The 112544-nt window shown below is 71.3% G+C and carries 103 protein-coding genes, 2 tRNA genes and 2 pseudogenes (2 of these 107 only partly in view); 53 read left to right on the forward strand and 54 right to left on the reverse strand.

Annotated features, from left to right (window positions below):
* Positions 1 to 208 carry the 5' portion of a class I SAM-dependent methyltransferase gene (locus IEY56_RS11905; RefSeq protein WP_189037131.1) on the reverse strand. 533 nt of this gene lie to the left of the window's left edge, so the window shows 208 of its 741 coding nt (coding positions 1–208); the start codon lies at positions 206 to 208; its stop codon lies beyond the left edge, outside the window.
* A 242-nt stretch (positions 209 to 450) separates the two neighbouring features.
* Positions 451 to 1497, reverse strand: coding sequence for a zinc-dependent alcohol dehydrogenase family protein (locus IEY56_RS11910; protein ID WP_189037132.1), 1047 nt, complete (start codon positions 1495 to 1497; stop codon positions 451 to 453).
* 353 nt (positions 1498 to 1850) lie between these two features.
* Here IEY56_RS11910 and IEY56_RS11915 point away from each other — a divergent pair, with 353 nt between their 5' ends.
* On the forward strand, positions 1851 to 4070 hold the full coding sequence (locus tag IEY56_RS11915; RefSeq protein ID WP_189037133.1) for a tetratricopeptide repeat protein: 2220 nt from the start codon (positions 1851 to 1853) through the stop codon (positions 4068 to 4070).
* Positions 4071 to 4089: 19 nt separating this feature from the next.
* Here IEY56_RS11915 and IEY56_RS11920 read toward each other — a convergent pair whose 3' ends face one another.
* Positions 4090 to 5004: an endonuclease/exonuclease/phosphatase family protein gene (locus IEY56_RS11920; RefSeq protein ID WP_189037134.1), complete on the reverse strand. Its 915-nt coding sequence runs from the start codon at positions 5002 to 5004 to the stop codon at positions 4090 to 4092.
* 203 nt (positions 5005 to 5207) lie between these two features.
* Here IEY56_RS11920 and metG point away from each other — a divergent pair, with 203 nt between their 5' ends.
* Positions 5208 to 6842: a methionine--tRNA ligase gene (gene metG / locus IEY56_RS11925; RefSeq protein ID WP_189037135.1), complete on the forward strand. Its 1635-nt coding sequence runs from the start codon at positions 5208 to 5210 to the stop codon at positions 6840 to 6842.
* A gap of 45 nt (positions 6843 to 6887) precedes the next feature.
* Here metG and IEY56_RS11930 read toward each other — a convergent pair whose 3' ends face one another.
* On the reverse strand, positions 6888 to 7067 hold the full coding sequence (locus IEY56_RS11930) for a type II toxin-antitoxin system VapC family toxin (protein ID WP_189037136.1): 180 nt from the start codon (positions 7065 to 7067) through the stop codon (positions 6888 to 6890).
* A 70-nt stretch (positions 7068 to 7137) separates the two neighbouring features.
* On the reverse strand, positions 7138 to 8901 hold the full coding sequence (aspS, locus tag IEY56_RS11935) for an aspartate--tRNA ligase (protein WP_189037137.1): 1764 nt from the start codon (positions 8899 to 8901) through the stop codon (positions 7138 to 7140).
* Between the two features lie 121 nt (positions 8902 to 9022).
* On the opposite strand from aspS, the gene IEY56_RS11940 reads away from it, so the two are divergent.
* The gene (locus IEY56_RS11940; RefSeq protein ID WP_189037138.1) at positions 9023 to 11293 is read left to right on the forward strand and encodes an ATP-binding SpoIIE family protein phosphatase; all 2271 of its coding nucleotides are present in this window, start codon (positions 9023 to 9025) and stop codon (positions 11291 to 11293) included.
* Positions 11294 to 11403: 110 nt separating this feature from the next.
* Here IEY56_RS11940 and IEY56_RS11945 read toward each other — a convergent pair whose 3' ends face one another.
* Positions 11404 to 11934 carry an SseB family protein gene (locus IEY56_RS11945; protein ID WP_189037139.1) on the reverse strand — a complete coding sequence of 177 codons (531 nt, stop codon included), beginning with the start codon at positions 11932 to 11934 and terminating at the stop codon, positions 11404 to 11406.
* A gap of 127 nt (positions 11935 to 12061) precedes the next feature.
* On the opposite strand from IEY56_RS11945, the gene IEY56_RS11950 reads away from it, so the two are divergent.
* The 3 genes from IEY56_RS11950 to IEY56_RS11960 all read left to right on the forward strand — a co-directional run bounded on the left by IEY56_RS11950 (position 12062) and on the right by IEY56_RS11960 (position 15808).
* A complete protein-coding gene (locus IEY56_RS11950) occupies positions 12062 to 13903 on the forward strand; it encodes an acyl-CoA dehydrogenase (RefSeq protein ID WP_189037140.1) in 1842 nt (613 codons plus the stop codon).
* A gap of 121 nt (positions 13904 to 14024) precedes the next feature.
* Complete coding sequence (locus IEY56_RS11955; protein ID WP_189037141.1) at positions 14025 to 15389, forward strand: M18 family aminopeptidase; 1365 nt, start codon at positions 14025 to 14027, stop codon at positions 15387 to 15389.
* A 191-nt stretch (positions 15390 to 15580) separates the two neighbouring features.
* Positions 15581 to 15808, forward strand: a complete 228-nt coding sequence (locus IEY56_RS11960) for a hypothetical protein (protein WP_045863719.1) — start codon at positions 15581 to 15583, stop codon at positions 15806 to 15808.
* 397 nt (positions 15809 to 16205) lie between these two features.
* On the opposite strand, the gene IEY56_RS11965 is transcribed toward IEY56_RS11960, so the two are convergent.
* A complete protein-coding gene (locus IEY56_RS11965; protein ID WP_189037142.1) occupies positions 16206 to 18131 on the reverse strand; it encodes an NHL domain-containing thioredoxin family protein in 1926 nt (641 codons plus the stop codon).
* 121 nt (positions 18132 to 18252) lie between these two features.
* Between IEY56_RS11965 and IEY56_RS11970 the strand changes: the two genes are divergently transcribed.
* The 3 genes from IEY56_RS11970 (at position 18253) to IEY56_RS11980 (ending at position 20111) form a co-directional block, all read left to right on the forward strand.
* A complete protein-coding gene (locus IEY56_RS11970; protein WP_189037143.1) occupies positions 18253 to 18483 on the forward strand; it encodes a hypothetical protein in 231 nt (76 codons plus the stop codon).
* An 82-nt stretch (positions 18484 to 18565) separates the two neighbouring features.
* Entirely contained in the window at positions 18566 to 19048 is a 483-nt protein-coding gene (locus tag IEY56_RS11975; protein WP_189037144.1) for an LURP-one-related/scramblase family protein, read from the forward strand.
* Between the two features lie 232 nt (positions 19049 to 19280).
* On the forward strand, positions 19281 to 20111 hold the full coding sequence (locus tag IEY56_RS11980) for a maleylpyruvate isomerase family mycothiol-dependent enzyme (RefSeq protein ID WP_189037145.1): 831 nt from the start codon (positions 19281 to 19283) through the stop codon (positions 20109 to 20111).
* Positions 20112 to 20244: 133 nt separating this feature from the next.
* On the opposite strand, the gene IEY56_RS11985 is transcribed toward IEY56_RS11980, so the two are convergent.
* The 5 genes from IEY56_RS11985 to pdhA (IEY56_RS12005) all read right to left on the reverse strand — a co-directional run bounded on the left by IEY56_RS11985 (position 20245) and on the right by pdhA (IEY56_RS12005) (position 26631).
* Positions 20245 to 21555 (reverse strand): MFS transporter, encoded by a 1311-nt coding sequence (locus IEY56_RS11985; protein ID WP_189037146.1) that lies wholly within the window; start codon positions 21553 to 21555, stop codon positions 20245 to 20247.
* On the reverse strand, positions 21552 to 22226 hold the full coding sequence (locus tag IEY56_RS11990; RefSeq protein WP_189037147.1) for a GntR family transcriptional regulator: 675 nt from the start codon (positions 22224 to 22226) through the stop codon (positions 21552 to 21554). Before IEY56_RS11990 ends, IEY56_RS11985 begins: the two co-directional genes overlap by 4 nt.
* A gap of 433 nt (positions 22227 to 22659) precedes the next feature.
* Positions 22660 to 24153: a dihydrolipoamide acetyltransferase family protein gene (locus IEY56_RS11995; protein WP_189037148.1), complete on the reverse strand. Its 1494-nt coding sequence runs from the start codon at positions 24151 to 24153 to the stop codon at positions 22660 to 22662.
* Positions 24154 to 24167: 14 nt separating this feature from the next.
* The gene (locus IEY56_RS12000; protein ID WP_189037322.1) at positions 24168 to 25133 is read right to left on the reverse strand and encodes an alpha-ketoacid dehydrogenase subunit beta; all 966 of its coding nucleotides are present in this window, start codon (positions 25131 to 25133) and stop codon (positions 24168 to 24170) included.
* A gap of 67 nt (positions 25134 to 25200) precedes the next feature.
* A complete protein-coding gene (pdhA, locus tag IEY56_RS12005) occupies positions 25201 to 26631 on the reverse strand; it encodes a pyruvate dehydrogenase (acetyl-transferring) E1 component subunit alpha (RefSeq protein WP_189037149.1) in 1431 nt (476 codons plus the stop codon).
* Between the two features lie 372 nt (positions 26632 to 27003).
* On the opposite strand from pdhA (IEY56_RS12005), the gene IEY56_RS12010 reads away from it, so the two are divergent.
* The gene (locus IEY56_RS12010) at positions 27004 to 27675 is read left to right on the forward strand and encodes a response regulator (RefSeq protein ID WP_189037150.1); all 672 of its coding nucleotides are present in this window, start codon (positions 27004 to 27006) and stop codon (positions 27673 to 27675) included.
* A 119-nt stretch (positions 27676 to 27794) separates the two neighbouring features.
* Here IEY56_RS12010 and IEY56_RS12015 read toward each other — a convergent pair whose 3' ends face one another.
* Positions 27795 to 29396: a protein kinase domain-containing protein gene (locus IEY56_RS12015; protein ID WP_189037151.1), complete on the reverse strand. Its 1602-nt coding sequence runs from the start codon at positions 29394 to 29396 to the stop codon at positions 27795 to 27797.
* A gap of 505 nt (positions 29397 to 29901) precedes the next feature.
* On the opposite strand from IEY56_RS12015, the gene IEY56_RS12020 reads away from it, so the two are divergent.
* Positions 29902 to 31587, forward strand: a complete 1686-nt coding sequence (locus IEY56_RS12020; RefSeq protein WP_189037152.1) for a protein kinase domain-containing protein — start codon at positions 29902 to 29904, stop codon at positions 31585 to 31587.
* Positions 31588 to 31825: 238 nt separating this feature from the next.
* Here IEY56_RS12020 and paaN read toward each other — a convergent pair whose 3' ends face one another.
* Positions 31826 to 33571: a phenylacetic acid degradation protein PaaN gene (gene paaN / locus IEY56_RS12025; RefSeq protein ID WP_189037323.1), complete on the reverse strand. Its 1746-nt coding sequence runs from the start codon at positions 33569 to 33571 to the stop codon at positions 31826 to 31828.
* Between the two features lie 147 nt (positions 33572 to 33718).
* Here paaN and IEY56_RS12030 point away from each other — a divergent pair, with 147 nt between their 5' ends.
* On the forward strand, positions 33719 to 34312 hold the full coding sequence (locus IEY56_RS12030) for a TetR/AcrR family transcriptional regulator (protein ID WP_189037153.1): 594 nt from the start codon (positions 33719 to 33721) through the stop codon (positions 34310 to 34312).
* A gap of 14 nt (positions 34313 to 34326) precedes the next feature.
* Here IEY56_RS12030 and IEY56_RS12035 read toward each other — a convergent pair whose 3' ends face one another.
* Entirely contained in the window at positions 34327 to 36006 is a 1680-nt protein-coding gene (locus IEY56_RS12035) for an FAD-binding oxidoreductase (RefSeq protein ID WP_189037154.1), read from the reverse strand.
* 90 nt (positions 36007 to 36096) lie between these two features.
* The gene (locus tag IEY56_RS12040; protein ID WP_189037324.1) at positions 36097 to 36576 is read right to left on the reverse strand and encodes an Lrp/AsnC family transcriptional regulator; all 480 of its coding nucleotides are present in this window, start codon (positions 36574 to 36576) and stop codon (positions 36097 to 36099) included.
* A gap of 381 nt (positions 36577 to 36957) precedes the next feature.
* On the opposite strand from IEY56_RS12040, the gene pdhA (IEY56_RS12045) reads away from it, so the two are divergent.
* The 9 genes from pdhA (IEY56_RS12045) to IEY56_RS12085 all read left to right on the forward strand — a co-directional run bounded on the left by pdhA (IEY56_RS12045) (position 36958) and on the right by IEY56_RS12085 (position 47342).
* A complete protein-coding gene (gene pdhA, locus IEY56_RS12045; RefSeq protein WP_189037325.1) occupies positions 36958 to 38130 on the forward strand; it encodes a pyruvate dehydrogenase (acetyl-transferring) E1 component subunit alpha in 1173 nt (390 codons plus the stop codon).
* Positions 38131 to 38231: 101 nt separating this feature from the next.
* On the forward strand, positions 38232 to 39242 hold the full coding sequence (locus tag IEY56_RS12050; RefSeq protein ID WP_229711842.1) for an alpha-ketoacid dehydrogenase subunit beta: 1011 nt from the start codon (positions 38232 to 38234) through the stop codon (positions 39240 to 39242).
* The gene (locus tag IEY56_RS12055; RefSeq protein ID WP_189037156.1) at positions 39242 to 40744 is read left to right on the forward strand and encodes a dihydrolipoamide acetyltransferase family protein; all 1503 of its coding nucleotides are present in this window, start codon (positions 39242 to 39244) and stop codon (positions 40742 to 40744) included. The genes IEY56_RS12050 and IEY56_RS12055 overlap by 1 nt, the downstream gene beginning before the upstream one ends.
* A gap of 3 nt (positions 40745 to 40747) precedes the next feature.
* The gene (locus IEY56_RS12060) at positions 40748 to 41761 is read left to right on the forward strand and encodes an NTP transferase domain-containing protein (RefSeq protein WP_189037157.1); all 1014 of its coding nucleotides are present in this window, start codon (positions 40748 to 40750) and stop codon (positions 41759 to 41761) included.
* Positions 41758 to 43236, forward strand: coding sequence for a molybdopterin molybdotransferase MoeA (locus tag IEY56_RS12065; RefSeq protein ID WP_189037158.1), 1479 nt, complete (start codon positions 41758 to 41760; stop codon positions 43234 to 43236). The genes IEY56_RS12060 and IEY56_RS12065 overlap by 4 nt, the downstream gene beginning before the upstream one ends.
* Positions 43237 to 43249: 13 nt before the next feature.
* Positions 43250 to 44377, forward strand: a complete 1128-nt coding sequence (locus tag IEY56_RS12070; RefSeq protein ID WP_189037159.1) for a potassium channel family protein — start codon at positions 43250 to 43252, stop codon at positions 44375 to 44377.
* A 242-nt stretch (positions 44378 to 44619) separates the two neighbouring features.
* Entirely contained in the window at positions 44620 to 45609 is a 990-nt protein-coding gene (locus IEY56_RS12075; RefSeq protein ID WP_189037326.1) for an NAD(P)H-quinone oxidoreductase, read from the forward strand.
* A gap of 94 nt (positions 45610 to 45703) precedes the next feature.
* Positions 45704 to 46705, forward strand: a complete 1002-nt coding sequence (locus IEY56_RS12080) for a hypothetical protein (protein ID WP_189037160.1) — start codon at positions 45704 to 45706, stop codon at positions 46703 to 46705.
* A gap of 64 nt (positions 46706 to 46769) precedes the next feature.
* Positions 46770 to 47342 carry a bacterial proteasome activator family protein gene (locus IEY56_RS12085; RefSeq protein WP_189037161.1) on the forward strand — a complete coding sequence of 191 codons (573 nt, stop codon included), beginning with the start codon at positions 46770 to 46772 and terminating at the stop codon, positions 47340 to 47342.
* A 76-nt stretch (positions 47343 to 47418) separates the two neighbouring features.
* Here IEY56_RS12085 and IEY56_RS12090 read toward each other — a convergent pair whose 3' ends face one another.
* From IEY56_RS12090 to IEY56_RS12100, 3 genes are all read right to left on the reverse strand, one after another.
* A complete protein-coding gene (locus tag IEY56_RS12090) occupies positions 47419 to 48231 on the reverse strand; it encodes a TrmH family RNA methyltransferase (RefSeq protein WP_189037327.1) in 813 nt (270 codons plus the stop codon).
* A 33-nt stretch (positions 48232 to 48264) separates the two neighbouring features.
* Entirely contained in the window at positions 48265 to 49521 is a 1257-nt protein-coding gene (locus tag IEY56_RS12095; RefSeq protein ID WP_189037328.1) for an HTTM domain-containing protein, read from the reverse strand.
* A gap of 206 nt (positions 49522 to 49727) precedes the next feature.
* Positions 49728 to 50432: a DUF5819 family protein gene (locus IEY56_RS12100; protein ID WP_229711821.1), complete on the reverse strand. Its 705-nt coding sequence runs from the start codon at positions 50430 to 50432 to the stop codon at positions 49728 to 49730.
* A gap of 147 nt (positions 50433 to 50579) precedes the next feature.
* Here IEY56_RS12100 and paaA point away from each other — a divergent pair, with 147 nt between their 5' ends.
* The 5 genes from paaA (at position 50580) to IEY56_RS12125 (ending at position 54403) form a co-directional block, all read left to right on the forward strand.
* Positions 50580 to 51641, forward strand: coding sequence for a 1,2-phenylacetyl-CoA epoxidase subunit PaaA (paaA, locus tag IEY56_RS12105; protein ID WP_229711822.1), 1062 nt, complete (start codon positions 50580 to 50582; stop codon positions 51639 to 51641).
* Positions 51638 to 51925: a 1,2-phenylacetyl-CoA epoxidase subunit PaaB gene (gene paaB, locus IEY56_RS12110; RefSeq protein WP_045863699.1), complete on the forward strand. Its 288-nt coding sequence runs from the start codon at positions 51638 to 51640 to the stop codon at positions 51923 to 51925. The genes paaA and paaB overlap by 4 nt, the downstream gene beginning before the upstream one ends.
* Positions 51922 to 52689, forward strand: a complete 768-nt coding sequence (gene paaC, locus IEY56_RS12115; RefSeq protein ID WP_189037162.1) for a 1,2-phenylacetyl-CoA epoxidase subunit PaaC — start codon at positions 51922 to 51924, stop codon at positions 52687 to 52689. The genes paaB and paaC overlap by 4 nt, the downstream gene beginning before the upstream one ends.
* An 83-nt stretch (positions 52690 to 52772) precedes the next feature.
* Complete coding sequence (paaD, locus tag IEY56_RS12120) at positions 52773 to 53255, forward strand: 1,2-phenylacetyl-CoA epoxidase subunit PaaD (protein ID WP_189037329.1); 483 nt, start codon at positions 52773 to 52775, stop codon at positions 53253 to 53255.
* A gap of 8 nt (positions 53256 to 53263) precedes the next feature.
* Complete coding sequence (locus IEY56_RS12125) at positions 53264 to 54403, forward strand: 2Fe-2S iron-sulfur cluster-binding protein (RefSeq protein ID WP_189037163.1); 1140 nt, start codon at positions 53264 to 53266, stop codon at positions 54401 to 54403.
* Between the two features lie 225 nt (positions 54404 to 54628).
* On the opposite strand, the gene IEY56_RS12130 is transcribed toward IEY56_RS12125, so the two are convergent.
* The 3 genes and pseudogenes from IEY56_RS12130 to IEY56_RS12140 all read right to left on the reverse strand — a co-directional run bounded on the left by IEY56_RS12130 (position 54629) and on the right by IEY56_RS12140 (position 56556).
* Complete coding sequence (locus IEY56_RS12130) at positions 54629 to 54970, reverse strand: rhodanese-like domain-containing protein (RefSeq protein ID WP_189037164.1); 342 nt, start codon at positions 54968 to 54970, stop codon at positions 54629 to 54631.
* Positions 54971 to 55191: 221 nt separating this feature from the next.
* Positions 55192 to 56109 (reverse strand): annotated as a pseudogene (locus IEY56_RS12135) (hypothetical protein); the annotation flags it as partial.
* Positions 56110 to 56160: 51 nt separating this feature from the next.
* Positions 56161 to 56556, reverse strand: coding sequence for a winged helix-turn-helix transcriptional regulator (locus tag IEY56_RS12140; protein ID WP_373292071.1), 396 nt, complete (start codon positions 56554 to 56556; stop codon positions 56161 to 56163).
* Between the two features lie 111 nt (positions 56557 to 56667).
* Between IEY56_RS12140 and IEY56_RS12145 the strand changes: the two genes are divergently transcribed.
* Positions 56668 to 57327: an FMN-dependent NADH-azoreductase gene (locus IEY56_RS12145; RefSeq protein WP_189037165.1), complete on the forward strand. Its 660-nt coding sequence runs from the start codon at positions 56668 to 56670 to the stop codon at positions 57325 to 57327.
* 132 nt (positions 57328 to 57459) lie between these two features.
* Here IEY56_RS12145 and IEY56_RS12150 read toward each other — a convergent pair whose 3' ends face one another.
* Positions 57460 to 58137, reverse strand: coding sequence for a TetR/AcrR family transcriptional regulator (locus tag IEY56_RS12150; RefSeq protein WP_189037166.1), 678 nt, complete (start codon positions 58135 to 58137; stop codon positions 57460 to 57462).
* A 97-nt stretch (positions 58138 to 58234) separates the two neighbouring features.
* Here IEY56_RS12150 and IEY56_RS12155 point away from each other — a divergent pair, with 97 nt between their 5' ends.
* A complete protein-coding gene (locus IEY56_RS12155) occupies positions 58235 to 59485 on the forward strand; it encodes a cytochrome P450 family protein (RefSeq protein ID WP_189037167.1) in 1251 nt (416 codons plus the stop codon).
* A 60-nt stretch (positions 59486 to 59545) separates the two neighbouring features.
* Here the strand turns inward: IEY56_RS12155 and IEY56_RS12160 are convergent, their stop codons facing one another.
* Together IEY56_RS12160 and IEY56_RS12165 are read right to left on the reverse strand one after the other, a co-directional pair.
* Positions 59546 to 59728, reverse strand: a complete 183-nt coding sequence (locus tag IEY56_RS12160; protein ID WP_189037168.1) for a hypothetical protein — start codon at positions 59726 to 59728, stop codon at positions 59546 to 59548.
* A 75-nt stretch (positions 59729 to 59803) separates the two neighbouring features.
* Positions 59804 to 60484 (reverse strand): helix-turn-helix domain-containing protein, encoded by a 681-nt coding sequence (locus IEY56_RS12165; RefSeq protein ID WP_189037169.1) that lies wholly within the window; start codon positions 60482 to 60484, stop codon positions 59804 to 59806.
* A 195-nt stretch (positions 60485 to 60679) separates the two neighbouring features.
* Between IEY56_RS12165 and IEY56_RS12170 the strand changes: the two genes are divergently transcribed.
* Positions 60680 to 61891 (forward strand): cytochrome P450, encoded by a 1212-nt coding sequence (locus tag IEY56_RS12170; RefSeq protein WP_189037170.1) that lies wholly within the window; start codon positions 60680 to 60682, stop codon positions 61889 to 61891.
* Positions 61892 to 62048: 157 nt separating this feature from the next.
* Here IEY56_RS12170 and IEY56_RS12175 read toward each other — a convergent pair whose 3' ends face one another.
* Positions 62049 to 62981 carry a M56 family metallopeptidase gene (locus IEY56_RS12175; protein WP_189037171.1) on the reverse strand — a complete coding sequence of 311 codons (933 nt, stop codon included), beginning with the start codon at positions 62979 to 62981 and terminating at the stop codon, positions 62049 to 62051.
* Between the two features lie 4 nt (positions 62982 to 62985).
* Complete coding sequence (locus tag IEY56_RS12180; protein WP_189037172.1) at positions 62986 to 63408, reverse strand: BlaI/MecI/CopY family transcriptional regulator; 423 nt, start codon at positions 63406 to 63408, stop codon at positions 62986 to 62988.
* A 114-nt stretch (positions 63409 to 63522) separates the two neighbouring features.
* Between IEY56_RS12180 and IEY56_RS12185 the strand changes: the two genes are divergently transcribed.
* A complete protein-coding gene (locus tag IEY56_RS12185) occupies positions 63523 to 64098 on the forward strand; it encodes a TerD family protein (protein WP_189037173.1) in 576 nt (191 codons plus the stop codon).
* Between the two features lie 93 nt (positions 64099 to 64191).
* On the opposite strand, the gene IEY56_RS12190 is transcribed toward IEY56_RS12185, so the two are convergent.
* The 7 genes from IEY56_RS12190 to IEY56_RS12220 form a co-directional block, all read right to left on the reverse strand.
* A complete protein-coding gene (locus IEY56_RS12190; protein ID WP_189037174.1) occupies positions 64192 to 64455 on the reverse strand; it encodes a GlsB/YeaQ/YmgE family stress response membrane protein in 264 nt (87 codons plus the stop codon).
* A gap of 75 nt (positions 64456 to 64530) precedes the next feature.
* Positions 64531 to 64782: a twin-arginine translocase TatA/TatE family subunit gene (locus IEY56_RS12195; RefSeq protein ID WP_189037175.1), complete on the reverse strand. Its 252-nt coding sequence runs from the start codon at positions 64780 to 64782 to the stop codon at positions 64531 to 64533.
* Positions 64783 to 64920: 138 nt separating this feature from the next.
* Positions 64921 to 65376, reverse strand: coding sequence for a tellurite resistance TerB family protein (locus IEY56_RS12200; RefSeq protein WP_189037176.1), 456 nt, complete (start codon positions 65374 to 65376; stop codon positions 64921 to 64923).
* Between the two features lie 103 nt (positions 65377 to 65479).
* Positions 65480 to 66466 carry a sporulation protein gene (locus IEY56_RS12205; RefSeq protein ID WP_189037177.1) on the reverse strand — a complete coding sequence of 329 codons (987 nt, stop codon included), beginning with the start codon at positions 66464 to 66466 and terminating at the stop codon, positions 65480 to 65482.
* Positions 66467 to 66813: 347 nt separating this feature from the next.
* Positions 66814 to 67416, reverse strand: coding sequence for a TetR/AcrR family transcriptional regulator (locus IEY56_RS12210; protein WP_189037178.1), 603 nt, complete (start codon positions 67414 to 67416; stop codon positions 66814 to 66816).
* 53 nt (positions 67417 to 67469) lie between these two features.
* The gene (locus tag IEY56_RS12215; protein WP_189037179.1) at positions 67470 to 68984 is read right to left on the reverse strand and encodes an FAD-dependent monooxygenase; all 1515 of its coding nucleotides are present in this window, start codon (positions 68982 to 68984) and stop codon (positions 67470 to 67472) included.
* A 160-nt stretch (positions 68985 to 69144) separates the two neighbouring features.
* Positions 69145 to 69882: an IclR family transcriptional regulator gene (locus IEY56_RS12220; protein WP_189037180.1), complete on the reverse strand. Its 738-nt coding sequence runs from the start codon at positions 69880 to 69882 to the stop codon at positions 69145 to 69147.
* Positions 69883 to 70051: 169 nt separating this feature from the next.
* Between IEY56_RS12220 and thrC the strand changes: the two genes are divergently transcribed.
* Genes thrC through IEY56_RS12235 form a run of 3 tightly spaced genes read left to right on the forward strand, consistent with a single transcriptional unit; the run spans position 70052 to position 74459 of the window.
* Positions 70052 to 71296, forward strand: a complete 1245-nt coding sequence (thrC, locus tag IEY56_RS12225; RefSeq protein WP_189037181.1) for a threonine synthase — start codon at positions 70052 to 70054, stop codon at positions 71294 to 71296.
* Positions 71293 to 72900 (forward strand): N-acyl-D-amino-acid deacylase family protein, encoded by a 1608-nt coding sequence (locus tag IEY56_RS12230; RefSeq protein ID WP_189037182.1) that lies wholly within the window; start codon positions 71293 to 71295, stop codon positions 72898 to 72900. The genes thrC and IEY56_RS12230 overlap by 4 nt, the downstream gene beginning before the upstream one ends.
* 17 nt (positions 72901 to 72917) lie before the next feature.
* Complete coding sequence (locus tag IEY56_RS12235; protein WP_189037183.1) at positions 72918 to 74459, forward strand: sodium:solute symporter family protein; 1542 nt, start codon at positions 72918 to 72920, stop codon at positions 74457 to 74459.
* 367 nt (positions 74460 to 74826) lie between these two features.
* Here IEY56_RS12235 and IEY56_RS12240 read toward each other — a convergent pair whose 3' ends face one another.
* Positions 74827 to 75231, reverse strand: a complete 405-nt coding sequence (locus IEY56_RS12240; protein ID WP_189037184.1) for an arsenate reductase ArsC — start codon at positions 75229 to 75231, stop codon at positions 74827 to 74829.
* Between the two features lie 87 nt (positions 75232 to 75318).
* On the opposite strand from IEY56_RS12240, the gene IEY56_RS12245 reads away from it, so the two are divergent.
* From IEY56_RS12245 to IEY56_RS12255, 3 genes are read left to right on the forward strand one after another with little or no spacing between them, the layout of a single operon-like run.
* Positions 75319 to 75633: an ArsR/SmtB family transcription factor gene (locus tag IEY56_RS12245; protein WP_189037185.1), complete on the forward strand. Its 315-nt coding sequence runs from the start codon at positions 75319 to 75321 to the stop codon at positions 75631 to 75633.
* Complete coding sequence (gene arsB, locus IEY56_RS12250; protein ID WP_189037186.1) at positions 75630 to 76742, forward strand: ACR3 family arsenite efflux transporter; 1113 nt, start codon at positions 75630 to 75632, stop codon at positions 76740 to 76742. The genes IEY56_RS12245 and arsB overlap by 4 nt, the downstream gene beginning before the upstream one ends.
* Positions 76739 to 76939 (forward strand): hypothetical protein, encoded by a 201-nt coding sequence (locus tag IEY56_RS12255; protein ID WP_189037187.1) that lies wholly within the window; start codon positions 76739 to 76741, stop codon positions 76937 to 76939. The genes arsB and IEY56_RS12255 overlap by 4 nt, the downstream gene beginning before the upstream one ends.
* 58 nt (positions 76940 to 76997) lie before the next feature.
* Here the strand turns inward: IEY56_RS12255 and IEY56_RS28400 are convergent, their stop codons facing one another.
* From IEY56_RS28400 to IEY56_RS12270, 4 genes and pseudogenes are all read right to left on the reverse strand, one after another.
* Positions 76998 to 77474 carry a GNAT family N-acetyltransferase gene (locus tag IEY56_RS28400; protein ID WP_229711845.1) on the reverse strand — a complete coding sequence of 159 codons (477 nt, stop codon included), beginning with the start codon at positions 77472 to 77474 and terminating at the stop codon, positions 76998 to 77000.
* Positions 77475 to 77582: 108 nt separating this feature from the next.
* A pseudogene (locus tag IEY56_RS28405) lies at positions 77583 to 78260 on the reverse strand (methyltransferase domain-containing protein); the annotation flags it as partial.
* Positions 78261 to 78265: 5 nt separating this feature from the next.
* Positions 78266 to 78610: an ArsR/SmtB family transcription factor gene (locus IEY56_RS12265; protein ID WP_189037189.1), complete on the reverse strand. Its 345-nt coding sequence runs from the start codon at positions 78608 to 78610 to the stop codon at positions 78266 to 78268.
* Between the two features lie 196 nt (positions 78611 to 78806).
* Positions 78807 to 79163, reverse strand: a complete 357-nt coding sequence (locus IEY56_RS12270) for an ArsR/SmtB family transcription factor (RefSeq protein ID WP_189037190.1) — start codon at positions 79161 to 79163, stop codon at positions 78807 to 78809.
* 266 nt (positions 79164 to 79429) lie between these two features.
* Here IEY56_RS12270 and IEY56_RS12275 point away from each other — a divergent pair, with 266 nt between their 5' ends.
* Positions 79430 to 80806 (forward strand): NAD(P)-binding domain-containing protein, encoded by a 1377-nt coding sequence (locus IEY56_RS12275; protein WP_229711846.1) that lies wholly within the window; start codon positions 79430 to 79432, stop codon positions 80804 to 80806.
* A 397-nt stretch (positions 80807 to 81203) separates the two neighbouring features.
* Here IEY56_RS12275 and IEY56_RS12280 read toward each other — a convergent pair.
* A tRNA-Leu gene (locus tag IEY56_RS12280) sits at positions 81204 to 81287 on the reverse strand.
* 375 nt (positions 81288 to 81662) lie between these two features.
* On the opposite strand from IEY56_RS12280, the gene IEY56_RS12285 reads away from it, so the two are divergent.
* The 6 genes from IEY56_RS12285 (at position 81663) to pknB (ending at position 89827) form a co-directional block, all read left to right on the forward strand.
* A complete protein-coding gene (locus IEY56_RS12285; protein ID WP_189037192.1) occupies positions 81663 to 82487 on the forward strand; it encodes an FHA domain-containing protein in 825 nt (274 codons plus the stop codon).
* Positions 82488 to 82497: 10 nt separating this feature from the next.
* The gene (locus IEY56_RS12290) at positions 82498 to 83007 is read left to right on the forward strand and encodes an FHA domain-containing protein FhaB/FipA (protein ID WP_189037193.1); all 510 of its coding nucleotides are present in this window, start codon (positions 82498 to 82500) and stop codon (positions 83005 to 83007) included.
* Positions 83008 to 83045: 38 nt separating this feature from the next.
* Positions 83046 to 84650, forward strand: a complete 1605-nt coding sequence (locus tag IEY56_RS12295) for a Stp1/IreP family PP2C-type Ser/Thr phosphatase (RefSeq protein ID WP_373292075.1) — start codon at positions 83046 to 83048, stop codon at positions 84648 to 84650.
* A gap of 16 nt (positions 84651 to 84666) precedes the next feature.
* The gene (locus tag IEY56_RS12300) at positions 84667 to 86061 is read left to right on the forward strand and encodes an FtsW/RodA/SpoVE family cell cycle protein (protein ID WP_045863674.1); all 1395 of its coding nucleotides are present in this window, start codon (positions 84667 to 84669) and stop codon (positions 86059 to 86061) included.
* Positions 86062 to 86215: 154 nt separating this feature from the next.
* Positions 86216 to 87679: a peptidoglycan D,D-transpeptidase FtsI family protein gene (locus IEY56_RS12305; RefSeq protein ID WP_189037195.1), complete on the forward strand. Its 1464-nt coding sequence runs from the start codon at positions 86216 to 86218 to the stop codon at positions 87677 to 87679.
* Positions 87680 to 87877: 198 nt separating this feature from the next.
* Complete coding sequence (pknB, locus tag IEY56_RS12310) at positions 87878 to 89827, forward strand: Stk1 family PASTA domain-containing Ser/Thr kinase (protein ID WP_189037196.1); 1950 nt, start codon at positions 87878 to 87880, stop codon at positions 89825 to 89827.
* Between the two features lie 280 nt (positions 89828 to 90107).
* Here the strand turns inward: pknB and IEY56_RS12315 are convergent, their stop codons facing one another.
* The 5 genes from IEY56_RS12315 to IEY56_RS12335 form a co-directional block, all read right to left on the reverse strand.
* Positions 90108 to 90878, reverse strand: a complete 771-nt coding sequence (locus IEY56_RS12315; RefSeq protein WP_373292072.1) for a class E sortase — start codon at positions 90876 to 90878, stop codon at positions 90108 to 90110.
* 26 nt (positions 90879 to 90904) lie between these two features.
* Complete coding sequence (locus IEY56_RS28410) at positions 90905 to 92713, reverse strand: class E sortase (protein WP_229711824.1); 1809 nt, start codon at positions 92711 to 92713, stop codon at positions 90905 to 90907.
* A 5-nt stretch (positions 92714 to 92718) separates the two neighbouring features.
* A complete protein-coding gene (locus IEY56_RS12325) occupies positions 92719 to 93378 on the reverse strand; it encodes an aminodeoxychorismate/anthranilate synthase component II (RefSeq protein WP_189037198.1) in 660 nt (219 codons plus the stop codon).
* Complete coding sequence (locus tag IEY56_RS12330) at positions 93378 to 93545, reverse strand: hypothetical protein (protein ID WP_045863670.1); 168 nt, start codon at positions 93543 to 93545, stop codon at positions 93378 to 93380. The genes IEY56_RS12325 and IEY56_RS12330 overlap by 1 nt, the downstream gene beginning before the upstream one ends.
* A 140-nt stretch (positions 93546 to 93685) precedes the next feature.
* Positions 93686 to 94420: a DUF881 domain-containing protein gene (locus IEY56_RS12335; RefSeq protein ID WP_189037199.1), complete on the reverse strand. Its 735-nt coding sequence runs from the start codon at positions 94418 to 94420 to the stop codon at positions 93686 to 93688.
* 131 nt (positions 94421 to 94551) lie between these two features.
* Between IEY56_RS12335 and crgA the strand changes: the two genes are divergently transcribed.
* Positions 94552 to 94812 (forward strand): cell division protein CrgA, encoded by a 261-nt coding sequence (crgA, locus tag IEY56_RS12340; protein ID WP_189037200.1) that lies wholly within the window; start codon positions 94552 to 94554, stop codon positions 94810 to 94812.
* 338 nt (positions 94813 to 95150) lie between these two features.
* Here crgA and IEY56_RS12345 read toward each other — a convergent pair whose 3' ends face one another.
* Together IEY56_RS12345 and IEY56_RS12350 are read right to left on the reverse strand one after the other, a co-directional pair.
* Positions 95151 to 96035 (reverse strand): rhomboid family intramembrane serine protease, encoded by an 885-nt coding sequence (locus IEY56_RS12345; protein WP_189037201.1) that lies wholly within the window; start codon positions 96033 to 96035, stop codon positions 95151 to 95153.
* 104 nt (positions 96036 to 96139) lie between these two features.
* On the reverse strand, positions 96140 to 96667 hold the full coding sequence (locus tag IEY56_RS12350; RefSeq protein ID WP_189037202.1) for a peptidylprolyl isomerase: 528 nt from the start codon (positions 96665 to 96667) through the stop codon (positions 96140 to 96142).
* A gap of 206 nt (positions 96668 to 96873) precedes the next feature.
* Here IEY56_RS12350 and IEY56_RS12355 point away from each other — a divergent pair, with 206 nt between their 5' ends.
* From IEY56_RS12355 to IEY56_RS12370, 4 genes are all read left to right on the forward strand, one after another.
* A complete protein-coding gene (locus IEY56_RS12355) occupies positions 96874 to 97635 on the forward strand; it encodes a DUF5324 family protein (RefSeq protein ID WP_189037203.1) in 762 nt (253 codons plus the stop codon).
* A gap of 179 nt (positions 97636 to 97814) precedes the next feature.
* The gene (locus IEY56_RS12360; RefSeq protein WP_189037204.1) at positions 97815 to 98213 is read left to right on the forward strand and encodes a hypothetical protein; all 399 of its coding nucleotides are present in this window, start codon (positions 97815 to 97817) and stop codon (positions 98211 to 98213) included.
* Positions 98214 to 98476: 263 nt separating this feature from the next.
* Entirely contained in the window at positions 98477 to 100579 is a 2103-nt protein-coding gene (locus IEY56_RS12365) for an MMPL family transporter (RefSeq protein WP_189037205.1), read from the forward strand.
* A gap of 51 nt (positions 100580 to 100630) precedes the next feature.
* Complete coding sequence (locus IEY56_RS12370) at positions 100631 to 102025, forward strand: cryptochrome/photolyase family protein (protein WP_189037206.1); 1395 nt, start codon at positions 100631 to 100633, stop codon at positions 102023 to 102025.
* 450 nt (positions 102026 to 102475) lie between these two features.
* Here IEY56_RS12370 and IEY56_RS12375 read toward each other — a convergent pair.
* A tRNA-Ala gene (locus IEY56_RS12375) sits at positions 102476 to 102548 on the reverse strand.
* 127 nt (positions 102549 to 102675) lie between these two features.
* Here IEY56_RS12375 and IEY56_RS12380 point away from each other — a divergent pair.
* Both IEY56_RS12380 and IEY56_RS12385 read left to right on the forward strand, forming a co-directional pair.
* Positions 102676 to 103230 carry a helix-turn-helix domain-containing protein gene (locus IEY56_RS12380; RefSeq protein ID WP_189037207.1) on the forward strand — a complete coding sequence of 185 codons (555 nt, stop codon included), beginning with the start codon at positions 102676 to 102678 and terminating at the stop codon, positions 103228 to 103230.
* Between the two features lie 157 nt (positions 103231 to 103387).
* Positions 103388 to 104743, forward strand: coding sequence for a serine/threonine-protein kinase (locus IEY56_RS12385; protein ID WP_189037332.1), 1356 nt, complete (start codon positions 103388 to 103390; stop codon positions 104741 to 104743).
* Between the two features lie 82 nt (positions 104744 to 104825).
* Here the strand turns inward: IEY56_RS12385 and IEY56_RS12390 are convergent, their stop codons facing one another.
* From IEY56_RS12390 to IEY56_RS12400, 4 genes are all read right to left on the reverse strand, one after another.
* Positions 104826 to 106418, reverse strand: a complete 1593-nt coding sequence (locus IEY56_RS12390) for a hypothetical protein (RefSeq protein WP_189037208.1) — start codon at positions 106416 to 106418, stop codon at positions 104826 to 104828.
* Positions 106399 to 108237, reverse strand: a complete 1839-nt coding sequence (locus IEY56_RS12395) for a vWA domain-containing protein (protein WP_229711825.1) — start codon at positions 108235 to 108237, stop codon at positions 106399 to 106401. Before IEY56_RS12395 ends, IEY56_RS12390 begins: the two co-directional genes overlap by 20 nt.
* Before the next feature lie 373 nt (positions 108238 to 108610).
* Positions 108611 to 108745, reverse strand: a complete 135-nt coding sequence (locus IEY56_RS28415; protein ID WP_217627983.1) for a DLW-39 family protein — start codon at positions 108743 to 108745, stop codon at positions 108611 to 108613.
* 207 nt (positions 108746 to 108952) lie between these two features.
* Complete coding sequence (locus IEY56_RS12400) at positions 108953 to 109165, reverse strand: hypothetical protein (protein ID WP_045863659.1); 213 nt, start codon at positions 109163 to 109165, stop codon at positions 108953 to 108955.
* A 188-nt stretch (positions 109166 to 109353) separates the two neighbouring features.
* Here IEY56_RS12400 and hemC point away from each other — a divergent pair, with 188 nt between their 5' ends.
* A complete protein-coding gene (gene hemC, locus IEY56_RS12405) occupies positions 109354 to 110340 on the forward strand; it encodes a hydroxymethylbilane synthase (protein WP_268241324.1) in 987 nt (328 codons plus the stop codon).
* Between the two features lie 135 nt (positions 110341 to 110475).
* On the opposite strand, the gene IEY56_RS12410 is transcribed toward hemC, so the two are convergent.
* Positions 110476 to 111081, reverse strand: coding sequence for a hypothetical protein (locus IEY56_RS12410; RefSeq protein ID WP_189037209.1), 606 nt, complete (start codon positions 111079 to 111081; stop codon positions 110476 to 110478).
* A gap of 316 nt (positions 111082 to 111397) precedes the next feature.
* Between IEY56_RS12410 and IEY56_RS12415 the strand changes: the two genes are divergently transcribed.
* Entirely contained in the window at positions 111398 to 111577 is a 180-nt protein-coding gene (locus tag IEY56_RS12415; protein WP_189037210.1) for a hypothetical protein, read from the forward strand.
* A gap of 88 nt (positions 111578 to 111665) precedes the next feature.
* Here IEY56_RS12415 and IEY56_RS12420 read toward each other — a convergent pair whose 3' ends face one another.
* Positions 111666 to 112310, reverse strand: a complete 645-nt coding sequence (locus IEY56_RS12420) for a dihydrofolate reductase family protein (protein ID WP_189037211.1) — start codon at positions 112308 to 112310, stop codon at positions 111666 to 111668.
* Between the two features lie 165 nt (positions 112311 to 112475).
* Here IEY56_RS12420 and IEY56_RS12425 point away from each other — a divergent pair, with 165 nt between their 5' ends.
* Positions 112476 to 112544 carry the start of a DUF6193 family natural product biosynthesis protein gene (locus IEY56_RS12425; protein WP_229711826.1) on the forward strand. It continues 345 nt past the right edge of the window, so 69 of the gene's 414 nt are visible here — the first part of the coding sequence; it begins with the start codon at positions 112476 to 112478; its stop codon lies beyond the right edge, outside the window.

Here is a 112544-nt window from a genome sequence, read left to right on the forward strand (position 1 = left end):
GGCACGCCAGGAAGTACGCCTCCTTCCCCTCGGCGGAGCCCAGTTCGAGCGCGGTGCGCGGCTCCCTCAGGAAGTCCGCGCCGGGGCCGTGCCCCGGGTACTGCGTCCATTCGAACGAGTCGACCGCGGGGGGCGGCGGCTCGCCCTCCCCCTTGTGCGGCTTGTACGTGTTCCAGTACTCCGGGAGGCTCTCGGACGTGAGCGGCATTGCGGTTCCTCGGGAGGCGCGGGGCAAAGGTGTCACCTGGCTGGAACCGTAGGGTTCACGCGCCGCCGGCCGGGGGCGGTACGGGAGGGGTTCACCCGAAAGTGCCCCGGGCGGGCACGTGCGGTGCGCGCGGGGCGGCAGGCCGCACGGGCCCCACGTTGAAGCACCGTCCGTCCGCCGGAAGTCGGGCACAGTCGGCGCGTGCCGGACGGCCGTCCCTGAGGCGGCTGGGGCCCGACGGGTCAGGGCAGGACGACCGTCACGCCTGCCGTCCCTCCCGTTCCGGGAGAGCCCATGCCGGCCAGTGCCTCCGCCGCGTCGGAGAGGCCGATGCGCCTGCGCAGCAGGCGGTCCGGGCGCACCGCGCCGGACTCCAGCAGCCCCAACAGCGCCGGGTATTCGTGCGCCTGGACGCCGTGACTGCCGAGGACCTCCAGTTCCCAGGCGACGACCCGGTCCATGGGGATGCCGACGGCCGCCTGCTCCGGCGGCAGCAGCCCCACCTGCACGTGCCGCCCGCGCCGCCGGAGGCTGCGGACGGACGCCGAGCACGTCTCGGGACGCCCGAGGCAGTCGAGCGACAAGTGGGCGCCTCCGCCGGTGAGTTCGGCGACTGCCGCAGCGGGGTCGTCCACCGCCGAGGCGTCCACCACGGCCTCCGCTCCCAGTTCGCGGGCGAGTTCGAGCGCCGCCGACGAGACGTCCACCGCGACGACCCGCGCACCGCAGGACGCGGCGATCGTCACGGCCGACAGTCCGGCCCCTCCGCAGCCCCAGACCGCGACGGACTCCCCTGCCGACGCCCGCCCCTGGCGCAGCGTCGCCCGGAACGCCGTGCCGAACCGGCAGCCGAGGGACGCGGCGGTCGCCGTGTCCACGAAGCCGGGGAGCGGGACGAGGTTGTGCTCGGCGTGGTCGACCGCCACGTACTGCGCGAAGGAGCCCCAGTGCGTGAAGCCGGGCTGCGTCTGCCGCTCGCACACCTGCTGGTTGCCGGTCGCGCACTCCGGGCACGCCCCGCAGCCGCACACGAAGGGCACGGTCACGCGTCGCCCCACCCACGAGTCGCGCACTCCCGCCCCGACGGCGGCCACCGTTCCCGCGAATTCGTGCCCGCCGACGTGCGGCAGCCGCACACCGGAGTCGTGCCCCTGCCAGGCATGCCAGTCGCTGCGGCACAACCCGGTGGCCGCCACTTCGATGACGGCCCCTCCGGGCGCGGGGGCGGGGTCCGGTACGTCGCGGAGTCCGGGGAGCTTCCCGAACTCGTCGTAGAGCAGTGCCTTCACAGCGGGGCAGTATGGCAGTCCCGCACGGCGGCGCCCGGAGCGTGCCGGGTACGCGCGGGCAGAGCACAGGCGGCGCGACCGGGCCGGAGCCCACGGCGCGGCGGTGGGACGAATCGGACCGGCGCCACATGGCGCCACCACGCCAACAGGCCGCGGCCCGCCGCGAGAGGTCCGCCGCGCCCGCCCGCACCCCGGCCGCCCCGCCATGGCGTCTGACCAGGACGCCTGTGCCGCCGCACCGCGCTCCGCCCGTCCAGGGAGAACCCCGGTGGTCTCCCGCGGGCCCGGCGGCCGGGTAGTCGGCTTTGTACGAGCGGCTGCCAGTGACCCCTGTGCGAGGGGATGCTGGGGGGATGCGTGGGAGTCTGAAGTGGCCGCTACTCGGTGCGGCGTTGGTTCTGATGGTGCTGGGCGCTGTGGGCGGCGCGGCCGGGGGGTGGTTCGACCTCGTCTGGATCGCCGCCATCGCGGCGGTGGCCGGCTTCATCGTCTCCACCGCCTGGGACCACCTCCAGGGCAGGCGCGCGGACGACGGACTCCCCGACCCCGACCCCGGTCTGGCCGGAGTCTCCGACCCGGTGCGGTACGACCGGCGCCCCGGAGGCGCGGCCGGCCCGGCCGCGGACCACGTGGCGGACGCGCTCGGCGCGGCTCGCGCGGTCGGCGAATTCACCGGCCGCACCGAGGAGTTGCGCCTCCTGCGCGAATGGTGCGGCCATGAGGGCGAGTCGACGCGGCTGGCGCTGGTCACCGGCCCGGCCGGGGTGGGCAAGGCCCGACTCGCACTGGAGCTGGCCGAGCGACTCCAGCAGGAGGGATGGCGGTGCCGCCGGGTGCTCGACGGCGAGGACGCCGCGGCCGTCCACGTGGTGGAGGCCGCCCGTCCGGGCCCCGTACTGCTGCTCGTCGACCACGCCGAGACCCGCCCCGGGCTTCCCCACCTGCTGGCCTCCGCCGCCGCGAGCGGCGCGGCCGGGCTGCGGGTGCTGATGCTGGCCCGCGAAGAGGGCGAATGGTGGGAGCACCTGAAGGCCGCGGCTTCACCCATCGGTCCCGCCGCCTCCCGCGCCGTCACCCTGCGTCTGCAGGCGGGCCCGGCCGACGGGACGGACAGCGCGGAGCTGGTCGCCCGTGCCGTGCCCCGGTTCGCCGGCCACCTGGGGCTTCCGGCGCCGGAGGGCGTCGAGGTCGAACCCGCCCCGCACCCCGTCCCGATGCTGGTGGTGCACGCCGCCGCCCTCGTGGCCGTGCTGCGCGGCGGAGGGGGCGGCGGGGGCCAGGCTCCGGCGCGGGTGGGCGTCGGCCCGGACGTCCTGGACGAACTGCTGCGGCACGCCGCGGGCGCTTGGCACGAGAGCGCCGCGCGGGCCGGGCTCACCGGGCCGCAGGGACTGGACGCGGCCGCCGTCGAGAACTGCGTCGCGGTCACCAGCCTGCTCGCGGCGGGAAGCGCGAAGGCCACGGAGGAGCTGCTGCGGACGGTGCCCGGGCTTGACGGGGAGTCCCGCGCCGGGCTCCGGCGCCGCACCGCCCGCTGGCTCGGCACCCTCCATCCGGCTCCCGTCGAGGGCGCCGTCGCGCCGCTGCGTCCCGCGCTGCTGGCGGAGCGGCACGTCACCGCACGCCTCCACGAGAGCCCGGAGTTCGCCGCCGCGGTGCGCGACCGCCTCGACGTCGTCCAGGCTCTGCGGGCCCTCACCCTCCTCACGCGTGCCACGGCACACCACCCCCACGCGGCGGGGCTGCTGGACGACTGGCTGCGGTGGCGGACGGCGGACCTGTACGGAGCGGCGATCACCGTCACGATCGAGTCTCCGGGCGCGCTCGGCGCCGTCCTCGCGGACGTCCTCTCCGCCACCGACGTCCCGCGGGACGTGCTCGAGGAGATACAGCGCGCCATCCCCTACCCGACCGTCGCCCTGGCGGAGGCCGGCATCGCCGTCACCCGGCGCATCGTCGAGCGCCTCCCGGACGGCACTGGCCCCGAGCAGCGCGCGATGTGGCTGACCGCGCTCGGGCTGCGCTACAGCCGGGCGGGACGGCTGGAAGAGGCGCTGCGGCCGGCGCGGGAGGCCGTCGAACTCCACAAGGGACTGGAGCGGGAGGACCCGGCGCGCTTCCGACCCGACCTCGCCGGGTCGCTCAACAACCTCGGCAACGTCCTCTCCGAACTGGAGCGCGCCGAGGAGGCGCTGGAGCCCGCGCAGGAGGCCGCCGAGCTCTACCGCGAGCTGGCGGCCCAGGCACCGGACCGCTTCCGGCCGCGGCTGGCGGGCTCGCTCAACAACCTCGGCAACGTCCTGTCCGCACTGGGCCGTACGAAGGAGGCGCTGGAGCCCGCGCAGGAAGCCGTCGCCATCCGCCGCGAGCTGGCGCGGAACGCACCCGAGCGCTTCCGTCCCGTGCTGGCCCGCTCGCTCGACAACCTCGCCGACCGCCTGTCGGAGCTGGGCCGCGACGAGGAGGCGCGAAGCCACTTGCAGGAGTCGGCCGCCCTGTTCGAGGAGGCCGGGCCGCCGCGGGAGACCGTGCCCGTCCGGCAGGCGGGGCCGCAGCCCGCGGCGGGCGCCTGAGGAGCGGGCGGGCGGCGGGTCAGAAGACCACGCGGGCCCACACCTGCTTGTGGTCGGACTGCTCGGAGTGGCTCACGCCGCTCCACTCGACGCGTACGGACGGCGACACGAAGAGGTAGTCGATCTTCCCTTTGCTGTGGGTCGGTTCGCCCGAGCGGCAGTGCGTGTACCTGTCCCGGGGCAGCGAGTCGCGCGGCTGCCGCGGCTTCACCGCGTCGCCGCAGGGGCCCGCCGCCTCCTTGAACGCACCGCGCGCCCCGTGCCCGTAGCCGCGGTGGTAGAAGCGGTCGAGGACGCCGGACAGCGGCAGGTCGTTGATGTCGCCGCCGAGCACCGCCTTGTAGCCCTCGTAGCGGCCGGCGAGGACGCGCACGGCCTCCGCGGCCTCCTTCTCGCGGCTCGCGGCGTACTCGTCCTCTCCTGGAGTCAGATGCGCGGAGCAGGCGACCAGCTTCCGCTCCTCGGAGCGCACGCACACCATCTCGCGGTACTCGTCGCCGCTCGTCGATCCGAGCAGATGGCTCTCGGCGGTGTCCCGTTCGAAGCCCAGATCCTCCCGGAAGACCAGCGTGTTGCCGAAGTCGGTCGGGTGGTGGCACCGCGCGGGGCTCCCGGGGTTCCTGGCGAGGTTGTCGACGGGGGCGAACACCACTCCGTAGCCCTTGAGCCGGTCCTCCAGCCGCTCGTCCCAGTCGCGGCACGTCTCCTGCAGGGTGAGCACGGCGGGTCTGCGGTCGGCGACGTCCTCGGCGAGGTCGTCGGGCACCGGGTTGCCCTTCGCGCCGTGCTCCGTCGTGCCCCCGGCCATGTTGAACTGCCCGATGACGTAGCCCTTCGGCGAGGACTTCGCGGACGGGGACGGCGGCGCGGCGACCAGCACCACGGCTGCCACGCCACCCGCTGCCGCCACGGCTGCGGAGAGCGCTACGGTCACGCGTCGGATGGCGCCCTCCATCGGTCCGGCCCGGTCGCCCGGGTGCGGAAGTCTCCGCAGACGTACGGGCGCAAGCATGCAGAGGGCCCGGAAGGGCGTCAACAGAGCGGAGGCGGCACGGGACCCGCGGCAGCTTCCGCACGGCCGCTCACCCACGGTCGCCGATGGGGGATCCTCGCTTGCGGGCCGTTAGGATTTCGGGCATGGCGGCCACTGGAACTGAGCAGACGGGGTCGAAGGCGTACTACGTCACGACCCCCATTTACTACGTGAACGACGCTCCGCACCTGGGCCACGCCTACACGACCGTCGCAGGCGACGTGCTCACGCGCTGGCACCGTCAGCGCGGCGAGAAGGTGTGGTACCTCACCGGCACGGACGAGCACGGTCAGAAGATCATGCGCACCGCGGAGGCGAACGGCGTCTCCCCGCGCGAATGGTGCGACAAGCTCGTCGAGGAGGCGTGGAAGCCCCTCTGGGAGCATCTCGACATCCGCAACGACGACTTCATCCGCACCACGGAGAAGCGGCACACCGACCGCGTCCGCGAGTTCGTCCAGGACCTGTACGACAAGGGCGAGATCTACCAGGGCGGGTACGAGGGCCCGTACTGCGTGGGCTGCGAGGAGTACAAGACCTACGGCGAACTGCTGGAGGGCGATGGGGGCACCTCCCAGGGCGAAGCCTCTGGGGGAGAGTTCGCGGGGCAGAAGCTCTGCCCCATCCACCGCACGCCGGTGGAGATGCTCCAGGAGGAGAACTACTTCTTCAAGCTCTCCGAGTACGGCCCGAAGCTGCTGGAGCACTACGAGCGGCACCCCGAGTTCATCCAGCCGGAGTCGGCGCGGAACGAGGTGGTGAACTTCGTCCGGCAGGGCCTGGAGGACCTGTCGATCTCGCGCTCCACGTTCGACTGGGGCGTCAAGGTCCCCTGGGACGACAAGCACGTCATCTACGTGTGGATCGACGCGCTGCTCAACTACGCGACGGCGGTGGGATACGGCTCGGACCAGGAGCGCTTCGACGGGACGTTCCCCGCCGACGTGCACCTCGTCGGCAAGGACATCCTCCGCTTCCACGCGGTGATCTGGCCGGCGATGCTGATGGCGAACGGCCTCCCGCTGCCCGGGAAGATCGCCGCGAACGGCTGGCTGATGGTCGGCGGCGAGAAGATGTCCAAGTCGAACCTCACCGGCATCTCGCCGCAGCAGCTCACGGAACACTTCGGCGTCGACGCCTACCGCTGGTACTTCCTGCGGGCCATCGCGTTCGGGCAGGACGGCTCGTTCTCCTGGGAGGACTTCACCGCCCGCTACACGAGCGAACTCGCCAACGACTACGGCAACCTCGCCTCCCGCGTCGCGGCCATGGTCGGCAAGTACTTCGACGGCACCCTGCCGGAGGCGAAGGCTCCCGGCGAGGCCGAGCAGGCGATCGTCGACGGGCTCGCGAAGGCCGTCGGCGAAGCGGACCGGCGGATCGGCGAGGAGCTGGACTTCTCCGGCGGCATCGCGGCCGTCTTCGACTTCGTCAAGCAGGTCAACGGCTATCTGACGGAGCAGGCTCCGTGGAAGGTCGCCAAGGACTCCTCGCCCGAGGCGCAGGCCCGGCTGGCGACGATCCTCTACACCGCGGCCGAGGCGCTGCGGGCCTGCGCGGTGCTGCTGAACGCGGTCATGCCGGAGTCGTCGGCGAAGCTGTGGGACTCCCTGGGCGCCGAGCCGCACCTCGGCGCGCTCGACGGCCAGCCGCTCGCTGACGCGGGCCGCTGGGGGCAGCTGCCCGCCGGTGCGACGGTCACCAAGGGCAAGGTGCTCTTCCCGCGCCTGGAGGACTGAGCCACCCCCGTGTCCGGCGGGCCCGCACCGGCCCGCCGGACACGGCTACCCGATGAGCTCGATCGTGCACCGCGCTCCCACTCCGCGTTTGAGCTTCGCGTCACCGGTGACCAGCGGTACGTTCAGCTTCTCCGCGAGGGCCACGTACGAGGCGTCGTATGCGGTGTAGTTCGGCCTCAACTCCCAGATCCCGGGCAGCAGATGCTCGCACGGCACGCGCTCCACGGGCAACAGTGAACCCCCGGCGCTCCGGCGCCGGGGGTTCCTCACGTCATCGCGTCACCGCGTCACGCGGTCACAGCTTCGGCTTGCGCACCGACAGGTGCAGCTCCTTCAGACGGGCCTCGTCCACCTCGCTCGGGGCACCCATCAGCAGGTCCTGCGCGTTGCCGTTGAGCGGGAACGCGATCGTCTCGCGGATGTTGGGCTCATCCGCCAGCAGCATCACGATGCGGTCGATGCCCGGGGCGATGCCGCCGTGCGGCGGGGCGCCGAAGCGGAACGCCCGCAGCATGCCGCCGAATTCACGCTCGACGTCCTCGTTGGAGTAACCCGCGATCTCGAACGCCTTGAACATGATCTCGGGCTCGTGGTTACGGATGGCGCCCGAGGAGAGCTCCACGCCGTTGCAGACGATGTCGTACTGCCAGGCCAGGACGTCCAGCGGGTCCTGCGTCTCGAGCGCCCGCAGGCCGCCCTGCGGCATCGAGAAGGGGTTGTGGGAGAACTCGACCGCGCCGGTCTCCTCGTCCTTCTCGAACATCGGGAAGTCGACGATCCAGCAGAAGCGGTAGACGCCTTCCTCGAAGTGCCCGGTGCGCTTGGCGGCCTCCACGCGGACGGCGCCCATGATCTTCGAGACCTCGTCGAACTCGCCGGCGCCGAAGAAGACCGCGGTGCCCGGCTCTGCCTTCAGCACCGTCAGCAGCTGCTGGACGTCGTTCTCGGTGAGGAACTTCGCGATGGGGCCCGTCAGCGAGCGGTCGTCGTTCACCCGCACCCAGGCGAGGCCCTTCGCGCCCTGCTCGACGGCGAACTCGCCCATCTGGTCGAAGAACTTGCGCGGCTGGTCCGCGGTGTCCGGCACGGCCAGCGCCCGGACGTGCTTGTCCGCGAACGCCTTGAAGCCGGAGCCCTTGAACACGTCGGATACGTCGACGAGTTCGAGCTGCGCCCGCAGATCCGGCTTGTCGGAGCCGTACTTCAGCATGGCCTCGCGGAACGGGACGCGCGGGAACGGCGAGGTGCACTCCCGGCCTTCGCCCAGCTCCTGGAAGAGCTCCGTCATCACCTTCTCGATGACCTCGAACACGTCCTCCTGCTCGACGAAGCTCATCTCCATGTCGAGCTGGTAGAACTCGCCGGGCGAGCGGTCCGCGCGGGCGTCCTCGTCGCGGAAGCAGGGCGCGATCTGGAAGTACCGGTCGAAGCCGGCGATCATCAGCAGCTGCTTGAACTGCTGCGGGGCCTGCGGCAGGGCGTAGAACTTGCCGGCGTGGAGCCTCGACGGCACGAGGAAGTCGCGGGCGCCCTCGGGGGATGTGGCCGACAGGATCGGCGTCGCCAGCTCGTTGAATCCCTCGCGCACCATCTTCTCGCGGATCTTCGCGATGACCTGCGAGCGCAGGATGATGTTGCGGTGCATGCGCTCGCGCCGCAGGTCGAGGAAGCGGTACTCCAGGCGCCGCTCCTCGTTGACGCCGTCCTCGGCGTTGATCGTGAAGGGGATCTGCTCGGCGCCGCCGAGCACCTCGACGTCCGTTACCTCGACCTCGACGTCACCGGTCGGCAGTTCGGGGTTGACGTTGTCGGCACCCCGCGCGCTGACCTTGCCGTCCACGCGGACGACGGACTCCTTGGACAGGGAGCTGAGCCGCTCGTGCACCTCGGCCTGCTCGGGCCGCACGACGAGCTGCACGATGCCGTAGTGGTCGCGCAGATCGATGAAGAGGATGCCGCCCAGATTCCGACGGTTGTGCAGCCAGCCGCTGAGACGGACGCCGGTGCCGACGTCCGAGGCACGTAGCTCACCGCAGGTGTGGGAACGGTACCGATGCATCATTCATCCAGTCGTTGGCTCGTCAGTCACTGGGACAGTTGCTCAAGGGTCGACCCCTGAGACTACCGCCCTGGCTCAGCCCCGCTCGCCCCGCATTCCGCAACCCACATAAAGTGGGGCAATGCGCACCGAGGACGTGCTGAGGGCCTCCAGGGTCGGCCTGTGGCGTTGGGACAGCGCAACCGGCGTCTCCACCCTCGACCAGTGCGCCGCGGAACTGCTGGGCATCCCGATCAGGAAGGCCTCCGACACTCAGTCCATCTCCGTCACCGGGCCCGGCTCCGACTCGGAATCCGAGCCGGACGCGCCCCCCGGCACCGCGGCCCGCGAGGGCGTGGGGGCCTTCGACGACGCCAGCCAGACCGTCACGCTCTCCGAGACCGCGATCCGCTCCTGCATCCACGTCGCCGACTACGTGGACCTCATGGCCACCGCCACGCTCGCCCTGACCGAGGAGACGCTGGTGGAGGCCAAAGTGCGCGTCGTCGACAAGGACGGGGCCGTGGTGCGGACCGTCCGCAGCCGGATGGCTCCGCTGGGCGAGGGCCGCACGCTCGCCCTCATCGGGACGGTCTCCGAGGTGCCCGAGACGTCCACGGAGTACCTGCCCTCCACGGAGAACCAGCAGCTCCAGCGCGAGGCGTTCCTGCTGAACACCGGGCGGGCGCTCGCCGAGGCGCGCACCACCGCGGAGGTGCTGCGCGTCGCGGGGTCGCTGGCCATGCCGGGGTTCATGCCGCGGACGCTGGCGGTCTTCAGCCTGGAGGGCGACCAGCTCTCCCTCGTGGGCAATTTCGGGCAGCGGCCGGTTCCGGAGCAGCTGCTGCCCTTCATCGAGGTCTCCGTCGACGCCGAATACCCGGCCGCCGAGGTGGTGCGCACCAACCGGGCCGTCTACGTGCCGTCCCCGCAGGTCTACCGGCAGAGGTACCCCCGCGTGTGGCCCGACGCGAGACGCCTCGGGAACCGCGCCTGGGCGTTCCTGCCGCTGAACCTCTCCGGGCGGATACTCGGCGCCTGGATGGTGGCGTTCGCCGAGCCCGTCGACTTCACCACCGAGGACCGGGCGCTGCTGACGAACGTGGCCCGGATGCTCGCGCAGGCCATCGCCCGTACGTCGATGCACGAGACGGAGCTGCAGCTGTCCGCGGGGCTGCAGCGCACGATGCGGCCCGCGCGCCGTCCGGCCATCGAGGGCATGTCGCTGGCGGCGCGCTACGTGCCGGCGGGCGGCGGCCTCGAAGTGGGAGGCGACTGGTACGACGTCATCCCGCTGCCCTCCGGGCGTACGGCCCTGGTGATCGGCGACGTCCAGGGCCACGACGTGCGGGCGGCCGGGATCATGGCGCAGCTGCGGATCGCCCTGCGGGCGTACTCCGCGGAGGGCCACCGCCCCGACGCGGTGCTCTCCCGCACCTCGCGCTTCCTCGCCGGGCTGGGGCGCCCGGAGCCCGGCGCCGGTGAGAGCGAGCCGTCGGCGGAGGCGGCGGCGTCCGCCGACACCCGCTTCGCCACCTGCCTGTACATGGAGGCGGACCCCCTCACCGGCACCCTCGACATCGCACGCGCCGGCCACCTCGACCCGGCGCTGTGGCTGTCCGACGGGACGATGCTGATCCGGCCCACCGCGGGCGGCCTGCCGCTCGGCGTGGACCCCGGATCGGAGTACCCGACGACCCGTCTCGTCCTGGAACCGGGCGAGACGCTGCTGGTGTGCACGGACGGGCTGATCGAGGCCGGCGGGCACACCATGGAGTCCGGCTGGAGCCGCATCCGCGAGATCGCCGAGGAGCAGGCCGACGGGCCGCACGCGCCGGAGGACCTGGAGAACTTCGCGGACGCACTGGTCAGCTCGGCGACACGGCCTCTGCCCGGTGAGGTACCGGGGCCGCTCTCCGGAAGGCGCGAGGACGACATCGCGCTGCTGATCCTCGCCCTCGACCCCGCGTACGCCGTCCACCGGGCGGCGGCGGCCGAGGGGATCTCGCGCCGGACGACGCTGACGGTGGCGCAGGCCGAGCCGGAACGCATCGGCGAGGCGCGGCACCAGCTTCAGGGCATGCTCTTCGACTGGGTGAACGAGGACCAGATCGACGCGTCGGTACTGATGCTGTCGGAGATGCTGACGAACGTCCTCGTCCACACGGACGGCGACGCCAGGGTGATCGCCGAGTGCAGCGGCACCCGCGGGGAGCGGCTGCTGCGCGTCGAGGTGGCCGACACCAGCGACGCCCTGCCGCACCGCCGGACGCCCGGCGAGCTGGCCTCGTCCGGGCGGGGCCTGGTGATGATGGAGATGCTGGCCGGGGCGTGGGGCGTCGACCCTCGGGGCGAGGGGAAGTGCATCTGGTTCGAGATGCACGAGAACGCGGCGGCGCCGGACTGGTCCTGAGGCCCCCGCGGCCGGGACCCCGGCGTGACCGGCCCTCGCCCCGCCCCGTCAGCCGCGCCCCGGCCGGACCGGCCAGGACAGCCCTACACGCGTGAGGCGTACATGCTGCGTCAGCCGTACATGCGGCGCATCGCGAAGTCCACCATCTCCTCGACGGCCTTCGCGTCGAAGACCACGCGGTGGTCGCCCTCCATGTCCAGCACGAAGCCGTAGCCGGACGGCAGCAGGTCCAGCACCTCGGCGCCCGTGATCACGAAGTACCGGGACTCCTTGCCGGCGTAGCGGCGCAGCTCCTTGAGCGTGGTGAACATCGGGATGACCGGCTGCTGGGTGTCGTGCAGCGCCAGGAAGCCGGGGGTCTCACCTCGCGGGCAGTAGACCTTCGAGGTCGAGAAGATCGACTGGAAGTCCTCCGACGTCATGGTGCCGGTCGTGAACGCGCGCACGGTCTCGCGCAGCGACGGCGGCGACGACGGCTCGGGGTAGAGCGGCTGCCCGTTGCCGGGCTGGGCCTGCCCGTAGTGGTGCGGAGCCGCCTGATGCGTCGTGTACTGCTGATGGCCAGCCTGCTGATGGCCGTATTGCTGCCCGGCATGCGGGTAGCCCTGCCCCGCGGACGCGGTCTGGTCGTAGCCGTACATGAAGGAAAGAGTAACGAGTCACAGATATGCGGAGAGGGCTTGCTTCTTATTACCGACGGGTAGCATCATCGTGTGTAGACACAGCTGACTACCTGTCCGTCGAGTCCGACCACACGGAGCCGTTGCCATGGGGCACTACAAGTCGAATCTCCGCGACATCGAGTTCAACCTCTTCGAGGTGCTCGACCGCGACACGGTGTACGGCACCGGACCGTTCGCGGAGATGGACGTGGAGACCGCGAAGAGCGTGCTGTCCGAGATCGCACGCCTCGCTGAGAACGAACTGGCCGAGTCCTACGAGGACGCCGACCGCAACCCGCCCGTCTTCGACCCGGAGACGAACACCGCGCCCGTCCCGGCGTCCTTCAAGAAGAGCTACCAGGCCTACATGGACGCCGAATGGTGGCGGCTGGGCATCCCGGAGCAGATCGGCGGCACCACCGCGCCGCGCTCGCTGCTGTGGGGCTTCGCCGAGACGATCCTGGGCTCCAACCCCGCGATCTGGATGTACGCCTCCGGCCCCGCCTTCGCCGGCGTCATCTACGACGAGGGCACCGAGGACCAGCAGAAGATCGCCAAGCTGATCGCCGACAAGCAGTGGGGCGCCACGATGGTGCTCACCGAGCCGGACGCCGGCTCCGACGTCGGCGCCGGGCGCACCAAGGCCGTGCAGCAGGACGACGGCACATGGCACATCGACGGCGTGAAGCGCTTCATCACCTCCGGTGAGCACGACATGTCCGAGAACATCGTGCACTTCGTGCTCGCCCGCCCCGAGGGCCACGGCCCGGGCACCAAGGGCCTGTCCCTCTTCATCGTCCCCAAGTACGAGTTCGACTGGGAGACCGGCGAACTCGGCGAGCGCAACGGCGTCTACGCCACCAACGTCGAGCACAAGATGGGGCTCCGCGTCTCCAACACCTGCGAGATGACCTTCGGCGCCAACCGGCCCGCGAAGGGCTGGCTGCTGGGCGAGAAGCACGACGGCATCCGCCAGATGTTCAAGATCATCGAGTTCGCGCGGATGATGGTCGGCACGAAGGCCATCGCCACGCTCTCCACCGGCTACCTCAACGCGCTGGAGTACGCCCGGGAGCGCGTGCAGGGCGCCGACCTGGCGCAGTTCACCGACAAGACCGCCCCGCGCGTCACCATCACCCACCACCCCGACGTGCGCCGCTCGCTGATGACGCAGAAGGCGTACGCGGAGGGCATGCGCGCCCTCGTCCTCTACACCGCCTCGGTGCAGGACGAGATCCTCATGAAGGAGTTCCGCGGCGAGGACGCGTCCGCGGAGCAGCGCCTCAACGACCTGCTGCTGCCGATCGTCAAGGGCTACGGCTCGGAGAAGTCCTACGAGCAGCTCGCGCAGTCGCTGCAGACGCTGGGCGGCTCCGGGTACCTGCAGGAGTACCCGATCGAGCAGTACATCCGGGACGCGAAGATCGACACCCTCTACGAGGGCACCACCGCGATCCAGGGCCAGGACTACTTCTTCCGCAAGGTCGTCCGCGACCAGGGCCAGGCGCTCACGACCCTCTCCGAGGAGATCAAGAAGTTCCTCGCCGAGGCGAAGGGCGGCGAGGACCTGGCCGCCGCCCGCGAGGAGCTGTCCCGCGCGGCCGTGGACCTGGAGGCGATCGTCGGCACCATGCTGACGGACCTCGCCGCCACCGAGAACGACGTGAAGTCCATCTACAAGGTGGGGCTGAACACCACCCGCTTCCTGCTCTCCTCCGGCGACGTCGTCATCGGCTACCTGCTGCTGCGCGGCGCGGCCGTCGCGGCGGACAGGCTGCGCGAGACCTCGGCGAAGCCCCTGTCCGCCAAGGACAAGGCGTTCTACGAGGGCAAGGTCGCGGCCGCGAAGTTCTTCGCCACGACCGTCCTGCCCGGCCTCGCGGTCGAGCGCGGCCTGGCCGAGAACGTCGACTCCTCCGTGATGGAGCTGGACGAAGCAGCCTTCTGAGCGGTGTCCGGGGCCGGCTTCCACCGGCCCCGGAAAGGCACCTGAGATCCCCCCATGCGGAACGCCCTTCTCCTCCCCGTCCGGGATGGGGAGGGGCGTTCCGCGTTCGTATGCTGGCCGTATGACCCCTAGCCCTCAGCGCCCCGAGGACCGCCCGGGCCGAGCACACGCCGACGGCCTGATCCGTTTCCTCACCGACTCGCCCACGCCGTACCACGCAGTGCGCAGCGCCGCCGAGTTGCTCGAGAAGGCCGGCTTCCGGCAGCTCGACGAGACCGGCTCCTGGACGGCCGCGCACTCCGAGGACGGCGGTGCCCACGGCCGGCAGGGCGGCGGCCCGGGAAGCTCCCGGGGGCAGGGCCACTACGTGCTGCGCGGCGGCGCCCTGATCGCCTGGTACGTCCCCGCCGGCGCGGAACCCTCCACCCCCTACCGCATCATCGGCGCCCACACCGACTCCCCCAACCTGCGGGTCAAGCCCGTGCCGGACACGGGCAGCGGGGGCTGGCGGCAGATCGCCATGGAGATCTACGGCGGAACGCTGCTCAACACCTGGCTCGACCGGGACCTCGGTCTCGCCGGGCGGCTCACCCTGCGCGACGGCTCGACGCGCCTCGTGCACATCGACCGTCCGCTGCTCCGCGTGCCCCAGCTCGCCATCCATCTGGACCGGCAGGTCAACGAGGGCCTGAAGCTGGACCGCCAGCGCCATATGACTCCGGTGTGGGGTCTCGGCACCCCCGGCGAGGGGGACGTCGTCCGCTGCGTCGCCGAGGAGGCGGGCGTGCCCGCCGCGGACGTCACCGGCTGGGACCTGATGGCGCACAGCGTCGAGCCGCCCGCGTACCTCGGCCGCGACCAGGAGCTGCTCGCCGGCCCCCGCATGGACAACCTGCTGTCCGTCCACGCGGGCGCCACGGCGCTGGCGGCGGCCGCCGCGCGGGACGATCTGACCGCGATCCCCGTCCTGGCCGCCTTCGACCACGAGGAGAACGGCAGCCAGTCCGACACCGGCGCCGACGGGCCGCTGCTCGGCGGGGTGCTGGAGCGCTCCGTCTTCGCCCGCGGCGGTACGTACGAGGACCGGGCGCGCGCCTACGCGGGCAGCGTCTGCCTCTCCTCCGACACCGGGCACGCGGTGCACCCCAACTACCCGGAGCGCCACGACCCGGGGCACCACCCGATGCCGAACGGCGGGCCGATCCTCAAGGTGAACGTCAACCAGCGCTACGCGACGGACGGTTCGGGGCGGGCGGTCTTCGCCTCCGCCTGCGAGCGGGCCGGCGTGCCGTGGCAGTCGTTCGTCTCCAACAACGCGATGCCCTGCGGCACGACGATCGGCCCGATCACGGCCGCGCGGCACGGCATCTCGACGGTCGACGTCGGAGTGGCCATCCTCTCGATGCACTCGGCACGCGAACTGTGCGGCGCGGAGGACCCGTTCCTGCTCGCGCAGTGCATGGACGGCTTCCTGACGTCCCCTTGAGAGCCGCGGCGTCCCGGGCCCCCGCGGCGGCTCTCAAGGGGCGCCGCGCGCGCCGCCGTCAAAGCCTGTGCCGCGCCGCGCGGTTGACGTCTCGGCACGGCGTTCTGCGCCCCCGCTGAATGACGGGTCCGCACCCGGGTACCCGCAACGCGTACGAGAGCAGGGCAATCGCCAACCGGAGGCAGGAATCCATGGGCATCGTCTTCTGCATCGGAATGCTGGCCGTGGGGGCCATCCTCACCTTGGCCGTCGACTGGAACACAGACGTCGTGAACCTCGATGTGGTGGGTCTCGTCCTGATGGCCGCCGGTCTGATCGGACTCTCCGTCTACGTGAGCATCTTCAAGCGCCGCAAGACGCAGCCGCCGTCCCCGGCGGCGCCGGTGGTCGTCGAGGAGGAGCGCCACCACCTGCGCTGAGACGCGACGGGTGCACGGAGCACGGCGAAAGCACGCCGCACTTACGGCGTGAGCACCGACGGCCCCGCGGCACGCGGCCCGGGAAGCGGGTGAAGACGGGTAGGGCGGCCCGCGGGGTCCGGAGACGGGCCCCGCGGGCCGTAGCCGTACCGGGCGGCGCGGGCGGACGGGTCCGCGGCCGGGGCGGCCGTCTCCCGTCGTCCCGAACCGGCCGTCCCCGGACTAGGACCTGTCTGACAAATCCCGCCTGGCACGCGCCGCCTGGCACGCACGTCTGCTGCGTTGTCGGACCGACCGAGTAGCCCACTACGAGGACGGACCTCCGCCTTGCACCCGCACGCACCAGACGACGCGAGCCCCGCCCTCCGGGCGAACGGCGCCATTTGTCAGACAGCCCCTAGGGCACGTCGAACCCCTGGTCGTCGAACCCCTGGTCGTCGAGGCCCGCGAGAACCAGCGGCAGCCGGGACGTCCCCGACCCGGTGACCCGTACCGGCACGCCCCAGTCCTGCTGGTGCATGTGGCACGCCGGGTATTCCTCCGGCTCGCCGTCCGAGGCGTCCGGGTCGTCGCACGACGCCGCCGAGGCCGAGACGTGCAGCACGCCCTCGCGCACGTGCTCCGACAGGCGGAGCACACGTCCCAGACCGGTGCCCGTGCCGGCGCCCTCCGCCAGCAGCTCCTCGGGCGTGGAGCTGACGACGAGCCTCGTCGACGGCCCGTAGCGGTCGTCCAGCTTCTGGCCGCGCGGCGCCTGGAAGACGACGTCCAGCAGCACCTCGCCCGGGGCCACCTCGGTGGCGGACCGCTGCGTGCGGTGTGCCACCGGCTCCACGCGGACCGCTTCCTCGGGCAGCCGGATCCGGGTGAGCCGGTGACGGGCGGACTCCACGACGACGATGTCCCCGCCGCCGGCCGCCACCGCGTCCGAGGGCTCCCGCAAGTCCGTGGCGAGGGTGCTGACTTCGCCGCTCCGCGGGTCGTAGCGGCGCAGGGCGTTGTTGTACGTGTCGCTGATCACGACGCTCCCCCCTGGCAGCGCCGTCACGCCCAACGGGTGCTGGAGCAGGGCCTCCTCTGCGGGGCCGTCCCGGTGGCCGAAGTCGAAGAGGCCGGTCCCCACCGCCGTGCGGACCGTGTATCCGCCCTCGGCGCCGTCCGCCTTCTCCAGCACGCGCAGCGCGCTCGTCTCCGAGTCGGCGATCCACAGCCGCTCGCCGTCCGCCGAAGCGGACAGCCCGGACGGCTGCGCGAACCACGCCTCCGCCGCCGGTCCGTCCGCGAGGCCCTCTCCGGCCGTTCCCGCCTCCGTCCGGACGGTGCCCTGCTCGTCGCCGTCCGCGGGCGGGACGTACGTCCACAGCTGGTGCACGCCCGCCATCGCGATCCACAGCCGCCCGTCGAACCACGCCAGGTCCCACGGCGAGGAGAGCGACACCTCACGTGCGGGCCCGGACGTCTCGGCGCCCTTCCACCACTGCTCGCCCGTCCCGGCGAGCGTGCTGACGGCGCCCGTCGCCAAGTCGCAGGCGCGCAGCGCGTGGTTCACGGTGTCGGCGACGACGACGGTGCGGCCGTCCGGCATCAGCGCGAGGCCCTGCGGCTCGCTGAACCGGGCGCTGTCCGGGCCGCCGTCCCGCATTCCGCGTTCGCCCGTCCCGATGCGGCGCAGCACCGTCTCACCGTCCGCGTCCAGCTCGACGAGCTGGTGCCGGGTGGTGTCGGACACCAGGAAGCCGCCGCCGTCCCCGCCCGCTTCCCGGGTGGTGCCGCCGGGCAGGCGCAGGGCCTTGCCGGGGAAGCGCAGCGTCGTCGGCTCGGGCTCCGGCGGCACGTACGGGGCGTCGCCCCGCCGCAGCGTCCCCTTCGCCTCGTGCTCTCGCTCGAGCTGCGAGACGAGCGCCTCCACGGCGTGCGCGTGGCCCTCGCCGGCGTGCTGCGCCACCACGTACCCCTCGGGGTCGACGACCACCAGCGTCGGCCAGGCGCGCACCGCGTACTGCCGCCACGTCGCGAGCTCCGGGTCGTCCAGCACCGGATGCTCGACCTGGTAGCGCTCGACCGCGTCGGCGACAGCCTGCCGCTCGGCCTCGTGGGCGAACTTCGGCGAGTGGACGCCGACGACCACGAGGGTGTCGCGGTGCCGCGCCTCCAGCTCGCGCAGCTCGTCCAGGACGTGCAGGCAGTTCACGCAGCAGAACGTCCAGAAGTCGAGCAGTACGATGCGACCCCGCAGATCCGCGAGGGTCGGTGCGGCCCCGCCGGTGTTCAGCCAGCTGCGACCTCGCAGCTCAGGGGCGCGTACACGAGGGCTCTTCGTCATGGGCACCAGGGTCTCACTCCGGCCGCGGACCTCCGGAGGCTGTCCCTCCGGTACGGGAGCGGGGCCGGGCGGGGAAGCGGGACCGGCGAGGAGCACGACCGACAGGCGAACGGAGTCGACGGTGACCGACAGCGAGTACACCCGGCCGCGGCTCAGCGATCCGTCAGCGGTGGTGCCGGACGCGGCGGCGGCAGCGGCACCGGCGGAGGCGGCCGACGCCGGGGACGCGGCCTGTGCGGCGGGGACAGCGGCAGCGGCGGGTCAGGCGCCGTCCGGCACCGGGCACGAGCCGTGGGCGTGGCCATGGCCGGAGGATCCGGAGCCGGAGGACCCCGACGGGGCGGGGGACTGAGGAGCACCGGCGGCGGCAGGTCCCGGTGGGCGTTTCGGCACACAGGGTGCGCAATCGGCCGCCGTCTGGGAAGGCGTAGTCCATGAGATACCTCGTAAGGGAACGCGTCTTCGGCATCGGCGACGACTTCTGGATCGACGACGAGCACGGCGAACGGGCCTTCCTCGTCGACGGGAAAGCGCTGCGCGTGCGGCAGACCTTCGAACTCAAGGACCGCGACGGCGAAGTGGTCGCCGTCATCCGCAGGAAGATGATCAGCCTCTGGGAGACGATGGAGGTGGAACGGGGCGGAAAGTCGCTGGCGACAGTGCGCAAGAAGAGGTTCACGCCCCTCCGTCACCGGTTCCGGGCCCGGCTCGCGGACGGCACGACGCTGTCCGTCCACGGGAACGTGCTGGACAAGGAGTACGACATCGAAGCCGGGGGGCACCGGCTGGCCCGCATCTCCCGCAAGTGGTTCCGGGTGCGGGACACCTACGCGGTGGACGTGCGCCGGCCGGACGCCGACGTGCCGATGCTGCTCTCCCTCGCGGTCTGCATCGAGGCGCTGACGGGCGGCGACTGACGGCGGCGGGCTCCGCTCCCAACTCCCGTTCCGGCGAGGCGAATCGACCTCCTCGCCCGCTTCCGTCCGCTTCTGGCCCGAACAGGCGCGCACAGTACCATCGGCGGTGCATTGGAGCGGGTCGATTGGGCCTAGCATCGTCACCGGAAACCACTGCCGCCCTGCCCGCGCGCAGCGTAACTTGAGAGCACCGCATCCAGACCGCGAACGTCCGTACCGCCCGAGGGGTCTCGTGACCGACCACCCAAGTCTGCAGCCATACGTCGACGCCTGGACCGAGTCCATCGAAGCGATATCCGAGCTGGTGAGGCCGCTCGCCGAGGGTGAGTGGAACCGGCGGACCGCCTGCCCCGGGTGGTCGGTGCGGGACGTGGTCTCCCACATCATCGGCATGGAGTGCGAACTCCTGGGCGACCCGCGGCCGATCCACACCCTGCCCCGCGATCTCTACCACGTCGTGGACGAGCCGAGCCGGCACATGGAGATCCAGGTCGACGTACGGCGGCACCACACCGGTCCCGAGATGACGAGCGAGCTGGAGTACACGATCATCCGGCGCTCGCGGCAGCTCCGCAACGAGAAGCGCGGGCCGGACGCCGAGGTGCGCGACATCATGCCGGGCGGCGGGAAGGTCACTCTCGAACAGCAGCTGCGGGTGCGGGCGTTCGACGTGTGGGTGCACGAGCAGGATCTCCGCCGGGCACTGGGCAAGCCGGGCAACCTCGACTCGGCGGGCGCGGGCATCGCACGCGACCTGATGCTGCTCGGCCTTCCGAAGGTCGTCGCGAAGAAGGCGGGCGCGCCTCCGAACACGGCGGTGGTCTTCGACGTCGGCGGACCGGTCGAGTTCATGCGCACGGTCAGGGTCGACGCCGACGGGCGCGGCACCGTCGACGGCAGCCCGTCGCTCGGTCCCGCGGTCACGCTCTCTCTGGACTGGGAGACGTATCTGCGGCTCGCGGCGGGGCGCGTCCGCCCTGACACCGTCGCGGACCAGGTGAAAATCGAGGGCGACACGAAGCTCGCCAAGGCCATCCTGGAGAACTTCGCGGTCACACCGTGAAGTTCTCCAGCCGCCCCGGCGGCCGCCGGTCCACCGGCGGCTGACGGGCAGCGGCAACCGGCAGCCGGAGCGGCGGCGGCACCCGAGAGGTGCCGCCGCCGCTGCCGTTCCGGGCGCGCGTGAGCGCCGCTTCTCAGACCGGCACGTGCACGGCCTCCACCCGGCTGGCCACGACGCGCTCGCGTTCGCGCCGGTGGGCACGCGGACGCAGCCGCAGGATCTGCCACACGCCGAGCGCCTCCAGCACGAAGACGCAGGAGAAGGCGACCGTGAAGTCCCCGCCGGTGAGGTCGAGCAGGACACCGACCGCGAGCAGCGTCGACATCGAGGCGGTGAAGCCGCCCATGTTCACGATCCCCGACGCCGTGCCCTGCCGCTGCGGCGGATTGGCGGGACGCGCGAAGTCGAAGCCGATCATGGACGCCGGACCGCACGCCCCCAGCACCGCGCAGAGCGTCACCAGCAGCCACGCCGGCGCGTGCCCGGGCCAGAGCAGCACGGCCGCCCAGACCGCGGCCGTCGCCGCCACCGTGCCCAGGGCCAGCGGTGCGCGGGCGGCGTGGTGCCGGGCGATCACCTGCCCGTAGACCAGCCCGATGCACATGTTGGACAGCACGACGAGCGTGAGCAGTTCGCCCGCGGCGGCGCGGGTCAGGCCCTGCCCCTCGACGAGGAACGGCATCCCCCACAGCAGCAGGAAGACCATGCCGGGGAACTGCGTCGTGAAGTGCACCCACATGCCGAGCCGGGTCCCGGGCTCCCGCCACGCCTGCTGGATCTGCCTGCGTACGTATCCGCTGCCCGGCTGCGGTGCGGGCGGCGGAGCGTGCCCCGCCGGATGGTCCTTGAGGAAGACCAGCACGAGCACGAGTATCAGCACGCCGCCCAGGGCGCTGGCCGCGAAGGTGGGCGTCCAGCCGAAGGTGCCGAGGACCCTGGCGAGCACGAGCGTGGTGACGAGGTTGCCGGCCATGCCGATCAGCCCCGCCACCTGCGCGATGATCGGGCCGCGCTTCGCCGGGAACCAGCGGGAGCCGAGCCTGAGCACGCTGATGAACGTCATGGCGTCGCCGCATCCGAGCAGGCCACGGCAGGCGAGCGCCGCCACGTACGACTCCGAGAAGGCGAAGCCGAACTGGCCCGCGGTGAAGAGCACCACGCCGAGCGTCAGCACCTTCTTCGTGCCGAGCCTGTCGACGAGCAGCCCGACCGGGATCTGCATGCCCGCGTAGACCAGCAGCTGCAGGATCGAAAAGGTGGAGAGCGCCGAGGCGTTGATGTCGAAGCGTTCACTCGCGTCGAGCGCGGCGACGCCGAGGCTCGTGCGGTAGGTGATCGCGACGAAGTAGACAGTGACGCCCAGGCCCCAGACCGCCACGGCGCGGGGCCCGCCGGGCGGGTCCTGGTGGACCGGGGGAACGGCGGGTGAGCTGGCACCGCTCACCGGACGTCACCGTGGACCAGGTGCCGCACCCACGTGACGTGGCGGCGCACGGCGTCCGCCGCGGCGTCCGCGTCGCCCGCCCGCACCGCCTCCATGATCACCGCGTGTTCGGCGATGCTCTTGGCGATCCTGTCGGGCTGCGCGTGCATCATCGCGACGCCCATCCGCAACTGCCGGTCGCGGAGCTGGTCGTAGAGCCGGGTGAGGATCTCGTTGCCCGTGCTCCGAACGATCTCGGCGTGGAAGCAGCGGTCGCTCACCGCGAACGCCGTGAGGTCGCCGGACTCGGCGTGGGCGCTCTGCTCCTCGAGCAGCTCCTCCAGCCGGCTGATCAGCCCCGCGTGGACGGGGTCGGACGACTTCCGCACCGCGTGCTGCTCCACCAGGAGCCGCGTCTCGACGACGTCGGTGATCTCCTGCGCCGAGACGGGCAGCACGAGCGCGCCCTTCTTCGGATAGAGCTTCAGCAGCCCCTCGACCTCCAGGCGCAGCAGCGCCTCCCGCACGGGTGTGCGCGAGACGCCCACGGCCTGGGCGAGTTCGCCTTCCGTGAGCAGCATCCCGCCCTCGTAGCGGCGGTCGAGGACGGCCTGCTTGACGTAGGTGTAGACACGCTCGGCGGCGGGCGGCTGACGGAGCGGACCTGCGGGGACGTCGACGGAAACGGACATGTGCACACCTTAGATACAACACAGATGCGTACGTCGTCCGCGTCCGCGATCTGGACGTCCGCTGCCGATCGGTCCCGCCCGCCTGGGCCCGGAACCCGGTCTGCCACGCCCTTCAGCATCCGCTGGCACCACGGCACGGCCCTGCTCGGGGGCTGGCGGTCGCGAGCGGAAGTTCCCGCGGGAGGACGCCGCCACGGTCTTCCCGGACGGCGGGGAGCTCGCCCGCTCGGCGACGACGGAGGCGAACCGGCCCGGCAGAAGCGCGACGTGGACGCCGGCGGGGTCGCCGGCGCGTTCACTGCGGACAGCTCCGGCATAGGCGCGCCGGGCCACCGGGCCGCCCGTACGGCCCCCCGTCGCCGTACGGACAGCCGGGGCGGCACAACCGGACGTCAGGGCGCCGGGCCGGTGCGGGGCACCGGCCCGGTCGCACTCAGGTCCAGGTCATCAGCCGCCTGGGGTGCTCCAGCACTGCCGCGACGTCCGCCAGCAGCTTGGACCCCAGCTCGCCGTCGACGAGCCGGTGGTCGAAGGAGAGCGCGAGCGTCGTGACGTCGCGTGGCTTGACCTTGCCCTTGTGCACCCACGGCTGCTGCCGCACCTGCCCGAAGGCGAGGATCGCGGACTCCCCGGGGTTGAGGATGGGCGTGCCCGTGTCGACGCCGAAGACGCCGACGTTGGTGATCGTCACCGTGCCGCCCTGCATGGCGGCCGGGCTGGTCTTCCCCTCGCGGGCGGTGGCGACCAACTCGCCCAGGGACTCGGCGAGTTCGGGCAGCGTCTTGGCGTGGGCGTCCTTGATGTTGGGCACCACCAGGCCGCGCGGCGTCGCCGCCGCGATCCCCAGGTTCACGTAGTGCTTCTGCACGATCTCCTGGTTGGCCTCGTCCCACGACGCGTTGGCCTCCGGGTGGCGGCGCAGCGCCACCAGGAACGCCTTGGCGACCATCAGCAGCGGATTGACGCGCAGCCCCTGCATGTCCGGGTCCTGCTTCAGCTCGCGGACGAGCTTCATCGTCCGCGTCACGTCCACCGTCACGAACTCCGTGACGTGCGGAGCGGTGAAGGCGCTGTTGACCATCGCCTGCGCCGTCGCCTTGCGTACGCCGCGGACCGGGATCCGGGTCTCGCGCGCGTCCCCTGCGACGGGCGCCGCTTCCGCGCCCGCGTCACGGGCCGCGGGGGCACCGGCGGCTGCCGGCTCCCGCGAAGGGACCGGCCGCGCCGGGGCGGGTGCCGCCGCCGCGTGCACGTCCTCGCGCGTGATGACACCACCGGGGCCGGTCGGTATCACCGTCGCGAGATCGATGCCCAGGTCCTTGGCCAGCTTCCGCACGGGCGGCTTGGCCAGCGGCCGCCCCTCGGCGGCGAAGCCGTTCGCCGCCGTGCCGTGGGCCGGTTCCGCGACCGGTTCCGGCGCAGCGGCCGGGACGGACTCGGCCTCGCCGTGCCCGTTCAGTTCACGCTGCACGGCGCCTTGCCCGGACGGCTGCTTGCGCGGCCTGCGCTTCGTCGGCGACTCGGCCACCCCGTAGCCGACCAGCACGGGCTGCCGCTTCTCGCCGCCACCGCCGTCGCCGCCGGCCGGAGCCTCGGCCGCGGGCGGCGTGGAGGGGGCCTGCGCGGGGACGGTGCCCGCGGGCGCCCCGCCGTCCAGCGGTCCGGCGGACGGGTCGGTGTCCACGGCGATGATCGCCGTGCCGACGTCCACCGTCGTGCCTTCCTCGAAGCGCAGCTCGTGCACGGAACCGTTGAAGGGGATGGGCAGTTCGACCGCTGCCTTGGCCGTCTCGACCTCGCAGACGACCTGGCCGTCCGTGACGGTGTCACCGGCCTGGACGTACCACTTGAGGATCTCCGCCTCCGTCAGCCCCTCGCCCACATCGGGCATCTTGAACTCGCGGATGCGGGTGGCGCTCTCAGTCATCGTCACGACTCTCCTCAGTACGCCAGGGCGCGGTCGACGGCATCGAGCACCCGGTCCAGCCCCGGAAGGTACTCGTCCTCCAGCCGGGCCGGCGGATACGGCGCGTGGAACCCGCCCACACGCAGCACCGGAGCCTCCAGATGGTAGAAGCACCGCTCCGTGATCCTGGCGGCCACCTCCGAGCCGGTCCCCAGGAATACGGGCGCCTCGTGCACGACCACAAGCCTGCCGGTTTTCTCGACGGACTTCTGGAGAGTGTCGAAGTCGATGGGCGACATGGAGCGCATGTCGACGACCTCGAGGGAGCGTCCCTCCTCCTGCGCCGCGGCCGCGGCCTCCAGGCACGTCTTCACCATCGGCCCGTAGGCCGCCAGCGTCAGATCGCCGCCCTCACGCGCGACGTGTGCCGCGTGCAGGGGGGCGGGGATCGCGGTGACGTCCACCTCGCCCTTGTCCCAGTAGCGGCGCTTCGGCTCGAAGAAGACGACCGGGTCGTCGCTCTCGATCGCCTGGCGCATCATCCAGTACGCGTCGGCCGCGTTCGACGGGGAGACGCACTTGAGCCCGGCGACGTGCGCGAACAGCGCCTCCGGCGACTCGCTGTGGTGCTCGACCGCGCCGATGCCGCCCGCGTACGGGATGCGGATCACGACGGGCAGCTTGATCTTGCCCAGGGCGCGGGCGTGCATCTTCGCGAGCTGCGTGACGATCTGGTCGTACGCGGGGAAGACGAACCCGTCGAACTGGATCTCCACGACCGGCCGGTAGCCGCGCAGCGCGAGGCCGATGGCCGTGCCGACGATGCCGGACTCGGCGAGCGGGGTGTCGATGACCCGCTGCTCCCCGAAGTCCTTCTGCAGACCGTCGGTGATACGGAAGACGCCGCCGAGCTTGCCGACGTCCTCCCCCATGATCAGGACCTTGGGGTCGTTCTCCATCGCGAAGCGCAGCGACTCGTTGAGCGCCTTGGCGATGGGCATCTTGCGCACGTCCGCGGAGCTCGGCGCGGAGCGGCCGGCGGTGGAAGAAGTGACTGCGGCAGCCATGTCAGCGGCCCTCCTCGGCGGTGTCGGCGAAGGACGCGAGGTACTCCGCGAACTGGGCGCGCTCCTCGTCGACGAGCGCGTGCCCGTCCGCGTAGACGTTCTCGAAGATCGCCATGGTGTCCGGGTCCGGCATGCTGCGGATGGCCTCCCGCACGTGCTTGCCCATGGCCTCGCTCTCCTCCTCGATCCCGGCGAAGAAGCCGGGGTCGGCCAGGCCGTCCTTCTCCAGGTACGTTCGGAGCCGCAAGATGGGGTCCTTGGCCTCCCACTCCGCGCGCTCCTCGTCGCGGCGGTAGCGGGTCGGGTCGTCCGACGTGGTGTGGGCGCCCATCCGGTAGGTGAACGCCTCGACCAGCATGGGGCCTTCGCCGCTGCGCGCCCGCTCGACGGCGGCGCGGGTGACGGCGAGGCAGGCCAGCACGTCGTTCCCGTCCACCCGCACGCCAGGGAAGCCGAAGCCGCTGGCGCGCTGGTAGATCGGGACGCGCGACTGGCGCTCGGTCGGCTCCGAGATGGCCCACTGGTTGTTCTGGCAGAAGAAGACGACCGGGGCGTTGTAGACCGCGGAGAAGGTGAAAGCCTCCGCCACGTCGCCCTGCGAGGAGGCGCCGTCGCCGAAGTAGGCGATGACGGCCGAGTCGGCGCCGTCCAGGTTGACGCCCATCGCGTAGCCGGTGGCGTGCAGGGCCTGGGAGCCGATGACGATCGTGTAGAGGTGGAAGTTGTTGCTGTTGGGGTCCCAGCCGCCGTTGTTCACACCGCGGAACATGCCCAGCAGGTTCGTCGGGTCCACGCCGCGGCACCAGGCGACGCCGTGCTCGCGGTACGTGGGGAAGACGTAGTCGTCGTCGCGCAGAGCGCGGCCGGAACCGATCTGCGCCGCCTCCTGGCCCAGCAGCGAGGCCCACAGGCCGAGTTCGCCCTGGCGCTGGAGAGAGGTCGCCTCGGCGTCGAAGCGCCGGGTGAGGACCATGTCGCGGTAGAGGCCGCGCAGTTCCTCGGCCGTCAGGTCGATGGAGTAGTCGGGGTGCTCGACCCGCTCACCCTCCGGCGTCAGCAGCTGCACCAGCTCGGGACCGGCGGTCACGGCGGTGGCGCCGGACTTGCCGGGAGCCGTGCTGCGCGCCGAAGCGCCCGCCTTGGCACCGGACTTGGCCTTGGCCGACTTGGCCGGCCCGGCCGCCTTCGCCGACTTGGGCGTCTTCGCCGACTTGGAGGAAGCCGCTTTGGAAGCCGCCGCCTTGGTGCTCTTGGCCGCCTTCGCGGCCGGTGCGCGCGTATCGCTGCGCGTCGCGCCGTTACCGGACGCGCCGGTGGTACCCGTCGTGCTGCCGGCGGCGCTCTGAGCGGACGCCGTCTTCTTCGTCGCGCGCTTGCCTCCGGTGCCGCTGCGGCGCGGTTTGCTGCGCGCGGCAGTGCTCTCCACGGTCACGTGTGCTCCTCTTCTGTCCGGCCTCCGGGGTCGCCGGCGGCCTGGGGGTCCCCCGCCCGTCAGGCGGAGGGAGGCTCGCCCGGCCCCGTGCGGCGCACGGGGTGGGTGCGGCACGGACGCGACCGAGCGGTGACTGTTCTCTCGGTTGAGGCCCGCTGAAGCCCTGCCCAGACCTCCATACATGCATGAAGCTGCCCTGACCTGCAACTTTGCTCGGAGTTCCAACTAAACGCATCTGGAAGCCCGACCAAGCCGGAGAGTCAGGGACATCACTGGTCACGGCCCCGCGGGCCTCATAGTCCCCTGCACGTTATCCCGCGGCTCCAGAGTGCGGGAAGGGCAGAGCGCGGACCAGTGTGTGAGACTGAAAAAATGGAAGAAATAGCACAAATTACCGTCTTCCTACTCGACGATCACGAAGTGATCCGCCGGGGCGTGCGCGAGATGCTCTCGGCCGAACCCGACATCGTGGTGATCGGCGAGGCCGACAACGCCGCGGACGCGCTGGAGCTCATCCCCCGCCTCTCGCCCGACGTGGCGGTGCTCGACGTCCGGCTGCCCGACGGCAGCGGCATCGAGGTCTGCCGGGAGCTGCGCTCCCGCCACCAGGACATCGCCTGCCTGATCCTCACCTCGTTCTCGGACGAGGAGGCGCTGATCCACGCGGTGCTGTCCGGAGCGTCCGGCTACGTGCTGAAGGGGATCCGCGGCAAGGAGCTGCAGAACGCCGTACGGGACGCCGCCGCCGGGAAGGTCCTGCTGCCGCCGGCCGCCGCGCACCGGGTCGTGGAGCGGCTGCGTACGGGCCGCACCGGCAGCGAGGAGCGGGACCGCCTCGCGGCCCTCACCGACCAGGAGCGCCGGATCCTGGACCTGATCGCCGACGGGCTCACCAACCGGGCCATCGGCGCCGAGCTGCACCTCGCGGAGAAGACCGTCAAGAACTACGTCTCACAGCTCCTGGCCAAGCTGGGAATGGAGCGCCGGACGCAGGCCGCGGCCTACCTCACCCGGCTGCGCGCCGAGCGGGACGAGCCCGCCTGACGGCCTCCGCGGGTGCGTCCGTACGCGTGAGGGGCTGCACGGAGTGACACGGACCTGGCGTCCAGGTCCGTGAGGGCAGGAGTTCCGGACACCCGGCTCCGTGACGCCGGGCGGGTGGCTCAGTCCTCGGGGCCGCCGCCACCGGAGGTGCCGGTGCCGCCGTTCTCGCCGCCGCCCTGGTCGTTGCCGCCGGCACCGTCGGTCGGGGTCGGGTCGTCCGTCGGGTCGTCGGGACCGCCCGGACCGCCGTTGCCGTTGCCGCCGTTGCCCTGGGAGTCGGACTCGCTCGGAGTGTCGGAGGGCTCCTCCGAGGGGGAGGTCTCCGTCTCGCTCGGCGCCGTCTCGGACGGCGTCTGCGAAGGAGTCACGTCACCGGTGTCGCCCGTGCTGGTGCCCGGGTCCTCCTCGGTCTCCGTCGGCTCGGAGGTCGGCTCGTCCGTGGTCTCCTTCTCCTTCGGTTCCGTGGTCGAGCTGTCCGGCTTGACGTCGTTCTTGCCGCCGTCCTGGTTCATCGTGGCCACGTAGTAGATGCCCATGGCGACCGCGATGACGGCGAGGAACGCGATGAGCGCGTACTTGAAGCCCCCGCCGCCGCGGCGGTCGCCGCGCTGGCCGCCCTCGAAGCCGCCGTCGTCCCGGTCGGGGCGGCCCATCAGCATCGGCGGTGCCAGCTGCGAGGTGTCGCCGTGGCCGGGGTGCTGCCGCGCGTCCGCGCCGGGCACGCCCATGGCGGGCGTGGTGCCCCCGCCGTGCGCGACCGGGCCGGTGTTCCACATGCCGCCGCTGTGGCCGCCCTGCTCCTGCAGCATCTGCAGGGCGTACTGCGCGAGGCCGCGCATCTCCTCGGCGCTCTGGAACCTGTCGTCGGGGTCCTTGGCCAGCGCACGCATCACCAGGCCGTCCAGCTCGGGCGGGACGACGTCGGAGACCTCCGACGGGACCACCGCCTCGTCCTGCACGTGCTGGTAGACGACGGAGAGCGGCGTCTCACCGGTGAAGGGGGGCCTGAGGGTGAGCAGTTCGTAGAGCAGGCAGCCCGTCGCGTACAGGTCGGAGCGGATGTCGACGGTCTTGCCCAGGGCCTGCTCGGGCGAGAGGTACTGCGGCGTGCCCATCACCATGCCCGTCTGCGTCATGGTGTTGGACGCACCGTGCAGGGCGCGGGCGATGCCGAAGTCCATGACCTTGACGGCGCCGGAGTGGGTGATGATGACGTTGGCGGGCTTGATGTCGCGGTGCACGATGCCGTGCTGGTGGCTGTAGGCCAGGGCCTCCAGGACACCCGAGACGATGATCAGCGCCTGGTCGGGCGGCGGTGCCTCCGCGTTCAGCAGCAGGTCCCGGATCGTGCGGCCCTCGACGAGCTCCATCACGATGTACGGCGTGACGTTGCCGCCGACGGTCTCCTCGCCGGAGTCGTAGACGGCCACCACGGAGTGGTGGTTCAGCCCCGCCACGGACTGCGCCTCGCGCGTGAAGCGGGCCTTCGAGACCGGGTCCTCGGCGAGGTCGGAGCGGAGCAGCTTGACCGCGACCGTACGGCCGAGACGCAGGTCCTCCGCGGCGTAGACCTCCGCCATGCCGCCCCGTCCGAGGCGGTGCGAGAGGCGGTAGCGGCCGTCGCCGACAAGGCCGTTGTTGCCCCACAGCTCCGGCGAATCGGCCATCGAGCCGCCCATGGCGTCGGGGTCGGGACCCCCGCCGGCCTGCGTCTGTGCCATCTGTCCTCGCCGTGGATCGAATGCCGTGAGTCGCGCGGTTGCGTCTCCCCCTGGCAGTCACCTGCCGGCCGTGCACCCGGCTCACCGGACGCGCGCCGGGGACGCCCCGCTCCGCATTGGAGGCTACAGGCTCAGGGGAGTTACATGGATGGGGACGAACAGCCATCCAATCGGTCGCGGTGCCCGGCTGGCAAGTTCGCAGGCGACCGCCGCCCGGCTGGATTCCCGCCCTCCGCCGCCCCTCCGCGGGGGCCGGACGCCGCGTCTGCGCGCATCTCCGGAGATGCCGTGACCGGACCCTCTTCCGGGGCGGTGTGAATTCGACCAAGGTGCCACAGTTGTGGCACAGGTTGCGCGCCCGGTGTTACGGAACGGGCACTGAGCTTGACGTGACGGGGCCCTCCGGCAGACTTGGGCGAGAACCAGGATCATCGGATACCGGGGCTGGAAATCTGCCCTGAAAAACCTGTGCGGGGGGCGCGCCGCCCGAGGGGGAGCAGCAGAGATGAGCGACGACGGCGGAAACGCCGCACAGTACTTGGGCCGTGCGGTCGGCAACGGCCGTTTCCAGCTGCAGAGTCTGCTCGGGGCCGGTGGCATGGCGGCGGTCTACCTCGCCCACGACTCGGTTCTGGACCGCCAGGTCGCGGTCAAGACCCTGCACACCGAGCTCGGCCGCGAGCAGTCATTCCGCGAACGCTTCCGCCGTGAAGCGCAGTCTGTCGCGAAACTCACACACACCAACATCGTCTCGGTCTTCGACTCCGGCGAAGACGAACTGGACGGCACCCTCGTCCCGTACATCGTCATGGAGTACGTCGAGGGCAAGCCCCTGCGCAACGTCCTGGACGAGGACATCGCGCAGTTCGGCGCCATGCCGACCGAGAAGGCGCTGAAGATCACCGGCGACGTGCTCGCGGCGCTGGACGTCAGCCACGAGATGGGCCTGGTCCACCGGGACATCAAGCCCGGCAACGTGATGATCACCAAGCGCGGCGTGGTCAAGGTCATGGACTTCGGCATCGCGCGGGCGATGCAGTCGGGCGTGACGTCGATGACGCAGACCGGCATGGTGGTCGGCACTCCGCAGTACCTCTCACCCGAGCAGGCGCTGGGCCGCGGTGTGGACGCGCGCTCGGACCTCTACTCGGTCGGCATCATGCTCTTCGAGCTGCTGACGGGCCGGCTCCCCTTCGACGCCGACTCCCCGCTGGCCATCGCCTACGCGCACGTCCAGGAGGAGGCGCCCGTCCCCTCCTCGATCAACCAGTCGGTGCCGGCGGCGGTGGACACCCTGGTGGCGCGGACGCTGAAGAAGAACCCCAACGAGCGCTTCCCGACTGCCGAAGCGATGCGTGAGGAGTGCGCGCGCATCGGCGGTTCGGGTGCGGCGTCGGGCACCTCGCCGATCATCGTGAGCGGTGGGCCGAGGGCCCAGAGCGGCGCCGGCGTCGGCCAGGCCGTCTTCCCGCCGGTCAGCGACTCGGGGACGCCGCCGCCCCCCGGCCAGCAGCCCTACCAGCACCAGTACGGCGGTTTCGGGCCGTCCACGCCTCCGCCGCCCGGGCAGACGCCGATGGGGCAGTACGCCCAGCCCGTCGCTGCCTTCGGTCAGCCGGGCGGGACCTCGCACACCCCTCCGCCGTACACGCTCTCTCCCACCGCGCCGGGAGGCGGCGGCGGACGCAAGAGCAACGCCGGCGTGATCGTCGGGTCGCTGGTCGCGGTGCTCGTGGCGGTCATCGCGGTGAGCTTCGCCGTACTGATCCCGGGGGACGACGAGGACCCGACTCCCAGAGGCGGCGACCCCGTCGCGACGTCGCCGACCGCCGAGGATCCGCTGGACCCGGAGCCGTCGGAGGACACGGACAGCGGCGGAAGCGACCACGGCGACGGCTTCAAGCCGGAGGACAAGTCCAAGACGATCGACTCGACGCGGTGCACTCGGGCGACCGACAGCTACTCCGACGAGGGCAAGAAGATCCTCCCGGACTTCACGTACAAGAACCTCGCGTCGGTGAAGAAGTGCATCAGCAGCGCCGGCTGGAAGCTCGACGACATCGAGTACGAGGACGAGAACCTGTGGGGCAAGAACACCGTCCTGCAGCAGACGCCCGACGGCATCGACTCGTTCGACCCGAAGAAGGACAAGATCGAGCTGACGGTCTCCACCGGCAAGCCCTCGGAGTGACCGCCCCTGCCCCCGGCTGAGCCCGGGGGCCGCCCGGCGCTGAAACACTGAGGCGCCCGTACGCGTCAACTCACGTGTACGGGCGCCTTCTTGTGCCTGGACGGCCGGAGCGTGCCCGGAGTGCCGCTGTTGCCGGAGCGCCGGAGACAGCGGCGGCGCTCCAAGGGGCGGGACCCGCAGGCCCTGCCCGTGAAGCGCCGCACGCTGCTCGCATGCCGCGACGTGCTTCAGGCCGTGTCTACGCCTGCCGCCGGACCTCCACGGTGCGGAAGCGGTCGGAGACGAACGCGCCGTCGCACAGGGCCGCGTTCGCGGCGGGGTTGCCGCCCGAACCGTGGAAGTCGGAGAAGGCGGCCGTCTGGTTCACGTACACGCCGCCCGTGAGGTTCAGCGACAGCTGCGCGCACTCGTCCAGGCAGGCGTCCTCGATCATCCGCTCCACGTCCGGCGACGTCGTGTACGCCCCGACCGTCATCGCGCCCTTCTCGCGGACCGTCCGCCGCAGCATCTCGACGGCGTCGGCCGTGGAGTCGACCGCGACCGCGAAGGAGACCGGGCCGAAGAACTCCGAGAAGCAGACGTCCTCCGAACCGGGCTTCCCCGCCTCAAGCTTGACGATGACGGGCGTACGCACCGTCGCCCCGGGGAAGTCCGGGTGCTCCACCGTCCGCGATTCGAGGGCCACTTCACCCAGCGACGGGGCCGACTCGACCCGCTCGCGGACCTGCTGGTTGACGATCGCGCCCAGCAGGGCGTTCGCCCGGGCGTCGTCACCGAGCAGCTTCCCCACCGCGGTGGCCAGATCGGCCACGACCTCGTCGTAGCTCTTCTCGCCCGCGTCCGTGGAGATACCGCCGCGGGGGATGAGCAGGTTCTGCGGGGTGGTGCACATCTGGCCGCTGTAGAGCGACAGGGAGAAGGCGAGGTTGCCCAGCATCCCCTTGTAGTCGTCGGTGGAGTCGACGACGACCGTGTTGACTCCGGCCTTCTCGGTGAAGACGCGGGCCTGGTGGGCGTTGTTCTCCAGCCAGTCGCCGAACTCGGTGGAGCCGGTGTAGTCGATGATGCGGATCTCCGGCCGCAGAGCCAGCTCCTTGGCGATGCCCTCGCCGTCGCGCTCGGCCGCCAGCGCCACCAGGTTCGCGTCGAACCCGGCCTCCCTGAGCACGTCACGCGCGATGCGGACGGTGAGCGCCAGGGGGAGCACCGCCCGCGGGTGCGGCTTGACGAGGACGGGGTTGCCGGTGGCCAGGGACGCGAAGAAGCCCGGGTAGCCGTTCCAGGTGGGGAAGGTGTTGCAGCCGATGAGCAGGGAGACGCCGCGGCCCACGGGCGTGAAGTGCTTGCTCAGGTTCAGGGGGTCGCGCTTGCCCTGCGGCTTCGACCAGTCCGCGGAGCCCGGGGTGCGGACCTGCTCCGCGTAGGCGTAGGCGACGGCCTCCATGCCGCGGTCCTGGGCGTGCGGCCCGCCCGCCTGGAGCGCCATCATGAACGCCTGGCCGCTGGTGTGCATCACCGCGTGCGCGAACTCGTGCGTACGGGCGCTGATCCTCGCCAGGATCTCCAGGCATACCGCGGCCCGCACCTCCGGGCCCGCCGCACGCCAGGAGGGCATCGCCTCCCTCATCGCGGGAAGCAGCACGTCCAGATCGGGACGCGGGTACTCGATGCCCATCTCCAGGCCGTACGGCGAGACCTCCGTCGACGTCCAGCCGCCTTCCGGGCCCGCGCCGGGCTGCCCCTCGATCTCGAAGCGGCCGCCGCGCAGCGCGTCGAAGGCGGCCTGCCCCTGCCCGGCGCTCAGCGAGCCCTCCGGGGCTCCCTCGACGCCCTCGCCGTACGCCTTCGGGTGCTCGGGGTGCGGCGACCAGTACTCCCTGGTCCGGATCGCCTCCAGCGCGCGGTCGAGTGTGGGACGGTGCCTCTCCGTCAGCTCGACCGCGGAGAGCGCAGTGTCGCTGGACGTGGTGACAGGTGTGGTCACGGGTGCGGTCACGAACGACCAACTCCTCGTCGGACTGGGTGGCTGGGGCTGTCGGACTTACGGCGACACGTAGATACTGCTACCGAACGATCGGTCGGGGCAAGGGGGGCCGGAGAGCCTGTGGATAACCTGGATAGCATCGGCGCCATGCCGGCCAAGCGCGACACCTACACGCCCGATTCGCTCCTGAAGGTCGCCGTGGAGGTGTTCATCGAGCGCGGCTACGACGGCACGTCCATGGAGCACCTCTCCCGGGCCGCGGGGATCTCCAAGTCCTCGATCTACCACCACGTCCGCGGCAAGGAGGAGCTGCTGCGCCGGGCGATAAGCCGCGCGCTGAACGGGCTCTTCGGCGTCCTGGACGAACCGCGCGCACGCGAGGGCCGCGCCGTCGACCGGCTCGAACACGTCACGCGCCGCACCGTCGAGGTGCTGATGGCCGAGCTTCCGTACGTGACGCTGCTGCTGCGGGTCCGCGGCAACACCGACACCGAGCGCTGGGCCATGGCGCGCCGCCGCGAGTTCGACCAGCGGGTCTCGGAGCTGCTGAAGCAGGCCGTGGCGGACGGCGACCTGCGCTCCGACGTCGACGTGCGGCTGGCGACGCGGCTGCTCTTCGGGATGATCAACTCCATCGTGGAGTGGTACCGCCCCGGCCGGGCGGGCCGCGGCGGCTCCGCCACCAGCGACGAGGTCGCCGAGGCCGTCGTGCTCACGGCCTTCGCCGGCCTGCGGAGCTGAGCCCGCGCCGGAGCTCACCCCGCGTGCCCGGGCCCGTCTCGCTCCGGCAGGCGGGGAGCGTCCACGAGCACGCCCGGGTTGAGGACTCCGGCCGGGTCGAGGGCCGACTTGGCCGCCCGCAGCGCCAGCGCGAAGGGTTCGGGACGCTGCCGGTCGTAGCCCGGGCGGTGGTCCCTGCCGACGGCGTGGTGGTGCGTGACGGTGGCGCCGTGCCGGGTGAGCGTCTCCATGGCGGCCGTCTTGATCTCGTCCCACATGGCGATCTCGCTGCCCCGGCGCCCTGTGGCGATCACCGTGAAGTACGGGGCGGGGCCGTCCGGATAGGCGTGCGTGAAGCGGCAGTTGATCATGCCGGGCCGCCCCGTGACCTCCTCGACGGCGGCACCGATGCCCGTCCGTACCTCCTCGATGAGCGCCGGGGCCCGGTCCCAGGTGCAGGCGGTCTCGAACGTCTCGGTGATCGCGCTCATCCGTGCCAGCCCGTCCCTCACATAGGGCATCCGAAGGAACGCGGACCGCCACGCGCCGACGGCGCCCTCCGTGCCGTCCCTACCGCGGTCCCCCGCGCCCTCGGACGTACGGACGAGACCGCCGTGGTCGGCGGCGATCCCGGTCACCTCCGCGAGCCGCTCGCCGACCGGCCTGTGCGCCGACTCCACTCCGAGCACCAGCACGCTCGTCCCGTCGTCGGCGACGCCGGAGACGGCGGCCTCCCCGGGGTCGAGGAGCCGGCAGTTGGCAGGCTGGAGCCCGGACTGCGCGATGGCGCGCACCGCTTCGACGGCGGCGTCGAAACTGGTGAACGACACGGACGCCGACGCCTTGTGGACGGGACGGTCCTGCAGCCGCATCCACGCCTCGGTGATCACCCCGAGGGTCCCCTCGGAGCCGAGGAAGAGGCGGTCCGGTGAGGGACCGGCCCCGGATCCGGGCAGCCGCCACGACTCGGAGACTCCGGCGGGCGTCACGACGCGCATCGACTCGACCAGGTCGTCGATGTGCTGGTACTGCGTCGCGTAATGCCCGCCGGCACGGGTGGCGAGCCAGCCGCCCAGCGTCGAGAACTCGAAGCTCTGCGGGAAGTGCCGCAGCGTCAGCCCGGACCCGCCGTCCGCGCCCGGCCCGCCGGTGATCTCCCGGAGCCGGGCCTCCAGGGCGGGGCCGAGTACGCCCGCCTGGATGCGCGCCGCCCTGCTCACGGTGTCGACCTCCAGGACCCGGTCCATCGCGGACAGGTCGAGGGTGAGCACCCCGGCGTGGGAGTCCCCGCGGTACTCGACGCCGCCGACCACCGAGCTGCCGCCGCCGTAGGGGATCGCCGCCACGTTCCGCGAGCCCGCCCAGTCCAGCAGGTCCACCAGCTCCGTCTCGGTCCGCGGGAAGGCGACCAGGTCGGGCGCCGCCGCGAGGTCGCCGCGGAGCGCGCGGACGACGTCGCGGTAGGCCTTGCCGTAGGTGTGGCCGGCCCGCACCGCCGGGTCGTCGGACAGCAGGCGGGCGAGCCCGGCGGGAGGGCGGACACGCGGCGGTGCGAGTGCGAGGGAGCGGACGTCCGGTACGGGCAGCGGCGTCGCGGGCAGCCCCGGCAGGAGCGCCGCGAGTCCGGTGCACTCGCTGTCGGGGAGCGCTCTGTCCGTCCGTCCCCAGCCCCACCAGGAACGGGTGCTGCCGGACGGGGGATTCGTCGTCTCCATGGGGGGCCTTTCGCGCCGCGGAGCCGTCAAGTTACTGGAGAGTTGCCCGCGGGGGGAGGGATGGACGGCTCGCGGTGCCGGCCCGCACCGTCAGATCTCCGGTTCGAGGTCCGTCTCCTCGAAGACCAGCAGCGTCCTGGTGCTGATCACCTCGGGGATCGACTGGATGCGGGTCAGCACCAGGTCCCGCAGCGACCTGTTGTCGGCGGTGTGCACCAGCAGAAGCACGTCGAAGTCCCCGCTGACCAGCGCCATGTGCGCGGCGCCCGGCAGCCTCAGCAGCTGCTCGCGGACGCTGCGCCAGGAGTCCTGCACGATCTTCAGAGTGATGTACGCGGACGCGCCCTGGCCGGCGCGCTCCTCGTCGATCCTGGCGCTGAAACCGCGGATGACGCCGTCGTCCACGAGCCGGTTGATGCGGGCGTAGGCGTTGGCGCGGGACACGTGCACCTGGTCCGCGAGGGCCCGTACGGACATCCGCCCGTCCGCACGCAGGAGACGCAGGATGTTCCGGTCGACCGGATCGAGGGGCCGCGCCGGGGGCCTCGTCTCCAGCGACGGCTGCGACAGGGGACGGAAGGACTCCCCCTCCGGCTGCTCCGGAGGCCGCTGCTGCGGGGGCTGCCCCGGAGACTGCTCCGGGGACTGCTCCGGAGACTGGGGCTTCTGCTCCCTGCCGTCCCGGCCGCCGGCCTGCCCGGCGCCAGGGCCCTGCCCGCCGTCGCCGCCGGGGGCGCTGGACGTGTTGGCAATCTGTCCGTCCGGCATGCCCGGTGGCCTCCCCTCGCTGGACGTCCTGCTCCCATCGAACGTTCACACGCTCAAGTTGTCCACAGGCTGGGGCCGCCTGTGGCCAAAACGCCCCGGCGACCGAACAATCGGTAGGGAAGCCGACCGCTTCCGCGTCAGCCCGTGTCCACCACCAGCCACCCCCATGAGGAGGTGCTCGTCGTGACGGTCCTCGAGCAGTCCGGGTCCTACCACCTGGCCCCGCCCCCGGCCTGGCGTCCTCGCCGTGACCCCGCCCCGCTCCTGCCCGACCAGGAGCCCTACCGGCTGCTCGGCACCGGGGCGCAGCTCGACGGCGACCTCCTGCTGGAGCTCTACGGCCGGCTGGTGCGCGGGCGCCGCTACAACCAGCAGGCCACGGCGCTGACCAAACAGGGCCGGCTCGCCGTCTACCCCTCCTCGACCGGCCAGGAGGCCGCGGAGGTTGCCGCCGCCATGGCGCTGCGCGAGCAGGACTGGCTCTTCCCGAGCTACCGGGACACCCTGGCCGCGGTCGCCCGCGGCCTGGACCCGGTGGAGGTGCTGTCGCTGCTCAGGGGCGACTGGCACAGCGGATACGACCCGCGCGCCAGCCGCGTGGCCCCCCTCAGCACGCCGCTCGCCACCCAGCTTCCGCACGCGGTGGGCCTGGCGCACGCCGCCCGCCTCAAGGGCGACGACGTCGTGGCGCTCGCGATGGTCGGCGACGGCGGCACCAGCGAAGGTGACTTCCACGAGGCGCTGAACTTCGCCGCGGTCTGGCAGGCCCCGGTGGTCTTCCTCGTGCAGAACAACGGCTTCGCGATCTCCGTGCCGCTGGCGAAGCAGACCGCCGCACCGAGCCTCGCCCACAAGGGCGTGGGCTACGGCATGCCGGGCCGGCTGGTCGACGGCAACGACGCGGCGGCCGTCCACCAGGTGCTCGGGGAGGCGGTCGAGCGCGCCCGCCGTGGTGAGGGCCCCTCACTGGTCGAGGCGGTGACGTACCGGGTGGACGCGCACACCAACGCCGACGACGCCACCCGCTACCGCGAGGCCGCCGAGGTCGAGGCCTGGCGCGAGCACGACCCGGTGGCGCTGATGGAGCGTGAACTGCGCTCCCGGGAGCTGCTGGACGACGAGGGCGCTCGGCGGACCGCCGAGTCGGCCGAGGAGATGGCACGGGACCTGCGCGAACGCATGAACCGGGACCCCGAGTTGCAGCCGATGGAGCTTTTCGAGCACGTCTTCGAGCACCGCACGCCGCAGCTGGAGCAGCAGGCCCGGCAGCTCCGCGCCGAACTCGACGCGGAACACGACGCGTCAGCGGCCCCGGGCGCCGCCGACCACTCCGGAAGCACGAAGGGGGACTCCTGATGAGTACGGCGACGGGCGCATCGGTGAACGCCGGAACGGGCGGTGAGGCGGCGCCGGCGGCCGAGGCGCGGCGGCCCCAGGCGGCACGCAAGCCGTCGACCATGGCGCAGGCCCTCAACCGCGCGCTCCGGGACTCCCTCGCGGAGGACCCGTCCGTGCACGTGCTCGGTGAGGACGTGGGCGCGCTCGGCGGTGTCTTCCGCGTGACGGACGGCCTGACGAAGGAGTTCGGCGAGGACCGCTGCACGGACACCCCCCTCGCGGAGGCCGGGATCCTCGGCACCGCCGTGGGCATGGCGATGTACGGTCTGCGGCCGGTGGTCGAGATGCAGTTCGACGCGTTCGCCTACCCGGCCTTCGAGCAGCTCGTCTCGCATGTCTCCCGCATGCGCAACCGCACGCGCGGCCGGCTGCCCATGCCGATCACGGTGCGCGTGCCCTACGGCGGCGGCATCGGCGGCGTCGAGCACCACAGCGACTCCTCCGAGGCGTACTACATGGCGACGCCCGGGCTGCACGTCGTCACGCCGGCGACGGTCGCCGACGCCTACGGGCTGCTGCGCCGCTCCATCGCCAGCGACGACCCGGTGCTCTTCCTTGAGCCCAAGCGGCTCTACTGGAGCAAGGCCGACTGGTCGCCGGAGCAGCCGGAGAGCGTGCCGGAGATCGGGCGGGCGTGCGTCCGGCGGGCGGGCACGTCGGCGACTCTCGTCACGTACGGGCCGTCGCTCCCCGTCTGCATGGAGGCCGCCGAGGCGGCGGCGCGGGACGAGGGCTGGGACCTGGAGGTCGTCGACCTGCGGTCGCTCGTGCCCTTCGACGAGGAAACAGTGGTGGAGTCGGTGCGCCGCACGGGCCGCGCCGTGGTCGTCCACGAGTCGGCGGGCTTCGCCGGCCCGGGCGGGGAGCTGGCGGCCCGTATCGGCGAACGCTGCTTCCACTACCTGGAGGCGCCCGTGCTCCGCGTATCGGGCTTCGACATCCCCTATCCGCCGCCGATGCTGGAGAAGCATCATCTTCCCGACGTGGACCGGATTCTCGACGCGGTCTCCCGTCTGCAGTGGGAGAGCGAATGGCGGGCGGGCGGGACGCCCGAGGGAGGGGTGCGCTGATGGCGTCCGTACGCGAGTTCAACCTGCCCGACCTGGGCGAAGGGCTGACGGAGGCGACGGTCGTGCGGTGGATGGTCGCCGTCGGCGACGTCGTGACCGTCGATCAGCCGGTGGTCGAGGTCGAGACGGCGAAGGCGCTGGTGGAGGTGCCCTGCCCTTACGGCGGGGTGGTCACCGCCCGCTACGGCGACGAGGGCACGGAGCTTCCCGTCGGGGCGCCCCTGATCACGGTGGCCGTCGGGGCTTCCGAGGAGGCGGGGGCGAACGGGGCGAACGGCGCTGCCGGGAGCGCCGGGCCCGCGGGCTCCGAGGCCGCCGGCGCTTCGGAGGGCTCGGACGGTTCCGGAAACGTGCTGGTCGGTTACGGCACGGCGGGTTCCGCCGGACGCCGCCGCCGGACCCGTCCCGTCGACGGCTTCCACCTGGCGGACGGGCAGGCACGTGGCGGTGTGGGCACCGCGCTCCCGCCGTCGCCGCCCCCGCAGGCCCCGCAGGGCGGCGCACAGGCCCCGCAGCCCGCGCCCGTCGAACCGTCCCAGCCGACGCACCGGCAGGGCCCTGTCGCCGTCATCTCACCGCTCGTGCGGCGTCTCGCCCGGGAGCACGGCCTCGACCTGCGCGGCATCCCGGGTTCCGGCCCGGAGGGCCTGATCCTGCGCGCGGACGTCGAGCGCGCCGCCCGCTCACGCGCCGAGGCGGCTCCGGCGGCGGCACCCGGCACGGCGGAGGGCACGGCAGCGGGCGCGGCCGGGGCTGTAGCCGGCGCCGCACCGCAGCAGGCCGCGCCGACAGCCGGACGGGCGCCCATTCGCATTCCGCTCACCGGTTTCCGCGGCACGGTCGCCGACAAGCTCTCCCGCAGCCGCCGCGAGATCCCCGACGCGACCTGCTGGGTCGACGCCGACGCGACGGAGCTGCTCGCCGCACGCCGCGCCATGAACGACCACGGCGCGGCCCACGGCACCGGCAAGATCTCGCTGCTGGCGCTCCTCGCGCGCATCTGCACGGCCGCGCTCGCCCGCTTCCCCGAGCTGAACTCCACGGTCGACACAGACGCCCGGGAAGTCCTCCGCCACCCTGACGTGCACGTCGGCTTCGCCGCCCAGACGCCGCGCGGACTCGTCGTCCCCGTGGTGCGGAACGCCCACGACCTGGACGCCGACGGGCTGACGGCGGAGATGTCCCGGCTGACGGAGTCGGCCCGTCAGGGCACGCTCACGCCGGGGGACATGACGGGAGGCACCTTCACCCTGAACAACTACGGGGTCTTCGGCGTGGACGGCTCGACACCGATCATCAACCACCCCGAGTCCGCGATGCTCGGCGTCGGGCGCATCACGGAGAAGCCGTGGGTGGTGGACGGGCAGCTGGCCGTACGCCACGTGGTGCAGCTGTCGCTCACCTTCGACCACCGGGTGTGCGACGGAGGCACGGCGGGCGGCTTCCTGCGGTACGTGGCGGACTGCGTGGAACACCCGGCGGTGCTGCTCCGTACGCTCTAGGGCGTGACATCCGACGGCCCCACCGGCAGTCCGCGCCTCCAGGGCGCCCGCCCCGAGGACGGGAGGGGTTCCCCCCGCGGGGACGCCCCCGTCCGCAGACACGACGCCGTCGTCCTCGCCGGCGGCGGCGCCAGGCGTCTCGGCGGCGCCGACAAGCCTGCCGTGACCGTCGGCGGCAGGCCGCTGCTCGACCGCGTGCTGTCGGCCTGCGCGGACGCGACGGCCACGGTCGTCGTCGGTCCGCGCAGGCCGACGCCGCGGCCGGTGACGTGGGTGCGCGAGGAGCCGCCGGGCGGCGGCCCCCTCGCGGCACTCGCCGCGGGGCTGCGGCACACCACCGAGCCGCTCGTCCTCGTCCTCTCTGCGGACCTGCCGTTCCTGCGCGCGCAGACCGTCCGGACGCTGCTGGCCGGGGTCGACGCCGAGCCCGGACGCGAAGACGGTGATGCGGCGCGGGCGGAGGACGCGGGGGACGGGCCCGCGGGCTACGAAGGGGCCCTCGTCGACGACGGCCGCGACCAGCCCCTCCTCGCCGCCTACCGCGCCGAATCGCTTCGCCGTGAACTGGCGCTGCTGCACACCGAGTACGGAAGTCTCCAAGGTCTCCCCTTGCGGCTTCTCCTTCCTGAGCTGAGACTTCGTCGCGTACGCGCGTCGTCCGACACATCCGACGCCCTCGACTGCGACACCTGGGACGACGTCGCCGCCGCGAGGGCACGCATCAGGGAGCGTGACACCGTGCTGGACGAGTGGATGACCGCCGCGAAGGCCGAACTCGGCGTGGAACTCGACGTCGACAACGCCATGCTTCTGGACCTGGCCCGCGACGCCGCCCACGGCGTGGCCCGCCCGGCCGCGCCCCTGACGACCTTCCTCGTGGGCTACGCGGCGGCGATGCGGGGCGGTTCTCCGCAGGACGTCGCGGAAGCCTCCCGCAAAGCCGTGCAGCTCGCCGCGCGTTGGGCGGCCGAGGCGGAGGAAGCGGGACCGGCCGGGGAAGCCGACGGCGACCGATGAGCGGTTCCGACGATCTCGACGAGGCGCTGGCGCTGGCCAACGAACGCCGGCGCGACGTCACCGCGCGAGCCGGCACCCCCGCGCGCGCGGCAAAAGGCACGGACGGCACGGCGGGGACACCCGCGACAGCGGGCCCGTCGTCCCCTGCGCGCGGCGGATGCCACGACGGACCGGGCGGACGCCCCGCCGGGGAATCCGGACGCCGGGGCGGGACGCGCCGCGAGGCACCGGAGGGCGGGCGCGACCACGCGCACGATCTCCCCTGGCCCGACGCCCGTACGTACGCCTCCCGCGTAGCCGGCCCCCTGCCGTCGTGCACCCTCCCCCTGGGCCAGGCGCTGAACCACACGCTCGCCGCGCCTCTCGACGCCCTCACCGACCTGCCCTCGTTCGACACCTCGGCCATGGACGGCTGGGCCGTCTCCGGCCCCGGCCCCTGGGAACTCGCCGAAGGGGAACGCCCCGCCGGTCACGGCCTCCTCGCCGGCGACCGGCGCCGCCCGCGCACCCTGCCCGACGGACGCGCCGTCCGCATCGCGACGGGAGCCCGCGTACCGCCGGGCGCGAGCGCGGTGCTGCGCCACGAGTACGGCGAGCTCGACGGGACCCGGCTGCGCGCCACGCACACCCCGCAACCCGGTGCGGACGTCCGTCCCCGCGGCCAGGAGTGCCGCTCGGGGGACCGCCTGCTGCCCTCCGGGACCTCCGTCACCCCCGCCGTGCTGGGCCTGGCGGCCGCCGCCGGGTACGACCGGCTCACCGTCACCGGGCGCCCCCGCGCCGAAGTCCTCGTCCTGGGCGACGAGTTGCTGCACAAGGGCGTCCCCCGTGACGGGCGCATCCGCGACGCGCTCGGGCCGATGGTCGAGCCGTGGCTCACGGCGCTCGGCGCGGACGTCCTGGTCACCAGGCGGCTCGGCGACGACGCCGAGGCTCTCCACGAAGCGGTCTCGACGACCACCGCCGACGTCCTCGTCACCACGGGCGGCACCGCGCGCGGCCCCGTCGACCATCTGCGCCCCACCCTCGCCCGTGCGAACGCGCGCCTCCTCGTCGAGGGCGTGCAGGTCCGGCCCGGGCACCCCATGCTGCTGGCACGCCTCCCCGCGGGGCGCGGCAGCCGGCAGCCGGACGGCTCGGGCCCGTACCTCGTCGGCCTGCCGGGGAACCCCCTCGCCGCGCTGTCCGGGCTGATGACGCTCGCGGCGCCACTGATCCGCACGCTCGCGGACCGCCCCTCCGGGACGCCGCCGTCCGCCCCGCTCAGCGACGGAGTGCAGGGCCATCCCCGCGACACCAGGCTCGTACCGGTAGTCCACTCGCCGGAGCAGTCACACGCCCGTCCGCTGCTCTACAACGGACCCGCCATGCTGCGCGGCATCGCCACCGCGACCGCGCTGGCCGTCGTACCGCCCGGTGGGGCGACGGCCGGGTCGCGGGTTTCGCTTCTGCCGCTCCCCTGGCACGGCTGGTGAGTAACGTACTCACGTGACAGACCAGCACCGCGTACTGCTGCCCCGCTCCGAGGTCAGCCCCCAACTCCAGGTCGGCAGACGGCTTCTGGCCGCGTTCCTGGTGCTGGCGTCGACCGTCCTCATCGTCTACCTCGACCGCGGCGGCTACCACGACAACGCAGACGACAGCGTCAGCTTCCTCGACTGCGTCTACTACACGACCGTCACGCTCTCCACGACGGGCTACGGCGACATCGCCCCCGCCAGCGACGGGGCCCGCATCGCGAACATCCTGCTCGTCACGCCGCTCCGCGTCCTCTTCCTGATCATCCTCATCGGCACCACGCTCGAGGCGCTCACGGACCGCACCCGCGAGCAGTGGCGCCTGTCCCGCTGGAGGTCCCAGTTGCGCGACCACACCGTCGTCGTCGGCTTCGGCACGAAGGGCCGTTCGGCGGCTCAGACGCTGCTCTCCACCGGTGTCGGCCGGGACCGGATAGTGGTGATCGACCCCAACCACCACGTGGCGAAGGCCGCGAACGACGAGGGCTACGTGAGCGTCGCGGGCGACGCCACCCGCAGCGACGTCCTCGCCCGCGCCGAGGTGCGGCGCGCCAAGCAGATCGTCATCGCCACGCAGCGCGACGACACCGCCGTGCTCGTGACGCTGACCGCGCGGCAGCTCAACCCGCGCCTGAAGATCGTCGCCGCGGTGCGGGAGGAGGAGAACGTGCCGCTGCTGCGCCAGTCCGGCGCCGACTCGGTCATCACCAGCGCGAGCGCGGCGGGACGCCTCCTCGGCCTCTCCGTGCTGAGCCCGCACGCCAGCTCCGTCATGGAGGACCTCATCCAGCAGGGCTCCGGGCTCAGCCTCAACGAGCGTCCGGTCACCAAGGCCGAGGTGGGCCGCCCGCCGAGGGAGTGCAAGGACCTCGTGGTGACGGTCGTCAGGGGCCACAGGCTCCTCGGCTACGACAACCCCGAAGCCGATCCGCTGCAGTCCACCGACCGGATCGTGGTGATCCACCGCTCCTCCACACCGCATCCGGGCGGCCCCACCTCCGGCACCGATCCGACGCACGGCGGAACGGGCGGCACCGGGGGACCGGGCGGTGCGGGCGGCGTCGGGTTCTGGCGGAACGAGCGCGGCGGAGGCCGGTGAGGAGCCCCTCCACGCACGCGGCCGGCAGCCGCTGAGCCCGGTCCGCGTCCAGCCCGTCCGCCGAGTCGCGCATGCACTCATGGCGGTTCCGGGCGGACGGCCCCGTACGGCTCTCGCGCCGGGCAGGGGACGGCAGTTGCGGTCCGGGCTCGGGGACGAGCGCCGGAAGTACCCAGCGGGGCGGTGCCGTTCGGAGGCGGCCTGGGAGTAGCGTCGGCCCCATGGGTACGTCCAATTCCACGATGCACGCCGTCACCATCCCCGAACCCGGCGGACCCGACGCCCTCGTATGGGCCGAGGTCCCCGTCCCCGAACCGGCCGAGGGCGAAGTGCTCGTCGAGGTCGCGGCGAGCGCCGTGAACCGCGCCGACCTGCTGCAGCGGCAGGGCTTCTACGACCCTCCGCCCGGCGCCTCCCCGTATCCCGGCCTCGAGTGCTCCGGGCGCATCACGGCGCTGGGCCCGGGCGTCAGCACGTGGGCGGTCGGCGACGAGGTCTGCGCGCTGCTCGGCGGCGGAGGCTACGCCGAGCAGGTCGCCGTCCCCACCGGCCAGCTCCTGCCCGTCCCGGACGGCATCGACCTGACGACGGCCGCGTCGCTGCCCGAGGTGACCAGCACGATCTGGTCGAACGTCTTCATGGTCGCCCACCTCCGCCCCGGCGAGACCCTTCTCGTCCACGGCGGCGGCAGCGGCATCGGAACCATGGCGATCCAGCTCGCGAAGGCGGTCGGCGCACGGGTCGCGGTGACCGCCGGCAGCAAGGAGAAGCTCGACCGGTGCGCCGAGCTCGGCGCGGACATCCTGATCAACTACCGCGAGCAGGACTTCGTCGAGGAGCTTCGCGCCGCCACCGACGGACAGGGCGCCGACGTCATCCTCGACATCATCGGAGCCAAGTACCTGCAGAAGAACGTCAAGGCCCTCGCCTTCAACGGCCGCCTTGCGATCATCGGCCTGCAGGGCGGCGTGAAGGGCGAACTCAACCTGGGCGCGCTGCTCTCCAAGCGGGCGGCGGTGACGGCGACTTCGCTGCGTGCCCGTCCGGCTGCCGAGAAGGCGGCCATCGTCGCGGCCGTGAAGGAGCACGTCTGGCCGCTGCTGGCCGACGGGCGCGTGAAGCCGGTGGTCGACCGCACGCTGCCGATGAGCCGGGCCGCCGACGCCCACCGTGCGCTGGAGGAGAGCAGCCACATCGGCAAGATCCTGCTGACCTCGCAGCCGGAGTCGTAGCAGACCCCGCACCGACCCTCCCGGATGCCGGTTTTGTCCAACTATGTAACGCTGATTGCATTATTGGACTACCGGCCCCGGGAGGGTCTCTGCCGTGAGGCACGGACGCCACAGACTCCGCGCGACCGCCCTGCTGCCGTGTGCAGTCGTACTGCTGGTCACGCCCCTCACCAGCGCGGCGTCCGTACCGCACAGGCAGCCGCAGCCCGGCGGACCGGCGCGCTCCGCGGAGATCGGCGGGGTCGCCGCGAAAGCCGCCGGTTCCGTGCGGGCGGGCACCGGCGCCGTACGAGCGGGCACCGATGCCGTGCGTGACGGGAACCGCCTCGCCGGAATCCGGGAGCTGCTGAGCGATACGGGATCCGCGGCGGGAGCGCCCGTCCTCACCACCCGGTCCGCGCAGCGGTCCGTCACCGCCGGCTCCGGGACCCGGAAGGCGGAGAAGTCACCGGACGACGACGGCACTTCGGCCCCGTCCCCCCAGGGGGGACGTCAGCACAGCCGCACCGAACCGGGCAGCCCGCCGGCCGGGGATTCCACGGGCCGCTCCCCCCGGTCGGAGCGGCCCTCCGGCTCGTCCGCGTCCTCGGACGGCTCCTCCGCGCCCTCCGGATCGTCGGACTCGTCCGGCTCCGTGCGGACGCCCGGTACGGACCGGCACTCCTCGTCCCCCCGCCCCCACCACAGCGGGGGGACGGCTGACGGCCGCCGCGACGCCCGCGACCCCTCCCCGCAGACGGGTCGTCCGGGCGGCGGGACCGAGCCGGACAGGCCGCGCGGCCGCGCCGAACGCCGGGCGGACCCGGGCCGGGGAGCGGCGGCGAAGGACGGCGGCCGTGAGGGCGGCGGCAACGGGCACGGGGACCGCGAGCGGAACGGGCACGGCGGGGACACCAGCGTCGAGGGCGGCGTATTCGGCGACGGTGAGGCCGACGTGCCGGGTCACCGCCCCGAAGGGGACGCACCGGGCGGGACGGAGCAGGAGGCGAGGTCCCCTGCCGCGCACAGGGTCTCCCCGGTGCTCCCGCTGGGCGCCGGGCTGACTTCCATCGGCCTCGGGCTGGGCCTTCTCGCACTGAGGCTGCGACGGGGATGACGGGCCGCCCCCGTGTTCGGACCTCGGTCGCCGCCCGCGGGTACCGGACATGCAGAATGGGGGCATGACACAGCCGAGCAACGAACGTCAGCGGGAGAACCAGCAGGTCCTGGTCGTCGGCCCGGACGGCATGGCTCTCGGCAGCGCCGACCCCAAGGGCGGTGGCGGGGAGGACGACGAGCAGGCTGAGGTTCCCGTCACGGAGATGGTCGAGCAGCCCGCGAAGGTCATGCGGATCGGCAGCATGATCAAGCAGCTGCTCGAAGAGGTGAAGTCCGCTCCGCTCGACGAGGCGAGCCGCGTACGGCTGAAGGAGATCCACACCAGCTCGATCAAGGAGCTCGAGGACGGCCTCGCCCCCGAGCTGATCGAGGAGCTGGAGCGGCTCTCCCTGCCGTTCACCGACGACTCGGTGCCGACCGAGGCCGAACTCCGCATCGCGCAGGCACAGCTGGTCGGCTGGCTCGAAGGTCTCTTCCACGGCATCCAGACCGCGCTGTTCGCACAGCAGATGGCCGCCCGCGCGCAGCTGGAGCAGATGCGCAGGGCGCTGCCCCCCGGCAGCCTCCCGGAGGAGGGCATCCTCGGGGACCACGAGTCCGGCCGGTCGCCCCGCTCGGGCGGGCCCTACCTCTGATCGGCCGCTCCGCGGGGCGGCGATCAGTCCTCGGGGCGTCCGGCTCTACGGGGCCGCGGGGGCGTGGTGTGCGGGTTCAGCCCGCGGCCGGCGGCCGTCCCGCCATCCAGTGGTAGAGCGTCATGGCGACGCTCGTGGCCAGGTTGTAGCTGGAGACCTGCGGCTGCATGGGCAGGGCCACCAGATGGTCGGCGCGCTCCCGCAGCGCGGTGGACAGGCCGTGCCGTTCGGAGCCGAAGGCGATGAGCGCGTCGTCGGGCAGTGCGACCGTGCGGACGTCCTCGCCCTCAGGGTCCAGTGCGAAGAGCGGACCGGACGGCAGAGCTTCCGGCTCGCACTGCTCGACCACCGTCGCGAAGTGCAGTCCGGCACTGGCTCGCACCACGTTGGGGTGCCACGGATCGACACTGCCGGTGGTGAGCACTCCCGCCGCCCCGGCCCCGGCGGCGAGCCGGATCACCGCACCGACGTTTCCCAGGTGGCGCGGGTTGTCGAGCACCACGGCGGGTGCCGTACGGACATCGCTCTGGGCACCGCCGGCGGCCGTACGGATCAGCGAGCCCCCTGAGCGTCCACTGCCCCGGACGGCGAGCGCCGCGACGCCGGTCGGATGCGGGCGCGGCACGAGCCCGCTCAGCGTCTCCGCGGGCACCTCGTGCAGCCTCTGCGACAGCGTGCCGGTCAGGTCGGGGGCGAGTTCCTCCGCGAGCGCGAGCACCGCGCGACGGTCCGCGGCCAGGGCGAGCGGAATCTCCGCCTCGAACCGCAGAGCGTGCTTCAGCGCGTGGAAGCCGTCGAGCAGCACGCTCTCCGCCGCCGTCGCGCGCCACTGCCGCAGCAGCGCATCCGCCTCGGCAGGGGGCCCGGCGGCCCCCTGCCCGTCGTGCATGTCGTTCACGCGGCCGACCGTCCTGTCATGCGGTCAGCGTACGGACACGTTCTCGCCGGACCTCTGGCGCGGCACGGCGGACTGGCTCTCGCCGTCCGCACCGGGGCTCCCGTCCGCACCGGCGCCGGGCCTGCCCAGCCGCGACAGGAGCCGCTTCCGGCCGCCCGAGGCACGTGCGCCCATCCACAGCAGCGCGGCGGTCGGCAGGAACACGGCGTCCGCCGCGACCATCGCCATCGAGAAGAACGGCAGCCCCAGCAGCACGGCGATGCTCACGTGCTCCGTGATCATGGCGGCGAGCAGCACGTTCTTCACTCGCCGGTTGAAGAGCGCGAACGGGAAGGCGACCTGGACGGCGACCGTGCCGTAGGTGATGAGCAGCATCAGGAGGCCGCTGCCCGCCAGGATGGAGTTCAGCTCGGGCCACGGCGAGAAGTAGTCCAGGTTCATCGGGTAGTAGACGGCCGTGCCGTCCTGCCAGCGGGACCCCTGGATCTTGTACCAGCCGGCCGTCGAGTAGATCAGGCAGACCTCGACGACGATGACCAGCAGCGCCGCGTTGTGCACGAGGTTGGCGAGCATGTCGCACACGGTGCGTGCCTCGCTGTGCGGCGCGTACCGGGCGGCCATGCGCCACACCGCCTGCGACGCCCACAGCGCCCAGAAGAACAGGCCCCAGCCGATGCTCAGCCCGCCGAGAGCCGTCGCACCGACCATCACCGCGCCGAAGACGGCCCACAGCACGACGCCTGTCGCGTCCGACTGCACGGCCCGGCCGTCTCCGCCGCCGCGGCGGCGCAGGCGGCGCGCGTCGAGGGACCAGACCTGGCCGCACCGGGTGAGCACCAGGTACATCGCCATCAGGTGGATGACGTTGTCCCCGCCGTCGCCCATGAACACGCTGCGGTTCTGCAGCGACAGCACGCCGATCATGAACAGCACGGACGACGTGCGGGAGCGCCAGCCGATCAGCAGCGTGACGCTGGAGAGGATCGCCAGGACGTAGACGAACTCGAACCAGGCGGTGCTGTCCGTCCAGAGCAGGACGGTGAAGGCGTGGTTCGACTCGATGAGCCTGTCCGCCAGGTTCCAGCCCCACGGGCCGTCCGGTCCGTACAGCTCGTGGCGGTGCGGCAGTTCGCGCAGGAGGAAGAAGAGCCAGGTGGCGGCGAAGCCGATCCGCACGATCGCCGTCTGGTAAGGAGCGAGGGCGCTCCCGGTGATACGGGCGACGCCCTTCGCGAACGCGCTGTCGGGCGGGCTCGCGCCGTCCGCGGCTTCGCCGGGCAGGGTCTCGGGGTGGGGGGCGTCACCGGCCGGAGAGGGGTTCCGGGTCCCGTACGGGCCGGTGGGCGGGGCCTGCTGCTCGCTGCCCGCACGGGAAGGGCCGTCCGCGTACGGGGGCTGCTGCTCGCCGTCCGCGAGGGGGGCCTCCGCACGGCCGCCGGCCCAGGAAGGCCCGTCGGTGCGCTCGCCGTGGGGTCCGTACTGCTCGCTCACTTCTCCCAGCCCCCCGGAATGTCCGCGCTGCCGACCTGCCACCAGGGCTGGACCCGGTAGTCGGTCTTGGTGTCCGCCTTCTCGTCACTCCACGGCGGCGGCGCCACCGGCGTGGTCGCGGAGCGGACCTGGATGCGCTCCACCGTGCCGCCGTTGAGCTCGGTACCGAAGCGGAGCATCACTATTCGCTTGATGTAGGTCTCGGACAGATCACCCCGCAGTCCGACGGGCTTGCCCTTGTCGTCGTGCGAACCGTTGTAGAACTCCCACGCCCTGCGCAGCTCGTTCTGCTGTATGTGGCTGGGGGCGACGTTGTGGTCGATGTCCTCGCCGTCCATGGCGGAGAGGTTGACCCAGCCGGTCGTCTCCGTGCCGCCGTCGGGCTTGGCGACCTTCGCGCGGGCGTGCACGGCTATGTTCTGCTGCAGCGGGTTGGGAGCGAACAGCTTCCAGTTCTGCTCGAACTCCGGGTAGATGTAGTCGTCGACGCCCTGACCGTGCTTCTTGGTCATGGTGTTCGAGGGCGCGACGTGCAGGAAGACCATCACCAGATGGACGGCCACGGCGACGGCCACCGCCGCCACGGAGACAGCCATGATCATGCGCGCGGGCAGCGACATGGCCGCGTGGCCCCCACCGCGCGCCTCCCCAGGCCGCCCGCCGCTCTCCGGCGGCGGTGCCTGCTGCTCTGCTGGCTCCATGCCCTCCCCTGCTCCCCACGTTCATGTCCCGAGGTACGGCCTCAGAGATTATTCGAGCCTTGACACCCTATGGGGCCGCACCTCACCATTGAACCGAACGATCGGTCGGTAGGCGGCGCGGCTTCGGCCGTCGGCAAGGGGGTCGAGATGACATCGGTGCTGCTCGGCGAAGGCGCACAGAGCTCCGAGGGTCCGGCGGACCCGCTTGCGGATTTCGAAGGTGCGATCGCCGCGGACGAGCGGATCGAACCGCGGGACTGGATGCCGGACGACTACCGGAAGACGCTGGTCCGGCAGATGGCCCAGCACGCGCACTCCGAGATCATCGGGATGCAGCCGGAGGCGAACTGGATCACCCGCGCCCCGTCGCTGCGCCGCAAGGCGATCCTGATGGCCAAGGTGCAGGACGAAGCGGGCCACGGCCTGTATCTCTACAGCGCCGCGGAGACTCTCGGCACGAGCCGCGAGGAGCTGCTCGACAAGCTGCACTCCGGCCGCCAGAAGTACAGCTCGATCTTCAACTACCCCACCCTGACCTGGGCGGACGTGGGCGCCATCGGCTGGCTCGTCGATGGCGCGGCGATCACGAACCAGGTGCCGCTGTGCCGCTGCTCCTACGGGCCGTACGCCCGGGCGATGATCCGCGTCTGCAAGGAGGAGTCCTTCCACCAGCGGCAGGGCTTCGAGCTGCTGCTCGCGCTGAGCCGGGGCACCGAGGCCCAGCACGCCATGGCGCAGGACGCCGTGGACCGGTGGTGGTGGCCGTCGCTGATGATGTTCGGCCCGCCGGACGACGAGTCCGCGCACAGCGCCCGCTCCATGGCCTGGAAGATCAAGCGTCATTCGAACGACGAGCTGCGCCAGCGCTTCGTGGACATCTGCGTGCCGCAGGCCGAGGCGCTCGGTCTGACCCTCCCCGACCCGGACCTGCGCTGGAACGAGGAGCGGGGCCACTGGGACTTCGGCCCGATCGACTGGGAGGAGTTCCGCCAGGTGCTGCAGGGCAACGGGCCGTGCAACGAGGAGCGGATCGGCCGCCGCAGGCAGGCGCACGAGGACGGCGCCTGGGTGCGGGACGCGGCCGCGGCGTACGCAGCGAAGCGCGGCACGGGCCGGCCAGCGGCACAGGCAGTGGCACAGGAACAGCCGCGGGCGCAGGCGCAGACACAGGATCAGCACGACGGGGAGACGGCGGTGAGCCCACGATGAGCAGCAGCGACTGGCCTCTGTGGGAGGTGTTCGTGAGGAGCAGGCGCGGCCTGTCGCACACTCACGCGGGCAGCCTGCACGCACCCGACGCCGAACTCGCGCTGCGCAACGCACGCGATCTCTACACGCGCCGCTCCGAGGGCGTCTCCGTGTGGGTGGTGCCGTCCGAGGCGATCACCGCGTCCTCCCCCGACGAGAAGGACCCCTTCTTCGCGCCCGCCGCGGACAAGCCGTACCGCCACCCCACGTTCTACGAGGTACCGGAAGGGGTGCGGAACCTGTGACGCGCTCCCAGGACACCCCTGCCGGCGGCGGGGCAGCCACGCGCGCGGAGGCGGCGCTCGACAGCCCGCTCCTTCCGCTGGCCGACGACGCGCTCGTCCTCTCGCACCGGCTGGGGGAGTGGGCGGGTCACGCGCCGGTGCTGGAGGAGGAGCTGGCGCTGGCCAACATCGCCCTCGACCTTCTCGGTCAGGCGCGCGTGCTCTACTCACAACTCGGCGACGAGGACGAACTCGCCTTCCTGCGCGAGGAACGGTCCTTCCGCAACTGCCAGCTCGTGGAGCAGCCCAACGGCGACTTCGCCTGCACGATGGTCCGCCAGCTGTTCTTCTCCGCCTGCCAGGAGCTGCTCTTCGGCCAGCTCGCGGAGCTCGGCGATCCGCTCGCCTCGAAGGCCGTCAAAGAAGCCGAGTACCACCGCGACCACGCCGAGCACTGGACGATCCGCCTCGGCGACGGCACAGAGGAGAGCCACGCCCGTACGCAGCGGGCCGTGGACGGCCTGTGGAGGTACACGGGCGAGCTGTTCGAGCCGCTGCCGGGGCCGGCTCCCGTGGGCGCGGTCGACTGGGCGGCGCTGAGGGCGGGCTGGACGGAGCGGGTCACGCGCGTACTGACGTCCGCCACCCTCACGGTTCCGGACAGCCCCCAGAGCGGGGCGTGGGCGGCGGGCGCGGGCCGTCAGGGCCTGCACACCGAGCCGTTCGGGCGGATGCTCGCGGAGATGCAGCACCTCCACCGCAGCCACCCGGGGGCGTCGTGGTGACCGGCACGGCGCACGGCACGGCAGGCGCCGCGGTCGCCGCCTCTGCCCCCGCCTCCTCCGTCTCCGCCGCCGCCGGGCGGCGCCTGGAGGAGCTGTCGACGGTGGCGGGCTCCGTCCCCGACCCCGAACTCCCCGTGGTGACACTCGCCGAGCTGGGTGTGCTGCGGGCCGTGCGGGAGCAGAGTCCCGGCGGTCCCGTCGAGGTCGAGATCACTCCGACGTACACCGGCTGCCCCGCGATCGAGACCATGGCCGCGGACATCGAACAGGCTCTGCGGGAGCACGGCGTCGCGGAGGTCTCCGTGCGCACCGTCCTCGCTCCCCCGTGGAGCACGGACGACATCACGGACGAGGGGCGCCGCAAGCTCACCGAGGCCGGCATCGCGCCGCCTCGCGGCGGTTCACCCGGCGGCTCCGGGCCCGTGCCGCTCACGCTGGCCATCCGCTGCCCCAACTGCGGCTCGACCGAGACGAGCCTGATCAGCCGGTTCTCCTCCACGGCCTGCAAGGCGCTGCGCCGCTGCGAGGCGTGCCGGGAGCCGTTCGACCACTTCAAGGAGGTGTGAGCGGCGCCGTGAGCACCTTCCACGCACTCCGTGTCGCATCCGTCGACCGGCTCACAGACGACTCGGTCGCACTGACCATCGCCGTGCCGCCCGAGCTGCGCTCCCTGTACGGCTACGCGCCCGGCCAGCACATCGCCCTGCGCCGGCACCGTGGCGAAGGCGCCGACGGTTCGGCGGGAGCGGACTCGGGCTCAGCGGCGTACACGGGCTCGGAGGTCAGGCGGACGTACTCGCTGTGCGCCCCCTCGTCGGACGCCCCGGAGACGCTGCGCGTCGGCATACGCGGCATCGAGGGCGGCGACTTCTCCACCTACGCCGTGAAGGAGCTGGCCCCGGGCGACACGGTGGACGTCCTGCCGCCCGCCGGCAGGTTCGTCCTCGAACCCCGGCCCGGCCACTTCGCCGCCGTGGTGGGCGGCAGCGGCATCACTCCCGTGCTCTCCATCGCCGCCACGCTCCTCGCGCGCGAGCCCGAGTCGCGCTTCTGCCTGATCCGCAGCGACAGGTCGACGGCGTCGACGATGTTCCTGGAGGAGGTGGCCGACCTCAAGGACCGCTTCCCCCACCGCTTCCAGCTGGTCACCGTGCTCTCCCGGGAGGAGCAGCAGAGCGGCCTGCCGTCCGGCCGTCTCGACACGGAGCGGCTGCGGCAGCTTCTGCCCGCGCTGCTGCCCGTCGAGGAGATCGCGGGCTGGTACCTGTGCGGCCCGCTCGGCCTGGTCGAAGGCGCGTCGCGGGCGATGCGCGAGCTGGGCGTACCGCGGGGCCGCATCCACCAGGAGATCTTCCACGTCACCGACGCACCGGCGGCGCCCGCGGGCGAGGCAGCCCGGGCGCCGGGCGCCGGGGCGGACGGCGCAGCCGCTGCCCGGGCCGCCGCGGTCACGGCGACTCTCGACGGACGTTCGGGCTCCTGGCCGATGAACGAGGGCGAGTCCGTGCTGGAGACGGTGCTGCGCCACCGCGCCGACGCACCGTTCGCGTGCAAGGGCGGCGTGTGCGGCACCTGCCGGGTGCGTCTGGTCTCGGGCGACGTCCACATGGAGCGCAATTACGCCCTGGAGGAGGACGAACTGGAGGCGGGGTACGTGCTCGCCTGCCAGTCCCGTCCCCTCACGTCAGCGGTGGAAGTGGACTTCGACGGCTGAGGCCGAGCCCGAGGCGGATGACCGGGTCCGGGCCGGTACCCGGGCGGCCCGGGGGATGCCCAAGTCCCGGACCGGGAAGCGGGGCGCGCGGGACGGCGTTGCGCCCGTCCTGCGCACAGGGCTCTGCCTGCGTACGGCGCCCGTCCTGTTCTGGGCCCGCCTGAAGGTCCGCGGGACCTGCCGTCGCGGGCCGCCGAGGCACCGGAAGAGCCGTCAGGAGAGCCGTCAGGCGACGTGCGCCGGGTCCGTGTCACCCGTGAGGGGGCGTCCGGCCGCCTCCCAGGCGAGCATGCCGCCGTCCACGTTCACCGCGTCGACGCCCTGCTGGCGCAGGTACTGCGTGACCTGCGCCGAGCGCCCGCCCACGCGGCAGACCACGTAGACGCGCTCGCCCTCGCCGGCGCGCTCGTGCAACTCACCGATCCTGCCGACGAATTCGCTCATGGGGATGTGCAGTGCGCCCTCGGCGCGGCCCGCGGCCCACTCGTCGTTCTCGCGGACGTCCAGCAACAGGGCGTCCGCGGGCACCGACGCGACGTCGACCTGCGGCAACTGACCGTTCTGCATTGCTCGGCTCTCTCTCAGTTCTCTTCCGCGGCCGTGCCGGCGTCACCCGCGCCGCGTCCGCTGTCCGCACCGGGGGCGGCTCCGTCCGCATTCTCCGCGGCTCCGGGTCCGGCCGACGTACCTGCCGCGGACACGTCCGCCGCAGGTACGTCCGCAGGGGCCGAGTCCGCCGCTCCGGACGGCTCGCTTTCCGGCCGCACCGCCCCGCCGGCTTTCATCACCTCGGTCAGGCGCCCCAACTCCGCCTCCCGCTCGGCCACTTGCTGCAGCAGCTGCTCGGCGATCTCCTCCAGCAGCTTGTCGGGGTCGTCCGGGGCCATTTTCAGCATCGCGCCGATCGCGCTCTGCTCCATCTCGGCCACCATGGCGGTCAGCGCCTCCTTGCGCTCCGCCAGCCATTCCAGCCGGGCGTACAGCAACTCGCTCTGCGCAAGCCGCGCTTCGGGCTCCTCCTCGCGCGGCCCTGCCTCCCACTCCTCCAGCAGTTCGCGCAGCGCGTCCGTGTCACCGTCCCCGTAGGCCTTGTTGACGCGCACAAGGAACTCCTCGCGCCGCTTGCGCTCCGCCTCCTCCTGCGCCAGGTCGGGGTGGGCCTTGCGGACCAGCTCCCGGTACGCCTTGCGCGCCTCCTCGCTGGGACGCACCCGGCTCGGGGGCCGGACGTTCCGCTCGGTGAGCATGGCGGAGGCCTCGGGCGAAAGCCCCTCGGAGTCGATCCAGCCGTGGAACAGCTCCTCGACGCGGGGCATCGGCAGCACCGCCGCCCGCAGCTCCCGCGCCTTGCGCAGGTCGTCCGGGTCGCCGCTGATCGCCGCGGCCACCTCGGCGATGCTCGCGTCCAGCTCGTCCAGGCGCGCGTACATGGGGCCGAGGCGCTGGTGGTGCAGGCGGGAGAAGTTCTCGATCTCGATGCGGAACGTCTCCACCGCGATCTCGTATTCGATCAGCGCGGTCTCGGCGGCCCGTACCGCCCGCTCCAGCCGCTCCGTGCCCGGCTCACCGGCCTGCCCGCCCCCGTCCGGGGCGGGCGCCTGCTCCGGAGATCCGGCAGGGCCGGGCACGCCGTCCGGCTGCCCTCGGTCGTCCGGCTGCCCGGGCTGCTCCGGCTCTTCGGCTTGCGCTTCCGGGTTCGCTTTCATCGGGCCCACCCTACGGAAGGGCGTCCGGCCTTCCCAGCGCGCCTGCGCGGATCACGCGCGGAACTCCTGCGGGCAGCCGGCCGCTTCGTCGGGCAGGTGCGCGTCCGCCCAGCGCGTGAGCTCCGTCATCGCGGGCTTGAGCGCCAGGCCCGCGTCGCTGAGCCGATAGCTGACCCGCAGCGGGGGGCCTTCCTCCACGGTCCGTACGACCAGGCCGAGCGCGCCCAGTTCGCTCAGCCGGTCGGAGAGCATGCGCTCACTGATGCCCGGTACCGCGCGACGGAGCTGCGCGAAGTGGCCCGGCCCGTTCATGAGCGCCGCCAGGACCAGTCCGGTCCAGCGCTTGCCCAGCATCTGGAAGACCCGTGTGATCCCGCTCTCAGGCGCCATGCACTGCTCGACAGCGGGCGCCGCTTCCTCCTGCGTCTGGTTCCCGGGCTCTGCCATGGCTCAAGGGTACTGCGCCGAGACAAGGGGATGAAAAAAAGTAAGCTCCTGTGTTATCAATAGTTGCAGCCCTAAAGCGCACCTACTTATGCATCCAAAGGAGCTTCCCTCATGGCGACCCTGCTTCACATCGACTCCTCGCTCTTCCCGCAGGAGGGTTCCGTCTCGCGCGCCGTCGCCGCGTCGTTCCGCACCGCGTGGGAGGAGCAGCACCCGGAGGGCACCGTCGTCCACCGGGACCTGGCAGCCGATCCGCTGCCGCACCTCGACCAGACTGCCGCGGCGGCCGGCTTCGCCGCGCCGGACGCCCGCACCCCCGAACAGGCCGCCGCCTACGCGCTCCGCGACCGGCTGGCCCGGGAGCTCGAGGAGGCGGACGCCGTGCTGATCGGGGCGCCGATGTACAACTACACGATCCCCTCGACACTGAAGGCGTGGGTCGACCACGTGATCCTGCAGGGCCGCACCGCGGGCACGGACAAGCCCTCCGGAGCGGGCACGCCCACCGTGGTGGTGGCCAGCAGGGGCGGCGGCTACGGGCCCGGCACCCCGCGCGAGAGCTTCGAGTTCGTGCAGAACTACCTGGGCAAGGTCCTGGGCGAGGTCATGGGCCTGGACGTGGAGTTCGTGGTCCCGGAGCTCACCCTGGCCCCCGTCACCCCGGGCATGGAGTCCCTCGTCGACCAGGCGGAGGTCTCGCGCGCCCGGGCCCACGAGGCGGCGGAGACGCACGCCAAGAACCTCGCCGCCCGGCTCACCGCGGCCGCCTGAACAGCCGGCCGCCCGGACACCCCGGCGAGCCACCACCGAGCCCACCGGCGCCTGCCGGCGGGCTCGCGGGCGTACGGGCGGGACGTCCGCGCAGGCCGTACGGGCAAGCAGACGGGCGGCCCCTGACGCGGGTCAGCCCCTCCCCGAGCCCCCTGCGCCGCCCGCCCCGGAACCCGCCTCCCTGCCGCGCCGCCCGTGCAACTCCCGCAGCGCACCCGCCAGTTGCTCGCCGTTGAGGGGCTCCGCCGGCAACGGCGACGCCCCCTCCTTGCGCAGCCCGTCGACGAACAGCGCCAGCAACCGCCGCCACGAGCCCGGCGAGGCAGCCTCCGCGGCAGGGACCGCACGTCCCACCACCGCCAGCGCGAACAGCAGGTCCTCGACCGAGAGATCGTCGCGCGCCGTCCCCTCGCGTACGCAGCGCGCGAGCAGCCCGCGGAAGGTCTCGGCGTTGTGCGCGTGGAGGGCGTCCAGCGTCGGCAGGCCCTCGACGCCGGTGGTCAGCAGGTCGGTCGCGCCGCGGTCGGCGGCGAGCCCCGTGAAGAGACGCTCGACGTAGGAGATCAGACCGCTCCAGGGATCCTCCGCCCTGCGCGCTTCCTCACCGGCCTCGACGGTGGCCGTGAGCATGTCGTGGAAGACGGCCTCGATGAGGGAGGCCCGGTCCGGGAAGCGCCGGTAGAGCGTGGCGTTGCCGACCCCGGCCCGCCGGGCGATCACGTCGAGCGGCGCCTCGACGCCCTGCTCCGCGTAGATCTCGCGGGCCGCCGCGAGGACCGCCTCGCGGTTCCGCTGCGCGTCTCGTCTCACGCAGCGCACCGTACCCGACCGTGGAGCACTCCCCACTTCCCTGCTACGGTCGCTTAAGTGGGGACCACTCCTCACTTGATTCTCTCTGGAGCCGCCGATGAGCGCCGAGCCCGCCGACACCGGACACCCGGACCCTCCCCGCTCCGCCTCAGCACCGCTCCCCGTCGACCTGACGGACGAGGCGCGGACACTGCTGACCGCCCCCTACCCCCTCTACGCGCGGCTGCTCGCCGACCGGCCCGTCCAGCACGTCCGGTTGACCGACGTGGGCCCCTGCTGGATGGTCCTCGGGCACCGCGAGGTGCGGGCGGCCCTCACCGACGACCGGCTGCGCAACGACATCCGGCACTCCGCGAACTGGGACGACGACGGCACCTACGCCGTGGGCCCCAACATGCTCCAGGCGGACCCGCCGGCCCACACGCGGCTCCGGAGGCTCGTCGCCCGTGAGTTCACGGCACACCGCGTCCAGGCCCTGCGTCCGCGCGTCGAGCGCATCGCCGGTGAACTCGTCGGCTCCGTCGCCCGGAAAGGCCACGCCGACCTCGTCGAGGAATTCGCCTTCCCCCTGCCCATCACGGTGATCTGCGAACTCCTCGGCGTACCCGCCGAGGAACGCACCTCCTTCGGCGCCTGGTCGACGGAGATCGTCGCCCCGTCCTCGCCGGAGGCGGCCACAGCGGCGTCCCAGTCGATGGGCGCCTACCTCCTCGATCTCGTCGGCCGCAAACGCCGAACACCCCGCCCCGACGCGGGCGACCTGCTGCACGCACTCGTCCGCACCGCCGACGAGGACGGCGGTGCGCTCACATCCGACGAACTCCTCGGCATGGCCTTCCTGTTGCTCGTCGCCGGGTACGAGACCACCGCCAACCTGATCTCCAGCGCCGTCCGGCTCCTCCTCACCCATCCCGGGCAGCTCGCCGCCCTGCGCGCGGACCGGTCGCTGCTGGAGGGTGCCGTCGAGGAGGCGCTGCGCTACGAACCACCCGCCCAGGCCGCGACGTTCCGGTACACGGCGGAGCCCGTGACGCTGGCCGGCGTCCGCATCCCCCAAGGCGAGACGGTGCTGCTCTACCTCGCGGCCGCCAACCGGGATCCGATCCGCTTTCCGCACCCCGAGCGCTTCGACATCACCCGCGACCCGGCAGCCACCCGTGCGCACCTCTCCTTCGGCCACGGCATCCACCACTGTCTCGGCGCCCCGCTGGCCCGCCTCGAAGCCTCGATCGCGCTGCGCACACTGCTGGAGCGCCTGCCCGGCCTGGCGCTCGCGGAGGACGCCGAACGGCCGGACTGGCGCCCCGGCCTGCTGCGCGGCCTGCGCTCGCTGCAGGTCCGCTGGTGACACGGCCTCGTCGCGGGCGTCGTCACCAGCGGACGTGCGCCGGTACTGGGCAGGGCCAGGTCACCGGTCCACAGGGTCCGGCAGCGGCTCGTCCGTCCAGTGGACGACTTCGTCACCCGCCTTGGCGGAGAGGACCCGTCCGTGCCAGTCGTCGGTGAAGAGGTCGGCACCGGGGATGGCGTTCCGCTCGGCTCCGTTTCCGGCGAGGCCTCCCGTCTCGGACTTCCCAGGTCGTAGGGACACTTGGAGGGCGCGGCGCCCGCACAGGAGCCCGGCCGAAGGGGCGGGGGCACGAAGAGGCGAGGGCACGAGAGCAGTTCACGACAGGAGCGGGCGCCGGCGGTCGGCCGAATCGACCATGTCGAGCATGACCCTCTCCAGGAACGTCCCCGCCCTCCGCAGCCGCTGCCCCACGGGGTGGTCGGGCCCGAACTCCTCCGCCGCGGCGATCGCGGCCCGCGCGGAGTCGAGCGTCAGACGGGCGCCGACCACGACCGAGTGGTACCAGGCGTCGTCGTCGACGACGTAGATGTCACGCCGGCGCCGCGGATCGCGCTCGCGCCGCGCGAAGCCCTGCTGAACGAGGAAGTTCACGGCCACGGAGACCGAGGCGGGACTGACGTTCAGCCGGCTCGCGAGCTCGGCCGCGGTACGCCTGCCGTCCTCGGACAGCAGCAGGTCGACGTGGACGCGCGCCGTCGTCCTCGGCATCCCCGACCTGACCGCGAGCTCGACGATCTCCTCTTCCGTGCCTCCCGCGCGGCCCGGCTCGCCGCCCGCGCGCCGGGGCGCCGGTGAGCCGCGCCGGGCGCGCCGGACCGTCTCCTGGTGCGCCTGGTGCGGCCGGTAGCCGCCCGGGCCCCCGTTGCGGCCGACCTCGCGGCTGATCGTCGACGTCGGACGGCCGAGCCGCCTGGCGATCTCGGCGTAGGGGAGCCCGTCGGCGAGTCCGGCCGCGATGCGCTGGCGTTCCTGCTGTGTCAACCGTCCTCCTGGCATCGGACCAGTATTGCCTTCGCCGACATTCATTGCAACGCTTCATTGCATTCGGCAGCAGCGCCATTGCATCAATTTACCGCCACCCACCTGCATGAATAGCATTCATTCAATTGACGGAAATTGGAATGCAACGTAGCTTTCAATATCTGCTGAACGCGCAACCGCGCGGAACGGCGAGCAGAACGGGGAATGGCTATGGGTGAATCCGTCCACACCGTCACGGCGATGCCGCAGGCACGAGAGCCCGGCTGCCCCTTCGACCCGCCCGCGGAGCTGCTCGACGCGCGCCGGCACGGCCCCGTCAGCCGCTACACCTTTCCCGGCGGCAGGCCCGGCTGGCTGGTCACCGGATACGAGCTCGTCAGAGCCGTACTGGCCGACCCCCGGTTCAGCTCGCGCAAGGAGCTGATGCTCCACCCGACCATCGACTTCGGGGACATGGAGATACCGCCGGCGCCGCCGGGCGAGTTCCTCCTCATGGACGGCCCCCGGCACCGCCGCTACCGGAAGCCGCTGATGGGGAAGTTCACGGTCCGGCGGATGCGGATGCTCACGGAACGCGTCGAGCAGATCACCGCCGGCTGCCTGGACGCCATGGAAGAGGCCGGACCGCCGGCCGAACTGGTGACCGCGTTCGCCAAGCCCATCCCCGCCGTCGTCATCTGCGAGTTGCTGGGGGTGCCGTACGAGGACCGGGGGTCCTTCCAGGAGCAGATCGACTCGTTCATGAACGGCGAGACGAGCGACGAGGACCTGACAGCCGCCTACACCGCGACGCAGGATTACCTGGCGGAACTCGTGGCCGCCAAGCGCTCGGACCCCACCGACGACGTGCTCAGCGACCTCACCGACAGCGACCTCACCGACGAGGAGCTGCAGGGGATCGCCCTGATCCTGCTGGCCGCCGGGCTCGACACCACCGCCAACATGCTGGCCCTCGGCACCTTCGCGCTGCTGCGCGACGAGGAGCAACTGGCCTCGTTCCGCGCCGACCCCGCCTTGACCGACCGTGCCGTGGAAGAGCTGCTGCGGTACCTCAGCGTCGCCAAGACGTTCATGAGGACGGCTCTGGAGGACGTCGAACTGGGGGGCCGGACGATCAAGGCCGGTTCGCGGGTGATCCTTTCGTACAACACGGCCAACCGTGACCCGGAGCGCTTCACCGATCCCCACGTGCTCGACCTGCGGAGGCAGCAGGGCGGGCACCTCGCCTTCGGCCACGGCGTCCACCAGTGCCTCGGCCAGCAACTGGCGCGGGTCGAGATGGGGGTCGCGTTCCGCGCGCTCTTCGACCGCTTCCCCACACTGCGGCTCGCCGTCCCCGCCGGGGAAGTACGCCTGCGCCCCGAGACCGCCGACATCTACGGGGTCAAGAGCCTTCCGGTCACCTGGGACGGGGCGCGATGACCTCCGCGCGCGCCTTCACGTAGACCGTGAGCGCCGCATTGGCGCCGGGACGTGCGCCCTGTCGGTGGCCGGACGTCGATCAAGACTCCGCCCGCCGGAGCTTCGGCTGCCGCTCACCGTGGATCCGTGCGGCACTGAAGCCTCGTCGCATCCCGGCTCACAAGGGGGTCGCCGCGTGGAGGACGGAGACCAGCGCCACGGTCGCGTTGGCCGATGAGAGGGCCGAGGCCGTGGTGCCGGCAGCGGCCGTCCACAGGGCCAGACCCACGGCGGTGGCGGTAGGAGGCAGGGTGCGGGCGTCAGGTGGAGGTTCGAGCAGTGCGCGCACCCGACGCGGCACCGGGCCCGGGGCCGCGAAGCCGGCGAGGGACTGAGTGGGGCTGGGACGCGAGACGAGCGCGGCCTTGCCGACGGCACGGGCCACCAGCCGCCGGTCTCCGACTGTGCGGGCGGCGGCCTCGTCGGCCCAGCGTTCTGCGCTGAACGCGATGGCCGTCTTCAGCGGACGCAGGAACGGGTTCGCCCGTGCGGCCAGTTGGGCTGCCAGCAGGAAGCGGTGGTGGTGGGCGACGAGGTGCGTCCGCTCATGGGCGAACAGCGCTTCTCGCTCGTGCTGGTCCAGGCATGTCAGCATCGCCGTGGAGACGACGATCCGCCCCCGCTCACGGCTGGGGAGGGCGTAGGCGTAGGGGGTCTCGTCGGGCAGTACGGCGATCTGCGTGGCCGGCAGTCCGCGTAGTGCCCGTACAGCCTGACGTCGTACCCGGGAGTGGCGCCACAGCGTCCGCCCGCAGGCGACCGCCACCGCGACGAGAGCGGGAATGGCGACCTTGCCTGCTACTTCGTCGAAGGGGACCGCCTTGCGTACCTCGGGATCGGACCAGCCGTCGGGCAGCGGGTTGCCGGGAAGCTGGGCAGTTCCGACAACCATGATCAGTGCCAGGCACAGAGTGCTGGACACAGCGAGGACGACGGCCACCGCGGTCAGCAGGCGGGCCGCGGCGCGGGGATCGAGGCGCTGCTGGGCGAGTCTGGCGATGGGCCAGGCCGTCAGGGGCAGGACGAGTGGCAGGAAGACGAATACGCCCATCGCTCTAGTCCTCTGCCTCGCTCTCGGCTTCTCCCAGCAGATCACGCAGTAGCTGTTCGTCCCCGGGCGGCAGGGCCGTCACGAAACTGGTGAGAACCGCCTCCCGGTCCGCCTCGCCGTCCAGTACACGCTGCATCCGCAGCGCGGCCAGACCGGCCGGGTCGACGGCCGGCTGCCAGTCGAAGGAGCGTCCCGCCCGCTCACGGGTGACGGCTCCCTTGGCGAGGAGCCGCGAGAGGATGGTCACCACTGTGGTGTAGGCCAGACCGCTGTCCAGGCGCTCCTGCACCCAGGCTGCGCTGACCGGGCCTTGAGCGGAGTGCAGCGCGGTAAGGACCTGAGCTTCGAGTTCACCCTGGCCCCGGCGAGGGGCGGAGGAGCCGCTGGCCGGCTTGTGGCTCCGATTCGGCAAGGCCCCCCCTCGCATCGGGTCGCTTCGGACGCTTCCTGAGGCCGCCATCGTAGCGAAGGGAGCCTGGACAGATTATTTCTACAGTGTTGTAGATTTACTTGTGCTCCGTCGACACACCAGGAGGAGATCATGGGTGTTTCCCTGTCCAAAGGCGGAAACGTCTCGCTGAACAAGGAGGCCCCCGGTCTCACCGCGGTACTCGTCGGCCTGGGTTGGGATGTGCGCCTGACGACCGGAGTGGACCATGATCTCGACGCGAGCGCCCTGCTCTGCGACGAGTCCGGAAAGGTGGTATCCGACCGGCACTTCGTCTTCTACAACAATCTCGCCAGCCCCGACGGGGCAGTCGAGCACACCGGCGACAATCTGACCGGGGAGGGTGAGGGCGACGACGAGGTCATCAAGGTCGACTTGGCGGCAGTGCCGACTGACGTCACCAAGATCGTGTTCCCGGTCTCGATCCACGACGCCGAACAGCGCGGCCAGAACTTCGGGCAGGTGCGTAACGCCTTCATCCGGGTGGTGAACCAGGCCGGTGGCACCGAACTCGCCCGCTACGACCTGACTGAAGACGCGGCCACTGAGACCGCGATGGTTTTCGGAGAGCTCTACCGTCACGGCGTGGAGTGGAAATTCCGTGCCGTCGGGCAGGGGTACGCCTCGGGGCTCTCCGGAATTGCCCAGGACTTCGGCGTCGACGTCTGACCTGCGCCGCCGAGGCTCCTCGCCGGAGGAGGGACGGCAGGCGGACGGACAGCGAGCCGTCCCTCCGCTTGCCGCGGTGATGCCGGAACGCGTTCAGCGTCGCTTTCCGGCGACCACGCGGTATCCGATCAGCAGAACCAGGGATCCTGCGATGGCCGCGACCCAGGTGGCCAGGTCGAAGAACTGCTTGTCCACCGGCCGGTCGAGCACGGTGGCCGAGAGCCAGCCGCCGAGGAAGGCTCCGGCGACGCCTATGAGTGTGGTGACGATCAAACCCCCCGGGTCCCGCCCGGGAAGCAGCACCTTGGCCGTCGCTCCCGCGATCAGCCCCAGGACGATCCAGCTGATGATGCCCACGAGCTCCTCCGTTCTGCGATCGTGCGCGTGAGTCCCTGCCCTCGAGGACGGGACATCGGCGGCGGTGGTCGCGCGTCAGGACCGGTCTCGGTCGCGTGCACCCTCGTGGCCGCCCGCTCCGGGCGCTCCCTCGTCCCGGGGAGGGTGGGCGACATAGGAGGCGGTTCCCGGGCCCCCGGCCGAGCGGTCCGATTTCAAGGCCCTGGCCTCGCTTTTGAGGATCCGCGCGGACTTGCCCAGGGAACGGGCCAGCTCGGGCAGCTTCCTGGCGCCGAAGATGACGACGGCGACGATGACGAGCAGGGCCACTTCACTGATGCCGAACATGACTTCCCCTTCCTGGCTGTCTGAAGGCGGCGGCACGACAGGTGCGCGGCGGACAGCCGACTCGAGGTCCGGCAGGCGCGCCCGCCGGAGTCCTCGACCGCGACCGTCCGCCGACCGACGGCCTCTGCGCCTGCCTCGTCAGAGATCGAACTCGGTGGGGGGCACGTCCAGGGAGAAGCAGGCCTCGCGGACGACGGCGCGTTCCGTCGCGTCGAAGTCACCGTCAGCGCCTCCGATCACGATGCCGATCTGGATGACGGCGCGCGCTTCGGTGGGCTTCTTCTTCACCTTCGCGATCTCCTGGAGGACGGTGACCTTGCCGAAGTCGAAGTCGGAGGTGAGCTTGCCCAGATACTCCTCGAAGCGCTGACGGAGATCGTCGGCCGGGAAGTTCTGCAGCACGTCGTTGCTGATGATCAACTGAGCGACTCGCTGCCGTTCCGCGGGATCGATCGAACCGTCTGCCGCTGCGACCAGGGCGCACATGGCCATGCTCGCGTCACGGAAAGCGCCGCTCTTCAAGTCGTTCTTCTTCGCCTCCAGTTGGGCCTGCATCGTCTGAGCGGACTCCTTGATGCGATCCCACAGGGCCATGGCGTCTCCAGATGAAGCGGGGGCCTGGGCCGCCGCAACGGCCCAGGCACAACGGGTACTTCTACAGTAGTGTAGAAGTTACCAGGTTCAGTGAAGACGCCGGTCAGTCTTCACCGCCCTCCTCTTCCTCTTCCTCGAAGGCATCGCCGATCTCGTCGACGACCTCGGCCGCGACGAGTCCGCCGGCCACCCCCACGGCCACCCCGGCAGCACCTGCGGCGACCGCGGTGCCCACACCCGGGCCGGAGGAGCGGTGGCCGTCGCCGTGATGGAAGCCGCCGTGATGCGACTCCCCGTGCGAGTAGGCGGCATGGGCGCCGTGCTGCTCGACGAGCAGGCGCCCCCAGCCGTCGACCTTGCTGATCCAGTCCGCGCCGGTGATTTCGTCGTGACGCACGAAGTGCCGGTTGACGACATCCTCGCCGCTGGAGAAGAGCCCGCCGCGCCGGTCGGCTTCAAGAACGACCTCCACGCCCGAGGGTGAGGCGAGCAGCGTCAGCTCGACCTCGTTCGCCGCGTGCGCGAGCTGAGGGGGCGGGGAGAGTTCGATCTCCTGATAGAAGGGCAACTGCTGGCCCGTGCCGCGGATGTGGCCGAGCTCCAAGTCAGCGGAACGGAACCCGTAGCCCAGCTGACCCAGCGCCTCCAGTACTGCCTCCTGGGCGGGGAGCGGACCGACCCGCAACGGGTCCAGGTCGCCCTTGTCGCGGGCTCCGGCGATGTGCAGCTCTGTCCGTACGCCCAGCGCGATACCGAGAGGCTGGCCGTGCAGCTCCGTCACCGGCGTCTCCCACGGGAGCGCGAAGGAGAACGGAACACCCCTGCGCTCCCCGGCGTCCAGCCGGAAGCCCCCGCCCACCGCCACCCGCTCGAAGACCACGGAGGCCTCGTGTTCGTCTTCGTGACCCTCCGCCTCCACCCGGGCGACGAGTTCGAGGACGATCTGCTCGATCTCCGCGTCCGACGAGCCGCCTTCCAGGTGGACCTGCCCGGTCACTCCTCCCCCGGGCAGAACCGGCTCGTCAGCCAGGACGGTGTCCACGGAAGGACCGCCGACCCCCATTGCCCCGAGCAGCTTCTTGAACACCATCGTGGCGTTCACTCCTTCTTTCGTTCAGCGTGACTGCGGATCACCTACGGAGCCCGCGGGGGCATCGACGCACCCGGCGACGGGTGATCCGAACACGCGCACGGCGGCGCAGCGCGCCGCTGCGCGAAGGCATAAGTGCAGGTACGGTTCCATGATCACCCGTTGTTTCTACAGCGGTGTAGGTTTCGGCACTATCATGCACTCTTCCCCGTGGGCGGAAACGCCACGAGGCGCCCTTCGACGCCGGTGACGGTCCGAACCCGGCCATCGAACACAGGGGGCCCGTCTGGTAGCGGAAGGTCCTGCGAGACGACCAGGGCTTCCGGCCTATACAGCCTGCCCGTCGATCAGGACGCCGAGATCCGGCCGCGCAGTACCTGGAACGCCTCGTCCACCAGCGTGGGCAGGTGGTCCTCGCCGTCGCCGTCCACCCAGTGCGTGAGGGCAGTGGTCAGGGCGGCCAGCGAAGCAGCAGCGAGTACCCGGGTGTGCAGCGTGACTTCACCACGCGCGCGGGCCGCGAGGGCTTGGGAGAACAGCTGCTCGGTGGCGTACTGGTTCTCCCATGCGCGGGCCCGCAGGGCCGGCGTTCTCACGACGAGCCGGGTGCGGACGAGGAGCGCGTCCTTGTCGGTGTCGTAGATGGCGGCGAGACCTCGGGCGAGGGCCCGCTGCAGAGCGGTGAGCGGGTCCTCTTCCGGGGGGCGCTCCTCGATGAGCCGGACGATCAACGGGTCGTAGTCGTCCGACTCGACCACGGATTCCTTGGTGGGGAAGTGGCGGAAGAACGTCATGTGCGAGACGCCTGCGGCCGCCGCGATCTGCTCGACAGTGGTGTTCTCGTACCCCTGGCTCAGGAACAGCTTCAGGGCGTGCTCCTGAATACTGCGGCGGGTCTGGGCCTTCTTGCGTTCTCGCAGACCCCTCGGCGGTGTCGGGGACGGTGCCATCTGGAGGTGCCTCCGATAGGTGCGTGCCCGGCGGGCCGGGAACAGCGGGTGGATCAGCCGTCGCCCGGGCCGAGAGCCCCCCTGAGCCACCGGTCCAGCGATGCCGCCGAAGTACCGCGCCAGGCGAGGTGCGCGTCCGGTCTGACCAGCAGGACCTCACGCCCCTCCCTGCTGCCGGGCCTCATCACGGTAACCCCGCCCGTACCGCCGAGCCTGCGGCGGGCCAGCTTCGCGCAGTCTCCATCGATGCGGGGCGTCAGAAGCACCCAGTGGGCGCCGAGTTCGCCGTGCAGACGAGTCACGCTCCCGTCCTCCCGGCGGCACTCCAGGTCCGGGACGCGGTCGCCGGGGCGCGGCCCGGGGGTCACCAGGGATCGTGGCGACCGTCCGGCCAAGGGCCCGTCGCGGTAACCGATCTTCAGCTGGGAGGACTTCTCCCAGATCATGCGCTGTACATACGGCCGGTTCATCAACGGGACGAAGACGTGATCGCGTACGAGCCGTGCCACCGGCGACCCGCCGACGACCATGCGCGTCATCGCGCTGGTGGACTCCAGGACTTCCTCCGCGATCGGGCGTCGCTCGCTCTCGTAGGTGTCGAGAAGCCCTTCGCCCGCTCTCCCCGCAGCGACCAGGGCCAGCTTCCACGCCAGGTTCTCCGCGTCCCCCAGACCGGTGTTCATCCCTTGCCCGCCGAAGGGGCTGTGGACGTGTGCGGCGTCCCCGGCCAGCAGGACCCGGTGACGGCGGTAGGCGGACGCCAGCCTGCGATGGATGCGGAACGTCGACGTCCACAGCGCTTCCCGGATCTCCACGGACGTCAGACCGGCGTGGTCCTGAACCAGACCGACGAGCAGGGCCAGGACCCTCTCGGCGTCCAGGTCGCCCCCTGTTCCGCCGGGTGCGGGCGCCATGAGCCGCCACACGTCCTCGCCGGGCAGCGGGAAGGCCCCGAGCATCCGGTCTCCGCGGAGCCAGACGGACACCGTCCCCGGGGGGAGGGGCAGAGCGACGCGCACGTCCGCGAGCAGGAAGCGCTCGATGACCGCCACACCGGGGAACTCGATTCCGGCAGCCTTGCGTACCCGGCTGTGCGCACCGTCGCATCCGACCACCCAGCCGGCCCGGATGCTCCCGCCGCCGGTCCGGACGGACACCCCCTCGCCGTCCTGGTCCAGGGAGAGGACTTCCCGTCCCCATTCGACTTCCACGCCGAGGCCGGCGAGCCTTCGGCGGAGACCGGCTTCCACCTGGGCCTGCGAAATGATCATCCCCGGCCTGGTGACGAGCTTGGTGTGCCGCCCGACGTCCAGCCGCGCCATCGGCTCGCCGTCCACGTGGGTCAGCACCTGCCGGACGTGGACCGATGCCTCCGGGAGATCCGAGAGAGCTCCGAGGCGGTCCAGCACTTCCGCTCCTCGTGGCTGCAGTCCCAGCGCCCGTGAGGTGCCCGCCGGTGCCTTCGCCTTGTCCACGACCCGCACCGGCACCCCGGCAACCCGCAGACCACAGGCGAGAGCGAGCCCGGTGGGCCCGGCTCCCACTACGACCACGGTGGAGAAGGTCATGAGGTCTCCTTGGTGTTAGTGACTAACTCATGTTAGCCACTAACACCAACCAGGAGCAATATGGCCTTCCGAACCGGGCCGCGGCCGGCAGATCCGTGTGAGGGGACCAGCGCGAGCCCCCGGAACAGCACCCGGAACAGCGGCCAGGCTCAGTACGGGCTCAGTACCCGAGGGCGCGCTCGATGTCCGCGGCGGCCGCGAGCACCCGCGGGATGAAGGCGCGCAGCTCGTCCTCCCCGACCAGCACGTTCGGCACGGCCAGGTCGATCGCGTAGTGGACGCGCCCGTCCGGCTGCTTGACCGGCGCCGCGACGGCGGAGACGACGGCTTCGTGCTCCCCCAGGTTGAGGGCATAGCCCTGCTGCCGGACGGTGTCCAGCTCGCGCAGGTAGTCCTCGGCGCTGGTGATGGTGCGGTCGGTGTTGACCGGGTAGTCGAGGCTCGCCGCGAGCGCGGACCGTTCCGCCTCCGGCAGGTAGGCGGCGACCGCCTTGCCCATGGCCGTGCAGTGCAGCGGCGCGGGCGTTCCGATCTGCGAGTACATCTGGACGGGCGAACGTCCCGCGTACTTGTCCACGTAGATGACCGTGGGGTTCTCGAAATAGCCGAGGTGCACCGTCTGGCCGGTCTGCGCGTTCAGCCCGCGCAGCACGGGGGCGGCCATCTCGCGTACGTCCATCCCCGCCACTACGCGGTACGCGACCTGCAACAGCTGGCTCCCGACGTGGTACCTGCCCGTCTCGTCGCGCCTGGCGAAACCTTCGTCGGCCAGGAGCTGGAGCAGTCGCACGGCCGTGGAGAGGCTGACCCCGTGCGACTGCGCGACCCTGCTCGCCGTGGCCGGCTCCTCGGACAGTGCGGCGAGGACTCTCAGCCCGCGCCGGAGGCTCTCACTCATACGCCCGCACCCCTCACTTCTCCCGGGCAGCACGTACCGATCCCTTGACGGCACGGCCCCACCGAACTAGCTTCGCGTCACTATACGCAAGGGACTTGCAAAATATGCAAGTGATCGTTGATTCGGTACCGCCCCTCAGCGAGTGCGTGAGACGGCGTGGAGGGATGACGTGGCACAACCCGGCTCGTTCGCGGCTCTCGGTGAATGCACCATGTGCGCCCGCAAGCAGGACACGGCGTTCCCGGACTACTGCGCGCACTGCGGCGGCTCGGTGGTGCTCCCTCCCACCGGGCCTGCCCTGCCGGACACCACGGATCTGCCGGGGATGTGGCGCTACACGGGCCGGTTGCCGGTCACACCCGACACCGCGTGGCTGAGCATGGGAGAAGGCGACAGCCCCGTCGTCCCTGCGGCCGGTACGGCGGACTGGTGCGGCGTCGAGCGACTGCAGTTCAAGCTCGACCATCTCAACCCGTCGGGCTCCTTCAAGGACCGGGCGACCGCTGTGGGAATGGCGCAGGCCGTGCGGCAGCGGGCCAGCGCCGTCGTCTGCGCCTCGAGTGGCAACGCGGCGGGTTCTACGGCCGCGTACGCGGCCAGGGCCGGTCTGCCGGCGGTGGTGCTGATGCCGGAGGCGGTGCCTCCGGGCAAGGCCGCTGTCGCCCGCGCGCACGGCGCGGCCGTGCTGCGGGTCCGCGGGGACTACAGCAACACCTTCCGCGCGGCGCGGGAACTGGCCGGCCGCTTCGGGTGGATCAACCTCACCACGACCTTCGTCAACCCGGTCGCCGTCGCCGGCCTGAAGAGCGCCGGATACGAACTCGCGGGCCAGCTGGCCGATCCACCGGGCTGGATCGTGGTGCCGGTCGGCGCGGGCCCGCTCGTGCACGGCATCGCGACCGCCTACCGGGAGCTGCACGGCTCGGGGGAAGTCGCGGCGGTACCGCGGATCCTCGGGGTCCAGGCCGAGGGCTGCGCGCCGGTCGCGGAGGCTTTCGCCCGCGGCGCGGACGAAGTCGCCCCGTGGCAGCACGTGCGGACCCGGATCTCGGCGATATCCGATCCGCTGCGCGGTTATCCGTCCGACGGCACCTACACGCTGCGGCTGGTGCGCGAAACCGGTGGCGCCATGGCGGCGGTCGCCGACGCCGAAGCCGACGAAGCCGCGAACCAACTCGCGTACAGGGAAGGGCTGCTCATCGAATCGGGCGCCGCGGCCGGCCTGGCAGCGGTCCGGGCCGAGCGCGAGCGCGGCACGATCCGCGGGGACGAGAGCGTCGTCTGCATGCTCACCGGTCACGGCATCAAGACGCTGTCCACCGACGTCGACCCGGGCCCCGTGATCACCGGTACCGACGAGGCGGTGCGCCGGCTCCGGGCGCGCACCGAACTGGCGGAAGGAATGGCGGGGTGAACCGGAACCGGGTGCTGCTCCACGGCGGCGACGTCGTCGACGGAACTGGTGCCGAACGCCGCCGCGCCGACGTGCTGGTCGAGGACGGCCGGATCAGCGCCGTCGCCGACATCTCGCGCGATGTCGACGCCCCCGTCATGGATGTGTCGGGATCGGTCGTCTTTCCGGGCTTCATCGACGTCCACGCTCACGACGACCTGGCGCTGCTGCGGCCGGGCGGGGTCGAGCCGAAGGTCATGCAAGGCGTGACCGTGGACGTGGTCGGCAACTGCGGGCACGGTTGCGCACCGGTAGCCACCGATCCGCGGATGCAGGCGTCCTATTCCGGGCCGGTTCTCGGCCGCTTCCCCGAGTCGCTCCCCTGGCGCGGCTTCCCGGAGTATCTGGACCACCTGAGCGCGACCGGGCTGCGCACGAACGCCGTGGCTCTCGTACCGCACGGAGCACTGCGCGCCTCGATCTCCGGCTACGCCCGCAGACCACTGGACGCCCGCGAACTCGCCCGCGCCACACGCGATCTGGACGAAGCCCTGGAACGGGGCGCGGCCGGCCTGTCACTGGGCCTGATGTACGCACCCGGCGATGCGGCCGACCACTCAGAACTGCTGGCGCTGGCACGTGTCGTCGCCGCCCGCGGACGGATCCTCGCGGCACACATCCGCAGCGAAGGGGACGACATCGCCGGCTCCCTGCGGGAGTTGCTCGACATCGCACGACGCAGCGGAGTCAGGGTGCAGCTGAGTCACCTCAAGGTGGTCTCGCCGCGCAACAAGGGGCGTATGCCGGAGGTCCTGGCCCTGCTCGACGACGCGCGGTCAGAGGGGATCGACATCACCGCCGACGTCTATCCGTACACCGCCGGCAGCACGACCGCCGCGGCGTTGTTCCCCAACTGGGCGCTCGCGGACGGTGTTCCGGGCCTGCTCGCCTCGCTGGACACCCCGTCGGAACGCGCCGAGATCGTGGCGAGCATGCACCGGCCGTGGCAGCAGCAGGAGAACAACTTCCGGGCACTGGGCGCGGACGGCATCCTGCTGGCCGGCTTCCGGCAGCCCGGCAACGAACGCTACGAGGGCGCCCGGTTGTCCGGCGTGGCGGACGAACGCGGCGAGGACGCCGCGGAGTGCCTGTGCCGGCTCATGACCGAAGAGCGCGGCGAACTCACCGTCGTCATGTTCCAGATGGACGAAGCCGACGTGAGGACCGCACTGTCCTGGCCGTGGTCCCTCATCGGGTCGGACGGCCTGCCCGTCCAGTCGCCGTACACGCATCCGCGCATGTACGGAACCTTCGCCCGGGTGCTTTCCGAATACGTCCGCGAGCGCGGGTTGCTCACCCTCGGGGAAGCGACCCGGCGGATGACCGCTCTGCCCGCGGAGCGCTTCCGGATTCCCGCAAGAGGCGTCATCCGAGCGGGTGCCGCCGCCGACCTGGTCGTCGCCAGTCCCGAACGCATCGAGGATCACGCGACATTCGCATCTCCGCGCCGCTTCCCTGAACACGTCCGCGCCGTACTGGTCGACGGTGAATTCGCGACGCTCGACGGGACCGCTACCGAAAGCACGGCGGGTGCTCTGCTGCCGATCGAGAGAAGTACCGCCTGAGGACAGAAGGTTCGCCCATGACCAAGATCGCCGGATCCACCTCCATATACCTGTTCGCCTTCCTCGGCTCGCTGGTGCTCATGCTTGCCCTGGGCATCTGGGTCGCCCGCCGCAACCGCACCGGTGAGGACTTCCTCCTCGCCGGACGGCGGCTGTCCATACCTTTCGTCACGGGCAGCGCACTTGCCACGCTCGTCGGCACCGGGTCCAGTCTCGGTGCGGTCAGCCTGTCGTACACGAACGGCTGGGCCGGAGCGCTGTACGGGCTCGGCGGTGCGGTCGGGATCTTCCTGCTGCTCTGGCTGTTCGCCGACGTCCGCGAGCACGGCTTCATGACGTTCCCGGAAGAGATGAGCTACTACTACGGGGCGAACCGGATCATCAAAGGCGCGGTCGCCGTGGTCCTCTTCCTCGCCACGGTCGGCTGGCTCGGCGCGCACATCCTCGGCGGGGCGCTGTACCTGTCCTTCCTCACCGATATGGACATGACGCTCGCCAAGATCGTGGTCGCACTCGGTTTCGGCCTGTACACGGTGATCGGCGGCTACTGGGCCGTCGTGGTCACCGACATGGTCCAGGGCACGATCCTGTTCCTCGGATTCTCCGCGATAGCCGTCCTGGCGCTCGTCAAAGCCGGTGGTTTCGGCACCATCAACGAGAAGGCACCCGCCGAGGCGACGTCCTTCCTCGGCGTCGAGACGCTCGGCACCGTACCGGCGATCTCGATGGCCCTGGTGATCGCGGTAGGCGTCCTCGCCACGCCCTCCCACAGGCAGCGGATCTACTCGGCGAACAGCACGCGGACAGCGCGCCGCAGCTTCGCACTGGTCGGAGTGCTGTTCGCGGTCTTCGCGATCACCCCGCCCATCGTGGGGCTCTCCGCCCAGACCATGCGTCCGGGCATGGACAACCCCGACCTGGCGTTCCCCGTTCTCGCCACCGAGGTCTTCCCCGTGTGGGTCGGCGCGCTGCTGCTCGTCTCCGGCCTCTCGGCGACCATGTCGTCGGGGGACTCCGAAGCGCTCACCGGCGTGACGATCTTCCTCCGCGACGTGGTCAAGCTGGTGACCGGGAAGATGCCGAAGGCAGAGAACATGGTCACCTACTCACGGATCGCCCTGGTCGCGGTGCTGCTGTTCGCGCTCGGAGGCGCACTGCTGGCGGAGACGATCATCGAATACATCACCACGATGATCGCGACGGTGCTCACCGGTCTGCTGATCGCCGCGCTCCTCGGCAAGTTCTGGAGCCGGGCCACATGGCAGGGCGGCCTGGGCGCGATCATCGGCGGCGCGGCCGCGGCGACCGTCGTCAACCTCAGCGACGCGCTCACCGAGTACTGGGGCAACCCGGTGATCCCGTCACTGGTCGTGGCCCTGCTCGTGGGCGTACTCGTCAGTTTGGTGACTCCGCGCCGGACGATCAGCGATGCGGAAGCGCTGCGGCTGCTCGCCGTCGAGCGGGCGGAACTCGACGTGGGAACGCAGTTGCGCACCGGGGACAGCACTCCGCGGCCCGCCCGCACCACCCCCGACGAGACTGCCCCCGACCGCTCGTGAGAGCCCTCGGGGCGTGCGGGCGCGCGCGGGGCGTGGAGGTCGCGTCGCTCACCTCCGGCTTCTGAGAGCGACGCGGCTCCCCTCCGCCGCGCAGCGTCGACGATCTTCGAAAGGCGGCTCGGGATCTGCCTGCCCGCTCCACGGACAGGGGTGCCCGGTCGAAGGGGTCCGGGCGTCGTCGCGGTCGGGTCCCCCGGGGCATGTAGACGGCGAGGTGACGGACGTCCCATTCCCCCTGGGGCGAGTGCCGTCCACTGGGCAAGGCAGACCACGATGCCGCGGTGCTCACCGTCGCTCCGGCTCTTGATGTCCGGGTGCCGACCGGGAGGTCGGCTGACCTTCCCGCATGCGGTGACAGACGGGTGCGTCACTGAGGACTGATCTCGGAGATGAGTCCCTCGATCCGCGTCTTGATCTCATCGCGGATGGAGCGTACGGCCTCAACTCCCTGGCCGGCGGGGTCCTTCAACGTCCAGTCGAGGTACCGCTTACCCGGGAAGACTGGGCAGGCGTCGCCGCACCCCATGGTGACGCACACGTCGGACGCCTGAACCGCGTCCGCGGTGAGGATCTTGGGGGTCTCGGCGGCGATGTCGACGCCGACCTCGCGCATCGCTTCGACGACAGCGGGGTTGACGGTATCGGCAGGGGCCGATCCGGCGGAGCGAACTTCCACCCGGTCGCCCGCGAGGTGCTTCAGCCAGGCGGCGGCCATCTGGGACCGGCCGGCGTTGTGGACGCAGACGAACAGGACAGACGGCTTCTCCGACATCGGTCTCCCTCTCGCCTCATCACGAAGCAGACGCGCTCACATCAGCGCCCAATGACGTCAGCCTCATCGATGTGACAATATCAGCGCATGCTGACGTCAGTCGACACTGACCTGATCCGGGTTCTCGCAGATCCCCTCAGGCTTCAGATCGTGACCCTGCTCGCCCACGAGACGCTCTGCACCACGCACCTGGTCGAGGAGACCGGTGCGCGCCAGACCAACCTCTCCAACCACCTGAAGGTGCTCCGCGAGGCAAGGGTCGTCGATACCGAGCCGTGCGGCCGCTTCACCTACTACAAGCTGCGGCCCGAGGTCATCGAGGCCGTGGCCGGCTCCCTTTCGGCTCTTGCCGCTGCCGCCCGCGCCACCGCTGCTGCCGACAAGAAGAGGGCTTGCTCGTGACCCGCACCGAACCGTCCTCGCCCGCGACGCCGGAGGCCGCGCCCGGGGTCGTCGCGAAGCTGTCCACGTTGGACCGCTTCCTGGCGGTATGGATTCTCATCGCGATGGCACTGGGCCTGGGGCTGGGACGGATGATCCCCGGACTCGACGACGCCCTGAGCAGGGTTGAGATCGGCGGGATCTCCCTGCCCATTGCCGTCGGATTGCTGATCATGATGTATCCGGTGCTTGCCAAGGTCCGCTACGACAAGCTGGACGCGGTCACCGGTGACCGGAAGCTCATGCTTGCTTCGCTGGTCATCAACTGGCTCCTGGGTCCGGCGGTGATGTTCGCGCTCGCCTGGATTTTCCTGCCCGACCTGCCCGAGTACCGCACGGGTCTGATCATCGTCGGGCTCGCGCGCTGCATCGCGATGGTCATCATCTGGAACGACCTGGCATGCGGCGATCGCGAGGCCGCCGCCGTCCTCGTCGCCCTCAACTCCCTCTTCCAAGTATTCGCCTTCGGGCTGCTCGGTTGGCTCTACCTCGATCTGCTGCCCGGCTGGCTGGGCCTGGGCAACGGTGAGCACCTCGACATCTCGATGTGGAAGGTCGCCTGGAATGTGCTCTTCTTCCTCGGCATCCCGTTGCTGGCCGGCTTCCTCACCCGCCGGTTCGGCGAGAAGAAACTGGGGCGTGAAGCCTACGAGCAAGGCTTTCTGCCGAAGATCGGGCCGTTCGCTCTCTACGGGCTGCTGTTCACCATCGTGATCCTCTTCGCCCTGCAGGGAGGCACGATTTCCTCCCAGCCCCTGGACGTTGCCCGAATCGCGCTGCCTCTGCTGGCCTACTTCGCGCTCATGTGGTTCGGATCCTTCGCCCTCGGCAAGGCCGTCGGCCTCCCGTACGACCGCACCGCGACCCTGGCGTTCACCGCAGCGGGCAACAACTTCGAGTTGGCCATCGCTGTCGCCATCGCCACCTTCGGCGTCACTTCCGGACAGGCCCTGTCCGGGGTCGTCGGCCCGCTCATCGAGGTTCCTGTCCTCGTCGCGTTGGTCTACGTCTCGCTGGCTTGGCGGAAGAGATTCGCACCGGCAGCCTTGCAGCAAGCCGGCGCCCGGTGACCGGGAGCGAGCTGAGCCGTGTGCAGGCGGCGCAGCAGTGGGTGTGGACCAACCGCATTTATCTCGCGGTGTTGCTGGGGGTGCTGTGGACCGGGGTGATGTTCCTGTTCGTCCGCGATGTTCTGACCTCCGTGCTCTGCGGTTCCGCCTTCACCGGAGTGCTGGCTGCGACCCTGCCGCGGCCACCCGGGACATGAGCGATGTTGGCCCCATCCGGTTTCGGATGCCGTGGTCGGGGCTCGTTGAGCCGACCGCTCAACTGACCAGCGGACTGCGGCGCTCGATGAGAACGACGTCCCGCCAGACACCGCGGTGCTGGCCGATACGTTCGCGGCGTCCGATGACACGGAAGCCCGCGCTGCGGTGAAGTGCGAGGCTGGCGGTGTTCTCGGGAAAGATGCCGGACTGCACGGTCCAGATGCCGGCGCTTTCCGTAGAAGCGACCAGCGCCTCCAGCAGAGCGCGCGCAATGCCGCGGCCGCGAGCGCCGGGATGGACGTAGACGGAGTGCTCGACCACTCCGGCGTAGGCCGGTCGTGGCGACGTCGGGGCAGCGGCTGCCCACCCTCTGACCTCGCCTGTCCCGTCGTCGACGGCGACGTAGCGGTGCAGAGTCAGCTTCGCGGCGTCGAACGCTTCCCAGGAGGGCGCGGCAGTTTCGAACGTCGCGTCCCCTTCTTCGATCCCGAGCTCGTAGAGCGAGAGCACGGCATCGGCATCATCCGCGCGCATGGGCCGGAGAGAGATGCCGCTGGGTGCGGAGGGCTTGCCCGCCTTCACGATCGCTGAATAGACACCTGTCGCGGCGTCCGCTGTCGAGGTGATGCCGACATCGGTGAAACCTGCCCTCAGCAACAGCTCCCGGTACTCCTCGGCCGTGAGAGTGGCGGCACAGCCTGTGGCACGCTCGGCTTCGGCGCGCTGGGAAGGGGCCAGCCCCGGGTGGGCGAGGACGTCGCTGACGCCGAAGTGGCCACCCGGCCGCAGCACGCGGTAGGCCTCGTCCAGTACACGGGGCTTCTCGGCGGACAGATTGATCACGCAGTTGGAGATGACGGCGTCGACGTGTGCATCCGGCAGGGGGATGTCTTCGATCCTGCCGTGCAGGAACTCGACGTTCTCGACTCCCGCCTGTTGTGCGTTGGCGCGGGCGAGGGTGACCATCTCGGCGGTGGTGTCGAGACCGTAGGCCATGCCGTCCGGTCCGACGCGTCGCGCGGAGAGCAGCACATCGATGCCGCCTCCCGACCCGAGGTCCAGCACCTTCTGGCCGGCGGTCAGAGGAGCGACGGCGACGGGGTTGCCACAACCGAGGCTGGCGCGCACCGCGCCTTCCGGCAGGTCCGCGGTCTCCTGGTCGTAACCGGCAGCCCCGAACTGTCCCTCAGCGAAGGCGTCTTCTCCGCAGTCGACGATCTGCTCGCCGGCCTCAGCGGCACGGGCCAGGGCTCCGTAGCGGCTGCCGATATCTGCCTGCCGGCCCTCTACGCTCTGGGGCGGCTCGTCGGGCTGATCCATGCCGATCACTCCTCATCCGTGTTCGGGGCAGGCCCGACAGGAGCGGGTCGGCCCATGACTACGTCGGCGGCGGAGGGGAAGCCGGTTACGCATTCGTCGTTGATCCGGTAATAGCTGGCCGTTCCGGCGGACTCGGCCAAGACGAATTGGACCTCGGCCAGCTGCTTGAGGTGCGCCGAGACTGTGGACTGCCCTACCTCAACGGCGTCGACTATCTGCCCAACGGTCATCGCCTGCCCACGGCGGGCCAGCAGCGAGACGATCTGGATCCGGGTCGCATCGGCCAGCACCTTGAACCAGGCGGCGTACTCCTGGGCCGTAGCGCGGTCGAGAGGCTCGAGTTCTTTCATCGTTAATCGACGATAAGCGATGCAAGCGCTGCCGCAAAGCTCTCCTTTCCGTGACGCCACACAGCCGTAGCTCACCGAAGGAAACCCGCGCCCCGATATCGATCTCGGCACGGGTCCGGGAGTCCGCGGGCAGGTGAGAGGGCGAAAACCGCAGCAAGAGGGCGGCCGCGTGGAGGACGCCTACCCCGGCAGGTCCTCATCCGGAGATGGAGAAGCTCCGGGCCAGGGAGGCCATCACACTGGGAGTCACGCGGTAGTACACCCACGTCCCCCGTCGTTCGGAGGTCAGCAGGCCGGCCTCACGAAGCTTCTTCAGGTGATGGCTGACGGTGGGCTGGGAAACCCCCACGTCGGAGATGTCGCATACGCACGCCTCCCCGTCGACGTGCGAGGCTACCTGCGAAAAGAGCCGCAGACGGATCGGATCCCCGAGCGCCTTGAACATCGCAGCCGCCTCGTCGGCCTCTTCTGCGGTGAGCGGCCGTTCATTCAGCGGCGGGCAGCAAGGGCGCACTTCCGCCTCTGTCAGCGGCAACGCCTCGGCCTTAGACATACGCCTATTTTCACATACGTCGAAGTAGTTTCCCAGAGGCATCTCGCCGACGACTCGCGAGCTGCGTAACCGCGCCGGTCGCCACCGCCCGAGTCGACCGGAGGGGCCAGCGGCGCACCCCGGGTGCGGGCCTGCCTCCCCCACTGCTCGTGGCGGCGAGACGCCTCATCGATCTTCCAATTTGATGACTATCTATGTTGACGCCCATCGAATCAAGTGTGACCCTGTCAGTGCAGAACATTGACAGAAGTCGAAACAACGGAGTCATCGTGAGTACGTCCACCGCCGCACGGCCCACCGTGGTGATCGGAGCCGGACCGGTCGGCCTGGCTGCCGCTGCCCACCTCGTCGCGCGCGACCAGAATCCGCTGGTCCTGGAGGCCGGTCCCAGTGCCGCAACTGCCGTGCGGGAATGGAGCCACGTGCGGCTGTTCTCCCCGTGGGAGGAGGTAGTCGACCCGGCGGCGGAGAAGGTCCTCGCTCCTACCGGGTGGGTCCGACCTGAAGGCTCCGCCTACCCCTCCGGTGGTGACTGGGCCGAGCTGTACCTCCAGCCGCTCGCGGATGCGCTGGGAGACCGCGTTCGCTACGGAGTGCGCGTCACCGGGGTCTCGCGCAACGGTCGGGATCGCGTGGTCGACGCCGACCGCCAGGAGCAGCCCTTCACCGTCCATCTCGTCACAACCGCGGGCGTCGAGGAACGTGTGATCGCCCGCGCCGTCGTCGATGCCTCCGGTACGTGGTCGACTCCGAGCCCGCTCGGCGCGGATGGTCTTCCCGCTCTCGGAGAGCGTGCCGCCGCTGAGCGGATCGTCTACCGCGTCCCGGATCTGAAGGACCCGTCCGTGCGGGCCCGCTACGCGGGCAGGCGCACAGCCGTGATCGGCTCCGGCACCTCGGCGTTCACCGCGCTCGCCGGCCTCGCCGAACTCGCGAAGCAGCAGCCGGGCAGCTCCATCTCCTGGGTACTGCGGCGGGGTGTCGGCGAGAACACCTTCGGCGGCGGCGAGGCTGACGAGCTGCCCGCCCGCGGCGCGCTCGGGCTGCGCGCCAAAGCCGCGGTCGACGGCGGATACGCCCAGCCCGTCACCGGATTCCGCACCGCCGCGGTCGAGCAGGAGAACGGGCGGCTCGTGCTCGTCGCTGAGGACGGCAGCCGCCTCGAGCCCGTCGACGAGATCATCGTCCTGACTGGCCTCCGCCCCGACCTGTCCTTCCTCGACGAACTGCGCCTGAACCTGGACGAACGACTTCAAGCCCCTATGGCGCTGGCTCCGTTGATCGACCCCAACGTCCACTCCTGCGGGACCGTCTACCCGCACGGTGCCAACGAGCTGGCCCATCCCGAGAAGAACCTGTATCTCGCCGGGATGAAGAGCTACGGCCGCGCTCCGACTTTCCTCGCGATGACCGGCTACGAACAGGTCCGATCCATCGCAGCGTCACTCGCCGGTGACCGGGAAGCCGCCGAGCGCGTCGAGCTGACGCTGCCGGAGACCGGAGTGTGCGGCGGCGCCGGACTCTTCAACGAACCCGGCACCCAACAGGGAGAGGCCGACGGTGAGGGCGGCGGATGCTGCGCAGCGCCGACCACCGAGCACACCGCGAACCTCGAAGCCTCAGCCGCATCCAGCGGCTGTTGAAACCCGCAGGATCCGCGCCTCGCCGCCCAGACCATCCTCCTGGTCTTCCAGCTCGCCCACGCCAACCGCCGGAAGATCCAGAACTGGGTCGAGACGCTAACGCTCGCCGGACAGCGCCCATGCAGACGCACGCACCACCGTCGCCGCACCAAACCGCTGGGCAGCTGGACACCCACCGGCTACTTCGCACCCACCCCGGCGTGATCAACCCCCGCACCACAACTGAAGATCACCAAGCCGGGCCCGTACTGGGAATATCGCCCCGGTACGGGCTCGTATGCGTAGAAGCGGGCTCCGGACATCCCAGGCACCCCAACTCCGGTGCCTGGACGGGCCACCCAACGAGAAACGGGCCCCCACCGGGACTTTCGTCCTGGTGGAGACCCGTGCTCCGCTGTGCGCGAGGGGGGAGTTGAACCCCCACGTCCTTTCGGACACTGGAACCTGAATCCAGCGCGTCTGCCTATTCCGCCACCCGCGCATCGGGCTCCCCGCTTGAGCGAGGAAGACGATCGCCGGGCTCCTTGCGGGCGCCCGCCGACGTCCAAAAGATTAGCACGCTGGTGGCGGTGGCTTCACATCCGTATGCACCCGCACAAGGCCCGTCGCTTCCGTGCACTGGCTGAGGGACACTTGCCGCGGGGACCTTACGATCCATGCGAGGGTGTGACGGCGCCAGGAGGGGTGTGTGAGAGGTGACACTCCTCCGCCGGGGACGATCGGGGAACCACCCGATTTCCTCACGCGTGGATACGATCAGTAAGCAGTACCGGGAACCACCGGAACACAGCATGCGCAAGCCCGGAGAGACTGGGAGGCGCACTAGAGCCGAGGGCATCTGGGAAGGAGGTGCAACGTGGGAGTTCTGAAGCGCTTCGAGCAGCGACTCGAGGGTCTCGTCAACGGCACCTTCGCGAAGGTGTTCAAGTCCGAGGTGCAGCCCGTGGAGATCGCGGGCGCTCTCCAACGTGAATGCGACAACAACGCGACCATCTGGAACCGCGAGCGCACAGTCGTGCCGAACGACTTCATCGTCGAGCTGAGCGCACCCGACTACGAGCGCCTCAGCCCGTACTCGGGGCAGCTCGGCGACGAACTCGCCGGGATGGTGCGCGAGTACGCGAAGCAGCAGCGCTACACCTTCATGGGGTCGGTCAAGGTCCACCTGGAGAAGGCGGACGAACTCGACACCGGGCTGTACCGCGTGCGCAGCCGCACTCTCGCCTCCAGCTCCTCGCAGTCGCAGCGCGGCTCCGGCGCCCCCAACAACGCCTATGGCGGGCAAGGCGGTTACCCCCCGGGCCCGGGGCCCGCGGGCGCGCCGCCCATGCCGCCCGGACCGCCCCCGGGGTACGCCCCCGGCGCGGGCGGAACCGGCGGCGGCCCCATGCCGCGCACCGAGACCCGGCGCTGGATCGAGATCAACGGCAACCGCCACCAGATCTCCCGCCCGACGCTCGTTCTGGGCCGCAGTACCGAGGCCGACGTGCGCGTCGACGATCCCGGGGTCTCGCGCAAGCACTGCGAGATCCGGGCGGGGGAGCCGTCCACGATCCAGGATCTCGGATCGACGAACGGCATCGTGGTAGACGGACAGCACACCACGCGCGCTACGCTCCGCGACGGCTCGCGCATCGTCGTGGGCAGCACCACGATCATTTACCGGCAAGCCGAAGGGTGAAGCGGGGGCAATGTCAGAGCTGACCCTGACGGTCATGCGGTTGGGATTTCTCGCCGTACTGTGGCTGTTCGTCATCGTGGCCGTACAGGTCATCCGTAGCGACCTCTTCGGCACCCGCGTGACCCAGCGCGCCGCACGCCGAGCCGAGGACCAGCGTTCCCAGCCGCGCCAGCCGGCCCGGCAGCCGAGCGGCAGGCGCGGGTCCGGCGGCGGGCGCGGGCGCAACGTCCCGACCAAGCTCGTCGTCACAGAGGGGTCGTTGACCGGTACGACGGTCGCCCTGCAGGGTCAGACCATCACGCTCGGACGCGCGCACGACTCCACGATCGTGCTGGATGACGACTACGCGTCCAGCAGGCATGCCAGGATCTACCCGGACCGTGACGGCCAGTGGATCGTCGAGGATCTCGGGTCCACCAACGGCACGTATCTCGAACGGACCCGGCTCACCACTCCGACGCCGATCCAGCCCGGGGCGCCGATTCGTATCGGCAAGACGGTCATCGAGCTGCGGAAGTAGTTACAGATCATGACGACCGGAGGGTGGGCACCGTGCGGATGTACCCGGAGCCGACGGGCGAGGTGCGCATGAGTCTGTCACTGCGCTTCGCCGCCGGATCTCACGACGGCATGATCCGAGAGCACAACGAGGACTCGGGCTACGCCGGTCCGCGGCTGCTCGCCGTGGCCGACGGAATGGGCGGGCAGGCCGCCGGCGAGGTCGCCAGCTCCGAGGTGATCTCCACCATCGTGCAGCTCGACGAGGACATCCCCGGATCGGACATCCTCACCTCGCTCGGCGTCGCCGTACAGCGCGCCAACGACCAACTGCGCGTCATGGTCGAGGAGGACCCGCAGCTCGAGGGCATGGGCACCACGCTCACGGCGCTGCTGTGGACCGGGCAGCGGCTCGGCCTCGTACACGTCGGAGACTCCCGCGCCTATCTGCTCCGCGACGGCCAGCTCACGCAGATCACCCAGGACCACACCTGGGTGCAGAAGCTGGTCGACGAGGGGCGGATCACCGAGGAGGAGGCCACGACGCACCCCCAGCGCTCGCTGCTGATGCGCGCGCTGGGCAGCGGCGACCACGTCGAGCCCGACCTGTCGATCAGGGAGGTGCGCGCGGGGGACCGGTACCTCATCTGCTCCGACGGGCTCCCCACCGTCGTCAGCCCGCAGACGATCGAGGAGGCGCTCGCCAGCTACCAGGGCCCTCAGGAGACCGTCCAGGAGCTGATCCAGCTCGCGCTGCGCGGCGGCGGCCCGGACAACATCACGTGCATCGTCGCGGACGTCGTCGACGTCGACGAGAACGACGCCCTGGGCAGGCAGCTCAACGACACCCCGGTCGTGGTCGGCGCCGTCGCCGAGTCGCAGACCCCGCTGGGCGGCGACGTGGGCGCCATGCGCACGCCCGCGGCACGCGCCGCGGAGCTCGGACGGGGCGCCCAGTCCGTACCGCAACAGGGCGCACCCGGTGAGGGTTTCGGGCCTCCCGGCAGCGGTGGCACCGTCGCGGGCCCGCCGCACGGCAGCTTCGGCGCGTACACCGACGAGGACTTCATCAAGCACCGCGGGCGCGGCAGGTGGCTCAAGCGCTCCATGTGGATCGCGCTGATCCTCATCATCGTCGGCGGCGGCCTCTACGGCGGCTACCGCTGGACCCAGACCCAGTACTACGTGGGCGCCAACGACGACCACATCGCGCTCTACCGCGGCATCAGCCAGGAACTCGCCGGCATCAGCCTCAACGAGGTCTACCAGGACCGCCCCGGAGTCGAACTCAAGTACCTCCCCGGCTACCAGCGCAACCAGGTACGCGAGACGATCGTCGCCGGCAGCGCCTCCGAGGCCCGCGACAAGGCCGACGAGCTGGAGGAGCAGGCGAAGGTCTGCCGCATCGTCGCCGAGCAGCGCGTCGAGCCCCCGAAGGACGAGGGCGGCAAGGACGAGGGCGGCAAGAAGGACGAGCAGAAGCCGGGCGACGGCAAGACCGGAGAGGCCGCCGGCACCGCCGACGACACCTCCCAGGCCGCCGCGCGCCAGGCCGGTCAGAGCACCAGCCAGGACAACTCGCGCAGCAGCGACGACACTCCGTCACCGAGCCCGAAGCTCACGGAGAAGCAGCAGCAGCTCGCCAAGCAGTGCACCGCGCCGTAGGGGGGCTCCGGCAGCAATGAGCAGCAACATCACCACCAACACCGGCAGCAACACGACGGTCTCGCCCGGAGGTCTGCCCAGCCGCCGCAACACCGAGCTGGCGCTGCTGGTCTTCGCCGTGCTCATCCCCGTGTTCGCCTACGCCAACGTCGGCCTGGCGAAGGACGGTTCGCTCCCCGCGGGGATGCTCGGCTACGGGCTGGGGCTGGGTCTCCTCGCCGGCGTCGCGCACATCGTCGTACGCCGCTGGACGCCGTACGCCGACCCGCTGATGCTGCCGATCGCGACGCTGCTCAACGGCATGGGCCTCGTGCTCATCTACCGGCTGGATCTGGAGCCGCTGCCCGGCGGTGCCGCCGCCCCGACGCAGCTGATGTGGTCGACGCTGGGCGTCGGCCTCTTCGTCGGTGTGCTGGTCTTCCTCAAGGACCACCGCGTCCTGCAGCGCTACACCTACATCTCGATGGTGACGGCGCTGATCCTGCTGATCCTGCCGGTCTTCTTCCCGGCCCGCTTCGGCGCCCGAATCTGGATCACCATCCCCGGCGTCGGCTCCCTGCAGCCCGGCGAGTTCGCGAAGATCATCATCGCCGTCTTCTTCGCCGGCTACCTCATGGTCAAGCGGGACGCCCTGGCGCTGGCCAGCCGCCGCTTCATGGGCCTGTACCTGCCGCGCGGCCGCGACCTGGGCCCGATCCTCGTGATCTGGGGCCTGTCGGTCCTGATCCTGGTCTTCGAGACGGACCTGGGCACCTCGCTTCTCTTCTTCGGTCTCTTCGTGGTGATGCTGTACGTCGCCACGGAACGCACGAGCTGGATCGTCTTCGGGCTGGGGCTGACCATCGTCGGCGCCGTCGCCGTAGCCAGCTTCGAACCCCACGTGCAGAGCCGCGTCGACGACTGGCTCGACCCCATGCAGGCGTTCGAGAACGGCTCGGAACAGCCGGCGCAGGCGCTGTGGGCCTTCGGCTCGGGCGGCACCCTCGGATCGGGTCTCGGCCAGGGCTTCTCCCGGCTGATCGGATTCGCCGCCAAGAGCGACTACATCTTCGCGACCGTCGGCGAGGAGCTCGGACTGGCCGGTGTGATGGCCTTCCTGCTGCTGTACGGCCTCCTCGTGGAGCGCGGCATCCGCACCTCGCTGGCCGCCCGCGACCCGTTCGGCAAGCTGCTGGCCGTCGGCCTCTCCGCGGCCTTCGGCATCCAGGTCTTCGTCGTCGCCGGCGGCGTCATGGGCCTCATCCCGCTGACGGGTATGACGATGCCCTTCCTGGCGCAGGGCGGTTCGTCCGTCATCGCCAACTGGGCGCTCGTGGCCATCCTCCTCAAGATCAGCGACACGGCCAGGCGGCCGGCTCCGGCGCCCGCGCCCTCGCCCGACGCCGAGATGACCCAGGTGGTCCGGACATGACCGTGCCCGCGTACGGAACGACGAGCACCCCAGGCGGCACTGCCGGGAACGCGACGGCCGCCGCGAACGTCAACGCAGAGGCGGGTGAAGGCGTTCACGGCTTCGGTGCCGCCGCCTGCGCCCTCTCCCAGCGACCCGTAAGAGGTGAAGCACTGTGAACAAGCCACTGCGCAGGATCGCGATCTTCTGTGGCCTGCTCGTGCTGGCCCTGCTGGTCCGCGACAACTGGATCCAGCTCGTGCAGGCGGACGAGCTGAAGAGCGACCCGAAGAACCGCCGCGTCGCCATCGCCCGTTACGCGCAGCCGCGCGGCAACATCATCGTCGACGGCAAGTCGATCACCGGGTCGAACGACACGAAGAGCGGCGACTTCCGGTACAAGCGCACGTACAGGAACGGCCCGATGTGGGCGCCCGTGACGGGCTACGCCTCGCAGGCCTTCGGTGCGACGCAGCTGGAAGCCCTCAACGACGGCATACTCACCGGCGACGACGACCGGCTGTTCTTCAACCGCACGATCGACATGCTCACCGGCAAGCAGCAGAAGGGCGGCAACGTCGTCACGACGCTGAACGCCAAGGCGCAGAAGGCCGCTTACGACGGGCTCGGCAACAGCAAGGGCGCCGTCGCCGCCATCAACCCCAAGACCGGCGCCATCCTCGCTCTCGCGAGCAAGCCGTCCTACGACCCGTCCAGCTTCGCCGGCAACGGCGACAAGGACACGGACGCCTGGTCGAAGCTGCAGAAGCAGAAGAACGAAGACGAGCCGATGCTCAACAGGGCCCTGCGGCAGACGTATCCGCCCGGCTCCACGTTCAAGGTCGTCACCGCCGCGGCCGGCCTGGAGAGCGGCAAGTACGACCTCGACGGCAAAACCGACACCCCGGACCCGTACCGGCTGCCCGACTCGAGCACCGACCTGGGCAACGACGGCAACATCCCCTGTGAGGACGCCTCGGTGCGCACCGCGCTGCGCTACTCGTGCAACACCGTCTTCGCGAAGATGAGCAACACCCTCGGCAACGCGAAGATGATCGAGATGGCGGAGAAGTTCGGCTTCAACAACAAGGAGCTGGACACCCCGGTGCGCGCGGCCGAGAGCGTCTACCCCAAGGACAACAAGCCGCAGAACGCGATGGCCGGCATCGGCCAGGCCAGCAACAGGACCACGCCGCTGCAGATGGCGATGGTGGCGTCGGCGGTCGCCAACAACGGTTCGCTCATGAAGCCGTACATGGTCGACCAGCTCCGCGCCCCGAACCTCAACGTCGTCCAGCAGCAGAAGCCCGACGAGCTGAGCCGCCCGGTCTCGTCCGAGACCGCGCAGAAGCTGCAGCAGGGCATGGAGACCGTGGTCGAGAAGGGCACGGGCTCGCGCGCCCAGATCCCCGGCGTCGTCGTCGGCGGCAAGACGGGTACCGCCCAGCACGGCGAGAACAACAGCAAGAACCCCTACGCGTGGTTCATCTCCTACGCGAAGGACAAGGACGGTTCCTCACCCGTCGCGGTCGCCGTCGTCATCGAGAGTTCCGACACCCTCCGCGACGACATCGCGGGCGGCGCCCTGGCCGCTCCGATCGCGAAGAGCGTGATGAACGCCGTACTCGAAGGCAAGTGATGACGCACACAGTGCCCGCACGAAACCCGCTCCTCCTGGCTGTGCCAGGGGAGGCGCCACCCGGGGCACCGCACGGGGTGACGCCCGTCACTCCGCTCTGGACCGACTCGCCCGACCGGGCGGGTACCGTGTCCCGAGCAGCACACCGCCGTGCCGTACACCAGATACGGGCCGGACGAACGGAGAGGGCTGGAGACTATGGAAGAGCCGCGTCGCCTCGGCGGCCGGTACGAGCTGGGCTCAGTGCTCGGCCGCGGAGGCATGGCCGAGGTCTATCTCGCCCATGACACGCGGCTGGGCCGGACTGTCGCGGTCAAGACGCTCCGCGTCGACCTCGCTCGTGACCCCTCGTTCCAGGCCCGGTTCCGCCGCGAGGCCCAGTCGGCCGCTTCGCTCAACCACCCGGCGATCGTCGCGGTGTACGACACGGGCGAGGACTACGTCGACGGGGTCTCGATCCCGTACATCGTGATGGAGTACGTGGACGGGTCCACCCTCCGCGAACTTCTGCACTCCGGCCGGAAGCTGCTGCCGGAACGCGCCATGGAGATGTGCATCGGCATCCTCCAGGCGCTCGAGTACTCCCACCGTAGCGGCATCGTCCACCGCGACATCAAGCCGGCGAACGTCATGCTGACCCGCAACGGCCAGGTCAAGGTCATGGACTTCGGCATCGCGCGGGCCATGGGCGACTCCGGCATGACGATGACGCAGACGGCCGCCGTCATCGGCACCGCCCAGTACCTCTCCCCGGAGCAGGCCAAGGGCGAGCAGGTCGATTCGCGCTCCGACCTGTACTCCACGGGCTGCCTGATCTACGAACTGCTCACGAACCGCCCGCCGTTCGTGGGCGACTCCCCCGTCGCGGTCGCTTACCAGCACGTGCGGGAGGAGCCCCAGCCCACCACCGTCTTCGACCCCGAGATCTCGCCCGACATGGACGCGATCGTCATGAAGGCGCTGGTCAAGGACCCGGACTACCGGTACCAGAGCGCGGATGAGATGCGGGCCGACATCGAGGCGTGCCTCGACGGCCAGCCCGTCGCCGCGACCGCCGCCATGGGCGCGGTCGGCTACGGCGGCTACCCGGACGACCAGCCCACCACGGCGCTGCGCGCGCAGGACGCGCAGACGTCGATGATGGCGCCCGTCGGCGACGACGGCTACTACGACGAGGGCCGGGGGCGCCGCCGCCAGCAGAAGAGCCCCGTCTCGACGATCCTCCTCGTCCTCGCCGCGGTCTTCATCCTCGTCGGGGCGATCTTCGTCGGGAAGACCCTCTTCGGCGGCCCCTCCGACAGGGTCGAGGTGCCGCAACTCGCCGGCCAGACCTTCGAGCAGGCCAAGAGCTCCGGCAGCAACGGCGGCTTCAAGGTCGTGAAGGGCGAGCCCAAGTACTGCGACGAGCAGAAGAAGAACCTCGTCTGCGAAAGCGACCCTCCCAAGGACACGAAGATCGACCGCGGCGACACGGTCACCGTGTTCATGTCGAAGGGCCAGCCGCCGGTCGACGTGCCGACCGTCGAGGGCACGCAGTTCGATGAGGCGAAGCAGAAGCTGGAGGCCGCCGGGTTCAAGGTCAAGCGGAAGAACCAGGAGTCCGACCAGGAGCCGGGCACCGTCCTCACGCAGAACCCCAACGGCGGCGGCAAGGCACCGAAGGAGTCGACGGTCACCCTGACCGTCGCGCAGGAGCAGACGACAACCGTCCCGCCGGTCGTGGGCAAGAGCTTCGACGAGGCGAAGGCGCAGCTGGAGCAGCTCGGCTTCACCGTCGCCAAGACCGAGGTGGACGACGCGTCCAAGCCCGCCAACACGGTCCTGAAGCAGAAGCCCGGGGCAAACGGCCAGCTCGCCGAGGGCGGTCAGGTCACCCTCACCGTCTCCAAGGCTCCGGACGACGAGCCGGCCACCGTCCCGGACGTCACGAACCAGCTGGTGAAGGACGCCCGGAAGACGCTCGAGGAGGCGGGCTTCAAGGTCGAGGTCCGCAACGCCCCGGACGAGAACAACGCGACTGTGATCACCACCGCCCCCGCGGCCAACGCCCAGGTCAAGAAGGGCGACACCGTGATCATCGTCGCGCGGCCGGGCCCCCCGGACGACGGGGGCGACGACGGAGGCTTCTTCGGCGGCCCAGCCGGCTAAGGCACGTCGGCCCGGCTGCGAGCGTCTCGCTCGCACTTATGCGATCTGCCCGCCGCTCTCTCCGGCTCTCCGCCGGACGGAGCGGCGGGCAGTTCCGTTACCGGTGCCGCCGCCTGCCCGCCGGTCGCCCCGCACGCCTCCTCAACTGCCATGCGGCACGGGCGGACCGAGGCTCGGCCGAAGACCTGTGGGCGCGCCCGCGCACCGGTTCGCGGAGAGGCTCAGCCGGACGCAGGACGGGAGTCCCCGCAGGGAGAAACCCTCGAACCCCTCGTATCCCTCAGCGCAGTTCCTTCGGCGGGGTCCGCTCCGGGTCGACGTCCTCGGTGCGCTCCAGCTCGCCCCACACCACGTACCGGTACGTCGAGGTGAAGACCGGGGTGCACGTCGTAAGGGTGATGTAGCGGCCCTCTTCCTTCTTCCCCGACTCCTTCGGGACCGGGTCCAGGACGTCGACGTTGTACTTCGACGTGCGCGGCAGGATCGAGAAGACCTTGTAGACGAACCACGTGTTCTTCGTCTCGAAGACGATGGCGTCGCCCTTGCCGATCTTGTCGATCTTGTGGAACTTGGCGCCGTGCCCGTCCCGGTGGGCGGCGAGCGAGAAGTTGCCCGACTGGTCCTGCGGCATCGCCGACTTCACGGGCTTCGTGTAGTAGCCCGCGGCGCCCTTGTTCAGCTCCTCGGCGTCCGTGCCCTTCATCACCAGCACGTCGCTCTTCGACATCGACGGCACGTGCAGGAAGCCGATGCCGTCCTTCGTGTCCAGACTTCCCGGGCTCCGGTCCTCCAGCCAGCTCTGCCTGACCCGGTCGCCCGCGCGCTTGGAGTCGCGGTCGGCCAGCACGTTCGTCCACCACAGCGAGTACGCGACGAACAGCGCGAGCACGAGGCCCGCCGTGATGAGGAGTTCGCCGAACACACCGATCGCCGCGGAGATCCGCCTGCGCCTCGTGCCCGTCCTGTTACGGGCGGGGGGTTGTGGATCCGGTGGCGGCTCCGTGGCCGACGCCCCCCGCTGCCCGGCCCCGCCGTGGTCCCTCTCTGACACCCCTACCGCCCGTTTCCGCTGTTCCCCTACCCGACAAGCGCGTCCGGCTTCCCCTTGCTCCTGGGACGCTCCTCGACCATTTTGCCCCATACGATCAGCCGGTACTTCGAGGTGAATTCAGGGGTGCAGGTGGTCAGTGTGATGTAGCGCCCCTTCTTGTTGAATCCCGACTGCTCAGGGATGGGTTTGATCACGCCGGTGTTCGAAGGGGACGTGGACGGGAGCCGGTTGGCCAACTGGTACGTGTAGAACTTCGTCCCGGTCTCCACGACCATCTTGTCGCCCGCGACCAGGCGGTTGATGTAACGGAACGGCTCCCCATGGGTGTTGCGGTGGCCCGCCAGCGCGAAGTTGCCCGTCTTGTCCCACGGCATCGCCGACTTGACGGGCTCCTTGTCGTAGTGACCGACGAGGCCCTTGTCGAGGACGGCCGGTTTGGAGATGCCCTGCGCGATCGGCACCCGCACGTCCAGCTTCGGGATGTAGAGGATCGCGAAGCCCTCGCCGGGCGCGAAGTCGTCGGCCCTGCGCTCCGGGTCGATCGAGTTCCCGGCCTTCTCGCCGCCGTCCCACTGTGCCGCCAGGTCCTTCGCGGCGCCGCCCGCCTCCTGGCCGGCGAGCACGTTCGTCCACCAGAGCTGGTAGGCCACGAAGAGCAGCATCAGCACACCGGCAGATATGAAGACCTCGCCGAGGAAGCGGCTGGCGATGATCGCGGGGCCCTCCCGGCGGGCACGGGCCGCACGCCTCGCCTCCAGCCTGGTTCCCGCGAGGGGACGGACGTCGGATTCACGGAATCCGCTGCCCCTGCCGCCGCGGGTCTGAGCGGCACGACGGCGCGCCACACGGCCCAGAGCCTCCATGTCGGACCTGCGCAGCCCGAACGTGTGGGTCTGCTCGGCCTCGCTCTCCGCGGGCGGCCTCGCCGCCGAGGGCCGCATGAGCTCCGGCGACGCCGCGGAGGGTGCCCCCGCTTCGCCGACGGCGGGAAGAGCCGCGGTCTCCGAGAGCCCCGGACGCCGCCCGGGAGCGGCCCCCTGTCCCGGCCGCGGCGCGGACGGGCGCCGCGCGCCGGCACCGGGTCCGTTACCGGGGCCGGGGCCCGCGGGCGGTGCGGAGACGGGCGTCTGTCCCGGGGCATGGGCGGACGGGCCTCCGAGGCGCCGCACCCGGGGCTGCCCGGGAGGGGCGTCCTGGCCTGGCCGGTAGCGCTGTGCATCTCCCGCCGCCGACCCGGCACCCGGTGCGCCCGGCCCCGGGTGACCGGCGCGCCCTGCCCCCGGCTCGCCGCGGGGGGCGCGCCACTGCTGCCGTCCGGTCTCGCCATCCTCGTACAGCGCGCTCCTGTACGGCACTTGACCGTCCTGCAGCGGAGACGGCACCGGACCCTGGCCCGTACGGCTCTGGCCCGTGCGCCCCTGTGCCGGCTCTCCCGGCTCGCGGTGCGGCCGGAACCACGGGGAGACGTCGTCCTGCTGCCCCTGCGCGTAGGGCTGGTCCTGCCCGTACCCCTGAGGACGGCCCGGCACTTGACGGCCCTGCGACGGGTACTGCTGGGACGGGTAGCCCTGCCCCGGGCGCCCCTGCGCCGGGGATCCGGGCGCGGCGTGCCCCTCGCCCCGGCGCCCGCCGGGGGCCGGGGCGCTCTGGCCGGGAAGCGGGTCGCTCAGCGGGTCGGAGAGCGCGTCGACCGCGGCCTGGAACGTCTCGGCCTGCGCGTAGGGGTCGTCGTGGGCGCCGCCGCTCTGCCCGTACGACGGACGGCCGTAGGGATACCCCTCGCCGTGCCCATCGCCGTACGGCTCTCCGTACGGACTCTCACGATCCGGGGGCACCCCCGTCACCTGCCCCCCGCACCCGGGCCCGCGGCAGCGGCGGGCCTCACCCCGGCCAGTTCCCGCGAGCGTTCGACGGCTTCCGTGTCACCGCACTCGGCGAGCCAGTTCGCGAGCATCCGGTGGCCCCATTCCGTCAGCACGGACTCTGGGTGGAACTGGACGCCCTCCACGGGCAGTTCGCGGTGCCGAAGCCCCATCACGAGCCCGTTCGCGGTACGCGCGGTCACGCGCAACCCGTCGGGAACGGCGGCCTGTTCGACGCCCAGCGAGTGGTAGCGCGTTGCGGTGAACGGCGAGGGGAGCCCGGCGAAGACGCCGTCGCCCTCGTGCTCGACCTGCGAGGTCTTGCCGTGCAGCAGCTCGGGCGCCCGTCCGACGGCACCGCCGTAGGCGACGGCCATCGACTGCATGCCCAGGCAGACGCCGAAGACCGGTACGCCGCTGTCCGCGCAGTGGCGCACCATCTCCACGCAGACGCCCGCCTGTTCGGGCGTACCCGGTCCCGGGGAGAGCAGCACGCCGTCGAAGCCCTCGTCGGCGTGTTGGAGTTCGGTCTCGTCGTTGCGCACGACCTCGCACTCGGCGCCCAACTGGTACAGGTACTGCACGAGGTTGAAGACGAAGCTGTCGTAGTTGTCGACGACGAGGATGCGGGCGCCCATCAGCTCCCACCGCCGTCGACGGTCACGTCGTTGAAGGGCAGTAGCGGCTCCGCCCAGGGGAAGACGTACTGGAAGAGCAGAAAAACGACCGCGAGCACGAGCACGAGCGAGCACAGCGCCCGTACCCATGTGTTGCCTGGCAGGTGCCGCCAGATCCAGCCGTACATCCCTGCGTGCCGTCCTTTCTTCCCTGCCTCGCTGCGTTGGGGGCCGTGCCGTCCTGACCGTCCGGGCGTCCCCCAGACTACGGGGCCCCGGCAGGGTGCCGTGCCTCAGTCGGGGAAGTACCACCCGACTCGCCCCGACGTCACCCGATGGGCTTCGCGTAGCGCAGGTCGACCGTCCCCGAGTAGCCGGGCAGGTTCACGGACTTGCGCTCGTCGACCTTCCAGCCGAGATCGTAGGCGTCGACGTACTGGAGGTAGTTCTGGATCGCCGGGGACTCGTCCAGCGCCTTGTTGAGCTTCTCCTGGTCTCCGACGGCGGTCACCTTGTACGGAGGGGAGTAGACGCGGCCCTGCAGGATCAGGGTGTTGCCGACGCAGCGGACCGCGCTCGTCGAGATGAGCCGCTGGTCCATGATCTTGATGCCTTCGGCTCCGCCCTTCCACAGCGCGTTGACCACGGCCTGCAGGTCCTGCTGGTGGATGACGAGGTCGTTGGGCTGGGGCTCGGGGACGCCGGGGACCTGGGCGGTGGCGTTGGGCGGGGCGTCGTCGAGGGTGACGGTCAGACCGCTACCGGAGACCTTGCGGGTGCCGGCGTCCTTCTCGAGGCCCGTCAGCTTCCTGGTCTCGGTGCTGTCCGGGCTGTCGCGCCGGGCGAGGCGGTCGACCTGGCTGCGCACCGCCGCCGCGGAGGAGTCGAGTTCGGCGTTCTTGCGGCTGCGCTCCTGGATCAGGTCGGAGAGGCGCAGCATCGAGGAGTCCGTGCGCAGGTCGGTACCATGTGCGGTGTTGAAACTGATCCAGAAAATGAGACCGGCGAGGGCGAAAACCCCCAGCGTGGCCAGCCGTGCCGGGCGGATGCGCAATCTGGTCACCGTACCCTCGTCTCCTCAGACCGCGGGGAAGCACTACGCTAACGGACCACCACAGCGTCACACCCCCTCGGCCCCATGGAGAGGGGGCCCCTCTACCGCGGTCACGAAGCGCGTCGACAGGAGAGACTCTCGTGCCGAAGTCACGGATCCGCAAAAAGGAAGACTTCACTCCGCCCCCGGAGAAGAAGGCGACCGAGATCAGTCTGGGCGCCACGGGCGGCCGATGGGTGGCACCGCTCATGCTGGCGCTCTTCCTCATCGGCCTCGCCTGGATCGTGCTGTTCTACGTGACCGAGAGCAAGCTGCCGGTCGAGTCGCTGGGAAGCTGGAACATCGTCGTCGGCTTCGGCTTCATCGCCGGGGGCTTCGTCGTCTCCACCCAGTGGAAGTAGGGCGGCCTCTCCGCTCGCGCACTCCCACGCAGGTCACGCATGCCCGGAGCCGAGTTATCCACAGGCTGATCCACAGGGCTGGAAAACTTCACAAGATCTGTGGATAACTCTGCGGGGGTTGACGACCGTCATCCCACTGCCTCACCGGGGGACACCTCGTACACCCCTTCTGGGCAGCGAAAACGTACCCGTGCGCGACTCTGGACAGCCGTTCCCCGCGCCATACACAAGATCGCGGTCGCGCTGTGGACAACAGTGCGGAAAATCGCCGGTCAGTGTGAGCGAAGCGGCCTGCTCGGCCCCGGTCCCGCATCGCCGGGCACCGGGGCGCCGCACGTTCAGGCGGTGAGCTGCAGCGTGCGTACGACAACAGCCGCGATGATCAGCAGCAGCACCCCCGCGCAGGCGGCGTACTGCACGACCGTCCGCTTGTCGCGGGGCGGGTGCACCATCGCGATGGCGATCAGCACCCCCACGACCAGGCCCCCTATGTGCGCCTGCCAGGAGATCCCTTCCCAGACGAAGGTGAAGACCAGGTTGATCCCCAGGAGGATCAGGATCGGCCGCATGTCGTACTTCATGCGGCGCATGAGGATCGCCGTCGCCCCGAAGAGACCGAAGATCGCACCGGACGCGCCGAGCGAGGCCTGCCCCGGTGAGGAGAAGAGATAGGTGAGGGCGCTGCCGCCCAGCGCCGAGAGCAGGTAGAGCCCCGAGAAGCGCAGCCGCCCCAGAGCGGCCTCCAGCGGCGGGCCCAGGAACCACAGGCCCAGCATGTTCATCGCGAAGTGCCAGGTCTCCTGGTGCAGGAAGGCCGAGGTCAGCAGGCGGTACCACTGCCCCTCCGCGACACCTTCCACCGGGCCGTACGGCACGGCGATGGCCTGCCCGAACAGCACCAGCGAGCTGACCAGCCGCTCTCCGACGATCATCACGCCGACGAAGAGTGCGGCGTTGACACCCAGCAGGATCTTGGTGACGAGGCGGCGGTCGCCCGCCGCGATGACACCGCCCGCTATCGTGCGCGGTCGGCTCGCCGACGGCGCGTGCCCGGTGCCCGAACCGCCCTTGACGCAGTCGGGACACTGGAAGCCGACGGAGGCCGTGATCATGCAATCAGGGCATATCGGACGCTCGCAGCGGACGCAGCTGATGCCCGTCTCCCTGTCCGGGTGGCGATAGCAGTACGTCACCTGGGGTTCCGACTGGCGCTGGCCCTCCATGAGCTCATCCCTCCGCCTTGCTGCGGGTGCGGAAGCGTTCCGCCCCGTCCTCTCCTACGGTCGGACGGGGCGGAACGGTTCCCGGCACTCCTCCGTCACCTGCGTCAGCGACGCTCGATCACGACCGATTCCAAGACGACGTCCTGGACGGGCCTGTCGGTGCGGGGGTTGGTCTGGATACCCGCGATGGCGTCCACGACCTTCTGGCTCGCCGGCTCGGTGACCTCGCCGAAGATGGTGTGCTTCCCGGTCAGCCAGGCGGTGGCGCCGACCGTGATGAAGAACTGCGAACCGTTGGTGCCCGGCCCGGCGTTCGCCATGGCCAGCAGGTAAGGCTTGTTGAAGGCGAGGTCGGGGTGGATCTCGTCCCCGAACTCGTACCCGGGGCCGCCGGTGCCGTTGCCCAGCGGGTCACCGCCCTGGATCATGAAGCCGCTGATGACCCGGTGGAAGACCGTTCCGTCGTAGAGCTTCTCGGTGGTCTTGCTGCCGGTCTCCGGGTGAGTCCACTCACGCGAGCCCTCTGCGAGCTCGACGAAGTTCTTGACCGTCTTCGGCGCGTGGTTCGGGAAGAGCTGTACCTCGATGTCGCCGTGATTGGTCTTCAGGGTGGCGTAGAGCTGCTCGGCCACGATCTACCTTCCATCTGTCCGTACTGACCCGTCCGATCCTCCCACGGACGCGCTCCGCACGGAGTACGCACCGATGACCCGGATGCTGCCTGCAACGGGCTTGAGTCGGAACAGCCAGGCATGATCTTCGAAACGGGTGGAAAACGACACTGTGTCTATGGGAGGAACCCACGAGCCCGTGACACGCCACCGAGGAGGAGGAACCCGTGACCCGCATCGACAGCGTGCGCGCCGCGACCGGGAGCACCAAGGAAAGCGTGCGGCACGCAGCGGAGGTCGTGGCCCCCTACGCAGGGACCGCCAGGGACACCGCAGTGCACTATGCGCACGAGGCGGGCGCGCGGCTGGGGCCGAAGGTCTCGCACGCCGCGCGGCAGGCCCGTACCTCGGCGCGCGACGGGTACGACCAGCACGTCGTGCCCCGTATCGCCCAGGCTCGCAAGAGCCTGCCGCCCGAACTGGACAAGGCCGCCACGAAGGCCGCCAAGCGCACGCGCAAGGCGGCCCGCAAGGCGACCAAGTACGCCGCGCCGCGCATCGAGAACGCCGTCGCGGAGGCCCGTACGGCATCGGGCCCGGTCCGGGAGGAGGCCGCTTCCCGCAGCTCGGCCGCCGTCGCGGCTCTGCGCGGGCAGGTGAGCGCCAAGGAGATCGAGAAGCTGGTTCGCCGCCGCGACCGCCGTGCCCGCAGGGGCAGGCTCGCCAAGCGGCTCGGGCTGCTCGGACTGCTGGCCGGCGGTGTCTACGCCGCCTGGCGCTGGTGGGACAAGCAGGCCAACCCCGACTGGCTCGTCGAGCCGCCGGAGGCCACTGAGGTCGGCGACCGCGCGTCGCTTTCTTCGGTCGACGGCGACGGCTCCAGCCGCCGGTCCGGCGACGGGCGGAAGCCCAAGTCCGAAGCCGAGGCCAAGGCGGAGGAGGCCAAGGAGGCCGAAGCGAAGGCCAAGGCGAGGCGGCACAGCAGCTAGAAAGTTCGTGCGCCACACCGGGCGCGTACGCGATCTGCGTGTGGGCCGGCAGACACAGGTCTGCCGGCCCACACGCGTAGCGGGCCCCGGCCCCGGAGGGCTGACGGCACGGCCGGCGGCCGGGCCGCAGAACCCGGGCGCACGTCGCCCGCAGGACACGAGAGGCAGGTGAACGACGCGTGCGTACAGGGTTGTTGAGGACCATCGGCACCGTCACGGCGCTGTACGGGCTCGCGGTGACGGCCCGTCCCGATCTGCTGGCCGTCCCGTCCGGACTCGTCGACGGCGCGGGCCGCACGGCCGGGCACACGCGGATCTCCCTGCGCCCTCTCGCCTGGCGGGACATGGCCTCGGGAGCCGCCATGGCGGCCGCCCCGGAGGGCGCCGCGCTCACGACGGCGACGCTGGTGCGGATCTCGGCGGACCTCGGCGACGCTCTGCTCCTCGGCGCCACCCTGCCCGGGACCGCCAGGAGATTCGGCGCCGTCGCCGTCTCGCTGGGGTGGGGCGCGCTGTCCGTGGCCGGGCTCCTCGGCAAGCCCCGCACGGGGCGTACGCGCGGGGCGGCCGGAGGCTGACGCGCACCGCTCCGCGGGGCGGCAGCCATCGCGGACGGGCCTGCACCGCCCGGCAGTCGGCGCCGTTCCGCAGCTCCGCGACGTACCGCCGGTAGCACCCCGGCGGGCGCTGGCTAGGCTCGTCCGGAGCACACATCTGAAGACCCGACGCCTCGTCGACCTACAGGCCGCGGCGAACCCCTACCGGGCGGCCGCCGGTGCCCGGCGCACAAGGCGACGCCACAGCTGTGAGACCCGCAGCGCACCCCGACAAGGAAGACGCAATGCCCTCCGCACAGCGCACCGTCCGGTGGATCACCCCGGTCGTACTGGTCGTCGTCTGGCTGCTGCTCGGCGGCCTCCTGGGCCCGTACGCGGGGAAACTCGGGGAAGTGGCCTCCAACGACCAGGCCTCGTTCCTGCCGCAGAGCGCCGAGTCGACCAGAGTCAGCGATCTGCAGAAGGGCTTCGCGCAGGAGAAGTCGCTCCCGGCGATCGTCGTGTGGACGGCGGAGGACGGCGGGAAGATCACCCCGCAGCAGCGCACCGCCGCGACCCGCGCCCTCGCCTCGCTGTCCGGCGACGAAGGGATCACCGGGAAGGTCTCGCCCGCGCTGCCCAGCAGGGACGGTCAGGCGCTGCAGGGCGTCGTGCAGGTGCGCTCCGGGCTCGGCGACGAACTCCCGTCCGTCGTCGAGCACATCAGCAGCGCCACCGACCGCGTCGAAGGGGCGCGGGCGGAGCTCGGAGGGCCCGCCGCGAGCCAGGCCGACCTCTCGGAGGCCTTCTCCGGGATCGACAGCCTCCTCCTCATCGTGGCGCTCGTGGTCGTGCTGCTGATCCTGCTGCTCGTCTACAGAAGCGTGCTGCTGCCCATCGTCATCATCGTCAGCGCCGTCTTCGCGCTGTCGCTGGCGTGCGCCGTGGTGTACGTGCTGGCCCAGGACGACATCGTCCGGGTCGACGGCCAGGTGCAGGGCATCCTGTCGATCCTGGTCATCGGTGCGGCGACCGACTACGCGCTGCTGCTCTCGTCGCGGTTCCGGGAGGAACTCGCCGTCCAGGGCGAGCGGTTCGCCGCCATGCGCTCGGCCCTGCGGGGCTCCTTCGGCGCCATCACGGCCAGCGCCGCCACCGTGGCGCTGGGCCTGCTCGCGCTGCTGCTGAGCGACCTGACGAACAACCGCGCACTCGGCCCGGTCGGCGCCATCGGGATCGTCTGCTCCGTCGTCAGCACGTTCACCTTCCTGCCCGCGGTGCTGGTGCTCGTCGGCCGCGCCGCGTTCTGGCCCGCCAAGCCCAGGGCCTCGGCCGACCCGGACGACGGCGAGGACGGGGCGACGGCGTCCTCGACCGGCCTGTGGGGCCGCGTCGCCGCCCGCGTGGACCGGTCGCCGAGGCGTATCTGGGCGGGAACCCTGCTGGCGCTGCTGGTCTTCGCCGCGTTCTCACCGCAGCTGAAGTCGGACGGCGTCCCGCTCAGCGAGATCTTCGTCAAGGACGTGCCGTCCGTCAGCGCGCAGGCCACCCTCAGCGAGCACTTCCCCGGCGGCTCGGGGAACCCGGCGGTGATCATCGCTGACGCCGGCAGCGCACGCGAGGTGACCAAGGCCGCCGCCGGCACGGACGGCGTCGTCACAGCGGCACCGGTCTCGGAGTCGGGCCGCCCCGGACAGGGCGAACCGCTCGTCGTCGACGGGAAGGTCCGTATCGACGCCACCCTCGAGGGAAGCGCCGACAGCGACGACGCCAAGCGGACAGTGGAACGGCTGCGTTCCGCCGTCCACGACGTACCGCGGGCAGACGCACTGGTCGGCGGTTACACCGCCCAGCAGTCGGACATCCAGACGACGGCCGAGCACGACCGGTCCCTCATCGTCCCCGTGGTGCTGCTGATCATCCTCGTGATCCTCGCCGCGCTGCTGCGGGCCCTGGTGATCCCCGTGCTGCTCGTCGCGACCGTCGCGCTCAACTTCCTCGCCACGCTGGGCGTCGCCACGCTCGTCTTCGACAACCTCCTCGGCTTCGAGGGGACGGACGCGTCGGTCCCGCTGTACGGCTTCGTCTTCCTGGTGGCTCTGGGCGTGGACTACAACATCTTCCTGCTCACCCGCGTACGCGAGGAGGCGCTGAAGCACGGCACACGCGCGGGCATCCGCAGAGGACTGACCGCCACCGGCGGAGTGATCACCTCCGCCGGTGTGGTGCTTGCGGCGACCTTCGCCGCGCTCGTCGTGATCCCGCTCGCCTTCCTCGTCCAGATCGCCTTCATCGTCGCCTTCGGCGTGCTGATGGACACGCTGGTGGTCCGCTCGCTGCTCGTGCCCGCGCTGGCACGCGACATCGGCCCGGCCATCTGGTGGCCGGGGGCGTTGCGCCGCAGGTGACGCGAGGGTGCGTGGTGAGCTGTTCGCGGAGACCGCCGAGAGGATTCCGCGATGACCAAAGCCACCGCGTCCGTCGCCCTGTTCACCGCTGACCTGCGGCTGCACGACAATCCCGTGCTGCGCGCCGCGCTCGACTCCGCGCACGAAGTGGTGCCGCTCTTCGTACTGGACACAGGGGTGCACGCGGCGGGTTACGACGTCCCCAACCGCCGCGCCTTCCTCGCGGACTGCCTGCGCGACCTCGACGCGGGCCTGCGGGAGAGGGGCGGCCGGCTGATCGTCCGCGAAGGCGACGTGGTGCGCGAGGTGTGCGCGGCGGCATCGGAGTGCGGCGCACGGCAGGTGCACATGGCGGGCGACGTCAGCCTCTACGCGCAGCGCCGGGAGGAGCGGCTGCGGCACGCCCTGGAAGCGGACGGGCGGCAGCTGCGCGTCCACGACGCGGTCGTCACTGCCCTGCCGCCCGGCGAGGTGACGCCTGCCGGCGGTGACCACTTCGCCGTGTTCACGCCGTACTTCAGGCGCTGGACGAGCGCGGGACTGCGCGGGGTGATCCGGGCGCCCCGCACCGTGCGGGTCCCCGAGGACGCCGCCTCGCTGCCGGTGCCCTCGCGCGAGGACACCCCCGGCGTCTCACCGGGCGTCGCCGCGGGCGGCGAGAGCGAGGGCCGGGCGCGGTTCGCCGCCTGGAACGGCAGGCCCATGAAGGACTACGCGGACCGGCACGACGACCTCGCCGCCGACGCCACGTCCCGCCTCTCGCCCCATCTGCACTTCGGGACGCTGTCCGCCGTCGAACTCGTCCACAGGGCGCGCCGGACCGGCGGGGACGGCGCGGAGGCCTTCGTACGCCAGCTCGCCTGGCGGGACTTCCACCACCAGGTCCTCGCGGCCCGGCCCCGCGCCTCCTCCGGGGACTACCGGCCCCGCGGCGACCGGTGGCGCCACGACGAGGACGAGATCGCCGCGTGGCGGGACGGCCGCACCGGCTATCCCCTCGTCGACGCGGCGATGCGGCAGCTGCGCCACGAAGGCTGGATGCACAACAGGGCGCGCCTGCTGACGGCGAGCTTCCTCACCAAGACGCTGTACGTCGACTGGCGCGTCGGCGCCCGACACTTCCTCGACCTGCTCGTCGACGGCGACGTGGCGAACAACCAGCTCAACTGGCAGTGGGTGGCGGGAACGGGGAACGACACCCGTCCCAACCGGGTGCTCAACCCCCTCACGCAGGCACGGCGCTTCGACCCGGACGGCACGTACGTACGCCGCTGGCTTCCCGAACTCGCCGAACTGCGGGGGCCGTCGGTGCACCAGCCGTGGAAGCTGCCCGGCCGGGAACGGGCGCGCCTGGACTATCCGGAGCCGCTGGTGGAGCTGTCCGCCGGAGCCGACCGCTTCCTGCGGGCACGCGGCCTCGAAGGGCGTTCGACGCGGACGGGCTGAGCCCGCCGGGCGTTCCGCTTCGCTCCGGATGTGAAAAGTTCGCGCTGGTGAAGAGGGGTGGGGCAGCGCAGCGGATCATTGACGCCCGCCTCCGTGTGAGGCGGGGCACACGCGCTGTCGCCGGTGAGGCCGGTGCGCGGCCACCGGAGCGCACGGGGCGTCCAACGGGCGCCGGTCCGGACGGCGGTGGGCACGGGCGCAGCCGCCCGACGCCCCTCTGGCCGCGGGCGGCCCGCCGGAGTCTCCGCCTGGCCGTCGCCGCATCGGCCGGGGAAAGAACCGGGCACGCTCCGTGAGCGTGACCCCGCGGTGCGCGGAGGGCGCGCAGCGGCCCGGGCCGGACGACCGTCAAGTCCCGCGCGGGGCGGGGCAGCCCCCGCACAGGCCGCCGCCGGAACACGAACAGGGCCTCCGAGGAGGCGTAAACGCACCTCGGAGGCCCTCGCGGTGTGGAGCCTAGGGGAGTCGAACCCCTGACATCTGCCATGCAAAGACAGCGCTCTACCAACTGAGCTAAGGCCCCGCTGCGCACAAGAGTACCGGGTCCGCAGAGCGAATTCCGACCGGGTATCGCCCCCCGTCGGCCCCCGTCCGTAGGATGCACGCAAGTTCGCGCCAGCGAAGCGCCAGGGGAGTCCAGGGGAGACGAGATGGACGCAGCACAGCAGGAATCCACCGCGAAAGCGCGTGAGCTGCAGACCCAGTGGTACGGGGAGCCGCTGGGAACGCTCTTCCGCCGGCTCATCGACGACCTCGGCCTCAACCAGGCGCGTCTCGCCTCCGTACTGGGCCTGTCGGCGCCCATGCTGTCCCAGCTCATGAGCGGCCAGCGGGCGAAGATCGGCAACCCCGCCGTCGTACAGCGGGTGCAGGCGCTGCAGGAGCTGGCCGCCGAGGTCGCGCGCGGCGAGGTGAGCGCCGCGGACGCCACGCAGCGGATGGAGGAGGTACGGCGCACGGCGGGGGGCAGCGTCCTCAACAGCACGGCGCAGACGGCGTCTTCGGGCAGCGCGTCCCAGACGCCCGTGAAGCGCGTCGTGAGGGAGATCCAGTCACTGCTCAGGTCCGTGGCCGACGCCGCCGACATCCTGGACGCCTCGTCCTCACTCGCCTCGACACATCCGGAACTGGCAGAGTTCCTCCGGGTGTACGGCGCGGGCCGCACCGCCGACGCGGTCAAGCACTACGAGTCCCACCAGGACTGACACGGAGCCCGGCGCCGGACCGCACGCGGCACGGTACGGGCACCAGCAGGGGGGCCGGTCTCCCGTGCACGGCCCGCACCGGAGGACCGGGCGGGCCGTGGCGCGGCCGGCAGCGGGCGACCGCGCCATCGAGAACAAGGGGCAGGGGCACAGGTTCATGGGTGAGGTCTTCGCCGGCCGCTACGAGCTGGCCGACCCGATCGGACGGGGCGGAGCCGGCGCCGTGTGGCGCGCCTGGGACCGCCGCCGCAAGCGCTACGTCGCCGCGAAGGTCCTCCAGCAGAGCGACGCCCACTCGCTGCTGCGCTTCGTGCGCGAACAGGCCCTGCGCATCGACCATCCGCACGTCCTCGCCCCGGCGAGCTGGGCCGCCGACGACGACAAGGTCCTGTTCACCATGGACCTCGTCAGCGGCGGCTCGCTGGCCCATCTCATCGGCGACTACGGCCCGTTGCCGCCGACCTTCGTCTGCACGCTCCTCGACCAGCTGCTCGCGGGACTCCACGCGGTGCACGCCGAGGACGTCGTCCACCGCGACATCAAACCCGCCAACATCCTGCTGGAGCCCACCGGGAAGGGCCGTCCGCATCTGCGGCTGTCCGACTTCGGCATAGCCATGCGCAAGGGCGAACCGCGTCTCACCGAGACCGACTTCGTCGTCGGCACGCCCGGATACTTCGCCCCGGAGCAGATGATGGGCGCGGACCCGGACTTCACCGCGGACCTGTACGCCGTGGGCCTGGTCGGCGTCTACCTGCTGACGGGGCAGAAGGCCGACTCGATGGAGATGCTGGCCAACTACGAGCACGGGGTGCCGCCCGCCCCGGAGCGGGTGCCGGAACCGCTCTGGCAGGTACTGGGGCAGCTCCTCCAGCCGGCGCCGGAGCACCGCTTCCGCACGGCCACGGGTGCCCGCAAGGCGCTTGCCGCCGCTGTGGAGCTGCTCTCGCCGGATGCGACGGCGGAGCGGGAGATCGTCGAGGTCTTCGACCAGATCGGGCCCCTTCCCCCGGGCTTCGGCCCCGACGGGCCCGTGCGGGACGGCGCGTCCGCCGGCACGGCGACGACCGCGCCGGGGCAAGGGGGTGCGGGAGCAGGTGGCGCTGCGGCAGGCGCTCCGGCGTCCGCGGCGCCGGCGTCCCCCTCGGAGACCGGCAGCTTCCGTCTGCCGCCTCCCCAGGGCGGGTTCGGGGGCATTCCCGAGCAGCCCCGTACGCCGCCGACGCCCACGCCCGTACCCGCGTCCGCGCAGCCGGCAGCGCCGCACGCGCAGACGGGGCCCGGGCAGGGGGCGCCCCAGCCGTACCAGTCGCTTCACCAGGAGGCGCTCGCCCCCGGGGCGTTCGGGGCGCCGCCGATGGGCCGGGCCCCCGCCACGGGCACGGCCGCCGCCCGGCCCGGCGGGCCCGCTGCTGCACGCAGACCGGGACCTCCCCCGAAGGTGGCGGTCCCGGTGCTGATCGTCGCTCTGCTCTGCCTGGCCGTGGGCGTCTGGGCCCTGACCGCGGCCTGACCGCCGTCTGACCGGGGTACCTGACCGCGACCTGACCGGCAGCGGGCGTCCGCAGGAGCAGCGGGCGCCCCGGCTACGGCTGTTACTGCCGGCGCGGGTCGTGGAACTGCTGCGTCCGGTACTCCCCGTGCGGCTGCTGCGGCTCCGGCCACGCCGGCGCGGTGCCCGGACGCCCCTGGCCGGGGGCCGTGTGCAGCCCGCCGCCGACTGGCGGGCCCGGAGGCGTTTCGCCGGCGGGAGCCTCCGCAGCGCCGGCCGCCGCACGCCGCCGCGCCACGAGCGTCCAGAGGACGAGCGCGAGGATCAGCGCCGTCCCCGTCCCGATGCCCGCGTACGCGACCGTCATGAGCGTGCCGCTGCGCTGTCCGTCCGCGGCGTTCTGCCCCTTCTCGGCCTGCTCCCTGTCCTGGTCGCTGACGCCGAACCCGGCCGCCGCCGCGTCCCCCTCGTACCCGGGGCCGGCCTTGGCCTTCCCCTTGAGGTCGATGCGGAGCGTCAGCGGCGCGGTCCCCTTGATGACCTGGCCGGCCTTGGGCGAGACCGTTACCGCGAGGTAGTGCCATCCCGCGAGAGCGGCGTCGGAGCCCTCGTCCGCGAACCGGTTGCCGAAGTCCACCACCGGTGTGTAGGCGACCGCCTGGGCCGACTTGTCCGGGGTGTACGAGACGAAGCTCTCGTCGTCGAAGCGGCCGCGCGCCGGGTTGTACGCGGTGAGCCCGAGACCGTTGTAGACCGTCGGCGGGAAGTCCTCTGTGTACGTGACGCTGCTCAACTCCACCGCCGCGTTGAGCCGTTGGCCCCAGTCGACGGGCACCCGGTAGAAGCGCGTCTCACCGGGCCTGATGCGGTCCTTCCACACCCCCTCGGAGACGGCGCCCGCGTCGTTGAAGCCGGTGCCTCCGTGCGCGCGCCTCTTCGCGCTGCCGGACAGCGCCGCCGGCGGATCGTCGCCCGCCCCGTTGCCGGTGGGCGCCGACGGCAGGGGGCCCTTGACGGGCGGCTCCGACATGTAGCGGATCTCCAGCGGCCATCGCGCCGGATTCGACGTGTCCCCGCCCACACGTTCGACGGAGAAGAGGTACGGGCCGGCCTTCTGGCACTCGTCGTCCGCACCGACGACGCGGGCGGCGTAGTCCGCGATGGCGTAGGCGGAGCCGTCCCCGGAGAAGTCCGGCCGGGCCGAACCGTCGCAGGGGCTGCCGTCGACGGCCTGCAGCGACAGTTCAAGTCCCTCCCCGACCGTCTGCACCTGCGCGCCGGGCTCGGGAGCGGCCACGGCGGAGAGGAACGCGGCGGACTTCGCGTCGAGACTGACGCTGTAGTACTTCTTCTCCCCCTTCCCGATCGTGTCGCTGTAGACGCCGGGACGGATCTCGGGGCCGTCGCCGCTGCTCAGCGCGCCTTTGATCTTCTTCGCGTCCTCGGCCGCCTTGTACCGGGGCAGGTCGCGGGGGCCGTCCGCGGGCCCGGCCCACGCCTGAGCGGGGAGCGCCGCCACCACGCACAGTGCCGCCGCTATCCCCGCCACCCGCACCGGCACCCGTCCCCGCGCGCCCCGTGCCACCGCGTCACGTCCCCGCGCTCCCCGCATCTCCGCGTCACGTATCCCCGCGTCCCGCATCACCGTTCGCCGCCCCACTTCACCCACGCCGCCCTCACCCGCACTCGCCGCCATCGCCACAGCCCCCTCGTCGCCGGCACCCCGCGCGAATCTCGCCCCGAGCCCTACGCCTTACGCCCGCGCGGCCCCGCGCCGTGCCCGTACGGCCCGGCGGACGAGTCCCGCCGCCAGCAGTACGCCCGCACCCGCCGCGACCGACCCGACGGTGAGGCTGCTCCATCCTGCCCCGCCCCGCGCCGCGCTGTCCGTCCGCCCGTCCCCGCCGTCCGCGGCCGCGCTTCCGGAGCCGGGCTTCAGCACGGGCGCCCCGTGTTCCGGGCCTGCCTTGGCCTCGCCCTTGACGTCGACGCGCAGGGTGATGCGCACGTCCGGATTCTCCGCGATACGGGCGGCACCGGCGCCGAGCGTGACCGCGATGTAATAGGCCCCCCCTGGTGTGGACGGGCACGACGTTAGGACTGCTCTCCCACCGGTTGGTCCACGCGACGGGCACCGCACCGCCGGAGACCCTGCCCGGCTCGCCGTCGTAGGTTGCTCTCGTGGCGAGCTCCCCGAGCCCGTTCGTGACCGGCTGCCTGGCCGGTGTGTAGGTGTCCGTACGGCTGAAGGCGGACTCCGGGCCGTGCTCGGGCGCCGTCGGCTCGTTGCTGAACTCCACGTCGTAGCGGAGCTGCTGGCCCCACCCGACCGGCGCCCGGTACCAGAGCGTCTGGGACGGCAGGACCCTGTCACGCCACACGCCTGTGCCGATGGCGGCCGCGTCGTTGAACCCCGTCCCGTCGTGCACGGACCGCGGCCTGCCCTGCGGGAGCTTCGCGTCGCGGCCGCCCTCGCCGAACTCCGGCTGCGACTGGGCCGGCGTGACGCCCTTCCCGAGGGGCTTCTCGACGCGGTACGTCAACTCCAAAGGCCAGCGCGCCCCCTCCGGGCCGCCCTCGCTCTCCACCCGCTCCACCGACAGCAGGTAGCGGCCGGCACCCTCGTCGCACGTACCGCCGGCGTCCATGCCTCCCGGTATGCGGCTGACGCCGGAGACCAGCGGCACAGCGCCCTCGTCCTGGCCGAAGCGCTCCGTGCTCGACGTGCAGCCGCCGGACGATCCGGGTGCGGTCAGCCGCGTCCGCAGACCGTCGAGCCGGTCGATGCGTGAACCCGGCTCGGGCGCGGCGGTCGCGGCGAAGGACGCTGTCGAGGCGCCGTCCATCGCCACCTCGTACCAGCGCTTCTCTCCGGGGCCGATGGTGTCCAGGTACTGCCCGGACGTGCCGGCGAGGCGCGCGGCCCTCCCCGCCTCGTCCCCGCCCTCGATCCGCTTGCCTTTGAAGCGGTAGCCGTCGGCGGAGAGGCGGCCCGCCCGCTGGAGCTGGCGCGCGAGCGCGTCGGCGTCAGGAGCGTCGTAGTAGGCGCCGTTGCCTTCCCGGGCGATGCACTCCAGCTGGGCGCGGGCCTCGCCGCCGACCCGGAAACCGATCGCGTCGATCCGCAGATCGACGCCGCGGCGTGCCAAGTCCTCTGCGACCTCGCACGGTTCGGGCTCCCCGCAGTCGTCCTCACCGTCCGACACCAGCAGGATCGTGCGCCGGCCCACGGTGCGGTCCACCGTCTGTGGAAGGTCTCCGGCGGCCTTGCGCAGCGCGTAGCCGATGGGGGTGTCCCCCTTGGGACGCACCTGGGCGACCGCCCTCTTCATCGCCGCCCGGTCCAGCGGACGCACCGGTTCGGCGAGTTCCGTGTCCGTGCAGCCCTTCCGCCTCGTCGAACCGTAGAGCCGCAGCCCGGCCGGATACCCGTCGGGAAGGCTGTCGACGACGGTGCCCACGGCCTTGCGGGCGGACTCGATACGCGTGCTGCCCGAGCCGTCCCGCTCAGCCATCGAGCCGGACGAATCAGCACGATGATCATCGAGCCGTTGCCTTCTGCAACGCTTCTGGACGCCGACGCTGCCGGAGCGGCGAGGCACAGCGCGAGCACGCCCACCGACACCCCGCCCACCACAAGCGTTCTCATACCGCCGCTGACCAACCACACGGAGCCCATGGACGCCGCCCCCCTCGCACGCATAGTGCCCGTCACGTCTTTGCCGGGACCATATTGCTTTGCTCTAGCACACTGCAAGCATTCACGTGTCACGGAACCGGAACAAGGCGGCGGGCCACCGCACACCAGGGAGGAGGCCGCGGTGCGAACGCGAAAAGGCCCTGGCCGTCCGGAACGGTCAGGGCCTCAGCGCAGGCTTTTTGGTTTTCTCACACGCTCGCACCCGACGGCACGGAGTCGGTCGCCTCCGTCCACAGGTCCTGCTCAGCGCGGTCCGCCTGGATCTGGCGGTACACGAGGAGCCCGCCGATGGCGGCCAGTACGACCAGGAGTAGCTTCTTCACCGCGCTACCTCGTCCTTCTCTCAGACGTTGGGACCATCTTGGCGCCCGATGATACCCAACCGCCTGCGCCCGGGCGGCGGTCCGCCCCCACGCGCGACGATCTTTCTCACCCGCGGCCGCCGTTCGCGCAGGCCGCCCGGCACGCCTCCGGCCGCACGCCCCCTGCCCGGCGGAACTCCGGAGAACCGCACAGGAGCAGGCATGCGGCTACTCCCACACGTCGGCCTTCCCGCCCCGCCACTGGATGCGTACGGGGTCGTCCAGGCGCACCTGGTCCGGGTCGAGGCCCGCGCGGCGCAGGATCTCCACCAGGTCGGCGATGCCGTGGGCGTGGCCGAGGTCGTCCCCGTCGGGCCGGTCGGCGGTGATACGGCGTCCGCCCGTCGGGGACGGCGGATGCACGACTATCGACGCAGTCATACGGAAAGCCTGCGACGGATCCGCAAGTTCCGCATCTCGGAACCGCGCCCCGAAACAGGAGCGGAAAGTACCCACTTGACCACATAGTGTGCACGACAGCACCTGTCCGTTCACCCTGTCCGTCCCACTCGCGGAGGGCCCCGCTCCGTCCGCTTCCGCGAGAACCGCACCCGGAGTATCACGCGCCCGTGAACCGCCACCCGCCCCCCGACTCACCCCTGCTCATCGGCACCCGCAGCTCCGCCATGGCGCTCGCGCAGGCAGACCACGTCGCGGAGCTGCTCCGACGGCTCGAACCCGGGCTGCGCACACAGCCCGTCCCGACGACGACGACCGGAGACACCTGGCCAGGCGACCTGACACGGATCGGCGGCAAGGGACTGTTCGTCAAGGCGATCGACGAGCAACTCCAGTGCGGCGAGGCGGACTTGGCCGTCCACTGCCTCAAGGACGTCCCCGGCGACCGCCCCCTCCCGCGAGGGCTGACCATCGCCGCCGTGCTGCCCCGCGCCGACGTGCACGACGTGCTCGTCGTCCCGGAGGGCTCACCGGTCGCCTCTCCGGCGGAGCTCCCCGAGGGCGCCGCGGTCGCCACCTCCGCCGTACGCCGCAAGGCGCAACTGCTCGCCCTGCGGCCGGACTTGCGGGTGATGCCCGTACGCGGAACCGTCGGCACCCGCCTGGCGAAGCTCGACTCGGCACGCCGCCCGCACACGGCCGCGGACGGCGATGACGGCCCGGTGGACGCGATGGTGCTGGCGCGGGCCGGGCTCAGCCGGCTGGGCCTCACCGCACGCATCCGCTACGAGTTCTCCCTTGCGGAGATGCTGCCCGCCGTCGGAGCGGGCGTGCTCGCGCTGGTGTGCCGGGAGGAGGACGACGCCGTCACCGCACTGCTGCACCGGCTCGACGATCCCGCCGCGCACGCCGAGGCGGACGCCGAACGCTCGATGCTCAGCGGCCTGCGGGGCCACTGCAACTCCCCGATCGCGGGCCACTGCACCACCGCCCCCGACGGACGGCTGACCCTGCACGGCATGGTCTTCTCCGGCGACGGCTCCCGCTTCGTACAGACCCGCCTCCAAGCCGGGCCACGCGAGGAGCCCGCAGCGCTGGGGAGCCGCGTGTGCGCCGAACTGTCGCGGCAGGGAGCCCGCCAGATCATCGACGGGTGACGGCGGAAACCGACGTCCAGGTGCGGCGGCTCGCAGTCGGCGCGTAGTCGACGGCACGCGGTCGGCGACGGGTGGGCGACGACGCCTCGGGGCGACGGGCCGACGGCGGGCGGCAGCGTCAGGGGAGCAGCGCGCTCAGCTGTCGGCGCCCGGCCCGACGCTCTGCTCCGGGACCTTCCCCGCCCTGATCCCGGCCGCGTGCCGCGGGCCCTGCGGCTTCTCCTTCCGCAGCTCCGTGACCCGGCCCCGGTGCGCGAGCGCGTGTATACGGGTGCTCCGCGCCTGGTTGAGCGCTCGCACGCCCTCCCGCACGCACTGATGGTCCCAACTCGCCCGCACCGCACGGCCGTTCTCCGGCGGAACGAGCAACGACTCGATGGCCGTGAGCGCGCACTCCACCTTCTCCGCCCCCGCGAACGCGGGCAGCGCGGCCACCTCCTCGCGTGCCCTGCCGACCGAGTCGAGGATGGGCAGGATGTAGGGCTCCCGCTGGTGATGATCGGTGACGTCGATGTCGGGGATGTAGAACATGTACCGGTTCGCCGCGTCCACAGCGGTTATCAGGTGGTCCTGCGCCTTCTCGAACCTCGCCACGTCGTGCTTGACCATCTCCAGAGCGGCTTCCCAGGCGGTGTGCGTACGCGCGATCCACAGCTGAGCGACGATCGTGACCAGGCCGGCGGTCAGCACGGAACCGGATGTCACGTAAGCGGCGATCATCGCGGGTGCACCCATGTCCATACGGGAATCATGAGTTATGCGAGTCGGCATAACCGGGCCAACTCGATAAATCGGACGGTATCCCGGGGCCTCCCGCTGGGCCGTCCGACGCCGCGACGGGCCCGGCGGCCGGCGAGCAGCACGCACCGCGAGCCCGCCGCATCCAGTCGCCGGCTGCCGTCGCCTCGCCACCTCGTCCTTCACCGGGACGAGCGGTAAAGCTGCTTGGCGGAAAAGCCTTCTGACAGTCCGTTACTCTTCCGCCACTAGGACGCGCGGACCGTCGGTTCGCGGCGTGTGGCGACAGTGCGTCAGCACGTCGGAGGGGGAGATCCGCTTGTCGGAAGACGCCAAGAACGGGCTGGGCTGCCTGCTTATGGTCCTGATCATCGTCGGACTGGTCTTCCTGGGCAGGTCCATATCGGGGATCGACGACCCGCCGGCGGAGGGAAACGCGTGCAACGAACCGGGGGAGACAGTGGTGGACGAGCAGGGCAACGAGTTGACGTGCCGCTGAGCGCTCCCGGCCCCGGGACGCGGACGGTGTGACGGGCAGACACGGCCCAGCCGGGACCACGTCCCTGAGCCGGGCCGTGAGACCGGTGCTACTTGCGCCAGAACAGGTGGTGCGTCACACCGCTCGGGCTGGGCACGACGTCGAGGTGGAAGCGGTCGCGCAGCTCCTCAGGAGAGTCCCAGAGCTTCACGCCCGAGCCGAGCTTCACCGGCGAGACCGCCACGTGCAGGGTGTCGACGAGCCCTGCGTCGAGGAACTCCCGGACGGTGGTGGCCCCGCCGCCGAGGCGGACGTCCTTGCCCTGCGCGGCTTCCCTGGCCTGGGCGAGGACCGCGGCAGGGGAGCCGTCGACGAAGTGGAACGTGGTGTCGGAGAGCGTGAACGACGGACGCGTGTGATGCGTCAGGACGAACACCGGTGTGTGGAACGGAGGTTCGTCGCCCCACCAGCCCTTCCACTCATGGTCCTGCCAGGGCCCGCGCTGCGGCCCGAACTTGTTGCGGCCCATGATCTCGGCCCCGATGTTGTGGGCGAAGTCCCTGGTGAAGTAGTCGTCGAGTCCGCGGCTGCCGCCGGGGTCGGTACGGTTGGGCCAGCTCGCCGTGGCACCGGCCCAGGCGAACAGCTCCCCCGGGTCGGCGTGGCCGAACGGCCGCTCCAGGCTCTGGTTCTCACCGGCACCGAACCCGTCGCTCGAAACGACGAAGTTCTGGACCCTCAGCAGCTGGCTCACCTGGCTCCTCCTTGTGAGATCGGTGATGAACAGACCGCCGAGACCGGCGAAACTCGTCGCCGTCAGGCCGATCCCGCGCCGAAAGCGCAGAGTCGCCGGCCCACGAGGCCAGCCCGCGCCTCACGCGGGCGATTGAGCTCCGCAGCGGGCATGCATGATGACGACATGCCCCAGGACTCATCGAATCCCCTCGTCGAAGCGGGCTGGCAGGCCGTACGTGACGACGGGCGCGTA

The organism is Streptomyces daqingensis, assembly GCF_014645895.1.
Lineage (GTDB): Bacteria > Actinomycetota > Actinomycetes > Streptomycetales > Streptomycetaceae > Streptomyces > Streptomyces daqingensis.

Bases quoted from the DNA above. Each gene is read 5' to 3' on its own strand.
- IEY56_RS12090 (WP_189037327.1), bottom strand. From the start codon at position 48,231: ATGCACGACGGGCAGGGGGCCGCCGGGCCCCCTGCCGAGGCGGATGCG.
- IEY56_RS12380 (WP_189037207.1), top strand. From the start codon at position 102,676: ATGGACGCAGCACAGCAGGAATCCACCGCGAAAGCGCGTGAGCTGCAG.
- IEY56_RS12130 (WP_189037164.1), bottom strand. From the start codon at position 54,970: ATGCAGAACGGTCAGTTGCCGCAGGTCGACGTCGCGTCGGTGCCCGCG.
- paaB (WP_045863699.1), top strand. From the start codon at position 51,638: ATGAGCAGCAGCGACTGGCCTCTGTGGGAGGTGTTCGTGAGGAGCAGG.
- IEY56_RS12035 (WP_189037154.1), bottom strand. From the start codon at position 36,006: ATGGAGACGACGAATCCCCCGTCCGGCAGCACCCGTTCCTGGTGGGGC.
- IEY56_RS12020 (WP_189037152.1), top strand. From the start codon at position 29,902: ATGAGCGACGACGGCGGAAACGCCGCACAGTACTTGGGCCGTGCGGTC.
- IEY56_RS12195 (WP_189037175.1), bottom strand. From the start codon at position 64,782: ATGTTCGGCATCAGTGAAGTGGCCCTGCTCGTCATCGTCGCCGTCGTC.
- IEY56_RS12395 (WP_229711825.1), bottom strand. From the start codon at position 108,237: ATGGCTGAGCGGGACGGCTCGGGCAGCACGCGTATCGAGTCCGCCCGC.
- IEY56_RS12010 (WP_189037150.1), top strand. From the start codon at position 27,004: ATGGAAGAAATAGCACAAATTACCGTCTTCCTACTCGACGATCACGAA.
- IEY56_RS11965 (WP_189037142.1), bottom strand. From the start codon at position 18,131: ATGACGAAGAGCCCTCGTGTACGCGCCCCTGAGCTGCGAGGTCGCAGC.
- IEY56_RS12215 (WP_189037179.1), bottom strand. From the start codon at position 68,984: ATGACCTTCTCCACCGTGGTCGTAGTGGGAGCCGGGCCCACCGGGCTC.
- IEY56_RS12085 (WP_189037161.1), top strand. From the start codon at position 46,770: ATGACACAGCCGAGCAACGAACGTCAGCGGGAGAACCAGCAGGTCCTG.
- IEY56_RS12055 (WP_189037156.1), top strand. From the start codon at position 39,242: ATGGCGTCCGTACGCGAGTTCAACCTGCCCGACCTGGGCGAAGGGCTG.
- IEY56_RS12030 (WP_189037153.1), top strand. From the start codon at position 33,719: ATGCCGGCCAAGCGCGACACCTACACGCCCGATTCGCTCCTGAAGGTC.
- IEY56_RS12265 (WP_189037189.1), bottom strand. From the start codon at position 78,610: ATGAAAGAACTCGAGCCTCTCGACCGCGCTACGGCCCAGGAGTACGCC.
- IEY56_RS12170 (WP_189037170.1), top strand. From the start codon at position 60,680: ATGGGTGAATCCGTCCACACCGTCACGGCGATGCCGCAGGCACGAGAG.
- IEY56_RS12330 (WP_045863670.1), bottom strand. From the start codon at position 93,545: ATGTACGGCTGGATCTGGCGGCACCTGCCAGGCAACACATGGGTACGG.
- IEY56_RS12210 (WP_189037178.1), bottom strand. From the start codon at position 67,416: ATGGCACCGTCCCCGACACCGCCGAGGGGTCTGCGAGAACGCAAGAAG.
- IEY56_RS12175 (WP_189037171.1), bottom strand. From the start codon at position 62,981: ATGGGCGTATTCGTCTTCCTGCCACTCGTCCTGCCCCTGACGGCCTGG.
- pknB (WP_189037196.1), top strand. From the start codon at position 87,878: ATGGAAGAGCCGCGTCGCCTCGGCGGCCGGTACGAGCTGGGCTCAGTG.
- IEY56_RS12180 (WP_189037172.1), bottom strand. From the start codon at position 63,408: ATGCGAGGGGGGGCCTTGCCGAATCGGAGCCACAAGCCGGCCAGCGGC.
- IEY56_RS12410 (WP_189037209.1), bottom strand. From the start codon at position 111,081: ATGGACATGGGTGCACCCGCGATGATCGCCGCTTACGTGACATCCGGT.
- IEY56_RS12300 (WP_045863674.1), top strand. From the start codon at position 84,667: ATGAGCAGCAACATCACCACCAACACCGGCAGCAACACGACGGTCTCG.
- IEY56_RS11975 (WP_189037144.1), top strand. From the start codon at position 18,566: ATGAGATACCTCGTAAGGGAACGCGTCTTCGGCATCGGCGACGACTTC.
- IEY56_RS12155 (WP_189037167.1), top strand. From the start codon at position 58,235: ATGAGCGCCGAGCCCGCCGACACCGGACACCCGGACCCTCCCCGCTCC.
- IEY56_RS12270 (WP_189037190.1), bottom strand. From the start codon at position 79,163: ATGTCTAAGGCCGAGGCGTTGCCGCTGACAGAGGCGGAAGTGCGCCCT.
- IEY56_RS12325 (WP_189037198.1), bottom strand. From the start codon at position 93,378: ATGGGCGCCCGCATCCTCGTCGTCGACAACTACGACAGCTTCGTCTTC.
- IEY56_RS12390 (WP_189037208.1), bottom strand. From the start codon at position 106,418: ATGGCGGCGAGTGCGGGTGAGGGCGGCGTGGGTGAAGTGGGGCGGCGA.
- IEY56_RS12050 (WP_229711842.1), top strand. From the start codon at position 38,232: ATGGCGCAGGCCCTCAACCGCGCGCTCCGGGACTCCCTCGCGGAGGAC.
- IEY56_RS11940 (WP_189037138.1), top strand. From the start codon at position 9,023: ATGCGCACCGAGGACGTGCTGAGGGCCTCCAGGGTCGGCCTGTGGCGT.
- IEY56_RS12145 (WP_189037165.1), top strand. From the start codon at position 56,668: ATGGCGACCCTGCTTCACATCGACTCCTCGCTCTTCCCGCAGGAGGGT.
- IEY56_RS12075 (WP_189037326.1), top strand. From the start codon at position 44,620: ATGCACGCCGTCACCATCCCCGAACCCGGCGGACCCGACGCCCTCGTA.
- IEY56_RS11945 (WP_189037139.1), bottom strand. From the start codon at position 11,934: ATGTACGGCTACGACCAGACCGCGTCCGCGGGGCAGGGCTACCCGCAT.
- IEY56_RS11955 (WP_189037141.1), top strand. From the start codon at position 14,025: ATGACCCCTAGCCCTCAGCGCCCCGAGGACCGCCCGGGCCGAGCACAC.
- metG (WP_189037135.1), top strand. From the start codon at position 5,208: ATGGCGGCCACTGGAACTGAGCAGACGGGGTCGAAGGCGTACTACGTC.
- IEY56_RS12295 (WP_373292075.1), top strand. From the start codon at position 83,046: ATGTACCCGGAGCCGACGGGCGAGGTGCGCATGAGTCTGTCACTGCGC.
- IEY56_RS12240 (WP_189037184.1), bottom strand. From the start codon at position 75,231: ATGTCGGAGAAGCCGTCTGTCCTGTTCGTCTGCGTCCACAACGCCGGC.
- IEY56_RS12400 (WP_045863659.1), bottom strand. From the start codon at position 109,165: ATGACTGCGTCGATAGTCGTGCATCCGCCGTCCCCGACGGGCGGACGC.
- IEY56_RS11960 (WP_045863719.1), top strand. From the start codon at position 15,581: ATGGGCATCGTCTTCTGCATCGGAATGCTGGCCGTGGGGGCCATCCTC.
- aspS (WP_189037137.1), bottom strand. From the start codon at position 8,901: ATGCATCGGTACCGTTCCCACACCTGCGGTGAGCTACGTGCCTCGGAC.
- IEY56_RS12015 (WP_189037151.1), bottom strand. From the start codon at position 29,396: ATGGCACAGACGCAGGCCGGCGGGGGTCCCGACCCCGACGCCATGGGC.
- IEY56_RS12235 (WP_189037183.1), top strand. From the start codon at position 72,918: ATGACCAAGATCGCCGGATCCACCTCCATATACCTGTTCGCCTTCCTC.
- IEY56_RS12185 (WP_189037173.1), top strand. From the start codon at position 63,523: ATGGGTGTTTCCCTGTCCAAAGGCGGAAACGTCTCGCTGAACAAGGAG.
- IEY56_RS12345 (WP_189037201.1), bottom strand. From the start codon at position 96,035: ATGGAGGGCCAGCGCCAGTCGGAACCCCAGGTGACGTACTGCTATCGC.
- IEY56_RS11995 (WP_189037148.1), bottom strand. From the start codon at position 24,153: ATGACTGAGAGCGCCACCCGCATCCGCGAGTTCAAGATGCCCGATGTG.
- IEY56_RS11990 (WP_189037147.1), bottom strand. From the start codon at position 22,226: ATGTCCGTTTCCGTCGACGTCCCCGCAGGTCCGCTCCGTCAGCCGCCC.
- IEY56_RS12165 (WP_189037169.1), bottom strand. From the start codon at position 60,484: ATGCCAGGAGGACGGTTGACACAGCAGGAACGCCAGCGCATCGCGGCC.
- IEY56_RS12065 (WP_189037158.1), top strand. From the start codon at position 41,758: ATGAGCGGTTCCGACGATCTCGACGAGGCGCTGGCGCTGGCCAACGAA.
- IEY56_RS12220 (WP_189037180.1), bottom strand. From the start codon at position 69,882: ATGAGTGAGAGCCTCCGGCGCGGGCTGAGAGTCCTCGCCGCACTGTCC.
- IEY56_RS12365 (WP_189037205.1), top strand. From the start codon at position 98,477: ATGCCCTCCGCACAGCGCACCGTCCGGTGGATCACCCCGGTCGTACTG.
- IEY56_RS12385 (WP_189037332.1), top strand. From the start codon at position 103,388: ATGGGTGAGGTCTTCGCCGGCCGCTACGAGCTGGCCGACCCGATCGGA.
- IEY56_RS12140 (WP_373292071.1), bottom strand. From the start codon at position 56,556: ATGGCAGAGCCCGGGAACCAGACGCAGGAGGAAGCGGCGCCCGCTGTC.
- IEY56_RS11950 (WP_189037140.1), top strand. From the start codon at position 12,062: ATGGGGCACTACAAGTCGAATCTCCGCGACATCGAGTTCAACCTCTTC.
- IEY56_RS11915 (WP_189037133.1), top strand. From the start codon at position 1,851: ATGCGTGGGAGTCTGAAGTGGCCGCTACTCGGTGCGGCGTTGGTTCTG.
- IEY56_RS28400 (WP_229711845.1), bottom strand. From the start codon at position 77,474: ATGCGCGCGGATGATGCCGATGCCGTGCTCTCGCTCTACGAGCTCGGG.
- IEY56_RS12100 (WP_229711821.1), bottom strand. From the start codon at position 50,432: ATGGAGCCAGCAGAGCAGCAGGCACCGCCGCCGGAGAGCGGCGGGCGG.
- IEY56_RS12200 (WP_189037176.1), bottom strand. From the start codon at position 65,376: ATGGCCCTGTGGGATCGCATCAAGGAGTCCGCTCAGACGATGCAGGCC.
- IEY56_RS12245 (WP_189037185.1), top strand. From the start codon at position 75,319: ATGCTGACGTCAGTCGACACTGACCTGATCCGGGTTCTCGCAGATCCC.
- IEY56_RS12370 (WP_189037206.1), top strand. From the start codon at position 100,631: ATGACCAAAGCCACCGCGTCCGTCGCCCTGTTCACCGCTGACCTGCGG.
- IEY56_RS12290 (WP_189037193.1), top strand. From the start codon at position 82,498: ATGTCAGAGCTGACCCTGACGGTCATGCGGTTGGGATTTCTCGCCGTA.
- IEY56_RS12205 (WP_189037177.1), bottom strand. From the start codon at position 66,466: ATGGTGTTCAAGAAGCTGCTCGGGGCAATGGGGGTCGGCGGTCCTTCC.
- paaA (WP_229711822.1), top strand. From the start codon at position 50,580: ATGACATCGGTGCTGCTCGGCGAAGGCGCACAGAGCTCCGAGGGTCCG.
- IEY56_RS12000 (WP_189037322.1), bottom strand. From the start codon at position 25,133: ATGCCCATCGCCAAGGCGCTCAACGAGTCGCTGCGCTTCGCGATGGAG.